We start from the raw sequence: 113,648 nt of genomic DNA, 5'->3' as shown, positions 1-113,648 counted from the left end.
ATCCCGATCATCATTCTCTTCACCGTCGTCATCGGCTCGATCTACGCGGGCTGGGCGACGCCCACGGAATCCGCGGCCATCGGCGTGGTGATCGCGAGCCTCATCGCAATCACGCTGGGCAACGGGCTGGGACTCGCGACTATCGGCGAGGCCCTGCATGGCACGATCCGGATTTCGGCGATGATCATGCTGGTGATCACCGGCGCCTATTTCCTGAACTTCGCGATGACCTCCGCCGGGCTCGGGCGACAACTGACCGACCTGCTGGAAAACACCGGTCTGCCGCCGCTTGGCACGCTGTTGCTCGTGGTTCTGCTCTATCTCGTGCTGGGCTTCTTCATCGAGACGCTTTCGCTGATGGTCGCGACGATCCCGATCATCGTGCCGATCATCGCGGGTCTGGGCTATGACAAGGTCTGGTTCGGCGTGCTGATGATCGTGCTGATCGAGATGGCGCTGATCACGCCGCCGGTCGGTCTCAACCTCTTCGTGGTGCAGAGCACACGCGGCAAGGGCTCGATGAACGAGGTGATCCTCGGCGTCATTCCTTACGTGCTGGTGATGCTCGCGATGATTGCATTGCTGATTGCGGTTCCCGGGCTCGCGCTCTGGCTGCCGTCCATTCTCTGACAGGAGTTCCCATGACCCTTAATTTTCGCGCTGACGGCGCGCCGCTTTCGCTGGACCTCTCGCATCTCATCGTCGCTGGCTGGACCGGGCGCGACGCCGATGCCATCGCCCACCACATCGAGGAACTGGCGGCGCTTGGGGTCCCCGCGCCTTCGGCCACACCGCTTTACTATCGCGTGGCGGCGCAGCTTCTGACGCAAGCCCCGGTGCTTGAGGCGGTGGGGAACGAGACTTCGGGCGAGGTCGAGCCGCTGATCGTCGCTGTCGAGGGCCGCACCTATCTCGGGTTGGCCTCGGACCATACTGACCGCGCGCTTGAAGCGCATTCGGTGGCGCTGTCGAAACAGGTCTGCGCCAAGCCCTGCGCATCTGATCTGTGGTCGTGGGAGAGTGTCTCCGACCACCTCGAAGAGATCGTGCTGCGCAGCTGGATCGAAGAGGGGGGCGAGTGGGTGCCGTATCAGGAAGGCACGCTCGCCGCGATCCGCCCTCTGACCGATCTGATTACCGGTGCCGGTCTTGCCGATCTGGCCAAGGACGGCCCCGTCGCGATGCTCTGCGGCACGTTCGGCGCGAAGGGAGGGGTGCGCCCGGCGGCCCGTTTCCGTATGCAGATGGAAGATCCGCGCAACGGGCGCGCGATCACCCATGAATACGAGACGCGCAATCTGCCGGAGGTCGCATGACATCACCATTTCTCATCAAGGTCGAAACTGCCATCTCCAAGGTCGAGGCTTTGCCAGAGTCGGAGCGACGCGCGATCTTCACCGAGTTCGCCCCGGCGCGCATCCGTGCCGAGGCGGAGGCGCTAGAGGCGCGCCACGAAGCGGGCGAGGAGATGCCGCTTTTTGGCACGCTGGTTTCGGTGAAAGATCTCTATGACGAGGCCGGGCAGGTCACGAGCGCAGGCTCGCGCCTGTTGCAGGACCGCGTGCCGACAGAGGCGGATGCGGTCTCGGTCGCGCGGCTCAAGGCCGCGGGGGCGTTGATGTTCGGGCGGTCTTCGATGTCCGAATTCGCCTATTCCGGGGTGGGCCTCAACCCGCATCACGGCACGCCCTCGGGCGCGCTGGTGCCGGGCGGGATGCCCGGAGGCTCAAGCTCGGGTGCGGCGGTCTGCGTGGGCCTAGGGATCACCGATGCCGCGATCGGCACGGATACCGGCGGCTCGCTGCGCATCCCGGCGGCGGCGAACGGCATCTGGGGCTATAAGCCCAGCCAAGGGCTCATCGACGATACCGGGGTGCATCCGCTCGCCCCGACCTATGACGTGGCGGGGCCGATGGCGCGCGATCTTGGCTTGCTGCGGCAGATGGTGGATGTGATGGCAGGCGCGCCGCTTCCCGCGGCAGAAAACGGCCCGCTGCGCTTCGTTGTGCCCGAAGGCGCCTTCACCAATGGTCTGTCCGACGAGGTCGCGGCGCTGTTCGAGGCAGAGAAAGCCCGGATCGCAGGTCTGGGCCATGAGATCGTGCCGGTCGACATGACGGAAATCGCAAAGGCGGTCGTGCTCAACAAGATTATCGTCGCCGTCGAAGCGCTCGAAATTTACCGCGACGATTTGGAAAAGCTCGAAGTGGTGGGTGATCCGCGCGTGCTGTCGCGCATCCGTTTCGCGCTCACGCTTACACCTGAGGAAATCGAGAAAGCCTATGCCGCGCGCGCTGATATCGTCACGCTTTTCGAACGGCTGATGGAGCCTTTCGATGCGCTGCTCGCGCCCACGCTGATGCGCCTGCCGCCCAGCATTGCCGAGGTCGAAGCCGAATTCGACCGCCTCAATGTCGAGATGCTGCGTAACACCTCGTTGATCAACCTCGTGGATGGCTGCGCGATCGCGATCCCGACGCCAGGCTTGGATCCGGCCTATTCGATGACGATGCTGGCAGCACCGAAAGGGGCGGATGCGCGTGTGCTTGCCTTCGCGGAGAAGGTGGCGGGATGAGTGAGGCGCTCCGCGCGTCGTTTCGCGGACCGGCTGGAGGCTGACCCCCGCCTTCGGGGGTGTATAAATCGATGCGGCGCTGGTCTCTGTGCTGCTGCGCTTCGATCCGCTGGGTGTAGACCGCGAGCAGCTGGGGGCGTTGAAGCGGCTCGCCGATGAGATCGCGCAGGGTCCGCTGGAAATGCCGGACCCCGCCCGGCGTTGGACGTTCCCGGTCGCTTTTGAGGCCGACGGCCGCCCGCAACTAAGAAATGTCGCAAGGGCGACTGGCCAGAGCACCGCACATCGGGGTCAGGTTGCTGCAGAGATGGTAAAAGAGCTGGGAAGTCGCATCGCGCCAACTTGAGACAATTCACCTATGGGCATGTTGTAACCAATGATTTCAAGTGCAGGAAAATGTTTCTGTAGATTCCTGGCAAACATGAGTTGAAGCATTTGGTTTCCTAAATTGCCGCGCGGCATTATTAGGAGTTTGGGCATTACTGTTTTACCTTGTTGATCGCGATTTTATTCTTGCTGGTCCGCCATGAGAAGCATGCGAATAAAGCTCTAATCTTTTCGCGAAGAATTCTCCTCTGTTTCAAAATAAAATACAGTCGACTCCGATTCTGCGCTGAACGGCGCGTCGACATATTCATTTCTTCAATATCGCTTGAGGCGCCCGACGTCGAGATTAACGGTGGCGCGATGGAAAACGCTCTGTTTGTGCCGCTAAACAAGAATCTCAAGAAGTTGTCAAATGGCATGTAGATTGGTTCTTCTCGGGACAAGAATTCGAGTGCGCCGCGGCGCGTCCAGATAATCCCTGTAGCCAGCATGGGAAAACGGTGTGCGCATTTTAGTTTTCGCCCCATGACGTCACAAAAGTCTGTGCTGTATTTGAAATCCGTCGCGCCTATATTAATTGCAAAAATGTCATCTCGAAGGTGGTGCAAAGTAGAGCATACTTCCTCAACTGTACTTACAAAATCGGACGTCGGAACCGCGTCATCTTCGAGAACAACCACGTAGTCGAAAGTGGAAGCGATGAAGTGTTGCAAAGCTTTCTTATGACTAAGGTAGCAGCCAACCTCTCCGGGTTGTATGCTTCTGCCCATCTCTTTCCTACACCGCTCGTCGTCAGTAAACTGATCGATACCAAGGCAGGATCCATCCACTCCAGGTATACGCTCAACTCTGCATGAAAGGGGACTGAAGTGACTTGAAAACTCGGCAAACCGATTTAGGCTTTTGTCGAGATTTATAACGTAAAATGCAATTTTAGGAGACATGAGGTTCCCCTCTGAATATGTCTATATAAGCATCAACCACAGATTCTTTGGAAAAGAACTCGGAAAGCCGGGTTGCGTTTTGCACAAAACTCTCGGCGGCTAGTTTGTTGGTTCGTATGAATTCAATTGCCTCAGCGATCTGAGCATCGTCGTCGATGTCAGTTAATATGCCACCCACCTGATCTCGCATGTACCAACTTGGCCCCTCTGAGCGAGTTGAAATCGTAGGGATACGCATTCCCCAAGCTTCGAGAAGAGCATCGCCTAATGGCTCGTGGCGCGATGGCATCACGAACACGTCGGCTAGTGCTATGTAATTCATCGGCTCGTCGACCCAACCCCCAAAAAAACACGCTGACTGATGCCAAGTTCGGCTGCAATAGCATCAAGTCGCGCCTTTTCTTCTCCGTCTCCCATTAACCAGAGAGTACAGTTTTTCAATCTATCTAGTGCTTTAAGAAGTACGTCGAACCCCTTTCTGGCTGCGAGACGGCCGCTTGCTGCGATTACGAAGTCATTCTTGCTTGTTCTCTTTATGTTTAATTGCGACATGGATGCGGAAGCTTTCCGCGTAAAGTTCGAAACTGTAACCACAGGTTTCGTCCAGCCTAGCTCCATGCATCGGTTCGAAATTCCAGGTAAGTTACCAACCAAAATATCGCATTTCTGGAAATGCTTCAGATTTGCAGGGAAATCCCCCATCCGTGCCAGTTTTTCAGTGTTAGGCCATCTGTGGATGAGCTGCCTCGCACGCGGCATCCACGCCATAACTGCGTTTGGCTTCCATCGTCTGACGAACATCTCAGCCTGTAGATGAGCAAGTAACGTCAACGGTGATAAATTGCTGAAATTGTTTCTAAAAACGGGGTCAAGCGCAGCGACATCGCCATCCCATGAGCGGTTCGGTCGGATGAAGAACTGTTGCTCAACACCGCGTTCGTGTAGGGCTCTCGCAAGGTTCACGAAAAAGCGTTCTGCCCCCCCCTTTTTACCAAAGTGAAAGTGAACAACGCGTAGTGACACTTAGCCGGCTCCCGAAAAGTCGATGATATCTTAAACGCTAGAACTTTTCGCGCAGAGAGTCTACAACGAGTCGGTAAAAGTGGTCTGCTACCGGACGTAAATTCCATATGTTTTATCCGATTGATAATAAACGTTTTAGTCCAGGATGCTGCTCCCGGTGTCGGCTTTAACTGGTACTGTTGTGCCCCCTCCCCACCACCAAATTCGTGCACCGACATAAGCTACGATTTGCGGTCTGCTGATCTGGCAGCAGTGCAAGCTTCTCACGATCGCACGCTCATCCTATTACCGCGAGCCGAAGGGCGAGGCCGAACAGAACCTCGACCTGATGCGGCAGATCTACGAGCAGTTCCTGAAGACCCCGTTCTTCGGTGTCCGCCAGATGACTTGGCACTTGCGCAGTCCGAGGGGCCGTGCCGCTGTGGGGCCGCGTAAGCCAGCAGGATGGACACTTCGTGAACGAGAAGCGGATAAGCGGCTGATGCGCCTTATGGGGCTGATGCCGATTTACCAGAAGCCTAACGCAAGCAGGCCGGCGAAGGGGCGCAAGACCTATCCCTAGCTGCTACGAGGTCTGTGGGTGGATCGCCCGAACCAAGTCTGGTGTGTGAATAGCCCCTCGTTTCTTAGATGCCTTCGGGTTTCAGTTTCCGCCACCGTTCGAAGTCGACGGGCGGCAGCATTCCGTTTCGGGCATGTTTCCTCTTCGGGTTGTAGAGCATCCCGATGTGGTCGAGCACACCCCGCCTGGCTTCTTTGCGTGTCCGGTAGGTTTGTTGCCTGATCCGCTCACGTTTCAGTAGGGTGAAGAAACTCTCAGCGGCCGCGTTGTTATGGCAATTCCCGCGACGACTCATCGAATGCTCGAGATTGTGGGCTCTCAGGAAGGCCCTTTGGCAGGACAAGTGCGATCCATTGTGGTTATTGTCGGAATTCCTCTCCGACATATCCGCCTCGATTTTCAAGTATAGATCGTATCTAAATATAAATAAATCAAATATTTAAGCTGAATTCGATTCCCAAGGGAAGGCTTTCGTGCTACACATAGTGATACACAAAGCTCTTTCCCGGAGATGTGCGATGAATATCACCAAGCGTGGCGAAGTTTGGCATCTGCGTCGGCGGGTTCCCAAGGGGTATGCCTCTGTCGATCCGCGCCGCGAAGTGGTGATCAGCCTTCGGACGGGGTCCGAGACGGTGGCGCGACAGAAGGCCCCGGTGCTCTGGGCCGAGCAGGTCGAGGTCTGGGAGGCGATGCTCGATGGCAATACGGAAGACGCGGAAGCGCGGTTCGCTGCGGCCAAGCGGTTTGCGAAGGCGCGCGGCTACCGGTTTCTCGATGCGCGCAAGGTGGCGCGTCTGCCTGTGCAAGAGCTACTCGCGCGTATCGATCTGGTCGCCAGTGACGAGATGCGCGATCCGCTTGGAGCGGACTCCCTTCTGGGTGGGGCGGAGCTGCCTTTGATCACCGTGTCGCGGGCGCTGGATCTATTCTGGGGGCTCGCACGCGACAAGATCTTGGGCAAAAGTGCGGATCAGGTTCGGCGCTGGCGCTATCCGCATATCAAGGCGGTGCGGAATTTCATCGCGGTTGTCGGTGACAAGCCGCTTGCCGATCTCACGATCGATGATTTCCTCGATTTCCGCGATTGGTGGGTGGAGCGGCTGGAGCGCGAATGGCTCACAACCAATTCCGCGAACAAGGATCTGACGCATCTGAGTGCGGTCTTGAGGCGCGTGAACCGTGACAAGCGGCTCGGACTCGAGCTGCCGCTTGAAGACCTTGGCTTTCGAGAGGGAAAAGCGGCGCGGAGGCCCTCCTTCTCGGACGACTGGACACGGGACCGCTTGCTGGCCCCCGGTGCGCTCGATGGTCTGGAGCCGCAGGCGCGGGCAATCCTGCTGGTGATGGTGAATACCGGGCTCCGTCCGAGCGAGATCGCAGCGCTGCGGCCCGAGGAAATCCGGCTCGATGATCCGATCCCGCATTTGCTGTTGCAGCCGATCGGGCGGGTTCTGAAGACGCAGAATGCGGAGCGCGTGATGCCGCTGCACGGGGTGTCGCTCGAGGCCATGCGCGCGTTCCCGGATGGGTTTTCGCGCTATCGGGAAAGCTCAGCGTCTCTGAGTGCCACGGTGAATACCTATCTGCGGGATGCTGGTCTCCTGGAAAGCGAGAGGCATTCGCTCTACAGCCTGCGGCATGCGCTTGAGGATCGCATGCTCGCTGCTGGAATCGACGAGCGGATCCGGCGCGATGTGATGGGGCATGCTCTGGGGCGCGAGCGCTACGGGGACGGGGGGCGTTTGGCGACGATTGCGGAGCTCCTCGAGCCCATCGCGTTCTGAGCCGAGTGAACGATCAGCTCCGCAGTTTCACCTTGAGCAGATTAGCGGGGTCGATATCGAGCGCCTGCGCGAGGCGCCAGACATTGTCGATGGAGATATTCTGCTCGCTACGCTCCACGGCGCTCAAATAGGTTCTGTTGAGACCAGATTCGAGCGCTAGACGTTCCTGCGACCATCCACGCTCAGCGCGCAGTGATCTTAGGTTGCTCGCGAGCGTGTCGCGCAGAGGGCTTTTCGGCGTTCGTTTCACCCCCTTGCAATCGCGCAATGTTGGTTTTAGCTCTACCGGTTATAAGAGACATTCGTGTGCTCGCTAATACATCTTTGCAAAGGGACCACCTCGATGGACGCAACTGAAATCGACCCCAGTTTTCTGCTCATTTCCGATCGAGAGATGTATATTCATCGTGATCGCAGTCTTGCCGGATCACTCGGTGATGGGTTTGTCTATCGCCGTATCAAGAACATGCTGGCGGACCCCTTGCTACGTCCGCTCCTCGAGCTGTTGGAGAATGGTGCGACGAGCTACGAAGGCGCGCTCAAACTCAAAGGGCGCGGATTCCTCGAGACGCGGTCGATGATCGCGCGGAGAGGCCCATTCAAGGAAGAAGAGTTGCAGTATGTCCTCCTGACGGATGAGGCTTGCAGTTATGCCCATCGCTGGCTCTTCGGAAGAGCGGAGGGGCCTGAGCCGGATCTCGATCCGGCGGAGTCCCTGCTGAAGGCTATTCGGCGCTATCTCGTTGTCGACGCCGGTTCTGGTATCGTGGTGGGGCGAGATGTGCTGGAGGTCGCGATCGATCTCGATGACATGAACGTCTTGGGGCGCCTTGTGCATCTGGACTACGGGCTTCGTCAACTTTCGGATCCTGGTTTCAGTGACCCGGTTTCCGAGGCGGATTGGATGGAAGCTCGCGCGTATTGGTCCGGGGCGGATAGTGACGACCGGGTTGGGGCCGCTATCGTATCCTTCGACTCGTCCGAACTCCCGTAAGTGTTCCCGCGAGGGGGCAGCAGCGCTGCATCCACAGACAGAGTGTCAGTTCTTCTTTCCTTCTGTCGCGTCGCGATAAAAAGATATTCTAACAAAAAAGCCGCGACTATGATGGTCGCGGCTCTTGCTTTTTTTGCTCAAGAATATCGAGGCGTTGGCGCTACCTCGTCCTCGGGAGCGGCGCCACCGTTACCCCTTCGCGCCCTGCCCACGCGCATCGACATCTTCGTAGCGGATGATGTCGACCTATCTCCAAAAGATGCAGGATGCCGCCGGGGGCCAACACTACGCGGGCACGGGCTATTATTTAGCACGGAGGGATGAGACGACCTGTTCCACAGTTTGTAAAACTGAAAATTGACGCTGGAACAAATGGAAGCACCGATCCGGCAACTTCGGGTCTGCATCAATTCTTTTGATCAACGCTAAGCAACGTTGCTCGAGTTCGTCCACGCTGTTGTTCTCGCAGACTTCGCCAACATTTTCGCGTTCGATCAAAGGGGCGAGGTCGTTGCCGGCGTTCACGTTTGCGAGCACCGGCAGACCGTTTTGCATGTAGGTCAGGAACTTTCCCGGGATATTGTGCGATTTGTGGCGGGGGTCGAGCGCGACGATGCCCACGTCGCATTGAGCGTAAAGATCCGGAATTTCGTCAGGGTCGATCTCGTCGCGAAACAAGACGTTGTCGAGACCGCGCGCGCGCGCCATCTCTCTGAGCCGTTTTGCATCTCTACCGCGCCCGACAAACAGGAAACCTATGTCATCGCGAACCTGCATCCGGTCTGCTAGGTCCAGCAGAATGTCCATGCCCTGTGCAATCCCCATGTTGCCTGCGTAGACCATGATTTTTCGCCCGGCGAGCGGTGTCTCCTCAATCCTGATCGGGCATCGGGCGCTGGCTGGCGCGTCGAGCCAGTTCTGCAAAACCTCAAGCGAGCGGCCCTTCCGCGCTTCGCGCCACTGCTCGAAATAGCCTAAGTTACCAGGGGTCTGCACGCCGATAATATCGGCGACATCGTATTGTTGGCGGGCAATCCATTTAAGAAATCGATACACTGGTCCCGGCCGCAATACGCCGAGATCGACGGCCCACTCAGGGAAAATGTCGCGGATGATCAGGTATCCCTTGCAGCCGCTCTGTCGCTTCAGCGCGCGAACTAGGGGACCATGGAAAATCGATGGAGAATACCACACGATCCCATCCCAGCATTGTCCCGCCAACGGGCTTCGACGCAGGTTGCGCCACATCGCGCGGGGCATCAGCCATTCGCCGATGGTCCGGCGAATGTAGCTGATGTCCTTGGTTCGCGGCGATCTCAGGCGCAGGACCTGCGCACCGTCGAAGTTCTCTAGCGTCCATGGTCGGTCGAGATCAGCGTCGGGCAGAAGCACCGTCAACTCATGACCCTGCCGAGCAAATTCGCGTGCTAAGTCGCGCAACTGGACCGCCCCGGAGGTGCGCAGCGGCGGAAACGTATCGGCAATCAAGGCGACTTTCATCGGGTCCCGCTCATGATTTCCGCCACACTACCCGGTTCACGTAATCGGTGTAGCTGTGGATGATGCGCAGAACCTTCTCGCTGACATTGGGCATCGTGTAGTCGGCAACGGTCCGAAGCCCTCGCTCTTCACCCCGCGGCTGACTCGCGAGTATAGCGAGGGATTGGCGGACCCGCTCGACTTCGAGGCCGACCATCATTACGGAGGCCTCCTCCATCCCCTCCGGGCGCTCATGAACCTCGCGCAGGTTAATCGCAGGGAAATTGAGAATCGAGCTTTCCTCCGTGATCGTGCCACTATCAGAGAGAACGGCCTTAGCGTTCATCTGGAGATTGACGTAATCGTGGAATCCTAGTGGTTTGAGCAACTTCACCAGCGGGTGAAACACGACTCCAGCGGCATCCACTCGTTTTTGCGTGCGCGGGTGGGTCGAGACGATTACCGGCTTGGTGTGGTCTTCGGCCACCGAGTTCAGCACATCGACAAGTTTGCCGAAATTGCGTTCGCTCTCGATATTTTCCTCGCGGTGAGCACTGACCACAAAATAACCCTGACGTTCGAGCCCAAGCCTAGTTAGCGCCGTCGATGCCTCGATCTGCGGCAGGTAGTAGTTCAGCACCTCGAACATAGGGCTGCCGGTTTTGATCACTTGGTCCGGCGGCAGCCCTTCGCGCAACAGGTAGTCTCGCGCGATACTACTGTATGTAAGGTTTATATCTGCTGTATGATCGACGATACGGCGGTTGGTTTCTTCCGGCACGCGCATGTCGAAGCACCGATTGCCAGCTTCCATGTGGAAAATAGGGATGTGGCGTCGTTTGGCGGGGATCACCGATAGACAGCTGTTGGTATCGCCAAGAACTAGCAGGGCTTCCGGACGCAAATCGGCGAGCACGTCATCGACGGATGAAATCAGGTTTCCAATCGTATTCGCAGCGCTACGGCTTCCCTCTGCGCTGCCCAGAAAATAGTCGGGCTTGCGCACCCCTAGGTCATCGAAAAAAACTTGGTTCAGCTCGTAGTCGTAGTTCTGCCCAGTGTGGACTAGAACATGGTCGCAGTGCCGGTCCAGCATCGCCAAAACGCGTGATAGCCGGATGATTTCCGGGCGGGTGCCCACGATGGACATGACTTTGAGCTTCTTCATCTTCACACCTCGCTCGCGATGGTGTCGGGATGTTGGCGATCGAACTCTTCGTTAGCCCAGAGCATAACTACCATTTCACCTTCGCCGATATTGGTGATATCGTGAGACCAGCCTGGAATTGTCTCAACTACTTGCGGTTTGTCGTTCGAGGTTCTGATTTCAAGTTTCTCTCCACTCAATATGTGCCTGAATCGAAACAGGGCTTCTCCTTTGATAACTAAGAATTTTTCGGACTTTGTATGATGGTAATGGCCCCCGCGGGTTATTCCGGGTTTTGCCGTAAAATAGCTGAACTGGCCACAATCGGGCGTCTTCAGCATCTCGACAAAAACACCGCGCTCGTCGCCGTGTTGCGGAATGTCATATGCGAAACGGTCCTCAGGAAGGTAGCTAAGGTAGGTCGCATAGAGCGCTCGGACCAGACCATTTCCTACGCGTTCGGTGCGCAGTTTCGCTCGGCTCGTCTCGAATGCTTGAAGCAGTGCGGCGAGCTCGCCCACTGTAGTCACATAAGTGGGGTCGACATCGGCAAAGTAGAAGCCCGGTTCCTGCGATTTGAGTGCCGAAAGGAAGCCATTTAGCACGTCGTCGATGTAGGCCAAACGAAGCGATGCGTCTGGGTCGTCAATTCGGATTGGCAGACCCCGTGGAATATTGTGGCAGAAGGTTGCCACCACCGAGTTATAGTTCGGGCGCCCCCATTTTCCGAAAACACCTGGAAGACGGAATACAATTGCAAGATTGTTGGTTTTCTGTGCGAGGGCGCGCACTGCTTGTTCAGCCGCTAGTTTGCTGCGACCGTAAGGGGTATCGCGCTCGGCCTGGATCGAAGAGGCGAGCAGGAGCGCTACGTGGCGTCCGCGCGCATCGAATTCCCGCTGAATAGCGTCGCACAGTTTCTCCGTTAGACCAGTGTTGACCTCGTCGAACGCCCGTTCGTCCTTGGGTCGGTTTTCACCAGCTAAGTGAATAATTACATCCGTTTCAGCTACTAGATTTTGGAGACGGGCAGGATCGTCGCCGCGATCGAACCGCGCAATGGTTATATCGGAATGTTCACCGAGACGCACCATAAGGTTACGACCGATGAAGCCCTGTGAACCGGTAACCAGAACCCGGGTAAACGGAAACGACATCGAGTTACTCCTCGGCCTCCAAATGTTCGCCCCGAACTGCCGCCTGCATGAAACGGAGTTTCATTAGAAGTTCTTGCATTCCTTTCATGTCGAGGCGCTTTGTGTTGTGCGAGTTATAATCCACCGCTTGCGAGATTCTGACCTCGCCCGTTTCGACAAATTTATCGTAGTTAAGGTCGCGCAAATCGGGCGGCACCCGGTAATAGCCGCCCAGGTCCTGAGCAGCCGCCATCTCTTCGCGGCTCAGCAGCGCCTCAAACAGCTTCTCACCATGCCGCGTGCCGATCGTTTTGATCGGGTGATCGGGAACCCCGAGCAGGTCGGCGAGCGCTTGCGCCAAGGTCTTGATGGTGGCCGCCGGGGCCTTCTGTACGAAGATCTCGCCTGGATTGCCATGTTCAAAAGCGTAGAGCACCAGATCGACGGCATCGTCGAGTGTCATCATGAAGCGGGTCATCGACGGGTCCGTGATGGTGATCGGCTGGCCGGCGCAGATCTGGTTGGTGAACAGCGGGATCACCGAACCGCGCGAGGCCATCACGTTACCGTAACGCGTGGCGCAGATCACCGTGTCGTTGCTTGAGCGCGACTTGGCGACGATCACCTTTTCCATCATCGCCTTGCTGATGCCCATGGCGTTGATCGGGTAGACCGCTTTGTCAGTCGATAGGCAGACCACGCGCTTAACCCCGCAGTTGATCGCGGCTTCCAGCACGTTCTCGGTGCCTACAACGTTGGTTTTGACTGCCTCCATCGGGTGGAACTCGCACGAAGGCACCTGTTTAAGCGCTGCAGCGTGATACACGTAATCTACACCGCGCATGGCATTCAATACCGACTGGTAGTCGCGCACATCGCCGATATAGAACTTGAGCTTCGGATTGGCATACTTCTTGCGCATGTCATCCTGCTTCTTCTCGTCCCGGCTGAAGATGCGGATCTCGCGCAGGTCGGTCTCGAGGAACCGCCGCAGAACCGCATTGCCGAAGGAGCCGGTGCCCCCAGTGATGAGGAGGGTTTTGTTTCTGAACACCTGCAATTGCTCCTTTTCAACTACTTTCCCGTAAGCTCTTGCTGGCACTCAGACAACAGAGCGTGAAACATTTCAAGATTTGCGCGGTGGGAACTATTCCTTGCGGCATAATCTTCCGCAAAGCGTGCCGCAGCCCGGCGTCGTTGGTCCTGGCCATCTGGCCCGAGTTCGGCCGCGGCGCGTATTTCCGCGCGCCAGCCTGCTTCATCTTCGAGCGGCACCACCGTCACCGCCTTCGTCTCATCCGGCGTCCATGATGTCTGATCGCTGATCAGCACCGGCGTGCCCGCGCGCAGCGCCTCGAAGATGGCGTGGCCGAAGTTCTCGCCATGCGTGGGAAAGGCGAACAGATCGTAGCGCGCGAAGGTCGCCGATACCTGATCCGGTGCAATAGGGCCGTGGGCGGTCACCTGAATATTGGCTGGGAGAGACGAAATGATGTCCGCACATGTTTGCCAATAGGGCTTGTCTTCAATCGGCCCAAATATGTCCAGCGAAACCTCCACAGGCACGTCGCGCAGAATGCGGAGCAGGCCGTCGAGGTTTTTCATCGGCGAAATCCGCGAGATGAAGGCCAGACGAAGTTGCCCTTTCCGTTTTTCCTGCGCCTTGGATACTGCTGCGCTAGGGGGCTCGGCCGAAACCGGGTCCGATGCAATCAGTATCCGGCCTTTTGCCTTTGGGAACTGCCGAACAATATCCTGTGCTTCCAGGTCCGTGGAGGCATGCCAATAGATATCTTGGTAAAGACCGAACAGACGTGCTGCCTGAAGGTACAGGCGCTTTTTTGCGCGTTTTACGGCAAGGGCCCCGGGCGAAAACTCGCCACGTGGAGCCAGCAGGATGGGCAGACGCGGTGCCGCGCGTCTCAGCGCGAGATAGGGAAGGATCGCCCCCTTCGCGCTGAAGAAACTATTGAGATAGATCGCATCGAAGGCGTGCCCGGCCATAGCGCGACGCAATCCGCGCGGGCCGAAAGCGTTCGGGCTGGCATAATAGACAGGCCCATGGGTCGTGTCCGTCCATTGCTCGGTCACGACGCCTTCATATCCCGAAGCGGCGCCAAGATCCCGGTCACGGGTAAAGATCGCCAGTGTGACCTTACTTGCCAATTGCAGGCGCATGTTGGCAAGCGTGGTGACCGGCCCCCCACCGCGGTAGCCGGGCAGAAAATAGTCGGTGACGCAGAGAACAATGGGGGGCGGGTTCATGTCATCACCTCCGTGCCCACGCAGAACCGCTCTGCCGGGAGAATGCCCGGGAAACGACCAAATGCCAGAACAGCGGCGCGATCGGAATTTCCGGGCGCAGAAGGAAGGAGTCGAAAACCGATATGACCATGAATGTCACCATAATCGAAAGGGATTTGGTCTGAAGCCCTGATGCGCGATAGGACACCGCCAGCAGGACGAAAAAGCCACCGATGGCACCAACAGCTGACAAAAGCATCAGAAACATGTTGTCGATACCTGTACCGTTCGGTGGTTGAAACGTCGAGATGGCCGTCTCCGGCTCTCAGGATTTCCTTGAGGAACGAAGTCGCAACTTGAACGCTTCCTTCAACGTGGAGGTCTGCAGTGTTTATCAAAGTGCCACGCATCATCGGCACCTCTTGCTATTGATAGCCCGAAGGATGGCCCCGATCGACCAGGACACCACCAAACCCGCAGACAGGTATGCGAACGAGGAAAGAAGATCACCCCGAAACACAAAGAACACGCCGCCGAACAGAAAATAATAGACCGTATTCTGGTAGTTCAATCGGCTGTTTAGGTTTGCCCTAGGACCCAAAGTGCGGTCTGCGCGTCCCATGAGATAGCCGATAACGAGGCCGAAGAGGATCACCCCGACAATTCCGAAGTTCACGTATCCTTCACCGAGAAATGGCATCGATATATTGTTGAAAATATATCCCAGCCGGTCCGCCATCTCAAAACCACTTCCTACTGGCTTGGCCGGCCAAAATGAGCGTGGCACAAAAAAGAGGAGCGCGCCCAAAAGCTGGTAACCATCTGAAATAAAATGCGCCTCAAAAGCACTGGCGAAATTCTCATACGCATCAAAATGCGCTGCAAAAAAGAAGGTTTCGGTTGGTAGCAAGGAAATCTTTTCGGATGCAGAATAATAGCGAAACTGATCGAGAAAGGGAAATACAACCAATAAAGACAAAAGGAGAGTCAGCGCGAAATTCGTCCCTCTGCGCATGGCCGGCAACATAATCATGAGGATCGGAATGTAGGTGTAGGCAACGAAGTAGCGCGCCACCCCGGTGGGAAAGACTGCGAGAAGCACCACGGCAAACAAAAACAACTGCAGAAACCGATGTCGATGTAGTTCGGTGGCGGCGAAATAAAAAGCGAACGGGGGCGCCAGTCTCGTTAGCATTCCGAATACCAAGGCTGATGAACTAGAGGTGAACACGGCCTCCCGTGTTTCGCCGAGAAGGCCTCGAAAGAACAGCAGGCGCGGGTTGAAGTTGTTGATGTACAGGACACCCAAAAAGCCAAGACCGGCGAGAGCGACCAGCAAGAAAGCTGTCAGTTGTGGTCGGGTGATCGAAAAGTGTTTCGCAACACTACGGCTGCGCTTTCGAAACGCGAGATTGTGAGCGACGAACGTGGCGAACCCCGAAAAGAAAATCATGAGGTTGACGTCAACATAGGTTGCCGGGGCGATCGCTGATGAGCGCCAGATCGTCACGCCCTTCGTGTAATGGAGCCACGGAATCAGGCCGAGGAAGGTGAACGCGAAAATCCAATACAGCAGCAGTAGGCTTGCGCGCCGCGTGGCAGAAAGACCCAGGAAGAGCGCCGACTGCGTCGTCGTGAGCAGGAAACTGAAGCCGACCAAATCGAAGGAGAGACCAAAGGTGGCAACAAATCCCAGCAGGATCAGGACCGGCCAGATAAGCTGGAAAAAGATCGACAATGCGAGACCTCAGGTCTGCCTAGCAAGGTTTGAAACCCGGCGAGAGTTCGTTTGAAGTGGTGTCGGAATCCTTTGTGCCTTTGTATATGTCAAGGCTCCTATCCATAGAGATGTCGGAGAGGTATGTTCGTTTCGCAACATTGACGATTGAGCTGTCGTCGCGTGCAATTTTTGCGAGGAAGCTGAAGTGCCTGTATGTGTCGAAGAAAAACTCCGAGCTGGAGCGGTATAGGCAGGGAACGAGCGTGTCTGCCGCATCGTCGTCGTAATAATGCTTGTGCCGGATGAACATTTTTCCGTCGTCGCCGACCTCAAAGTCGCGGAAGTAGCTGTTATCGTAGCCGCAGATGTAGATTTTTTTGTACCCAAGCATTTTCGCCAGCGAAAGTGCGAAAAAGGCGGTCACGCCATAGTAGCCCGCCGGCCTTGTAATGTCCGAGGTGTTCGCGGCATCGATGTTCGATAGACTACAAAATCCCATCCGCAACGGGCTCTTCCCGTCGATGTATTTTGCCGGTGCGAAGTAGGTGATCCCCAATCTCTCGCAGGTTTCGAGATCCCGCGAGTACTGGGTGTCCCCGCCCGCGAAATGAACATTGTCGGCGAACACTGCAAAGCGTGGTGGCGCAGTCTCGGCACTCTTGGAGGCGTAGGAATTGACGGAAATAAGGTCATATTTCCCAGTCTGACAGAGTGCCCGGATTTTGGCCAGATCGATGTCGCGAAGCGAAGGGCCGTTGGCGAAAACGAAGGCGGATTTGCCCCTCTTTCGGATATCTGTGGAGGTCTCGCGAATGAATGCTCGGGTGTGGCGCAGGACGCGGCGGTATTTCGCCCAATAGATCGGCCAAACCACTGCGAGAAACAGCCGGTAGAGGATAATTGCGAACAGTGATCGCGTTTCTTGCAAGAAGGGTTTGCTGTAGAATTTTTTTATTGCGGCGAACATTCAAACCAGATCCTTATGGCGCACAGGCGTGTGCTTGACTACGTCTCGGCTGGCTCGTCTGCCCACTACCTCTTCCAGCATTTTCGGCGGCAGGCCGTAGCCCGGGCGGACGCTGCGCACGGCGTCCGGTTTGATCACCTCGCCCGCCTTTAGGTCCTTCACGAAGTAGAGCGAGCGGCGGAATTGCACGTTACCCGCTTCGCTCGATTTCCGGCCGTAATCAACCTTGCCGAGCGCTGACCAGGCGGTGTGCGCGTCGCGGCAGAGCGCGGCCATGTCGGCGGGTTCCAGGGAGAAGCTATCGTCCGGGCCGCCGCCATTGCGGTCGAACGTGAAGTGCTTCTCGATGATCGAGGCCCCAAGGGCAATGCTGGCGATGGCGGTAGTATTGTCGAGCGTGTGGTCCGACAGCCCGGTGACCAGGCCGAAGCGCGACATCTTGTCGGGAATGGTGCGCAGGTTGTAGTCTTCGGCAGGCGCCGGATAGCCGCTAACGCAATGGAGGATGGCCAGTTCTTTGCAGCCACCTTCGCGCGCGGCTTCGATGGCCTCGGCGATCTCTTCATCATTGGCCATGCCGGTGGAGATGATCATCGGTTTGCCGGTCGCCGCTACGTAGCGGATTAACGGCAGGTCGACTGCTTCGAACGACGCAATCTTGTAGGCTGGTGCGTTCAAGTCTTCGAGTAGATCGACTGCAGTTGTATCGAAAGGGGAGCTGAACATAGTAATGTCTAGCTGGCGCGCATGCTCGAAGAGCGGCTTGTGCCACTCCCACGGCATGTGGGCCTCTTTGTAAAGCTCAAAAAGTGTGCGCCCATCCCAGAGCCCGCCTCTGATGCGGAACTCTTCAGATTGGCTGTCGAGAGTGATGGTGTCAGGCCTGTATGTCTGCAGTTTCACTGCATCAGCGCCCGCTCTTTTCGCCTCTTCGACAATTGTAAGTGCAGTCTCAAGGCGGCCGTTGTGGTTTGCTGAAAGCTCGGCGATCACGTAGGGAGGGTGATCCGCTCCGATTTTCCGTCCTGCAATTTGCATGGCGTTGGTCATTCTTTTGATCCTCGATGTCGAGTAAAAGTGCGAGACAAAAGCGCTTTCTTGGCCTCCGGCCATTCTGACCGAAGCAGTCCAAAATGAATTACCGGATGGTAGGCTCCGTCGGCTCGATGTTGGTCGCGTAGAAGGCCCTCCTGATGAAAGCCCAATCGCTGATGCAGTCGGATCGAGCCTTCATTGAATGTTAATGCTTGGCCGCAGACCTTGTGCAACTGCAGTTCGAAAAAGGCATGGTCTAGTGCTGCGAGCCCCAATGCGTGGCCTTTTCCTTTCGGAGCACCCGGCCGGGCGTAAAAGCCCCAATCGGATACTCCTCCAACTTCAACGCGGTCGAATTGGATGAACCCAAATGGACTGCCGTCGGCTTCAGCGATCAGCAGGCGGCGGCCGGCAGCCGAACTCGCCTTTTCGAACCAAGCGCGATGCTCTTCCGGGCCGATTTCGCGGCTGGTGAACATCACGCTGCGGACAGACGGATGATTGCGCCAAGTCAGAACCAGAGGCAAATCGCGCTTAACCAAGCGCCGGATATGGATACGTTCAGGCATCCATTGGCACCAGCTGTTGAAGGACACGAGTCGCACCTTTTCCATCTGTCACATTCGCTGCAGCCCGACTCATTTCAGCGAGGGCGCTGGTCATGTTCGCGCGATACAATCCGTCTCGCAGGGCTATCCCGACGCTATCTGTTTCATAGCAAGCTAACCCGGCCCCGACCTCATGTAGCATTTCCGCCACCGCCTCTTGGTTCTTCGCGAGAACGAGCGTGACACTAGGGAGACCTAACGCGCATCTCTCCCAAGTGGTCGTGCCGCCCGCCCCGATGGCTAGGTCGCTCTCGGTCATCAGTCGGGCCATGTCACTCACCCCAACTCTAACTTCGCTCGTGTGGCGCATCCGCTCGGCGCGCGAGCGTATTCTGGCGATCCACGGAGCCTGCGGCCCCATAACGACGGTGATACGCACCTCGCTCGGCAAAGCTGAGTTGTCGAGTGCATTTAGCACCCGCTCCGTGGTGTTGTCCTTGTCGATTCCTCCCATGGTAACAAGCACCCGTTGCAATTTTGGCTGCGCCCGGCGTGCGAGGCTTTCGGCGCGCAGTTCAGCGAATTCAGGGCGTAGCAACGCGTAGCGCGGCCCGAGCAGCAAAGTCGTGCTGGGCGGGACCAGACCCGCATAGTCCTTTGGCTGCCGGCCAAGGCTCTGATCCAGAAGTAGGTCGCATTCATGTGGTCGGTCGGCAAGATCGTCGATCACCATCAGGCGGCTAACGGAGGGGCGAAGCGCCTTTTCCCAGCGCGCGTCTAGCGCGTAGTGATCGACCACTAGCCAGTCAATATGTCCGCCGCACGCGAACGCCTCCAGCGCCCTCTGACTAGCCGTAGCATCCGCTTCCCAACTGGTCCCCAGCCAATACGCATGGGGTGGCTCTGTGGCGGCTTGTTCGAATTGATTGGCGGGCCCCACCTCGCTAGCGCGCGGCAGCGTGAATACTTCATAACCCTGTTTAGCGATGAAATCGAGCAAATGGCCGTCATGTTGACGACAGATAAAGACGCAATCCGCACCCTTGTCGCGCAGGGCGGCTGCTAACGTGAGGCAGCGCATGACATGACCAGTCCCGATCTCAATCGCAGCATCGGTGCGGAAGGCGACGCGCAGAGGAGAACTCGGAGATATCACTGAAAGCCTCGCGCTCTGAGCAAAAGCTCTGCACGGTCCCAGTCTTCCAGAGTGTCAATGTCCTGCACTCGGTGTCGGGGCAAAACAACGGGCGCCGCATGTGGCCCAAACAGCGGTTTGCCCGAGAGCCAGGCCTCTGCTCGTCCCCAGTAAAACTGGCCGGCATCGTGCCAAGCTTCTTCTAGATCCTGCGAGCGGGTATTGAACTGACGCGCGTCGAACATTTCTACGCGGTTGTCCAGTCGGACCCGAAGCGCTCGTTGGATCGGTGCTGCGTAGCGCGTCACAGAAAAAGCGAAGTCCGCCCCGCTTTCTTGCAAGATGACGAGGCCGCGTCGTAGATCATCGACTTCAATAAATGGCGCCGTCGCGTAGATGCAACAAACCTCTTCGGCCGGTTCGCCTTGGGTGTTCTGCCAGTCAACGGCGTGAGCGATCACCGGAACGGTTCCAGTGTAGTCGCCAGACAAGTTTGCCGGGCGAAAAAAGGGGACTTCCGCCCCGAGGGCTCGGGCGGTCTCGGCAATTTCTCTATCATCGGTGCTGACGATTATCCGATCGAATAGCCCGCTCGTGCGGGCGGCCCCAATCGACCAAGCGATCATCGGCCGCCCGCCGAACGGCCTTATATTCTTGCGCGGAATCCGTTTGCTTCCGCCACGCGCCGGGATGACCGCTAGTTTCATTGGCTCATTGCCTCATTGAGAGCTTCGACGACAAAGTCTTGCTCTTCGTTGGTCAGCGAGGGGTGCATCGGGATGCTGATCGCTTCGCGATAATATTGTTCCGCTTGCGGAAAATCACCCCATCCAAAGCCCATCTTTCGGTAATAAGGCTGGGTATGAACTGGGATGTAATGCAGATTTGCCATGATGTCCTTCGCTCGAAGCGCCTCGAACACCTTCCGGTGACTGGCCGGTGCGATTTCGTCAAGCTTGAGACGGATGACATAGAGATGATACGCCGAGTAGCTATCAGGGTGCTGCCAAGGCAGAGTCAGCGGCAGATCTGCCAAAAGTAAGTCATAGCGCGCTGCGATCTCGTGACGGCGGGCGACGTATTGCGAAAGACGATCCATCTGGCTAACGCCCAGTGCTGCCTGCAAGTCAGTCAAGCGGTAATTGTAGCCGAGCGTAACTTGCTGATAGTACCACGGACCGTCCATTTCCTGCGTCATCAGTTCAGGATCGCGGGTGATGCCGTGACTGCGATACAATCCCAGCCGAGTGGCCAGCGTATCGTCGTTGGTGACCGCCATGCCACCTTCACCAGTCGTTATGATCTTGACTGGGTGGAAGCTGAATACAGTGATGTCGCTATAGCGGCCATTGCCGATCGGATCGCCTTTGTAGCGACCGCCTATTGCATGCGATGCGTCTTCGATGATCTTGAAGCCGTAGTGCTGCCCAAGGGCGTGGATGGCCTCCATGTCACATGGCTGCCCGGACAGATGGACCGGCACGACAACTTTGGGCAAACGGCCGTCTTTCTCAGCTCGGTGAAGCTTCTCCTCAAGCGACTGCGGGCAAAGGTTGTAAGTCTTTGGGTCGATATCGACGAAATCAACCCGCGCGCCGCAATAGATACCGCAATTGGCAGAGGCAACGAAGGTGTTTGGGGTTGTCCAGAGCCAATCGCCTGGGCCGAGGTCCAAAGCAAGGCAGGCAATGTGGAGAGCAGAAGTTGCGCTGTTGACTGCTATCGCGTGAGTTGCTTGGGTGGCATTTTTAACGGCGTTCTCAAACGCCGGTATACTAGGCCCTTGAGTGAGGTTCACTGATTTCAATACGTGAACAACTGCATCAATATCACTCTGAGTGATGTCTTGTTGTCCATAGCGGATCATGTTTTTCACCATTTCGGAGCCTTATCAACTGGCGTTATGTGAAGTGTTCTCGTCGAGAAAAAGGCCAAGAGTTTCCAGGCAAGGATCAGAGAGAATGATAGGTTTAGCGCGATTGGCACGGCCAATGTGCCGACCTTGTGCCCTATCATCCAAGTGCAAGCGACAAAAATAAATAGCCCAACAATGTGACTTAGAATGATGGGCTTGTCGCGCCTGCGTGCATACAGCGCATAATGTGGAATCATTCCCAGCGCATTGAGCGCTGTGGCAGACAGTATCCAAGGGTATAGGCTAATCTCGGCTTGATAGATTGATTTTCCAATCCAATTTAGGAGATATGGTAAAGCTAGCCAGCTTAAGAAGCCAAATGCGATCACAATGGAAATCGTTTGAAGAAGTGCGTTTCGAAGGAGGTTCCACTCTTTTTCGTAATTACCTTGATGATTGCAGTGTATGAGCGCTGGATATGTAAAAGAGAAAACACCGGCGTCTAAAAACACCATCAATGAACCGGCTACTCCCATAAAGAGAACGTAAGCTGCAACCATTTCCACGCCACCGAGTGTCTCGACCCAATATCTATCAAAAGTCTGTATTCCGCGTAGTGAAAGCGTCGCTGTCAGAAAGGCGAGGCTAACGGTCAAGCCTTTGCGCACCCAAAGCCAATCAACAGAATCTCTCCATCCTCCCATCTCAAGTCTCCAAACTCGCCAACTCCCAAATGCCGCTGCGAGGATGCCGCCCGTTGCCCATAACGCCAGCACATCACCCAATTGCCGGCTTGCGGGCTCACATGTCATCAAGACACTGATCGCTATGGCCCAGCTGCCCTGACGTAGAAATAAGACTAGACTTGCAGAAAGCTGTTCTGAGAGCGCTACGAGAAGCCGCATAATTTCTTGGTTGTAGTGCTCTAGAATAAGAATTGGAAAAAACCACCAGACCAAGGTAATGGGCCAATCCATGCGACTAATGATCGCTAAGGCAATTGGTATGGCCGCTATGTAGAGGCCCCCAGATAACATCACTTGAGCTTTCAGGAATTGGCCCCGCTTTTTCATCGGTGCCCGCAGAACCTCCCTCGTCATGTATGTATAGAAATCCAGCCCGACGAAATATAGGGCATACCCAATCGTTGCGGTGAAGATCCCGTAATAACCGACAATTGCAGGGTCAAGAAACTTGGCGAGTATGAATACGAATAGGAATCGCGTGCCAAGTGTGGTGGTGCGCAAGCCAACATTTACGAAGCGAGTGTATTTACTATTCAAGACTTCTCAATTTCTATTTTTTGAGCAGCTTTAATTCAGCGTGAGTGGCCGGTGGCTGTTACCGCTTTTCACGGCCTCTTGAGGCTTGCTCGTGAATTGTTTAATATTCCGCTCAAGGCTTTCTGCGAATATAATTTATAGATGTGTTATGTGTCGTCAGAAAGGCAAAGGGTTATCGTGGTTTGAGATTGTTATTTTCTGCTTCAGTCTCCTCGCGAAGCGCCTTAATCTCCGCCTTCAACGCCTCAAACTCCGCCATCTTCCGTGCCAAAAACCGCTGCGTAATCGCAGCCTTTTCTGCTACGCCCTTCGGCGTCAGCAGGTAGGCGTAGCGCCTCTTGTCTTCTGCCGCCTTGAAGTTTCCGAGCTTGACGAAGCCTTTTTCCACGAGAGCTTTCAGCACGTAGTTTGCACTTCCGGTGCTAACGCCAACCGCGTCTGCCAATTCACGCTGCGACATTTCGGGGTTTTCTTCGAGAAGGCGCAGGATGCGAAAGCGGATATCTTCCTGGACCTTGCTGCGCTGGCCTGCCATCAGAAGCTCGCATTCCGGCAGGCTACCGCACCAGCGCTGACTCGGGTCAGCCTGAGGGGAGGGGCGTTCTTAATTTGGAGTCGAAAATCCGACATCGTTCAAATTTGAGCGGTAGCAGACTGCTGCAACTCCTAAAAGGGTGTCTATGCAAATTCAGTCATTCGGCAAGGGAAGTCACGGGCGTGTGAAGTCGCGCATGTCGAGCCCGGAGTTTTCTACCTGTGGGAGGCGTGCAAATAAGCAGGAAGACGCGCGGAGCCGGGTGCGCTTTCTGGGCATAACCCGCTGTGAGTCAGCCCTTCTGCCGCTCCACGAATTGACCAAGCTTGGAAAAGTTCTTGCTCACAATCGTCATCACGCCGCCCACTTTGTTGCCGCGGATCGCGCGCCAGTCTTCGCCCATCTTTTCGCGGATCCGGGCGAGATTGCGATTGCTTACACCGCCCAGGCGCATCTTGTAGAGCACCTCGGGGATGTAGACCGAGCGACTGGTTGCTTGCGAGAAATAGCGCAGGATGAAGTCGTAATCGGCTGCGATCCGGAAGCTGGTGTCGAAGCCGCCGAGGCGCACGTAGACCGAGCGCCGGAGGTAGAGGGTGGGGTGGGCCGGCATCCAGCCTCGTCTGAGTTTCGCAGCGCTATAGGGGCCGGTGGCCCAGTGCCGGACGACCTTTGTCGTATCGGCTTGCGAGACATAATCGGGATTAGAGAAGGCCGCCTCAACCTGCGGGTCCTCAAACGCGCCTGCAACGCGGGAAAGGACGTCTTGATGGGCGAGCAAGTCGTCGCTGTGGACGATGTCACCGGACGCTGTCGTGGCGACCCGAGCCAATCTGTTCGACCCGTCTATAGGTGCTCCCGGCGGAGGATGAAGCTGGGCTCTGTCCGTGTCGTGGCGGCGCTATCTTCCGCTCGCCGCATAAGCCCAAATCCCGCCGCTCCTCTTCGGGTCGCGCCAGCCTGTCGTCGCAATTGATCGCTGACACCGCACCCGAGATCACCGCGCCGGGGTCGTCGTGAGCGACTGCGCCAGGCGGCGTCCGAAGAACCCAAGTCTGACCAGCCAGCGACGAAGAAAAAATCGATAGGTTGTCGGTCCACTCTATCGCCGCGTAGTCGACCGAGATGTCATCGGACCTAGGTCTAGACCCGTCCCGGGGTTCGGGTGTCAGCCGCATGAAACTCAGGTCGGACTTCCCGCCATCGACCGCCGCCTAAATCGGCGCGCCACATTCGGACGCGTGTTTCCAGATGGCGTCGACAATGCCCCCGATTGGTAGCTACTGGCGCTCAGCACCGCAGCGGCAAGGATAGCATCGATCTTCTTCCACGAAGCTTCTCCTCGCCAGTGGGCTGTCACACCTGCGGCTGCGGCGCCGCCTTAAAGGCTGCGTCGCCACCTGTTACGGTGGCCGCGCAATCTAGGAGGCTGCTGAAGTGACTCCATCACCCCCTGGGCCAATCGTGAATTCCGTCACATCCTTCACGTCAACCGTGACAAGTTCCGGACGCGCGTATTGCAGCTTAGCCTCGCCATGTTCCTGATTGGATTTATGCAGTTTTTCGAAAGTGTCGTTCATGTCGATTCCTAGAAAATATGGCGCCCAAGTTGGCTTGTCGGTCTGGATGTCCCGTGCCACAAGCTCATCCTCGATAACTCACGGGGGCGTGCGCTGGCAACAAGAAACCCGGCACTATCTGAAACGCTTGGCGCAGAAATGTGCGGGACTTCAAACAGCATGCATCCTGGGCGCCAAGGACGAGATATTTTGACCATGGACCAATTGAAAGACCTCTTGCTCGATCTCCTTTTCGCGCCGGCCGACCGTCCAAGTGCCAAGGATGTGTCGCTAACGGAAGACGAGGCCGAGATCGTTCTGGCCTGGGCGCAGGAGCATCGTGTTGGTCCCTTGCTCATGCACGCGGTTCAGGCCAGAGCCGGTGATGGCCTTTTTCCCGCAACGCTGCGCGAACCTCTTCGCCGCATGCGGACAAATGCCGCGTTTCGCACATTGGCGATGCAAAGCATGATCCTCAACGCGCACCGCATCCTGGACGCCGCGGGCATTCCGCATCTGTTTCTCAAGGGGGCGTATCTTTCGCTCTATTGCTATCCCGAGGCCGGGCTTCGGCCGATGCGTGACTTGGATATTTTGGTGCCCATGGATCGGGCTTTGGAGGCCTACGAGGCAATGATTGGCGCCGGGTTTACGCGCCATCCCGAGTATCCGGGGGTTCCGTCCGCGTTTCTGGAGAAAGGGCAGCACTTCCCTCCGCTGCGCGCCGGGGGTGGGCGTGGAACCATCGAAATGCATTTTCGGTTGGCCGATACGCGGGCGGTATCCGCTGGTCGCCAGGCCAACTTTCAGCAGTTGTTTGACCGCGCGATCACCAGGTCGTTTCAGGGTGAGGCCCTCATTTTTCCGGGGCCGGAAGACTTCCTGCTGCACCTCTGCGTGCATGCAGCCTATCAGCACAATTTCGATAATGGACCGCTTGGGGTGGCGGATATTCAATGGCTGTTGGCGTCTTCTGCGATCGACTGGCCTCTCTTCTGGAAACTGGCCGAAGATGAAGGTGCCGTCGTCGGCGCGGCCTTGTGTTTGAGGCTGGCCGAGACCCTGTGCGGGGATATCGGCGTCGCGTGGACTACTGAAGCGCGCGAAGCGGTCGATGCTTCGCCAGATGTCGTGCGGCATGCCGCGCGCAGCCTTCTGCAAGATTTTCACAGTCGCAGGGACGCCAAGCTGAGAGTTGCCCTAAGTTCCACGACACCTCTTTCAGGTCGATTTCGTGAGCTCCAAGCACGGATTTTTCCGAGCAGGCGACACCTTGCAAGATCGTATCCCTTCGAGTCGGGGGCTCTCATGCTTTGGCTGTGCTATCCCGTGCATTGGAAGCGGCTTTTCAGTCAGCGCCTACCGAGCATGCTGCGAAGCCGGGTGAGCCGGACCGCCAAAAGCGACGTCGAAAGCCTGTGTGCTATCAGCAATTTCCTGTCCGAGCCACGGACGCAACCGGCCGGAGCCACGCTACACACCAAGGCCGGAGGCGACCGATGATCGCGCTTCTCACGCGATGGGGCGACCAATCGGCGTTACGCCAGCTTGCCCCTCGTCTTTCGGCTGCCTTGTCAGAGGGGGGCAAGGCAGGGGAGGCTTCAATTCAGCACAATGCGGTTGTCGCCCATGGGACTGCTTTCGGGGAGCAGAGTCTTGCCCATCTGCCGAGCGGCGATGTCCTGCTCTTTTGCGGCGCGATCGACAATGCGCCCCGGATGCGGGCTGAATTGGGTTGCCCCGCGGCATCGGGTGCTGACCTCTACGCGGCGGCTCGCCTCCGTTGGGGCGAGGATGCCGAGGCCCACGTTGCGGGTGCCTATGCCGCGATCCTGCTTCAGGACGGGGGAAAGCGTATCCGCCTCGTCCGTAGCCCGATCCGGGCGCCCGCCCTCTACTACTGGTCCGACGCGGAAAGCCTGATTGTCGCCTCCACTCCGGGTGCGATTTTTGCGACAGGGTTGGTCGAACGTCGTGTCGATCAACAGAAGCTCGCCGACAGCCTCTATCTTAATTATGCCGAGGAGGAGCGCGGGTGGTTCGAGGGCGTGATCCGCCTTCCAAGAGGCGCGCGGGCCGAGGCGACACCGGAGGGTGTTACGGTTAGCCACTACTACGACATCGGCGATATTCCTCCCGTCCGTTTCAATCACGACCAGGATTATGTCGATGCCGCTGACGCGCTGTTCGCGGAGAGCGTCGAACAGATGCTCGACGGGTTTGACCGCCCGGCCATCAGCCTTTCGGGGGGCTTCGACAGCCAAGCCGTTGCCGCCTACACGATGCGGGCACGTCGAGGCCAAGCCTTGATGTCCTATACCTCCGTGCCTCGCGATGACTGGCAGGAAAGCGATGCTGCGGCCACCTTCGGGGACGAGCGGGCGCATGTCACAGCGTTAGCGGCCATGTATCCGGAACTGTTGCCCCGCTGGATCACCGGCGGCGACCGGGAGCTTTCCTATTGTCAGCGCGAGCTTTTCGAAACGGCATTAGTGGCGCCGCGTAACGGGGCCAACCTTTACTGGATTCACGATATTCGCAAAGCAGCAAAGGCAGACGGGGCTGATGTTCTGCTGACTGGCGCCCTTGGAAACCTGACATTCAGCTATGACGGGACCGGGCTTTTGCCGGACTTGCTGCGGCAGCGACGGATCGGGCGTGCGGGATCCGAGCTTTGGCATGGCGGGTCGCGCCGCAAGCTTGCGCACCGGGTCGTGGCGCAGGCGGTGCTTCCCTTCCTGTCACCAGCGCAGCAAAGAGCCGTGTTGCGCAAGCGCGGTGCCGTGTTCGACGATCCGCTCGACAGCTGGTCCCCTATACACCCTGAATTTGCCGCCGACATGAAGGTCGCAGAACGCAGCATCGGGAGCGGGGTCGATCGCTTTGGATTGGCTATCCGCTCGGTCGAGAGTTTTCGGCGGACTCTCATGGGGAACGCCGCTACGGAAGGCGGGGACATGATGTATGCCATGGACCGGTTGCACGGTCTGCCGTCTCGCGACCCCACCGCCTATCGCCCGCTTCTCGAGTATTGCTTCGGCATCCCTGCCACACAGTATCGCAAAAGGGGCGTCACACGCTGGCTAGCGCGTCGGATGCTGGCGGGGAAGGTGCCCGAAATGATCCTTAAGGAAACCCGCCGAGGACGGCAGGCGGCGGACTGGTTCATTCGTCTCAAGGGTCGCCGGGATGCGATCATCGACGAGCTTGATTGGCTGACCCATGATCCGGATGTATCCGGGCGCCTCGACCTTCAGCGCCTGAGGCGGGCGGTGGAGACCATGCCCGAAAGCCAGGCGGAGCTGACGCCCGCCCATGCCGCGACGCTTTCGTTTGCGCTGTCCCGGGGGTTGACGACGGCGCGGTTCATCCGCTTTTTGGCGGGTCGGAACGACATCTAGGGGAGCGGAAGATTGCCCTCGGCGTCGAGATAGCCGAAGCGCGTCATTACGTCGTGATGCGTGCCGATAATTCGGTCTACATGCGCCGATGTCAGCGTCTCGCGCCAGCTTCCCGCCCGGCCTTCGCGGAAGAAACGCTCTGCTTTGCCCGGGCGCTCTCGAAAGCCGGTTTGCGCCTCTTGCGACGACAGAGCCTCAAACGTGCTGAAGCCGATCGCCCGTGCCAAGCGCGTGGCCTCGACCGAAAGCCCCAGGAAGGTGAGGGCCTGCCCGAATGCTTCGGTCGGTTTTGCAAGCATGTCTTCGTAGCGCAGGATCATAAGGTTCAGATCCGGCGCCCGGGTCCAGCTGTTTACATGGTCCGACCATGTCCCCATGACTTGCAGCAACTGGTCCTTCAGACTTTTGGTGCCGCGGGCGAGCGCATGATTCGGATTGGCCATCAGCGAGATTGCACCATCGATGTCGATGCCATTGTGATTGGCCAGCGACGGGGCCACGTCTAGCGGATTGCGCACCAAGTAGATCGCTCCGAGCGTCGCAAGGTCATCGACCAGGGGGCGGCCATCATCGTCGCAGCTATAGGCATCATGGATCTTGTGATAGCCGACAGCGTCGTCGCGGCTTGCCCAGCGATAGACTTGCGGGCGGAGTGACTGCACTTCCGCTTGGGTCAAATCCGCCGTGTCGAAACCGATGACGTCATCGACCCAGCCACGGCTGCTGGCGATGGCACCGGTATTCAGCTCATTGATGCCGACCGGTGCCTCGCTGTCCGACATGTAGTTGGCGAGCACTGCGCGAAACCATGTGTTGCCGGATTTGGGATATGACGCGAGCCAGTAAATCCCTCCCATCTATGAATTCCCTTTGACATCCGCCAACAAGGCATCGACGAGGCGATCGATCTCGAATCCGTCCGATGGTCGTTCGGCCAGTGCCATCCGGGCTTGATTGGCGAGGGCGCCGCATTGCTCAAGATGGGTCGCCTGCAATGACATGCCCACCATGAACCGGTGTCGGTAGGTGTTTTCTCGAAGCCGCTTGAACTTTTCGATCCCAGTCAACGGGGTCAGGGTAATGTCGCTCCGATGATGAGGTGAGAGCCGGTAGATCCATCGAACAGGCCGTGGATCTTCGCAGAATTCGGTGCGGGTAGGCAGGTTATATTTTTTCAACTCGGGCCGGATACGCTGCAACTCGTCAGTCTGGATGCCTAGTTTGTCAGCCGTGTCTTGCCAGAGCTTGATACGGGGAAAACCCGGCACGGCGCATCCGGCAGGGTCGATCGGGACGACGTCATCAGCGAGAAGCCGATACCCGCGCTGGGCGAAGGCTGCGGCCAGCGTCGATTTGCCAGCACCGGACGGGCCGACACAGACCATGCAGTGGCCGTCGATTTCGATCGCGTTGCCATGCAGGATGAGCATCCCACGCTGAAACAGGAGAGCGCCCAAGCCCGACCCTAAAAGGAAGACCCGGATCGACGCTTCATCGATGCCCGGTGCAGGATCGATCGTGATCTGCCGTTTGTCCGAAACCCGGAAGCGCGCGACCTGCGGCACTTCAAGCCAGAAATCGTCGGTTCCGACCCAGATGAAAGGCGAAATTTGTCGGCCGCCGGGCAGCCCGTCGGCAGGGACCGGCCCGAACTTGATTGCCACGTCCGCGACGCTTTTCTCGGTGGATATGGATTGAAGTTCCGGCAGTTCCAGATCGGAGGCAAAGACCAGTCCGTAGGTAATGTAGTGAAAGGTCATGGGATATTCTGGCCTGAGATGGTCGGATGACCGAGCTAACGGTTTTCGTTTTGGGGGACAAGCACCGGTGTTCTTGCGTCCCGGCGGGGTCTCTTGTAGCGGTGCCTTTTAGCGACGTTGATTTAGAAAGACATCACGATGACCGAACAAGCGTATCGTCAGTCCGAGAAAACTCTGGCGACGCCGATGGACGATGAAACGGTCATGATGGATATCGAAAAGGGGACCTACTTCGGCATTCGTGGTGTCGGGACCTTGATTTGGAAACTATTGGAAAAGCCCCAAACCGTATCCTCTTTGACTGACGCTATCTGTGCCGTCTACGAGGTCGATTCAGAGACTGCACGCGCAGATGTATCCGTCTTCCTTGATAACTTGGCCGAGAACGGCCTCGTCACGCCGGCCTGAGGTCGATGGTCGACCGGGTTGCTCGAAAACTGCGCAGCGTGTGTCGCACGCCCGTCTTCGTGCTCGTCTGGCTCGCGCCGACATGGCTGCTTCTGGGACTGGCGCGCCTGGCTATCCTGCGCCTGTCGCACAAACGGCTCGTATTGGCTTATGGTCATGATTTTGGCGCTGATGCATGGCTTGCCCTTGCGACGCCCCGGCAACTTCATCGTGCATCTCGGATCCGGCAGGTCGTTGCGCTGGCTGTCAAATATTCGCCCTGGGTTGCCAATTGCTTCCCGCAAGCGCTTGTGGCGCGTCTTCTGCTCGGGATCTACGGTATCCCCTACACACTGTTTTTCGGGGTGAGGCGGTCTGCGGATGTCCAAGGCGATATCAACGCGCATGCCTGGGTGATGACGGGGGGCTTGCCCGTGACCGGGGGCGCTAGTTTCGGAGAATTCACCGTGGTGCGCGTGTTTGCCAACCATGCGCCCATGACAGGGCAAGACGCATGATCGCCCCGTGGCGTCAGGCCTTGCGGCGCGTGCCACGTTGGCGCCTGTGGGTGTTTGCCGCGCTCCTGGCCGCAAGCAGCCTCACCGATGGGGTCGGTCTTATCCTCCTGGTGCCTCTGCTTTCCGCCATGAGCGGTGCCGAGTTCCATAATGCGGTGGCCTCGCGGCTTGTCGATGGCATCGCGGCGACAGGGCTGCCGCTTACGCCCGCTGTCGTCCTTGGACTTTTCGTGGGGGCGGTGGCGCTGCGGAGCGCGATCCAATACGGACGTGACCTTCAAGGGCTCCGATTGCAGCACGACGTCGTCGATCGTTTCCGGGGCGACTGCATCCGTCATCTCAACCGTGCGGACTGGCGGTGGCTGACGCGCCAGAAGCACAGCGATTACATGTCGCTGGTCATGACTGACGTGAACCGGATCGGGAACGGGCTGCACTCCGGCATGACGCTGGTCACCAGCCTGTCTGCGGCTGTCGCCTATCTCGTGGCGGCAGCGGTCGTGTCACCGTCCATGGCGGCGCTGACCGCGGTGGCTGGAGGAGTGGGCTTCGCGGCGATGCGGGGAATCCGGGCGCGTGCCCATCAATTGGGGGGGCAGCAGCTCGAGGCAAATCGTGCCATGACTGCGGACGTTCAGCACAGCGTCAGCGGATTGAAGACGCTAAAGGCATTGTCGACGGATGACCGCCACATCGAACGGCTGATTGCCTCAATCTCCCGGGTTCGGGCCGGGCAACTGAAGCTGGGGCGCATCACCAGCCTCACAACTGCCTCGCAGCAGATCATCGGGGCCGTCCTGATCTCGGGCTATGTCCTGATCGGTTGGTCCTATCTGCAGGTTCCGCTGGCGGCACTCGTGGCGCTTACCTTCTTCTTCAGCCGCCTGATGCCACTTTTCGCCTCGGCCCAGCAGATGTTGCACCGCGTTATCAACGCTGAACCGCCGCTGGCAGCGGTGCTGGATTTTCTCGAGCAGAGCGCGGCCCATGCTGAAGCGGCTCCTGCGCAGATGGCGGCGCGCTGGAACGTCGCGCAATCTATCGGCCTACAGGACGTCGGCTTGCGCTATGAAGAGCGCAGCCCTCCCGCGCTGGCGGGGATCGATCTGACGCTGCCGGCAGGCTCGACGACCGCGATCATCGGACCGTCTGGCGCTGGCAAGAGCACCCTCGCCGATGTGCTGATGGGATTGATCGAGCCGGATGCCGGTCATTTGCTGATCGACGGCGTGCGCGTGCGAGGCGAAATGCGGGTCAGGTGGCGCCAATCGGTGGCCTATGTGCCACAGGAGGTGTTCCTCTTTGACGATACGATCCGCGCCAATCTGTTGTGGGGCAACCCGGCGGCGACGACAGAGGCGCTGTTGGAGGCATTGGACAAGGCAGCGGCTGGTTTCGTGCGGAACTTGCCGAACGGGCTGGACACTGTCGTGGGGGCAAATGGCATGCGCCTGTCGGGAGGGGAGCGCCAGCGCCTGACGATCGCTCGGGCGCTTCTGGCCCGGCCCAGCCTTCTGATCATGGACGAGGCCACCAGCGCGCTCGATCCGGCGAATGAACTCGCGATCCGCGACGCTCTGCGGCGGCTGCATGGCGATCTGATCATCGTGCTCATCGGACATCGTCTGGCCACGCTCGAGCATGCCGATCAGGTCATCGAGCTGAATGCCGGTCGCATCGCGCGTATGGGCAGTTGGTCTGAGCTGCGCGGCGCCGAATTGACGTCCTGAATATTGCTGTCACGGCGGCCCAGCGCGACGGAAAATATCCCGAGCCCCGCCTGCAATTCAACCGTTCAAGAAAGCTAGCTATAGTCTGTCATGTAGCTAGCTTTTCCCGAAGAAACCCCGGCGCTGCTTCCCGAACGCGTCGCGGCGGAGATCTAGGCCAAGTCACTTAGGCTTCGGCGCACCAATTCTCACTTGATCTCGGCGCCCGCAGCTCCTGCTGGATCGATTTGGCCGGCGGCGTTGAAGAACAGCTCGATCAGCTCGTTCCTTTCGTCCTTCAGGGCGAACACGACCTCGTCCACCGTCGATCGGATGTCCCGGATCCGCAGCCGCCGCACGGTATCGGTTCGATAAGTGCCGAAGCGCCACATGAAGCCGACACCGATGCCCAGGGCCACCGCCTCATAGACGGCGTCGCGGGTGTCTGCGATCAGCTGCGGCTCGGGGGACAGGCCGGCGGCGCGGAAGGCGCGATCGACGACTTTTTGCGTCGAGGATCCCTGCGAGCGGAAGATCAGCGGCAGCCGCGCCAGGCCTTCGAGGCTGACCTCGTCGCGCAATCCCGTCGGGCTGTCCGCGGCGACGATGCCGACCACCTCCTGCGAGAGCACGCGCGCGGTGCGGAACCGGCGATCGTTCGGCAGATCGGGCAACACCGCGACATCCACCTCGCGCCGCAGCAAGGCTGCGAGGATGTCCTGATGCGAGCCGCTTTCCACCGAGACCGTCAAAGAAGGGTGCTGGCGCAGAAGCTGGTGGACGATCGCGATGCCCGGCATGGAATTGCCCAGCCCGACCCGCAGCCGGCGCCTGCCAGTCGGGCCTCGGCGTTCGAGGATGCGCAGCGCGTCATGCTCGGCCTCGCGCATCCGGGCGCCGATGTCGCAAAGCTGCTCGCATAGGGGCGTCGCGCAGAGGGTTCCGTTGAGCTTGTCGAACAGTCGCACGCCGAAGGCGGTCTCGAGGTCGCGAATCTGCTGCGCGACTGCGGAATGCGACACGCCCAGCCGGCGCGCGGCAGCCGAAAAAGACCCCTCCTCGGCGACCGCAGTCACCGAGCGCAGGCGGGAAAGCGACAGGGCGCTCGCCATGGATCCAACCGAAGCTTTCATCATCCGACGGCTTAGCTTGCAGATGTAACATCCACGTCACAGAAGCTCGTCAAACCGTGAGCAGTCCGGGGCGACGCCCCATCACCGCATGACCAGACGCGCATCGCGCGAACGGGGCCGAGGCCCCGAACGGAGAGGATTTGCCCATGACCCAGCCTGTCGGATTGTCCGAGTTCCTGTCAGGGCCGCTCCCCGAACGTGCTGCGATCCTGGCCGATCTCGATGGCTGTCTGATTGCTGGAGACCGCGTGCTGCCTGGCGTGCCCGAGCTGATCGCGCGCTGCGGCGAGCGGCTTTGGGTCGTCTCGAACAATTCCACCGACACGGCGGAGCACCTGTCGGCCCGGCTCGGCCTGATGGGGCTCGCGGTGGCCGCCGAACGCATGGTGCTGGCGGGAGAGGAAACGCTCCGCAATCTGCAGCGCTGTCGCCCCGGTGCCCGTGTCGCGCTCTTCGCCGCGCCGCCGCTTGTGGCACTGGCGCGCCAGCTGGGGCTGGTGCCCGACCGCGCGCAGCCCGAGCTTGTGCTGCTGGCGCGCGACACCGGCTTCAGCTTCGCCGACTTGACCCAGCTGACCGCGATGGCCGCGCGAGGCCTACCCGTGCTGCTGAGCAATCCCGACACGTTCCACCCCGGCCCGGATGGCACGCCTCAGCCTGAGACCGGTGCCCTTTGGGCCGCGGCGCGCGCCGCTGTGCCCGCCGCCACCGCATCGAGCCTCGCCAAGCCCGCACCCGATCTGGTCCATGTGGCGCTGTCGCGCGCCGGCGTCGCACCGGGTGCTGCGGTCTTTCTCGGCGACACGCCTGAAACAGACGGCCGCGCGGCGGCGGCCGCAGGGGTCGAGTTCGTCCTGCTCGCCCGGCCGGGCGGCGTGACCCTCGCCCAGGAGATCGTGACATGCTGAGCTACACCCTGCGCACCCTCGTCCGGATGGCGCTGACCTTCTTCGTGATCGTCACGCTGGTGTTCTTCGCCACGCGCCTGTCGGGAAACGCGATTGATTTCCTCGCGGGCGAGGGCATGACCCAGGAAGACCGTGAGATCCTGATCAGCTATTACGAGCTCGACCGGTCGCTCTGGGACCAATACTTCGCCTTCCTGCGCGCCTTCCTCGACGGGAATTTCGGCCTCTCCTTCATCGAGCGCCGACCCGTGATCGAGATCGTGGCGGAGCGCTTGTGGCCTTCGGCGCAGCTCCTCCTCTCGGCGGTCGGCCTCACCCTCGTCGTGTCGCTCCCGCTGGGCATGATCGCCGCGATCTGGCGCAAGCACTGGCTGGGCAGCGCGGCGATGGTCGTGGCCTTCCTCGGCTACGCGGTGCCGAACTTCATCCTCGCCGTCGTGATGGTCTTGGTCTTTGCCTACTGGCTGAACTGGCTGCCGGTGGTGGGCAACGGAACGCCTTTGCATTTCATCATGCCGACGCTGGCGATGTCGGGAGTATTGATCGCGGCGCTCACGCGCTTCACTCGCAATGCCATGCTCGACGTGCTTGGGCAGGACTTCATGCGCACCGCCCGCGCCAAGGGCCTTCCCGAGCGCGCGGTGATCCTGCGCCACGGGTTGCGCAACGCCTCGATCACGCTGCTGTCGGTGATCGGTCTTCAGATCGCGGGACTCGCTGCCTCCGGCTCGGTGGTGGTGGAATCGATCTTCGCTTGGCCCGGCATCGGCGACCTGCTCGTCTCCTCGGCGATACGGCGCGACTACCCGGTGCTCCAGTTCGGGGTCATCACCGTTGCCATCGCCGTCATCCTCATCAACGCCGCCATCGACCTTGCCTACGCATGGGCCGATCCGCGCCTGCGCCATCAACTGAAAGGGTGATCCGATGACCATGGCCCTCAATCTGCCCGCGCCTTCGGCCCTGCGCCGCCTCTGGACCGGCACGAACACGATCCAGAAGATCGCTTTCGCAGTCGGGCTGGCCCTCTTGCTCATGGCCATTCTCGGCCCGCTGATCGCGCCGCATGATCCCAATGCGCAGAGCCTGCTCTCGCGGCTGCGTCCGCCGATCGGCTTCGAGCGCGCGAAGACCGCCTATCCGCTGGGCACGGACGAGCTGGGCCGCGATGTCTTGTCGCGCAGCCTGCACGGATTGCGCCTGACCCTGATGCTGGCATTCCTCGGAGCGCTGTTGGGCCTTCTCGTGGGCGGGCTGCTCGGGCTGCTGGCAGGCGTGGTCGGCGGACGCACCGATGCCGCGATCATGTCGGCGGTCGATACCCAGATCGCGGTGCCCTTCACGCTGATTGCGCTGTTCACGCTGGCGATCTTCGGCAGTTCGCTTCAGGTGATGGTCATCGTCCTCGGCCTCGCCGGCTGGGAGCAATATGCCCGGATCGTGCGCGGCGACGTGCGGCGCCTGATGCATCTGCCCTTCATCGAGGCCGCCCGCGCCGCCGGCGCCAGTCCGCGGCGCATCGCCTTCACCCACCTGCTGCCCAATATCGTCTCGCCGCTGGTGGTCCAGTTCACGCTGTCGCTGTCGAATATCGTGCTGCTGGAAAGCACGCTGTCCTTCCTCGGCCTCGGCGTGCAGCCCCCCACCGCGACGCTTGGCTCGATGGTCGGGATCGGTCGCGACTACATGCCGACCGCCCCCTGGATCGTCATCGTCCCCGCCGCGCTGATCGTGTTGCTGACCTTCGCCGTCCAGGTGGTCGGTGACTGGTTACGCGACAGCGTCGACGTGCGCCTGCGCGCACGCTGACACCCCGCAACAAGAACAGAAGGCCGCAAGCGCCCGTCGTCAAACACTGCAATGGAGAGACCCATGCTCAGACTGCTCGTTTCCACCGCTCTTGCCGCCGGCATCGCCGCCGCTGGCGTCACGGGGGCTCAGGCCCGCGAACTGAAGGTCGGCGCTGCCAACGTCGCCAAATATCTCGACCCCGGCCGCGACCACTCGAATGTCGGCTCGCAGTTCTACTACAACACCTTCGACACGCTGATCGACAAGGATCACGAGAAGATCGGCGGCGAATGGCGCCCCGGTCTCGCGACCGAATGGAACCTCGTTTCGCCCAAGGTCATGGAGTTCAAGCTCCGTCAGGGCGTGACCTTCCAGAACGGCGAAGCGATGACCGCCGATGACGTGGTCTTTTCGCTCAACCGCATGTATCAGGCCACCTTCCCGCCCTATATGGTGCGCTCGAAGGACCGTCTGAACAACTTCGAGAAAGCCGAGAAGGTCGACGATTATACCGTCCGCATCACGGTGAAGCGCGAAGAGCCGCTTTGGGAAACGCTCGTGAACCTGCAGCAGGTTATGATCATCCCCGAAGACTACACCAAGGGCCTGACCGGCGATCCGAACGTGGCCGAGGACAGCGATTACGAAGCCTTCTCGATGGCTCCGGTCGGCACCGGCCCCTATGCGATCAGCGAGTTCAGCCCCGGCGAGCGCGTGGTCTATACCCGCTTCGACAATTTCTGGGGCGACAAGGCGCCGCTGGAAAAAGTCTCCGTGATCCATATCCCGGAAACCGCCTCGCGCATTACCGCGCTGAAGACCGGCGAAGTCGACATGATCACCAATGTCGCGCCCGACCAGCTGTCGCTGATCGAAGCCGACCCGAGCATCAAGGCCGCGGGCAGCGTCACGCCGCTGTTCCACGTCATGATCATGAACACCAACCATCCCAAGCTGCGTGACCCGCGCATCCGTCAGGCGCTCAGCCTCGCGATCGACCGCGACGCGCTGAACGAGGCGCTCTGGCTGGGCAAGGCCGTCGTTCCCTCGACCCACACGATGAAGGAATACGGCGACCTCTACATGCCGGAGCTGAAGACCTTCGAATACAACCCCGAGAAGGCCCGCGAACTGCTGAAGGAAGCTGGCTATGACGGGTTCGAGATCACCTATGACACCGACCCGGTCTATTACACCAACGGCCTTCTGGCCGCGCAGGCCATCGTCGAGATGTGGGCGCAGGTCGGCATCAAGGCCAAGGTGAATGTCGCGGAGAAATGGACCGGCAACAGCAAGGACATGATGACCCGCAACTGGTCGAACCCGATGTATTTCGCGGACCCCTTCGGCTCGTTCGGCGTCATGTGGGCCCCGGATGCCGCCTCGGAATCGGAAGGCCGTTTCACCACCGACGAAGCCTATCGCAAGACCTGGGACAAGTTCCGCTTCTCCAAGGATGTCGCGGATCGTCGCGCCGCCTATGCCGAGCTGATGGATCGCATCAAGCAGGACCCGCCGGTGCTGCCGCTCTATCGCCCCTATGAGAGCTGGGCGATGCGCAAGGATATCGCCTGGGCGCCGAAACCTGGCCACATCCCCTATGTGCTCGATTTCCGCGCCGGGGCGATCTCCTTCGCCTCCAACTAACGCTCCCCGCCCGTCGCCGCTTGTGCGTGGCGGCGGGCACCTTCCCGCAACTCTTTGGAAAGTTTCAGCATGTCCACCCGTATCGCCATCGTCACTGATATCCACCATGGCAAACCCTCGACCGCGAAGCGCGGCGACATGGCGCTGCCCCTGATGGAAGACTTCGCCCGTTACGTTCGCGACGGCGGGGCCGATCTGGTGCTCGATCTCGGGGATCGGATCTCGGATGAGAACCGCGACACCGACCTACGCCTGGAAGCCGAAGTGGCCGAGGCGTTCCGTGCCGTCGAGGCCCCGATCCTGCATCTCAACGGCAACCATGATCGCGATCACCTGGAGGTCTCGGATAACGAAGGGATCCTCGGCCAGACGCTCGATCACGGGGTGGTCGATATCGGCGGCTGGCGCATCGTCCTGTGGCGCGCCGATACGCGTATCCGCCGGATGCCCGACTATTCCGGCTTCGTGCTGACCGAGCCCGACTTGATCTGGCTCTCGCGCACTATGCAGGCGAGCGATCGCCCGACGCTCGTGGTCAGCCATGTGCCGATTTCGGGCCATTCGCAGCTGGGCAACTACTATTTCGAGAACAACCCCGCCAGCTCGACCTATCCGATGGCCGAGCGCGCCCGTGCCGCGCTCTCGCGTGCGAAGGTGCCGGTGGTCTGTCTCGCAGGCCACGTGCATTGGAACACCGTCACAACGGTTGACGGCATCACCCATCTGACCCAGCAATCGCTGACCGAGAGCTTCACCACCGAGGGCGAACCTGCCGGCGCGATGGGGATGATCGAACTGGGCGACAGCTTCCGCTGGGAGGTTGTGGGCGACGATCCGTTCTCCTTCGAGACCACCCCCCGCCATCGCCGTTGGACGCCCCCGCTGCCGTCCTTCGCCGACCACCCCGAGGCACGCGTCCGCCGCGCTGCCGCAGCCGCGAGTTGATCCATGAGCCGCGCACCGCTTCTGTCAGTCCAGAACCTGAGCCTCGCTTTCGGCTCCCACATCGCGCTGTCGGGGCTCAGCTTCGACATCGCACGCGGCGAGACCGTCGCGTTGGTGGGGGAGTCCGGCTCGGGCAAATCCGCCACCGCGCTGGCGCTGATGCGCCTGATCGAACGCGAGGGCGGGCGCCTGACCGGCGGACGCATCGATCTCGACGGTGACACGCCGGTCGAGATCACGGCGCTCGAGGAACGCGAGATGCAGCAGGTGCGCGGCAACCGGATCTCTATGATCTTTCAGGAGCCGATGACCGCGCTCAACCCGGTGATGCCGCTTGGCGAGCAGGTGGCAGAAGTCTTGCGCCTGCATCAGGGGCTGGACCGCAAGGCGGCGCTGGCGGCGGCCCGCGCCGCGTTCGCGCGGGTCAAGATCCCCGAACCCGAACGGCGGCTGGTGCAATATCCGCACGAGCTGTCGGGCGGGTTGCGGCAGCGCGTCATGATCGCGATGGCGCTGGCCTGCCAGCCCGATCTGCTGATCGCCGATGAGCCGACGACCGCGCTCGATGTGACGACGCAAGCGGAGATCCTGTCGCTGATCAAAGAGCTGCAGGAAGAAAGCGGAATGGCCGTGCTGTTCATCACCCACGACATGGGGGTGGTGGCCGAGATCGCCGACCGCGTCGTCGTGCTGTGTCGCGGCGAACAGGTCGAAACCGGTCCGGTCGGGCAGATCTTCGCCGCACCGCAGGCCGAATATACCCGCAACCTGATGGCGGCGACGCCGATGCTGGGCGCGGGGGCGCCGAAACGGCCGCTCAATGCAGATGCGCCGCTCCTCGAAGTCGACCGGCTGTCGGTTCGTTTCCCGGTGCGCCGCGCCGCTCCGGGACGGCCTGCGCTCGATTATCACGCGGTCAACGAGGTCTCGCTGACCCTCGGGCGCGGTGAAACGCTCGGGCTGGTGGGGGAATCCGGCTGCGGCAAATCCACCTTGGCGCGGACCTTGCTCGGTCTCGAGGCAGCCTCCGGCGGGCGGGTCCGGCTGAGCGGGCAGACCCTGACCGGCCTGACGGCGCAGGAACTGCGCCCGCTGCGCGGAAAGATGCAAATGGTCTTTCAGGACCCCTATGCCAGCCTCAACCCACGGCTCCCGGTCTATGATCTGATCACCGAGCCCGCCCATATCCGCAGCCCGATGACGCGCGCCGAGCGGCGGGCGATGGCGGGCGAGCTTCTGGAGCGGGTCGGGCTGGAAGCCGCCGCCATGGATCGCTACCCGCACCAGTTCTCCGGCGGGCAGCGCCAACGGCTCTGCATCTGCCGTGCGCTCTCGGTCAAACCGGCGATCATCGTTGCGGATGAGGCGGTCTCGGCCCTCGACGTATCGGTCGCGCGCCAGATCACCGATCTGATCGCCAAGCTGCAGAAGGAAGAAGGTGTCTCTTTTCTCTTCATCTCACACGATATCGCGGTCGTCGAACGCGTCAGTCACCGCATCGCTGTGATGTGGGCGGGGCAGGTCGTGGAAACCGGGCCGACCGACACCGTTCTGAAGAACCCGCTACATCCCTATACCCGACGGCTTCTGTCCGCGGTGCCGCATCCGGACCCGCAACGCAGACCGCTTCCGCGCGAGCGCGCAGCCGATCTTCGACCGCCGAAGCTTTTGCTTCCGCGTGATATCGATCCCGAGCGTATCGCGCTCCGCGAAGTGAGCGAGGGACATTTCGTCGCCATCCGCGATACGGTCGAGCTGATGGCCTACCAGTCGATGACGCGCGCTGCGTCAGAGGCCCCGCGTGAAGCGAAGCGCGAAGGCGTCGGGAGTATGGTGATCTAGCAGCGGCGCCACTCTGCGTCGGCGTTGGGCGCTGGGCTAACGCCCGCTGCAAGGAGTTCGAGTGATCGACAAGCTCGAAGCCTCGCGCGCGCGAAAAAATGGACGCGGCGCAAGCACGCGAGGTTGAGAGAGCGCAGGGCGACTTTTTGTTGCCTTCGGCGAACGGATCAGGGGACATCTGGAAAACGATCAGCCGCACGGTCTTCGTGGCTACGCTGTGCCTCTCTTCAAGCGGGCCAGCGCGCCGTTCTTGCGCCTCGGCATTCTCCAACCCCTGAGCGCGCTATTGCATCGTTCCGTAATCCAGCCGTTCGAGAAAGCTACCTACAGTCTGTCATATAGCTAAATTTCCCGGCGCTGTTTTTCGCACCGGTCTCCTGCGCGTTTTTTTCAGGCCCCCCCTTGCCGCTCGGCGTGTCCCGAATGCCGCGGATCATGCCTGCGTTATGGCTAGCGGCGCGGGCGCTCGAGACCGCTTCACCGGCGCGCTCGCCGTCTCCCTTCTCCGTCTGGCGGCTGGCACGCCGATTTCGCTGGGTTACGCGATGGAGAACCCGCATTGCTTCGGTGCCGAAGTCGGGCAGAGGCTCGCGGCCGTTTGAGATACCAATTGTCGTGTGGGCCGATCGTCGCGATCAGGTGGTAACGCGCCGAACTGCCTCATTCTGATCCGTTGAGGGCGGCCCGTGACAGGTCACCAGTTAGGCAGATCGGCGCGATCGTGATATACTTCTAAAGGTAAGCTTTTCGGCGGAGAAATGCATGGCCATCGATTTCTGGTTCGCGATTGGCAGCACCTACACCTATTTCCCGGTTATGCGCCTCGACGCTGTCGAAGCTCAAACCGGTATCCGCTTCAACTGGCGTCCATTCAACTTGCGACGGGTGCTGGTCTCGATGAACAGCGTCCCCTATGCTGACAAGCCCGCGAAACTTGCCTACATGTGGCGCGACATCGAGCGCCGTGCCAAGGGCTTCGGGCTCACAGTCTCCATGCCTCCTCCTTACATGATTGACGACCTCGTGCGCGCTAACCGCATCGCGCTCCTTGGCCTGAAGGAGGGCTGGGGCAAGGCTTATATTCGTGCCAGCTATCGGCGCTGGTTTGCCGAGGGACAGGATGCCGGCGCTGAACCCAACTTCTCCGAGAGCCTGCGGGAGGCGGGTCAGAACCCCAAAGAGGCGCTCACCCGCGCCGATGCCCCAGAGATAGCTGAAGCTTTGGAACGCGACACCGACGAGGCGTTCTCGCTTGGTCTCTTCGGCGCCCCCAACTTCGTCGTGGGAAAAGAGATCTTCTGGGGACACGATCGGCTCGATGATGCCATCGCCTGGCATCGGCAGGCCAGCTGAAACGGCCTGCAGTCTGCGTTCAGTTCAGGCACCGAAAATGCGCAGTGTAATCGGGCCGCCTGCTGTTTGGATATCGTGTGGAGAGGCAAAACAGCTTCGCGCGCAGGATGGCGCAATGTCCACCGTGGTTGCGATCCTCGTAAACGCTGTCCTTCAAATAGGGGGTGCTCGTTTTGCTGTATTTGTTCAACCCCGCTTTCGAAAGATTTCAGTGGCTTACGAGGGGGTAGGGGTGCTCGTTCAACGACATGGCATGTCGTGAAACGAGCACCCCTATGCTGTTGAACGAGCACCTGCGGGCCCGGTGCTTAAAGTGCTCGATTATATGCAGTTCGGGTGTGGAATGTCGTTGAACGAGCACCAGGGAGGGCGAGTTGCCCGCGTGCTCTCTCGCGGGTTTCTTCAATCACCGTTCTTGTCAGTTCCGGCAACCTTCTCGAAGCAAAAATCCGATCGAACGGCGGATGAAACTGTCCAGCGGCCCCGCGAGCCGTCGCACTGATGGCTCAAGGACAGCCGTGCGCTGATAATCAAACTGGAAAACCCAGGAGGGTTTGACCAAACGGGCGCTCGCTACCTTCCGCGATCGATTGATCTTTTCGGCTATGCCGTCATTGCAGGTTCAATTGTGTGATCATCCGTTCCAGCCGTTCCATCGCGCGCACGCCGTCCTCGATATCGGGCACATTGCGGCTCTCGCCCTGCAGCACTGCCGCCGCATCGGAGAGGAGCGCCGCGTAGCCTTTGTGATCCTCATTCGCGGCCGCCGTGAAGTTCGGTCGCCAGCTCAAGGTATCGCAGGTTGGATCGAGCATTGCCCTTGGATCGTCGGCCTTGAAGGGCGGATCGCGATAGAGCGCCACGTCGATGATGTTGTCGACATGCAGGCGCGCGTGATCGCCCATGATGCGGATCTCTTCCATCGGGGTCCCGCGCGATTGCACGGTGCCCATGACGATATTGCCGATCACGCCGGCCTGCGTCGTGAAATTGAGGTGTAGCAAAAGTTTGCCTGGTGCGGGAGAGACGTGGCGCACCTGCATGTCGCCGAAATCGTCCCCCGCGAACCATGGGATCAGGTCCATGTAATGCACGCAGTGATGCAGGAAGAAGCCGGTGTAGTCGGGCTCGCCCTGAAAATAGGTCGGGGCGGTCATGTAGGCTCCGGTGATCCCGAGAACGGGGCCGAACTCCCCATGGTCGAGGACGTTCTTTGCGATCTTGTTACCGGTCGAGTAGCGCTTCATGAAGCCGACGATGACCGGTTTTTTCGCGGCCTGCGCGGCACGTGCGATCTCCCGGGCGCCTTCGGCGGTGGCGGCGGGAGGTTTCTCCATGAAAACCGGCAACCCGCGTTTGAGCGCGGCCAGCGTCGCCATCCGGTGAAGCTCCGGCCCCACGGCCATGCCAATCGCGTCAAGTCCAGGCGTGGAGATCATTTCCTCGAAGTCGGAGAACAGTGCGGTGACACCGTATTCCTCGCCGGTGCGGGTCAACGCCGCTGCATCGCGATCACAGAGCGCCGCGATGCGGATGTCGTTGCGCCCGAGTTGAGGTAGCAGCATTTGGCGCGCATGGCGCCCACAGCCGATCCAGCCGATCTTCATCATTGGTCTACCTCCGCGAGCGTCAGCGAATTGCGGATCACGCCCAGACCGGCGCGCAACTTGTCGGACTCATCTTCGCGCGGCGCGCGCCATTGCGCGATGGGGAGAGCGATCCGGTCATCGGCCCGCCGGAATGGCTCGAGAGATATCGGCCCGTCGTAGCTCACTTGGTGCAGGGCACGCATGATCGCGGTCCAGTCGAGATGCCCGGTGCCGGGATGCCCACGGTGGTTCTCATTGGCTTGGAAATGCGCGATGCGGGGCCCCGCCAGTCGGATCGCATCGGCGATCGAGCGGTCTTCCATGTTCATATGGAAAGTGTCGAGCATCAGCTGGCAACCCGGATCATTGACCGCGTCGACCAGCTCGACCGCCTGACGGGTGGTGTTGAGGATATCCGTTTCGAACCGGTTCAGGGCCTCGACTGCAAGAACCACACCCGCCGAACGTGCCAACGGCGCCACCTGCGAAAAACCCTCGATAGTGCGATCGGCGCGGGCCGCGATTTGGTCATCGCTGCGCGGGCAGGGTGGACGCCCCGCGAAGACCATCGGTTCCCCGTAGAGCGGGCCGCCGACGATGCCGACGCCCAATTCGGCCGCGACCTCCACGCAGAACTTCAGATAATCGAGGCCACCTTTCACATTCTCAGGGTCATCGGATGCGATGGAGCGTTGCGGATTGACCCGCGCCGCCAGCACCAGCGAGATACCTGCATCGGAAGCTGCGGCTTTGACATCGGCCAGCGGCAGATCGTCCTCTGGTTCGGGCACCAGTAGCTCGACGAAGTCGAAGCCAAGCTCCGCAGCATGGGCGAAATAGTGCAGGTCCTTGCCGGTGAATGGCCGGGTGAACTGCATTGAGATGATACCAATCGGGTTTTTCAAGATATGTCCTTTCTAGCCTTTCACGGCGCCTTGCGTGAGGCCGGAGATCAGGCGTTTCTGAACGATGAGGAAGAGCACGGTCGCGGGCAACGCGCCGACGATCCCACCCGCCGTCAGCAAGCCCCATTGCACCTCGTATTCGCCGATGAGTGTCTGCACGGCGACGGTGATCGTGCGCACGTCGCGTCCACCGAGGGTGAGGGCGTAGAGATACTCGTTCCAGGCGGTGATGAAGATGTAGATACCGGTGGCGATAATGCCGGGCAGGCACAGAGGTAGCACGACGCGGCGCAGCGCTTGCAGGCGGGTGCAGCCATCGGTCATTGCCGCCTCGTCGAGCGAGCGTGGGATACCGTTCATGTAGCTGACCATCATCCAGATCGAGAAGGGGATCGCGACGGTCGAATTGGCGATGATCAGCGCGAGGTGGGTGTCGAGCAGGTGCAGCCGGCGCATGAAGACGAAGAGTGGCAGAATCAGCAGCACCAGCGGGAACATGTTGATGAGCAGGAATTGCAGCATCAGGATCCGCTTGCCCCGGAAGTTGAAGCGCGAGAAGGCGTAGGCCGCCGTGATCGAGAGCGAGAGGCCCACGACGACGGTGCCCGCCGCCACGATGAAGCTGTCGAGAAGGTTCTTGCCGAAGCCCACCGTCTCGAAGAGGCGCGTGTAATTCTCGATCGTCGCGTTCCAGATCGAAGGGCCTTGCGTGAACAGTGTCGATTGCGGGCTGAGCGAAGTGATCAGCATCCACAGGTAGGGGCCGAGCGTGAAGGTGAGAACCGCCAGCATCGGCAGTTCGACGACCAGAAAGCGCTTGAGGCGGGAGCGTTTGCGCAGGCTCATGAGGACACCGCCTTTCCGGTCCGGCGCAGATAGAAGACCACGACGACCATCAGCATGGCTGTGAACAGGACCGCGACCGCCGAGCCGTAGCCGAAATCGAGGTTCGTGCGGGCCTTGATGAACGCGTAGAGCGGGAGCGTGTAGGTCGAGTAGCCGGGGCCGCCGCCGGTCATCACGAAGATCACGTCGAAGCTGTTGGCCACCCAGATCAGCCTGAGCAGGACCGCGGTCGCCATCACTCCAGAAATGCCGGGCAGGGTTATGTGCCAGAATTGGCGCCAGGTCGAAGCGCCGTCGATCGATGCCGCCTCGTAATAGCTGCGCGGGATCGATTGCAGCCCGGCGAGGATCATCACCGCGAAGAAAGGAAAGCCTTGCCATGTCAGCGTGACAATGATCGCGCCGAGGGCGGTCTTCGGGTCGGCAAGCCACGGGATCGCCTTCTGGATAAGACCGACCCGCAGCAGGAACTCGTTGGCGATGCCGTAATTGCTGTCGTAGATCCAGACCCACATTAGGGCGATCACGACAGAGGGCAGCGCCCAAGGGATGATCACCAATGCGCGGGCCAACGGGCGCCACGGAAACTCCTGGTTCAGAAGGAGGGCTGTGATCAGTCCCAACAGCAATTGCGCGGGGATCGTCGCTGCCATCCAGATCGCGGTGTGGCGCAGCGATATCCAGAAAACCTCATCGTTCAGCGCGGCCTTGAAATTCTTGAGCCCGACGAAGTCGAAGGCATTCGGTCGGAACAGCACGTAATCGTGCAGGCTCATCCATGCGGTTTGCAGCATCGGCAGGAAGACGATGGCCAAGGTTACCAGCACGGCTGGCGACAGCATCGCGTAGGGCAGCACGCGACGGCCCAGCCCACGCCGCGGCGGGGAGGTGGAAAGCTCTGGTCTTGTCATGTTCGAAGCCAATCAGGGCAGGTTTGGAAAAGGGCGCGCACGAAGGATGCGCGCGCGCCCCGGCTGCATCGGCGGGATCAGTCGCCGTTGTAGAGTTTGGCGATTTCTTCGTTCATCTGCTTGGGCGTGATCTCCCCGGTCAGAACCCTTTGCATCGCGGTGGGCCAGACGGTGTTCACGAAGTCCGAGGTTTGAGAAACGTTCGGATAGAGATGCGCGAAGGGTAGCGAGTCCACCGTGGCCTGAACGAAGCGTTTGGGCTGGAGCGTCCAGCTGTCCGCATCCGATTTCACGACTGGCAGCTGGCCGGTCGCCTCGTTGAACTTGGCGTTGTTTCCGGGGCTCGAGAGGAACGAGATCCACTTCCAGGCTGCCTCCTTGTCCTCTGCGCCTGAGAAGATTGCGGTGCTCTCGTCACCGAATGCCGTCCAGCGTCCACCGCCACATTCGGGCACCGGCACTGCCGAGACTTTGTCGCCCAGAGCCTCGACCATGCCATTGGCCGAGCCGATATGGTGGATCGTCATCGCGGTCTTGCCCGCCTTGAACGCACCGATGATCTCCGAGAAGCCGTCATTGGGAGCCGACGGCGGGAAGACGTGATCCTTGCGGAACAGGTCCTGCACGAACTGCGTGCCCGCGATGCCTGCATCCGAGGTCAGACCTTTGGTCAGGCTCACGCCCTCACGGCCGAGGGTGAAGCTCGCCCATTGGTCCTGGCCACCCTTGGCGCCGCGAAAGCCGAAGCCATAGACGTCGGGTGTTCCGTCGCCGTTGGTGTCGCGAGTGAGCTTCTTGGCGTCTTCCTCGAACTCCGCGCAGGTTTGCGGAGGGGTCAGGCCCAGCTCCTTGAACATGTCGGTGCGGTAGTAGAGGTAGAGGATCACGTATTGGATCGGCAGGTAATAATGCTCACCATCTGCCGCTTGCGTAAGTTTGAAGAGGTTCTCGTCGATCTGCGACTTGCCGGCCCACTTCGAGAGCTGATCGTCGATCGGTTCTAGCGCGCCCATCTCGATCAGGCGCGGTTGGGCAAACATCTTGACCATCGCCGCGTCGGGTGCATTGCCCCCGATAATTGCGGTGTAAAGCTGGTCGTAATAGCTGTTCCACGGCACGTTTTGAGCATCAATCTTGATGCCGGGGTTTTCCTTTTCGAATTTCGCGACCAAGCCGCTCATAGGGTTGTCGGCATTGTCGAAGTGATACCAGAAATGCACTGTGCTGTCGGCATGCGCGATCCCGGCCGCCATGGCCAGAATCGAGGCAAGTCCGAAGGTTTTGATCCGTTTCATCTTTCTCCTCCCTTGGGTTGACCGTTCTCCTCAGACGGTCTGTTGAAATACCTCGCCCACACGAGCGAAGGCCGCGCGGGCCTCGGGCAGGATGCTGCCCATCTGCATGAAGCCGTGAACGACGCCTTCGATGCGGTCATAAGGATCGTTGCGCCCCAACCCGTGAAGGCGCGCCGCGAGCTGGTCGCTGTCCGAGCATAACGGGTCGATCTCGGCGGCGTTCAGGTAGAGCGGTGGCAGGGCACGCAGAGCTGCATCATCCGCAGCCAACGGTGAGACCGTCGCCTCTGCGCGGTCTCCGGCGGGGCAATACCAATCCCAATAGCGTTGCATCTTGTCGCGTGTCAGGCCCGGCCCCGCGGCATAGGTGCGGTAGGAATCTGTCTTGAAATCCGCGCCGTAGACGCCGTAGAAAAGAAGTCCCATTTGCGGAAGATCGGTCTCAGCCGAGATCCTGCGCAGTATCAGCGCCAGCGCGAGGTTCGCACCGGCGCTGTCTCCCGCAATACTCCAATGCCGGGTCCTGTCTCGCACCTCCCAAGCCGCCTCGACGTCATCGAGCCCGGCCGGAAAGGGATTTTCCGGTGCCAGACGATAATCGAAAGTCAGCACCGGGCAGCCACAGGCAAGCGCGAGCCGGCGCGCTGCGCCTTCGTGGGTTAGCGCAGAACAAAACGCCCAGCCGCCCCCATGCACATGCAAGATCGCGTGGCGTCCGTCGTCGTTCGGCGGCGTCACCAGCCGCGCGGGCAGGTCACCTATCAGCACCGTGCGCGTCTCCATCGGAGGCAGGTCGGCGTTCCAGCGGGCGTTGGTCATTTCGGCGAGCGCGCGCCCGAGACGCGGCGCCATCAGAGTGGGATCGCCCAGACCGGCATCCTCTTGTGCGAGGCGTTCAAGCACCGGTTCCATCGAGGCGCTGAGGCGTGTCATGACTGCTCTCCGGCATCGCTCGCGCGCAGATCGGGGCCGAAATCCACAATCGTGGTGATGTGGTGATCAAGCAGCTGCCGCAGATGTTCTACGTCGCCTTGGGCAAGAGCTGCGATGATCGGAACATGCCGTTCGGCAGTTTCTTCCAGCGCACGATTGGGTTGCGAATTCAGAATCTTGTAGCGGTGGTTGTGGATCAGGCACCGGCTGAGGATGGGGGTGACGAGCGGCAGATCGGCCGCGGCAAAGAGCCGTGCGTGAAATCCGCGGTCATGGGTCGAAAGCCGGTATTCATCGCCGTCGCGCGCGGCGTTGCGCATCGCGTCCAGCCTTGCGCGCAACTCGCCAAGCAAGGCGGCGTCGGTGCGAGCCATCACCCGGTCGAGATGGCTGCATTCTATTCCGCGGCGGATCTCCAGAAGGGCGCGCGCGTCATCAGCAGCACAGGGGGCCACATGCGTCCCCCGGTTGGGCAGCCGGTTGACCAGCCCTTCTTCGTTCAGCCGCATCAACGCTTCGCGAATCGTGCCTTGGCTGCAGCCGAACCGTTGCGCGAGATCTAGTTCCGTCAACGCGCTTGAGGGCAGCAAGGTGCCCAATACGATTTCCTGCTGCAGAGCCTCGAAGACCTGGTGGCTGCGGCGGCCCGAGGGGCGGACTGTGCCGCCGGTCGATGTGAACGTATCAAAACTTTCCGCGGCCATTCGTCTTTCCCAATTTCGTGGCTTGCCTCGAATTATCAATATCGATAACATGACGATTATCGATAATGCAAGCGCATTTCGAACGGGAGGAGACAACGCGCCATGGCAGAGATTTCGTTACGCAAGATCGTCAAGGATTACGGGGCCGTGCGGGCCATGCACGGTGTGGATCTGGACGTCGCCGACGGAGAGTTCGTCGCATTTGTCGGCCCTTCGGGCTGCGGCAAGTCCACCTTGCTGAGAATGATCGCGGGGCTCGAAGAAATCTCCGATGGCGAGTTGTCGATCGGCGGTCGCGTGGTCAATGAGCTCGAGCCGCGTGATCGCGATGTGGCGATGGTGTTTCAGGATTACGCGCTCTATCCGCATATGACGATCCGCGCCAATATCGGTTTCGGCCTCAAGATGCGTGGTTTCAAGGCGGCTGAAATCAACGAGCGGGTCGAGCGCGCGGCGGGCATCTTGCAAATTGCCGATTTCCTCGATCGCAAACCCGGTCAACTTTCCGGTGGCCAGAGGCAGCGCGTCGCGATGGGTCGCGCCATCGTTCGCGAGCCCTCGGTCTTTCTGTTCGACGAGCCTTTGTCGAACCTCGATGCCAAGCTGCGGGTCGAGATGCGCACCCAGATCAAGCGACTCCACGCGATGCTGCGCACGACGATGATCTACGTTACCCATGATCAGACCGAGGCGATGACGCTTGCAGATCGCGTCGTGGTGCTGCGGGGAGGTCATATCGTGCAGCAGGGTGCTCCGATGGAGCTATATTCCAACCCTGAGACACGCTTCGTGGGAGAGTTCATCGGCTCGCCGCAAATGAACATCATGTCCGGAATCCTGGACCGGTCCGGAGATGTTCCGCAGCTGTGTCTGGGCGATCAGGCGATGCCGCTGGGCGTGGTCGCGGCAGCAGATGGGGCGCGCATCGATGTGGGCGTTCGCCCTGAGCATCTGACCCTGGCCGGGCAGGGGGCTGAGATGATCCGGGCTGTGCCCGAAGTGTTCGAGCCGCTCGGATCGGACCTGATGGCGATCTGCAGCTTCAGCGAACATGAACTTACAGCGCGCCTTGATCCTAATCTCCGCCTGACAGCGGGCACGCCGATCCCTCTGAGCTACGCGATGGAGAATTTGCATTACTTCGATGCTGAAACCGGGAAGAGGCTGGCGACTGTTTGAAGCTCCGATTTTCGTGTTGGTTGATTGCCGTGATCGGTTGGTAGCGCCTTGAGCTTTGCGGAATTGCCTTGCTCTGATCCATCGCGAAGAGATAGGAGCGGCCCCATAGATGGTATTGACAGATTGCTCTCCCGCTGTGCTGGGCTTCAGGTAAGATGACAGCAAGCGCGCTTAATCACCGCTCTGGAGCAAGGGGCGCCCAAGCTTAAGCTTCTTCGAGATTGCGGCACCAGCCAATAGCTGCCTCTATCTTCAATTCGATGGACGACCTAAGGCGGAAGTTCACGGATGCTATAATATCCCGACTTCAGCTCTGCCGAGGCGCGACCTCGAAAAGCTCTGTGTGATCATCCTGAATGCGGTCGATCTGATCGAGGATCCGCGACAGGTGATCGCGCATCGCCTGTGTCGCGCGGTCAAGGTCGCGGCTTTCGAGCGCGCTCAGAATCTTCACGTGATCGTCGAACGCATCGCGCGAGGCGAAGGACAGCGACAGCATCCGCACGCGATCCATGTGCCCCTTGTTCTCGGCGATCAATTCCCATGTGAAGCCGAGCCCGGCACGGGTGCAGATCTCGCGATGGAATTGATCGTCCAGCTCGTGGAATTTGGTCTTCTCACCCTTCTCCATCGCGGCACGCTGTTGCTCGATCAGATCGCGCAATGCCGCGAGATCCTCATCGGTCAATGCGGCGACCGCGACGCGCACGGTTTCGACCTCGAGCGCGTTGCGAATGAAACGCGCCTGCAGCACCGCGTCGCGTGAAATCAGCGAGACCGTCGTCGCACGCTGGGGACGAATCACGAGAAAGCCGAGTTTCGACAAACGGTAGAAAGCATCGCGCACCGGCTGGCGCGAAACGCCCATCTGCTTGGCGACCTCCACTTCCGAAAGCTTCGTCCCCGGCGGTAGGGACAACCCCAGAACCTGCTGACGCAAATGTTCGAAAACGACATCGGAGACAGACATGCGTGCGTTCTGATCAAGCTGGGTCAAAGGCAGGGGCGCGGGCATCGGAACTCCTCGTTGACGATCCGGGTATTCTAGCATATTAGTTTATTAGTTCGGTGTTAGTCCACCTAAGAAAATAGCCACAGGGGGAGCGATAGACCATGGCGCTGTTGAATAAAGATCGCCTGCTGCCAGCGGATCCGGGGGCTCGTGCCCTCGCACGCGATCTCTATGACACGGTCAGGGATGCTCCGATTATCTCGCCCCATGGCCATACCGACCCGCGCTGGTATGCGCAGAACGAGGCCTTTCCCGACCCTGCCCAGCTTTTCGTGACGCCCGATCACTATGTGTTCCGGATGCTGCACAGTCAGGGCGTGCCGCTGGAGGCGCTTGGTGTGCCGCGTGTGGATGGCGGGGAGACGGAAACCGATGGTCGCAAGATCTGGCGGCTGTTCGCGGAGTATTACCATCTGTTCCGCGCCACGCCGTCACGGATCTGGCTGGACCATGCGTTCGAGACGATCTTCGGGTTCACCGAGCGGCTCAGCGCCGACACCGCAGACATGTATTACGATCGCATCTCAGAGGCGCTTCAGCGACCGGAGATGCGCCCGCGCGCCTTGTTCGAGCAGTTCAATATCGAGGTGATCGCGACGACGGAAAGCCCGCTCGACGATCTGAAATGGCACCGGATGATCCGCGAAAGCGGGTGGGGCGGGCGTGTGATCACCGCCTATCGCCCCGATCCGGTGGTCGATCCCGATTTTGAAGGCTTCGCGCAGAACGTCGAGACGTTCTGCCAGCTTGGCGGGCAGTCGGGCACCTCTTTCTCGGCCTATCTGGACGCCCATCGCGACCGGCGCGCCTATTTCGCCTCTTTCGGGGCGACCTCGACCGACCACGGTCATCCGAGTGCCGCGACGCTCAATCTGGATCGCGCCGCGGCGGAGGCGCTCTATGACAAGGTGCTCGCGGGGAAAGCGGACGCGGCGGAACGCGAGGCGTTTCGCGCCCAGATGCTGACCGAGATGGCGAAGCTGTCCTGCGAGGACGGTCTGGTGATGCAGATCCATCCCGGTTCATCGCGCAATCATTCGGGCCCGATCCAGTCCCGCTTCGGTCGTGACAAGGGTTACGACATTCCGACGCGCACCGATTATGTCGCAGCCCTCAAGCCGCTTCTCGATGCGGTGGGGCAGGACCCCGAGCTGCGCGTCATTCTGTTCACGCTGGACGAGAGCACCTATGCGCGCGAGCTGTCGCCGCTTGCGGGGGTCTATCCCTGTCTGCGCCTCGGCCCGGCATGGTGGTTCCACGACAGTTTCGAGGGCATGTGGCGCTACCGCGAGATGACCACCGAAACCGCGGGCTTCTACAACACGGTCGGCTTCAACGACGACACCCGTGCCTATTTGTCGATCCCCGCGCGCCATGACGTCGCGCGCCGGGTCGATGCCGGATTCCTTGCCAACTTGGTCGCCACCGGGCGGCTGACGGAGGAGGAAGCTTCTGAGGTCATTCATGACCTCACACACAGGCTTGCGCGCCAAGCCTACAAGCTCTGATTGAGCACTTTCTGGGAGGAGAGAAGTAATGAAGAAGACACTGACACCTATCGCTGCGCTGCTGATTTCGGCCGCCTGCGTCACGACCGCGTCGGCCTGCGACATGACCCTGCGCTCGTCGGACACCCACCCCGACGGCTACCCGACCGTCGAGGCGGTGAAATCGATGGCCAAGGAGGTCGAGGCGAAGACCGATGGCCGGATCTGCATCGAGGTCTACCCGTCCGCGCAGCTGGGCGAGGAGAAGGATACGATCGAGCAGACCCAGCTGGGCGTGATCGACATGGTGCGCGCTTCGTTCGGCACGTTCAACGACATCGTTCCGGAAACGCAGCTGTTCTCGCTGCCTTACCTCTTCCGCTCGGTCGAGCATCAGCACCATGTTCTCGACGGCCCGATCGGCGCCGAAGTCGGTAAGGCGTTCGAAGCGCATGATCTGGTCCAGCTGGCCAATTACGACGCGGGCTCGCGCAGCTTCTACAATTCCGAGCATCCGATCAAATCGATCGACGACCTTCAGGGCATGAAGTTCCGTGTCATGCAGAACGACGTCTTCGTCGACATGATGCAGGCGATCGGCGCGAATGCTACGCCGATGCCCTATGGCGAGGTTTACTCCTCGATCCAGACCGGCGTCATCGACGGCGCGGAGAACAACTGGCCCTCCTATGACAGCTCGGGCCATTACGAGGTCGCGCCCTATTACACCCAGGACCAGCACCTCATGGTCCCGGAACTGGTGGCGATGTCGCTCACGACCTGGAACAAGCTGAGCCCCGAAGACCAGAAGGTCATCAAGGCAGCTGCGAAGAACTCGGAAACGCTCGAGCGTAAGCTCTGGGCCGAGCAGGAAAAGAAATCCGAGGACAAGGTCGAAGCGGCCGGCGTCAAGGTCGTGAAGGACATCGACAAGCAGCCCTTCATCGACGCGATGAAGCCGGTCTACGACAAATACGTGACCACGCCCGAAGCCAAGGATCTGGTGGCGCGCATTCAAGCGACGAAGTGATCTGATCCATCGCCCCCCGCCGATTGCGGCGGGGGCACACTCTTTTCGTGGAGATCCCACAGATGCGCAACGTTGTGGAAAAACTGGCCGTCTGGACGGGCTGGTTGGGCCGCGCTGCCCTATGGTTATCAGGGATAGGACTGGTCCTGATGACGGCTTTCGTCTTCGCCCAGGTCTTCTATCGCTACGTCCTCGGCTCAAGCCTTTTCTGGGCCGAGCCTGCGAGCGTGATCCTTATGGGCTGGTTCATCTTCCTCGGCGCGGCTGTCGGCATCCGGGAGGGCTACCACCTCAGCTTCGACGTATTGCTCTTCGTGCTGCCCGAAAAGGTGCGACTGACCTTCTTCTCGATTTCGGACCTCGTTGTCGCGGCCTTCGGCTTCGGGATGCTCAAATATGGCTGGCAACTGGCCGACAAGATGTCCGCCACGACGATCTCGGGGCTCGGCGTTTCCGGGGCCTTCCGCTTCGTGCCGGTCGCGGCGGGCGGAGCGCTGCTGATGATCTTCTGCGCCGAGCGCATCCTGCGCCGGCTCGCGGGTCTGTCTACGTCGCGGTTCGGCGACGATCACGATGCGGCAGAGCTTGAAGGCAATGCTGTAACTGGCGAAGGGAACTGAGCTGATGGAACTCTGGATCTTGTTCGGAACGTTCACCGTCCTGCTGCTGATCGGCACGCCGGTGGCCTTCTGCCTTGGCGTGGCCTCCTTTGCGACCGTGACCTATCTAGGGCTTCCCCCGGTGGTGGTGTTCCAGCGTCTGAATTCCGGCGTCTCGGTCTTTGCGCTGATGGCGATCCCGTTCTTCATCTATGCCGGGGACCTGATGGTGCGCGGCGATATCGCGCGGCGACTGGTCGCGTTGGCGGGCGCCTTGGTGGGACACATGCGCGGCGGGCTGGGGCAGGTGAACATCCTTGCCTCGGTGATGTTCGGCGGTGTCTCCGGCTCTGCGGCGGCGGATGCCTCGGCCGTGGGTGGCCTGATGGTGCCGCAGATGCGCGAACGCGGCTACGGCGCGGATTACGGCGTGAACATCACCGTCACGGCGGCGATCATCGCTCTGATGCTGCCGCCCAGCCATAACATGATCATCTATTCGATCTCGGCAGGCGGGAAGATCTCGATTGCCGATCTGTTCACCGCCGGGATCATTCCGGGTCTGGTGCTTGCGCTGTCGCTGATGACCGCCGCCTATTTCGTCGCCAAACGCCGCGGCTACCCGACCGAACCGTTTCCCGGTCGCAGGGCCCTCGGGCGGTTGTTCTGGAATGCGATGCCCGGCCTGATAATGATCCTGATCATCTTCGGCGGCGTGCGCTCGGGCATTTTCACCGCGTCTGAAAGCTCCAATATCGCGGTGGTCTACGCGCTGCTGGTGACCGTCTTCCTGTATCGCACGATGAAGCTGTCGGATTTCATCGAGGCGACCAAGGGCGCGGTGCGCACGACGGCGATGGTGCTGATGGTCATCGGCTGCGCGGCCTCCTTCGGCTGGTTGCTGGCCTATCTGCAAGTGCCCGCCAAGCTGATCCATCTGCTCGAGAACTTCTCGCATAATCCGATCGTCATCCTGCTGCTGATCAACCTGTTGCTGCTGGTTCTGGGCACATTCATGGACATGTCGCCGCTGATCGTGATCACCACGCCGATCTTCCTACCCGTGGCTCAGGCCTTCGGTGTCGATCCGGTGCAGTTCGGGGTGATCCTCGTGCTCAACCTCGGGATCGGTCTCTGCACGCCGCCGGTCGGTGCGGTGCTGTTCGTCGGCTGCGCAGTGGGCCGGGTGCCGATCACGACGGTGATGAAATCCATCTGGCCGTTCTATTTCGCCACCTTCGCCACGCTGATGCTGGTGACCTATATCCCCGCGCTTTCGCTCTGGCTGCCGTCAGTCTTCCACTGAGAGGAATTTCCCCATGAGCTATCCGATCGCCTATCCCGATGAGGGCATCGCCCGTCAGGTGCTGGCCGAAAACGAGCAGATGATGCTGGTCTCGGTTCGCTTCGAGACCGGGGCAGAGGGTGCGCTCCACTCTCATCCCCATGCGCAGATCACCTACTGCACCTCCGGGGAATTTCGATTTGTCCTGGACGGCGCGGAGCACGTGCTGCGCGCCGGGGACAGCCTGATGATACGGTCCGGCGCCGAACACGGCTGTGTCTGCGTCGAAGCGGGGGAGCTGCTCGACTGCTTCACCCCGCGCCGTGACGACTTTTTGTGAAAGGACATTCAATGCTCAGCGTAGAAACCCGCCACGCCATCCATCCTGATCACGCCCGCACCATGGGCACGCAAGAGTTGCGTGAGCACTTCCTGGGCACGGGGCTGTTCGCGCCCGGCGAGATCCGCTTGATCTACACGCATTACGACCGGTTCACCCTCGGAGGCGCGGTGCCGAATGGCGCGCCGCTTACGCTCGATGTGGTGGAGGAGACGCGGACCGCCACTTTCCTCGAGCGGCGCGAACTGGGCGTCGTCAATATCGGCGGCACGGGACGCGTATCGGCGGCTGGCGAGACGTGGGAAATGGGGCGCGGTGATGTCCTGTATCTCGGCATGGGCGCAGGCCCGGTGACCTTCGAGGGCGACGGCCGGTTCTATCTGGTTTCCGCCCCCGCGCATCGCACCTATCCGCATCACCTGATCAAGCTTGCCGAGGCGAACCGCGTCGAGCTGGGGGAGGCGGCGACCTCCAACAAGCGCGTCATCAACCAGTTCATCCATCCCACCGTGATGGAAAGCTGCCAACTGGTGCTGGGCTACACGCAACTGGTCGAAGGGTCGGTCTGGAACACGATGCCGGCGCATGTGCATGACCGCCGGATGGAAGCCTACCTCTACTGGGGCATGACGCCCGAGGCGCGCGTGCTGCACCTGATGGGCGAGCCGACCGAGACCCGCCACATGATGATCGCCAACGAAGAGGCCGTGATCTCGCCGCCTTGGTCGATCCACTCCGGGGCCGGGATCGGGGAATATACCTTCATCTGGGCGATGGCGGGCGACAATGTCGATTACACCGACATGGACTTCGTGCAGCCGGCGGACCTGAAATGAGCCCGTTTTCGCTAAAGAACCGCCGCGCCCTCGTCACCGGCGCGAATACCGGCATCGGTCAGGCGATCGCCGTGTCGCTGGCCGCGCAAGGCGCGCATGTGACCTGCGCGGGGCGGCGCGAATGCACCGAGACGCTGGAGATGATCGCGGATGCGGGCGGGCAGGGCGAGGCGCTGCTCCTCGACTTCGCGGACCCGATGGCCGCGCAGGATATTTTCACGGATGCGGGCTATTCGATCCTCGTGAATAATGCAGGCATCATCCGGCGCGAAGACAGTCTGGACTTCACCGAAGCCGATTGGGACGCGGTGATGGACGTGAACCTCAAGGCGTTGTTCTTCACCACGCAAGCCTTTGCCCGCGCCGCGCTGGAGAAGGGGAATACCCCGGCGGCAGTGGTCAATATCGCGTCGCTGCTATCCTTTCAGGGCGGCATCCGCGTGCCCTCCTACACCGCGTCCAAGCATGGCGTGGCGGGACTGACCAAGATCCTCGCCAATGAATGGGCGGCCAAAGGGATCAACGTGAACGCCATCGCACCCGGCTATATCGCGACCAACAACACCGAGGCCCTGCGTGCCGATCCGGAGCGCAGTGAGGCGATCCTTGCGCGCATCCCGGCGGGGCGCTGGGGCGATCCTTCCGATATCGGCGGCACGGCCGCTTTCCTGTGTTCCCCCGCCGCGCGCTACATCCACGGCGCGGTGCTGAATGTCGATGGAGGCTGGCTTGCCCGCTGAACGTCTCACCCGCGAGAGCGCGAAGCTCAAAACCGGTATCGTCCATCTCGGCCTTGGCGCGTTCTTCCGCGCCCATGGGGCGATCTATACCGCAGAAGCCGCAGCAAAGAGCGGCGGCGATTGGGGGATCACCGGCGTGTCGCTGCAATCCTCGCGGATGCGCGACGCGCTGGCGCCGCAGGATTTCGCCTATAGCGGGCTGGAGTTCGGCCCCGAGGGCGAAACGCCCGAGCGCATCGAGATCGTGAGCAACATTCTGGTGGCGCGCGAAGACCCGCAGGCGGTGCTCGACGTGATGGCCGATCCGGACGTGCGCATCGTGTCGCTCACGATCACCGAAAAGGGCTATTGCCATTCGCCCGCGACCGGCGCGCTCGACCCCGATCATCCCGATATCGTCCATGACATGGCCAACGACCTGCCCGTCTCTGCGCCTGGCTATCTGGTGCGCGCGCTGCAACTGCGCCGCACGCGCGGATTGCGTCCCTTCACCGCGATGAGTTGTGACAACCTGCCCGAAAACGGCCGGCTGCTGCGCGGCGTGGTGCTGGATCTTGCGCGTCGGATCGACCCGCAGCTGGCAGACTGGATCGCGGATGAGGGACGGTTCCCCTCGACCATGGTGGACCGCATCGTCCCCGCCACCAAGCCCGAGGACATCGTGCGGCTCGAAGAGCTCGCAGGCTGGCACGACGCGTTGCCGGTGATGCACGAGCCGTTTCGCCAATGGGTCATCGAGGATGACTTCGTCGATGGCGAACGTCCCGACTGGGGCGCAGTCGGAGTCGAGATGGTCCGCGATGTGACGCCGTTCGAGCATATGAAACTGCGGATGCTCAATGGCACGCACAGCTCACTGGCCTATCTCGGCTATCTGGCGGGGCATGAGACGATTTCCGACACGATGGACGACGAGGTGATGGCCGGGTTCGTGCGCCATCTGTGGCGCTCCGAAATCATTCCTTCGCTGACCCCGCCGCCCGGCGTGTCGCTTGAGGACTATGCCGACGCGCTCGCAGCGCGCTACGCCAATCCCGCGATCCGTCACCGGACATGGCAGATCGCGATGGATGGCAGCCAGAAACTGCCGCAGCGCATTCTGGCCACCGTCGCCGATACGTTGAAGGCCGGGCGGAGCTGCCCGGGCCTGATGCTCGCGATCGCGGCCTGGATGCGCTACGTCGGCGGCGTCGACGAGAGCGGGCAGCCGATCGAGGTGAAAGACCCGCTGGCCGCTGAGTTACGTGCGCTCTCCGACAGTGCCGCGGATGCCGAGGGCAAGGTTGCGGCGCTTCTGTCGTTGCGTTCTGTGTTTCCGCCCGAGCTCGCACAATCCCTGCAGGACCCGGTCACGGAGGCCTATCGCGCGCTCGTCGAAAAAGGCGCGCGCGCCGCGGTGCAGGAGGTTCTCCAATGATCGAGAGCTGGCGTTGGTATGGCCCCGAGCTGGACACGATTTCCCTGCCGCAGATCGCGCAGACGGGCGCATCCGGCATCGTTACCGCCTTGCACGAGATCGCCTATGGCGAGGTCTGGTCGCGCGAGGCTATCGCCGAGCGGCGCGCCCGGATCGAGGCGGCGGGGCTGCATTGGCACGTGGTCGAAAGCCTGCCGATCCATGAGCGGATCAAGCGCGGCGAAGGCGATCTGAGCGCTCTTTTCGCCAATTACCGCCAATCGATGGCCAATCTCGCCGCCGAGGGCATCACCACGATCTGCTACAATTTCATGCCGGTGCTGGATTGGACACGCACCGATCTGACCGCACCGCTTGAGACTGGCGGCAGCTGCCTGCGCTTCGAGGCATATCGCATGGCGGCGTTCGAAATTCACATGCTAGGGCGCGAGGAAGCTGAAGCCGATTATTCTCCGGAAGTGCGCGCTCGCGCCAAGACCTGGTTCGACGGCTCGACGCAGGACCAGCGTGACGCGCTGTTGCACGCGATCATGTCGGGGCTGCCGGGTGCCTATGACCGCTACGACATCGCCGGTCTGCGGACCCAGCTTGCGCTCTATGACGGCCTCGATCGCGACGAGATTCGGCGCAATTTCAAACGCTTCCTTGACGAGGTGATCCCCACGGCGGAGGAACTGGGGCTGCGGTTTTGCATGCATCCCGACGATCCGCCACGCGACATTCTGGGGCTGCCCCGCGTCGTCTCCAACGCCGAGGATATCGACTGGATCCTGCAGGCGCATGACAGCCCCGCGAACGGGCTGACGCTCTGCACTGGATCGCTCGGAGCGAACCCGGCCAACGATCTGCCCGCGATCGCCGAGCGCTTCGCGTCGCGTATCCATTTCGCGCATCTGCGCAACGTGCGCAAAGACCCCGATGGCAGTTTCGAGGAGGCCGCGCATCTGGGTGGAGATACCGATATGGTCGCGGTGGCCACCGCGCTCCTGACCGAGGAAACACGCCGGGCCTCCGAGGGGCGCGCGGACGCACAGATTCCGTTCCGGCCCGATCACGGTCATGTCCTGCTCGATGACGCCACGCGCGGTTCTTTCCCCGGCTACCCGCTGATCGGGCGGATGCGCGGGCTGGCCGAGATGCGCGGCGTGATCGCCGGATTGAGGGGGCGCCGCGATGGCTGAAGCGATTACACTGCATCCACGCGATACCGTAGCCGTTCTGGCCGCGCGCGCCGACGCGGGCAGCACCCCGCTTGGCATCGGTGAGCCGCTCGCACATCCGGTTTCCGCGGGACATAAGCTCGCGCGCGTAGCGATGGCCGAAGGCGATCCGGTGATCAAGTTCGGCCAGATCATCGGCCGGGCCAGCGCCCCGATCGCGGTGGGCGAACATGTTCACAGCCATAATGTCAGCTATTCGGACCATGACGAGACCCACCAGATCGGCGCCGATCTCGCCCGCGCCGAGGCCGCGATCCCAAAGGTCGCGCCGCGCAGTTTCATGGGCTACGCGCGGGACGATGGTCGGGTTGGCACGCGTAACTACATCGCACTCTGCGCCACGGTGAACTGCTCGGCCACGGTGATCAAATGCGCAGCCGCCGAGATCACGGCTGAGGGCGCGCTCGATCCTTATGACAACATCGATGGCGTCGTCGCCTTCGCCCATGGCACCGGCTGTGGCATGGCGGCGAGCGGGCGCGGGGCGGACAGCCTCGAGCGTGTCCTCTGGGGCCATGCGACCCACCCGAATGTCGGTGCGGCGATCTTCGTAGGTCTCGGCTGCGAGGTGATGCAGATCGCGCGCATGGAGGCGCATTTCGGGTCGACTGGGACCGAACGGTTCCACGCGCTGACCATTCAGGAGACCGGCGGCACCCGCGCCACGATCGAGGCGATCAAGGCGAAGCTGCGCGAGATTCTGCCGGAGGTGAACAAGACCAGCCGCCGCGCCTGCCCGGTCTCCGCGCTGCGCATCGGGCTGCAGTGTGGCGGCTCGGACGGGTTTTCCGCGATCACTGCGAATCCGGCGCTGGGCGTGGCCTCGGACCTGATCGTGGGGCAGGGCGGTGGCGTGATCCTCTCCGAGACCCCCGAGATCCATGGCGCCGAGGATCTCCTACTGCGCCGAACGACGTCCGAGGTTGCGGAGCAGCTCCTTGGCTGTCTCGACTGGTGGGAAGGCTATGCGGCACAGGGCGGCGGGTCGATGGACAACAACCCGAGCCCCGGCAACAAGCAGGGCGGGATCACCACGATCCTTGAGAAATCCCTCGGCGCGGTCGCGAAGGCCGGGGCGACGCCGCTGCGGGCCTTCTATGACTATGCCGAACAGGTCCGCACGCCGGGGCTGAGCTTCATGGACAGTCCCGGTTACGACCCGGTCTCGGCCACGGGCCAGATCGCGGCGGGCGCGCAGATCGTGGTATTCACGACCGGGCGCGGCTCAGCCTTCGGCTCGAAACCGGCACCGACGATCAAGCTCGCGACGTCTGACCGGCTGATGGAGGCGATGCCCGACGATATGGATATCGGCTGCGGCGACATCCTGAGCCAAGGCGTGTCGATTGCTGACAAGGGCGCGGAAGTCTTCGAGGCGATCCTGCGGGTCGCGTCGGGAGAGAAGACCAAATCGGAAGACCTCGGGCTGGGCGATAACGAATTCCAGCCGTGGCAAATCGGAGCGGTGATGTGACGAAGAAACCCGTGATCGCCTGCGTCGGGGAGGCGATGGTCGAGCTGTCTTTCGACCGTCCGGAACAGCAGCTCGGCTTTGCCGGCGATACGCTCAACACGGCGGTCTATCTCGCGCGCGCAAGCGGTAGCTCGGCGCAGGTCGAATTCGTCACCGTGCTGGGGAGCGATGCTGTCTCCGATCGCATGAGCGCCTTCATCGCCGCCCAAGGTGTGGGCTGCGCGCGCATCCGCCGCCACCCCGAGCGCCTGCCCGGAATCTACGCGATTGCGCTCGACGCAAAGGGAGAGCGCAGCTTTTCCTATTGGCGCGACCAATCCGCGGCGCGCTGCCTGTTCGAGGACGGGTTCGCGCAGCTTGAAGGCGTCGATCTGATCTATCTCAGCGCGATCACGCTGGCGATCCTGCCCCATCCTGTGCGCCTGTCGCTCTTGGCGCATCTGGAGGCACATCCCGCCCGGGTGGCCTTCGATTCCAACTACCGCCCGCGGCTGTGGGAAAATGCCGAGACCGCCCGCGCCGTGACCGAGGCGGCGTGGCGCATCGCCGATATTGCGCTGCCCTCGCTGGATGACGAGATGGCGCTGTTTGGAGACCCCGACGCGCAAGCGGTGCGCGCGCGGCTCAACGGCTGGGGCGCGCGCAAAGGCGCGTTGAAGATGGGCGCGGGAGGGGCGATGTCGCTCGATCCCACCGCCAAGCCGCTCGACCTGCCTGCCGCGCAAAAGGTGGTCGATACCACCGCGGCCGGCGACAGTTTCAACGGTGCATGGCTCGCCGCGCATTTTCGGGGCGCTTCAGACGAGGACTGCCTTGTTCAGGCTCATGCCTGCGCGCTCGAGGTGATCGCGCAGCCGGGGGCGATCATAGCTGCGTAGCTACCAAAGAGGGGGCTCGCCTTGCAGCATGAAACAATATCTCGATTCTATATATTCAATGCTTTGCGGGTGGTGCGGGGTGCTCGATGTCGTTAGTCGAGCAGGGTAGCTCCCGTCTTTTGCATGTTCGATAATATTCAGTCAGGCGACGGGATATCCTTGCTCGAGCACCCATAGGCGGTGACGATTGCCCGCTTGCATGAAGGGGGCGGGCATAGAGCTCAAGCGGCGAGATCGTGATGGAGGATATGCGCCTCTGTCTCGCTAAGCTTGGTGAGAGCGACGAAGACCGGATGATCCGTGGTGTGATGGATCTTCTGGTGCAAGCCGTGGAGACCGGCGTTGGTGCGCAGCAGCCGGTGCGCGATGAGGAGTTTGACGGCCCGGGAACGTGGTGATCCTGGCTGCTTTCCGCAAGATACCCTCGGCCCACCAAGGGGGCCCCCCTACAACCCGCATCGCTTATCTCGGGAGAAGCTCTCAAATAGATGCTTTGGGACGTTGGCGCGGTGCTCTATGCTCGTCCTCCTAGTGACCAAGCGAGCCCAAAATGCAGATGAACGGCAAACCCCAAGATCCAGCCCAGATCGCCGCCGTCGCGCTCAAAGCCTTTGCACGCATCGTCAAAATTTGGGGTCTCAGCGAGAAAGAGGCCGCCGGCCTCGCGGATATGGCCGAAAGTGATTGGACGCGTGCGAAGGCGCGTGATTTCGCGGGCGAGCTTACGCGGGACCAACTCCTGCGCCTGAGCGCGGTGGTGGGCATCTATGAGGCGCTCGAGCTCTATTTTTCAGAGCCGCTCGCGAGAAGCTGGTTCACGCAGCCGAATACGGGTCACTTGTTTGGTGGGCGCCGTCCGGTCGTGACAGCCATTGAGGGTGGGTTGCCGCAGATCCTCGCGATCCGGACCTACCTCGACGGCCTGTTGGAAGGCGCATGAGAACCCACAATTCTGGGCCATCGTCACGGCCTCGATCCAGGCCTGCCATGACTGGAGCAGGTTAATCCGTTCGCGCAGGGTTCGTGGGTCTAAGTTATTGAAGGCAAACGTTTTGTTGTCTCTGCGGTCGCAGGTTTTGCTCTGGGCGCAACAAATGCATTAAGTTCAAATACTTATAGCAATAAGGCGCATGAGGTCCTGAAGAGGGCATTTCCATCATCTCTGGAGGCGCTCGGGCCTGTTCCGCCGTTTTCGACGCCCTGTGGGTTGGTCTGTAACCGCTATGTTGGTCGATCTCAGGTGCGTAGCGGTTTCGTCGAAGAGTTCTGCCATCGATTTGGCAAAGCTGTGCTCATCCAGACGTTTACTGAGCAAGCGCCAGCGGAAACGGGCAGGAACTCTGCAAGTGCGTGGCAACCTGGTAAACCTTCTGAGGAGAGATACCCATCTCGCTCACGAAGGAGTTCTGAAGATCCGGCGGGACTTCGGAAAAGAACGAGAAGACGGGACCGATGGCGCGTTTTGCGGCATCGACATCCGAGATGCTCTGGGCGAGTTGATGAGCGGACAGGTTCGCACTGAATAGCCCCGTGTATCGTGGACGCTTTCTTTGCTAATTTTGAGGCAAGGAGGTCATGCCTCCACGCCCCCCAAATCGTCCGCCATCCGAGCCCCGTTCACGACAGGTTTGACCTCTCCGGATTTGGCGCGCTTGACGCATTCCCCTATCCCGGACTACCGTCTCACCATGAACACGCAAACCACAACGTTGGAGATTACCTGCTCGATATCGTGAGCGGCGCCCGAATTCGGGCAGCGATCGGTGTCGAGATTTCAGTCAGGTCATTCTCAAACGGTGGTGATAGCCATGGCGCAAAAGCGCGTTCCTGTTCTTTTTCAAAAACCCGTCTCAGCAAACGTTATTCGGTCCACTGTCACGAGTAAAATCAATGCCGCCTTCGTAAATCGGCGTGGTCGGTTGTTCCCGGAGGACAAGACTTACGATGAGTCCACGGATCTTTTCGACGATCTGTCTCGGGACGGGCGTGAGCGTATCAAGGCGGAAAATCAGCGGATCGGTCGCGCTGTCGAGCGTCTCGTCGATCAGAAGATGGCGTCAGGATTCCAGGTCGACAAAGGCACGAGCGAAGAGACGATCAGGAAGCTTAGATCCTTGCACGCGCGCGGGGCGCGACTTGCGGGGCCAGATACGCCGGACTTCGTTTATGAACTCGCGGCTGCCTTGCATGAGGAGGCGCCATGGCTTGCCCAGGTGTCGACTTCGATCATGAACCAGGGACTTGCGCATATTGCTGCTGGCGGCGTCCGGTTGCGTTTCGATCCGATGATCCTTGTCGGCCCGCCGGGGTGCGGGAAGACGCATTTCGCGCGGCTGGTTGCTGAATTTGCACGCGCGCCGCGAGAGATCATCGATGTGGGCGCGGGCGGGGCCGGGTTCCGGGTCAGCGGAATGGAGCAAGGATGGTCCACTGCCCGATCAGGCGTGCCGGTTGAACTGAGTCACGGAAACCGCGGTCGCGAACCCGGTGATCATTGTGGACGAGATCTGCAAAGTCGGTGGCACGATCAGCTCGGCATCTGTTGCTGCGACATCGTTGACGACGTCGCTTCTGCAGGTGCTCGAGCGGTCGAGCGCAGGGCACTTCGTTTGTCCGTTTTTGCGAACGCGTTTCGACCTGAGCCATTTGAACTGGATCCTGACCGCCAATTACGAGCACCAGATCCCCGAACCGCTTCTAGACCGGTGTCAGGTGTTTCGTGTCGATGCGAGCCGGCCGGAACACCTGGTGGCGTTCTTCAAGCGCGCGGCCGGAGGCGATGCCGAGCCGGAAGAGCTTGAACGCGTGGGCGCCTTCATCGAGGAGATGTGCGATGCCGGGCGACCGCCAAGCCTGCGGCAGATCGGGCGTCTTGCTAAAACGCTGCGCGCGACCGGGCGCGACTCGTTGATGTGATCGCTGCCATTTTCAGCGGCAAGCGGGGAGCAGAAAGAATGACTAAAGCTCTAATCGTGGCGGATCTTCACTTGGACATGTGGGCCGAAGCGGGTCGAGATGCCCTTGAGCGTCTCGATTTTAGCGACGTTGGGCTGATGATCATTGCCGGTGATCTTACGAACAAGCCGAAGGTGAGATGGAAGCAGGCGCTCGAAGTCATTGAGCGGCGCATCGATCTTGAGCGCGTGTATGTCGTGCCTGGAAACCACGACTACTACAATCACACGCTCGACGGTGATGATCGCCTCGAGCAGATCGCGTGCGACGCTGGGGCAAACTTCGCTCAAAGGCGAGAGATCATTCTCGGGAACAGGCGATACCTTTGCTGCACGCTCTGGACGGACTTCCAAGAGGGACAAGGAACTCTCGAGAGTCGTGATCTGGATGCCCGGGCGAAGATGAACGATTACCGCTACATCCGCGTGGCGTCAGCTGGATACCGCAAGGCTCGGCCGGCTGATACGATCGCGAAACACCGCGAGCATCTCTCATGGCTGCGTTCAAAGCTGGCGGAGCGTTTTGAGGGGGAAACCGCGGTGGTTACCCATCACGCGCCGATCGTCGATGTGCTCCCGGCTGGCCAGAAGCTCAGCTGGTGCTATGCGAGCGACCTGAAGGATCTCATCTTAGAATATCAGCCGGACGTATGGTTCTTCGGGCATACGCATCATAAAATGGAATTCATGGTCGGGAATACGCGGGTAGCGAACGTATCGGTTGGGTATCCATAAAAAGACCTGAATGACACAGAGAGAGGGGCAAAGCCGCGGATTCGAGCGTATCCCACTGCACGCAGGCGGTGAGTTCGGATTCGGGGTAGTGTGGAGTTCCTGGCAGCGGCCGTTTTCAATCTCGGCTTCGATCGCTTTCGATGCTCACGTTCACGTCGTAGACGGCCCTCGGTTCAGGAAAGTTGTAAGAATTGAACAGATCGATGTCTTCTTGTGTCACACCGGAAGGAGGCGTCAGGGTCACGCGCAAAATGAATGCCGCCAACGCGCTCGTAAGGCTCAGTGCGCTCAATGTGATGACGATGATGAGGTCCGTCGTCTCCATCCTGCTCTCCTCTGTCACTATCATGAAAACAGAGAGCTCCGTCCCAGTCAAATCACCAGCCCGGCCTTCGGCCTCCTTCCGTCCCTAGGCTCACGACCCATTGATCGGCTTGCGATGCCACTGGCGGCGTGATTCACGCTCTCCAATTATAGGAGGGTGCGGTGAGCAATCTTTTCTGGCTGAGCGACGAGCAGATGGCACGGGTCGAGCCGTTCTTTCTGAAGAGCCGTGGCCGCCCAAAGCGCGGGATCGATCATGACGAACAGGAAGCCCGTCACCCAGAAGGCCGGAATATTCTCCAGATCGTTTTGATCCATGCGCCGAGACCAATCAACATAATCGTTGATCTCAACTTGAGCTCGGGTGAGGGCGACGCCGTTGCCGGGAACAACTATTTTGGAGGCGCATGCTATCGACGTCTATGCTCGATGTCCGCGGCGACTGTCGTATGCCGGCGCGGATCGAAATTTTCGGGGTCGGATATTTGAGCCGTGTGGGTGTCGTGGGCATGCTCGCCGGTATCGCGGCGTGTTCTCGCGATATTTGTTTCGGATTTTTGAGCTATTTGTTGTTTCTTGAGCGACTTGGTTCTTTGTTTTTTAATGAGACAGGGATGAACGAGATTTTGGGGTGAGTTTGTTTTTGTTAATTTTTTTTGATTTTTTCCTCTCGTTTTTCGCATGATGGCTGAGCTGCCCGATGCATTCGGGATTCTTGCCCTTCGACGGGGGCGCCGGTCAGACTTACCAAGGCTCCGGGGTTTCGTCTTCTGACGGGGAAGTCGCGTCACTTGGCAGTCCACGCAGGATCGCCCTCGCGCGGGCCAGTGGATCCTCGATCCGGCGCGCCTCGATGGCCGCGATTTCGCGCTCCAGTCTCTCGAAAATCGGAGCATAAATTAGTCTTTCCAGCATCAGTTCGGCGACGTGCTGTCGGGCTTTCACGAGCCGCGCGAGAAGCTCTTCATCGGCCTTGGTGAACCCAGTTGCGCGATGAGATGTTCGCATATTTGGCGCAAAAGGACGGTGGGCCATGGCATGCATCTCCTGAGACCGCACAAGCAAGACTCGGCGGGGACGGGTGGGGCGATCCGGGGCGGATCTGGCGATGCATTCAGTTTAGGTGGCGGGGATGAAAAAACGGGTTTTCGATTATTTGGAGGCAGAGAAAATTTCGCCGGCGCGAGTTTCACTGTAGCCACGCATACGAACCTGACGACGAAGGCGCGGTTACGGGATCTCGAAGAAGCTGGCTTCGGAATTGCGGAATTGCTCTTCGTCGACACACCGAAGAGCTGGCCACAGAGCGGCTTTCAGATCGTCGCGGCCCATTTGAAGAAAGGCTATAGAGGGCATTGGAGGGTCGCCCAACTCGGCACCGAGGCCCAAAGCGCTTAGCGTCGCCTGCGATGTGTTTCGTGCCGGTCTTGCTTCAAGCGCTTTCAGATCTCGTCCAGCTCGTCCAGAGATCCCATATCTTGAGTTGTGCCCCCACGGGCCTCGCGCCATGGACGAATGTCATAGACGTCGCGTCCCTCCTGAAGCTCGATCGATATGCCGCGCTCCAAAAGCCAAGCTGTCGCATATTTCAACAGCCGGGATCTACGTTCGCGGTCGCCCTCGACGCCATGGAGATGGAGTTGGGCCAATCCAGGCTCGCCATAATGGGCGAGGGCCGAGACGAAGAGATCGAGGTCCGGATTGCGCGCTCGGAGCAATCTCTCCAACTCGCCGAGGAGTCTTGGGCGTTGAGTTCTCGCTCGAGCCAGTTCCTGATCGATAGGCATAACAGCCTCAAAGGCTCAGGAATTTGACGGATTTCGGCTCGCGGTTCTTTACGAAGCCGATCTTGTCGGCTCGGACTTTCTTGAACACGAAATTCTGACGCTGCAACTCGACAGGATCGACCTCGCCCTTAGCCAGACGTTCTTCATCCTTCGCGCGGCTCCGCGCCTTTTCTTCTTGCCGTTTCCTGTAAAGATCTTCCATCGGCGGTCCTCCGTAGAAATCAATTATAGCCTGAAAGCGTAGGCTTTGTCTCGTTTGATCAGGGAAGCTGACTGCGCTCGTTTGAGCTGCGCGACGGCGCGCTCCTTGTAAGCAGCTATAGCAGTTCTCGCGGACGTGCCGATACGGCAGGTGACCTGCCCTCGGTGCTGCGGCGGAATTTGGCAAGGATCGGCCGTCCTGCGCTGCCTCCTGAAGGTGCTTCTGGTAAAGCGATAACCGTGGTCCCGTTTGACTTTGATTACCCTCCTCGGTCTAATTCAAGGTTAGGGAGCACGATATGGACTGGAATGTGACAGCCGGAATGATCCTGATGGGCGTGTTCGCTGCGGCGGCCTTCTGGATTATGATGCGTGAGCGCCGGTATATCAAAGATGTGGCGAGCCTGAGCGCGGAAGACATCCGTTGGTTCAATTCGCAGCCTCTGTCCGGCGATGCCTATTTCGGCGAAAAGGCGGACGAAGCCGACGACGCGGGGGATGATCCTTCGAATGGCTCGACCTGAAAGCGAGCGCAGTTTGGCGTATGCGAAACAGTCCGCCGCTTCGAATGCGCCGCTGCGCTGATCAGTAGTCCCGACACTCGACCACTTTCTTATCCTGCGCAGATGTCGCGGTAGTCGTCCGGCTCTCGGTGAAGCGCGAAGTTGAAGACGTTCTCGCGCAGCTCGCGGCAGCGGTCGAGGTCGATTTCCGCCATCGCCAGCTCATCGCCGAACCCTTGGGTCTTGGCGATGATCTCGCCGGTGGGCGCGATGATGCATGTGCCGCCGATCAGGTCGCAGCCCTCTTCGCGCCCCGCTTTCGCCGTGCCGATTACCCAGCACCCGTTCGCATAAGCGCCTGCCTGCATAGACAGGTGGTTGTGGAAGTCCTGCAGGTGGTCATGCTCGGGCGCGAGCGGATAATGCACCGGCGTATTGTAGCCCAGCATCACCAGTTCCGCCCCGCGCAAGCCCAGCACACGGAAAGTCTCGGGCCAGCGGCGGTCGTTGCACAGGCACATGCCCAGCTTGCCGCCGAAGCCGTCGAACACCCCGAAGCCGAGATTGCCATGTTCGAAATAGCGTTTCTCCAGATGCTGGAAGGGGCGCCAGTCTTCGTATTCCGGATGGCCGGGCAGGTGGATCTTGCGGTATTTGCCAATGATCTGGCCGCTCTTGTCGACCATGATCGAGGTGTTGAAGCGGCGCTTCTGGCCGTTCTCGTAGGCGATCTCCGCATAGCCGAGATAGAAGCCGACGCCGAGTTCGCGGGCGGTGTCGAACAGTGGTTGAACCTCGGCGTTCGGCATCTCGGTTTCATAGAAGCTGTCGAGCTCGGCCTCGTCTTCGATCAGCCAGCGCGGGAAGAAGGTGGTCAGCGCCAGTTCGGGGAAGACGACCAGTTCCGCGCCGCGCCGATGGGCTTCGATCAAAAGCTTCTGCATTCGCGCCACGGCAGAGGCACGCGGCTCGTCACGCGCAATCGGTCCAAGCTGTGCGGCGGCGGCAATGAATTTGCGGGTCATGGCAATTGTCCTGTCTCGATCGTTTGAAATTCGGGCGCGTCCTGAAGCTCCGCCTGCTGGCAGACGACATCCATCAGCACCTGTGCCCCGCCCGCGATGTCCGAGGGGGCGGTATATTCGTGAATGTTGTGGCTGATCCCGTCCTTTGAGGGCACGAAGATCATGGCCGAGGGGCAATTGGGCGCGAACATCTGCGCATCATGGCCTGCGCCTGAAGGCATACGGCGATGGCGCAGCCCGCGTGCTTCGGCGGCAGCTGCGACACGGTCGACCAGCGCCGGGTCGAACTCCACCGGCTCGAAGCGGGCCAGCGTTCGGCGGGTGATCGCGCATCCCCCGGCGCGTGCGAACTCCTGCGCTGCGCGCCAAAGCCGGGTCTCGGCCTTTTGCAGCGTAGCCTCGTCGGTATGGCGCAGATCGACGGTCATCACAGCCTCTTGCGGCACCACGTTGACCAGATCGGGCGAGACGCGCATACGACCCACGGTCGCGACCTGTGGCGGCCCGTGATCTGCAGCGATCTGCTGAGCCTCGACTGCGATCCTTGCCATCACGGCGCCCGCATCGTGGCGCAGCGCCATCGGCGTCGTGCCCGCATGGGCCGAGGCGCCTGTCACGGTGATCTCGGTCCAGGAAATGCCCTGCACGCCGGTGACGACGCCGATCTCCAGCTCCTCGGTTTCCAGCACCGGGCCCTGTTCGATATGCAGTTCCAGATAGCTGTGCGGTTTCAGCGCGCCGACCGGGGCGGGGCCTGCGGCATCAATGGCGGCGAGCGCATCGCGCAGGCGCACCCCGTCGATGCCTTCCACCTCCAGCATCTCGTCCAGCAGCAGCGCGCCTTGCGCCACCCCCGAGCCCATCATGTCCGGGGCGAAGCGCGCGCCTTCCTCATTGGTGAAAAACGCGACCGCAACGGGGCGGCGGGTGCGCGCGCCAGCGACATTGAGCGCCTCGATCACCTCCAGCCCGGCCAACACGCCAAGGCTGCCGTCATAGAGACCGCCCGTCGCGACCGTGTCGATATGCGAGCCCATCACGACTGGCGGGCCGTCTTCCTCGCCCGCGCGGATGCCCCAGCAATTGCCGATGACGTCCGTGGTGATCTCGAGACCCAACTCGCGCATCCAGCGCATTACGAGGGCGCGGCCTTCGGCGTCTTCAGGGCTGAGCGCGAGGCGCTTCACGCCGCCTCCGGACAGGGCGCCGATCTGCCCCAGCCGGTCCAGTCGCGCCATCAGGCGCTCAATGTCGATGGTGATACTCATGCCGCGCCTCGCACTTCAGCGGCGCTGCGACCGACGAGGGTCTTGAACAGCGCGGCGTCGGTGTCGCCTTCCGTGCCGAAGCACAGGATGCGCGAATGCGCGTCGATCCCGAGGGCCTTGCGCGCGTCGTCATTCGCGGCAGCTGCGAGGAAGGCGGCGAGCCCCGCCACAGCGGATTCTCCGGCGGCCACCGGCGGATCGTCCCCCTCGGGGTTGGCCAGCGCGCGCATCACCGCAACGGCATCCGGGTCGGCCACGGACATCACCGCGAAAGCCAGCGGCTCCAGCACGTCCCAGGCCAGCAGCGAGACCTCGCCACAGGCCAGACCCGCCATCAGCGTATCCAGATCTCCCTCGACGGCAGTGGGTTTGCTTTCGCGGATCGTCTCGAGCCAGCAGGCCGATTGGTCGGGATCGGCGAGAATTACCCGCGGGGCTCCCGGGCCATAGCGGCGCGCGAACTGCGCCGCGACCGCCGCCGCCAGCCCGCCGACGCCGGTCTGGATGAAGATATGGGTGGGCGGGAGGCCAAGCGTATCAGCCGCTTCCGCCGCCATGAGCTCGTAGCCCTGCATCACGTCTTTCGGGATTTCGGTATAGCCCGGATAGGAGGTGTCGGAGACCACGAACCAACCTTCGCGCGTTGCGGTGTCCTGCGCCTCGCGGACGCTGTCGTCGTAATTGCCGGCGCAACGGCGGACCTCGGCGCCGTAGGCTTCGATCGCCTCCTTGCGGCCCTCGGAGACGGTGGCGTGAATGAAGATCACACAGCGGCAGCCGAAGCGTTGCGCGCCCCATGCGACCGAGCGGCCGTGATTGCCGTCGGTCGCGCAGCAGACGGTCAGTTGCGAGACGATGTCCGCATATTTGCCCGCGACGATGTCTTCGGCGCTGGGCTCGGGTATGTCCTTCGCCTTTGCGATCTCCCGGGCCAGAAGCCGCAGCACGGCGTAGGCGCCGCCAAGCGCCTTGAAGCTGCCCAGACCAAAGCGCCCGCCCTCATCCTTGAACTGGATCTCGGCCACGCCCGCCTTGGCTGCCATTGCGGGCAGCGAGACGAGGGGCGTCGGCGCGTAGCCATCCCACGAAGAAATCGTGCGCTTGGCCAGATCGAAGGCCGCATCGCTCAAAACGGCCTCCTGCTTGGGCCCATAGCCTTTCGCGGTGTCGTAATGCGGGTTCAGAATGAGCTCGTTGGACTGCCCCTCTCCGAGGGCATTTTCGAAAATCATGATGGGGTCCTTGTGGTTGGTCATCGCGCTCAGGCCCCCGTCTTGGAGGCGCGGCGGCGGATCAGTTCGGCCAGCGCCACGAGGGCGATGTTGCCGAAGACGATCATCACGGCGAGCGCGTTGAGTGAGGGAGACAGCGCGAAGCGGAAGTCGGAGGCGACGAGCACCGAAAGCGGTTGCGCGCGGCCCGAAACGAAAGCGGTCAGGACGTATTCGGCCGAGGAGAGCACGAAGGCTACGACCCACGACGCCATCAGCCCGTTCGCCATGAGCGGCAGCACCACGCGGCGGAAGGCCGAGAGGCCGGAGGCGCCCAGATCGGCTGCGGCTTCCAGCAACCCGCGATCGATGCGGATCAACACCGAGGCGATCACCAGCGTCGAGAAGGGCAGCACGATCACCGTCTGCGCGGCGATTACCGTCAGCAGGCTGCGCGCCACCCCGGTCTCGTTGAACATGATCAGCTGCGCCACGGCGAGGATCAGTTTCGGGATCAGGAAGGGCGCGAGCAACAGCACCGCGAAGATGCCGCGCCCACGCATCGGGTAGAAGCTGATCGCCAAAGCGGCGAGCCCGCCCAGAAGCGTCGCGCAGATCGCGACGGGGAAAGCGACGCTCAGCGTGGTCAGGAAGCCTCCACCCAGGCGTCCGTCGCCCATCACCTCGGCATACCATTTCAGGGTGAAGCCCGAGAAGGGCAGGGACATGATTTTGGAGTCGTTGACCGAAAACAGCGCGATCATCGCGATCGGCAGATACATAAAGGCGAAGACCGACCAGACCCAAAGCGTGGAGAGGCGCGACATGTCAGGACCCTCCCACAAGGCTGGAGCGGCGGATCAGCATCGCGCCCACGGCAAAGAAAGCCATCAGGATCGCGAGCATCGTCCAGGCGATGGCCGAGCCCAGCGGCCAGTCGAAGGCAGTGCCGAAGAGGTCGTTGATCGCGGAGATCACGGTGATGCCCGAGGCCCCGCCCAGAAGTTGCGGCGTGAGGTAATCGCCGACCACCATCACGAAGACCATCAGCCCGCCGGCTACCAGGCCGGGGAAGGTCAGCGGCAGGGTCACGCGGGCGAAGCGGCTGGGGCTGCGCGCGCCGAGATCGGCGGCGGCTTCCAGCCACGCGTCATCGAGACTCTCGAAGGCGAGCCACAGCCCGATCACCATGAAGGGCAGGTAGTTGTAGGTCAGCGCGATATGGGTCGCGAGCGGTGAAAACAGCAGCCCCTGAATGGGCGCGTCGGAGACACCCGCCCAGATCAGCGAGCGGTTAATGACCCCTTCGGCGCCCAGCAACACGCGCCACGCAAACACTCGCACCAGATCGCCGGAATAAAGCGGCACCAGCAGCAGTGTCAGCAGCGCGGATTTCATAGCGCCCGCGCGTTTGGCAAGGAACCACGCGACCGGGTAGCCGATCACGGCGGTGATCGCGACCACGAGCGCGCCCGAACCAAAGGCTTTCAGGATCAGCCCGCGATAGGTCGCAGAGCCCGCGATCTTTACGTAATTCGCGAAGGACGGGTCGTAAGAGATCGCGACGAAATCGACGCGGAAGAAGCTGTAGGCAAAGAGGATCAGCAGCGGCGCAACGCAAAGCGCCAGCAGGAAGGCCGTCACCGGGGCGGCGAGCAGCGTGCCGACGCGCAGGCTCATGGCTTGGCCTCCGTAGTCTGCCCTGCCTTCTGTTCCGCCTCGGCTTTCGCGATCCAGACCTGCGCGGGATCGAAGCCGATGCGGATCTCCGCGCCGATCTCGGGCACGTCGTCATGGCCGACCGTCAGCGCCAGTGTGGTGCCCGCGGCCTCGGCTTCGACCAGCCACTCCGCGCCGCGATAAACGGCATGTGTCACGCGCGCGGAAATCCGGCCCTGCGGGTCGAGGAACAGTTGCTCGGGGCGCAGGCAGAGCACGGCGGGGGAGCCGGCTTGCAGACCGCGCACGCCGGGTGTCGCGAACTGGCCCAAGGAGGTTTCGATCTCATAGGCCCCAATGGCGGTGTCGGTGATCTCGCCCGGCACGCAGGCCGCGCCCCCGATGAAATCGGCCACATACGCGGTCTCGGGACGGCGATAAATCGTATCCGGCGCGCCTTGTTGTTCGATGATCCCGTCACGCATCACGATGATCCAATCCGAGAGCGCGAAGGCTTCTTCCTGATCGTGGGTGACATGGAGAAACGTTATTTTCAGTCGCCGCTGCAGGTCTTTCAGCTCGATCTGCATGTCCTTGCGCATCCGCCGGTCGAGGGCGGAGAGCGGCTCGTCCAGCAGGAGAAGGCGCGGCTCGTTGGCGATCGCGCGGGCCAGCGCCACGCGCTGTTGCTGCCCGCCCGAGAGCTGGCGCGGACGGCGGTCGGCCATCGCGGTCATTTGCACGGTTTCCAGCGCCGCGCGGGCCTTCTCGCGCTCTTCCCTGCGGCTCAGACCCTTGTAGCGCAGCCCAAAGCCCACGTTTTCGAGCACGCTCAGATGCGGGAAGAGGGCGTAGCTCTGGAAGACGGTGTTGATCGGGCGGGCGCTTGGGGACACGTCGTTGATCTTCTTTCCGTCAAGCTCGAGCATCCCCTCGCTCACCTCCTCGAACCCGCCGATCATGCGCAGGATCGAGGTCTTGCCGCAGCCCGAAGGCCCCAGCAGCGTGACATAGGAATTCTCGTCGAGCCGGAAATTCACACCGCGCACGGCCTGCACGGTGCCATATGTTTTGCGAAGGGCGCGCGCGCGGAGCAGGGGCATTGTCTGCCCCTGCCCACCCGTCGGCCCGGAACCTGCCTCGGTCATTCTTAGCTGGCCTTCACTTCGTTCCAGAGTGCGACCCAGTCGTTGTAGCGCGGCGGATTTTGCTTCCAGACGAAGTTGTCCATCACCGACAGATCCTTGATGAAGATCTTTTCCTGCTGGGCTTCGTCGATCTGGTCGCGCGCGGCGGAGGTCGATTGCGCATAGGGACCCCCATAGGCGAGTTTCTTGCCGTAGGTCGGGCCGAGCAGGTAGTTCACCAGTTCAAACACCGCATCACGGCGCGCGCCCTCGACGCCTTTCGGAACGGCGATCGTATCGCACCAGCCGATGACGCCTTGCTTGGGCTTGGCCATCCCCATTTCGAGACCCTTTTCCTTCAGGTCGTAATAGGGCGGCACCCAGGAGAAGGCGCAGACCACTTCGCCGGTCGCGAAGAGATTGGTCAGGTCGCCGATTGAGTTCCAGTAGGTGCGCAGCTTGCTCTTCTGGATCATCAGCACCTTCTTCACTTCGGCGAGCTGCTTGTCGTCCATCGTGAACATCTCGTCGCGCGGGATGCCCAGATACATCGCGGCGATCATGATCCCTTCAAGCGCGTAATCGCGCATCGCGAGCTTGCCGTTGTATTTGTCGCCTTCGAAGAAGACGGACCAATCGGGCTCTCCATCCATCAGGTCGGCGCGATAGACGATCGGGTTGATGCCCCAATAGAAGGGGATGCCGTAGGTCTGGCCGTCCGTCTTGCCCAGATTGGTCTTCTTGAACGTGTCGTAGAGGAGCTTCGCGTTCGGCACCTTGTCGAAGTCGATCGGCTGCAGAAGATCAGAGGCGGTGTAGTAGGACACCTTGTCGAGGCCGGGCGTGATCAGATCGACCGAGGAGGCCCCGCCCGCGCGCAGTTTCGCGAATTGCTCGTCATCGGTGCCGATGAAGGTTTTGGTCAGGTCGACGTCATGGCTGTCGAGGAAGGGCGCGAGATAGTCGTCCTTAGCGAGGTTCTCCCAGGTCATCCACAGAAGATCGGTCGCGGCCAGCGCTCGTCCCGCCGGGCCGAACGCCCCGAGAGCGGTGCCCGCAAGCGCAGATTTCAGGAATAGTCGGCGATCCATGGCATATCCTTTCGCTGCATGAGATGGCGAGGTCACCTTCGCAGGAAAGAATTATTTCACAAAACTCTAAAAATGAAAATACGCTTTCATTCGGGCCATGCGCAGTTTTTAGGCGCTATTTGTCCTGTTTTGCAGCCTTGGTGAGCGCCTCAAGGCTCTCCGGGGGCGGTCCGAGGTCGTCGAAACGCGCATGAAGGTCCTCGATCCGAGCGAGTCGTTTCCGGGCTTCGGGGCCAAGCGAGTCCACCAGACTCGAGCAGAGGAAGTTGATCAGGCTCATCGCGACGACCGTGCTGTCGAAGATGCCCTGACCGCGATTGTGACAGCGTAGAGTGATCGTCGCGTGGCGTGCGGTCTGTGCCACGGTAGGGTCGCCGATCAGGATTGTCGGAATGCCCGCCTCGCGCGCGACAGTCATCACTTCGCCGAGTGCGCGCGGCCTGCGCCGCAGCCCGATCGCAAGCAGCACATCGCCGGGCGCGAACCCCGCGACATCCTCGGCGAGCGACGCGCCCTCATAGGGCAGAAGTTGCACGTCCGATTTCAGATTGAGCAGCAGGGCGCGGGCGTAGATCGCAAGCGCCCGCGAATTGCGATAGCCCAGAACCCAGATCCGGCGCGCCGAGGCGAGGTGCTCAACCGCGTCGCGCACCGCCTCCTCCGACAGGATCTCGGTGCTGCGGGTCAGGTTCTGCATGTCCTGTGCAAAGTGATCGGCGAGCTGTCCCGGCGCGGTGCCGTCGCTCAACTCGCTCAGCGGCGAGCCCCAGCTACCATTGCGCCGCGAATGCAGCCGCGCCTCGTTGTAATTGCGATAACCCAGCCGCTTGAAAAAGCGCGCCGCCGTGGCCGAGGAGATCCCCGCGCTTTCGGCGAGTTCCGCCGCCGTGTAGCTCGACAGGGTCGATTGCGCTTCGAGCACGACCTCGGCAAGGCGTTTCTCGCTGGGGGTCAGCTCGGGAAAGATCGCCATGATCCGCATGTCGATCGGGTCATCTCCCGACCCGGGTTGCGCCTCGGGGGACATCTCTTGCGTCACATCGGCCTCGTCTCTGCTCGAGCCCAAGTCTTGTTGCAAGCGGACGCGGTTTTCAAGCGATGCCTGTGCGCGGCGGGTTCGACGTCCTCATCTCAACTGGACGTGACGCCCGCCGAAAGTCTCGGAATTTCCGTCGTCCCTTTGTCACAAGCTCTCAGCCATCCGGTTTTCCAAGCGCCGGACTTCCTCCAGCAACTGACGACAGAATTCTGTTGTCAGCAGCGAGACCGGGCGGTGCGCTGGCGTGAGTATCGAGATGCCACTTGCAATGCGGGGGCGAAACCTTCGGAAGACAACTTTGGGGCCCGTAGGGGGCGCATGCAGGTAGCTATCTGCGGTGATCATGTCGCAGATCATGTAGCAAAGCCCGGATGCGACAAGCGTTAGGCCTGGAAGGAAGGTCTGGAGTTCGAAGCGTCTCTTCAACGCGCAATTCTGCGAGGCAAAGGCGGCACTGGTCTGAACAAAGCTCGGATGTTCATCGAATAGGGTGGCCATGGGTAAGCCATGCAGATCTTTTGGCGTGATTTCGTCCGCTTCTGCAAGTGGGTCGTTCTCCGGGACTGCGCAGAGGTGCTCCAGTTCGAAGTCTTCTTGCCTGATGGAATTTCGCGGTTCCGGTGTTTCGGCGAAGCCCACATCGAACTGTTGCGAGGCGACGAGATCTTCGATCACTGCTGACGAGCGCATCATTACCGTCGCCTCGACATCGGGTTTTCCCCGCAAGAACTCACCGAGAATGCGCGGCACGAATATCCCGGACGCCGCCGGATGGCTGGCGATCTTGAGACGCCCGTGGTTGTGAGCTGAAAGGCTCCGCAGGTTCGCACGTGTGCGGTCGATCCGCAGAAGTATGGCTTCGGCTTCTTCGGCGAAGAACAAGGCTTCGGGGGTCGGTAGAAAGCGTCCCGGGCCGCGGTCGAAAAGTGAGAACCCCAATTCGTCTTCAAGTCCCGCAATCATGGAGCTGACCGCGGGTTGCGTTCGTCCGAGATTGCGCGCGGCTTCGGAAATCGAACCCGACCGCATCACTTCTCGAAAGGTCTGTAGTTGCCGGACGGTGAGGTTCATTCCTGCCCCATAAGGTGACTTTATGAAATCAGCGATTTTTTCAATTTGCATCTATAGGAGGGTTTCCGTCAATTAGCTCGCAACAGAGAAGCCGAAAGGCTCCAGGGAGGCTTAATGGAAAAAATCGCGAAATATGTCCTGACTGCGCTGATATGTTCTGTCGCCTTGGGGCAATTCGTGCAGGTGATCACGCGCTATATCTTGCAGGTGCCAGTCATGGGCCTCGACGAGACGATGCTCTACCCCACGATTTGGCTCTACATTCTGGGCGCCGTAAACGCTTCGCGCGAAAACACCCATATTCGCGCCAATGTGCTTGAGATCTTCCTCAAAACGCCGCGCCAGCATGCTGTTCTCGCCGTGATCGGAGAGATCGCGAGTCTCGTCGTAGGGCTATGGCTGTTGATCTGGGCTTGGGATTTCACGGCCTATTCCTGGCGCGTCTGGCGCACGAGCCCAACGCTCTACATCCCGACCTTCTATGCGGATGTGGCGCTGGTGCTCGGGCTGGCTCTGATGATGGTTTTCACCGCTTTGCACCTGATCACACATATCCGGGATATCCGGAATGGGGAGTTCCACCATGGTTGAAGTCGCACTCCTCGCCGTCGCCGCGCTCGTGATCCTTCTGACACTTGGCGTTCCTCTGCCCTACTGCTTCGGCGGTGCCTTGATGGTGATGTATTTCGTCGGCGACGTGATCATGAAGGGCAATGTGCTCTGGGGCATGCAACAATTGAGCAACCCGGTTCTGTTGGCGATCCCGCTGTTCGTTCTTGCCGGAACGATCATGTCCGAGAGTGGAATTGCCGCTTCGCTCCTGCGCTTCGTCAATGCCTTCATCGGTCATGTAAGGGGCGGCTTGGGTGTCGTGGCTGCCGTTTCCTGCGCGGTGATCGGCGCGATCTCTGGGTCGGGGTTGACGGGTATCGCTGCGATCGGTCCCCTCTTGATCCCAGAGATGGAGAAGCGTGGCTATCCGCGTGAATATGCCACCGCCTTGATCGCGAATTCTTCGATCCTCGGGCTGCTCATTCCGCCCTCCGTGACCATGATCGTCTATGGCTGGGTCACGGACACGTCCATCTTGGCCTGCTTCCTCTCGACGCTTTTGCCGGGGTTGTTCATCATGTTCAACTTCTCGGTCGTGAACATCTTCATGTCGCGGAAATTTCCTCTCATCCTCGATGACAAGCCGAGCTTCTCCGAGCTCTCCGGAGAGGTCGCGCGGCGCGGTATTCACGCCTTTCCGGCGCTCCTGATGCCGGTAATCATCCTCGGAGGAATCTATGGCGGCGTAATGACCCCGACCGAGGCTGCGGCCGTTTCCGTAATCTATGCGATCCCCGTAGGTTTCCTCATCTACAAGGGTCTGCGCTGGTCGAATTTCCTCGAGGCCGGGAAGGAAGCAGCCACGGCCGTCGGCGCAATCATGATGATGATCCTCTTCTCGATGATCCTCAGTCAGATGTTCGTGCTGGAGAGTGTGCCGCAGCAATTGGTGCAAGCGATCTTCGAGATCACCCAAGACAAGACAATCCTCCTGATCCTCATCAATATCTTGCTGTTTTTCGTTGGGATGGTCGTCAATGACGTCACGGCGATCATCTTGATCGCGCCGCTTCTGCTTCCGCTCATGCAAGCGATTGGCGTCAGCCCGGTGCAATTCGCCGCAATCATGGGGGTCAACACCGCGATGGGCGGGGTCACACCGCCCTATGCCTCGATCCTCTATCTCGGTGCGCGCATTGGCAAGGTGAAGGTCACCAAGGTTATTCCGCCGGCGATGATCCTGATCGTCACGGGCTATGTGCCGGTGGTGTTCCTCACCTCTTTCTGGCCAGGGCTTTCGACCTGGCTGCCGAGTGTCTTCGGCTACTGAACCAACCAATCACAACAGGGAGACTAACGATGAAACATTATTTTCTAAGCGCCGCCACTGCCGCCCTCGTGGCCGTTGCGGGACCCGCTATGGCGAAGGAGCTCAAGCTGAGTGACGTGCGCCCGGCTGACGCCACGATCAACAAAGAGCTTGCCGCCTTTGCGGATGATGTGAAAACGGGCACCAACGGCGACGTAACCATCAAGCTCTTCCCGTCTTCCGAACTAGGCAACTACACCACTGTGCAGCAGCGGGTCTCGGTCGGCGCAGTCGATATGGCTGTTCAACCTGCCGCGACCGATGCCGATCGGCGGATGCAGATCAGTTCGTTCCCCTATTTGGCCCAAAACTGGGCGCAGGCCAAAGCGATTTACGGGCCCGGTGGGATCATTCGCGACACCATGGCGGAGCTTTACCAGAAGCAAGACATCACAATGCTCGCGGCTTACCCGGTCTATTTCGGTGGGATCGCACTCAACCGTGAGGCGGTGTCGCCTGGCCAACCGGACGTCAAGAAGGGCATCAAGGTTCGCGTTCCCGGCATCAAGAGTTTTCAGCTTCTTGGTGAAGCCCTTGGCTACATCCCTGCGCCGATCCCGTTCTCGGACGCTTTCACTGCCGTTCAGACCGGGGTCGTTGACGGCGTGATCGGTTCGGGGGCCGAGGGCTACTACGCATCGTTTCGGGACGTGACGCAGACTTACATCCCGGCCAATACCCATTTCGAGGTCTGGTATATGATTATTTCGAACGAGACGCTGAACGCGCTTTCGCCCGAGGATCAGTCAGCTCTCAAGGATGCAGCGAAGCAATTCGAAGCGACCCGCTGGGGCGTGGCTCAAGAGGATCAGGGCAAAAACGAACAGAAGCTCGCGGATGCGGGTGCCTCGATCGTCAAACTCTCCGATGACCAGCTCGCCGCGATGGCCAAGAAGGTGCGGGCCGAGGTCTGGCCGGTGATCCTGAACGATATCGGTAAGGATTGGGGCAATGGGATCCTGAAACAGGCCGAGACCGCACAAGGCACCAACTGATGACGGCGCGAGCCGGCGCGCGGAGGCGCCGGCTCGCGAAATACTGAAACCGTTCCGAAAAGAGCAAGACGATGGATGCGGATTACGCAATCATAGGCGGCGGCGTCGTCGGCCTGTCGGTGGCTTATGGCCTGACGCGACGCGGTCTGAAGGTCATTGTCATAGACGGTGAAGACGACGCTTACAGGGCGAGCCGAGGGAATTTCGGACTTGTTTGGGTCCAGTCCAAAGGTATCGGCGCGCCGCACTACGCCCGTTGGTCGCAGCGGTCCGCTGCCGCATGGGGCGATTTCGCCAAGGAGCTTGCGGCGGAGACCGGTCACGATCTCAGCTTGCGGCAAGACGGTGGCTATGACTTCCATCTGAGCGAAGAGAGCCTGGCCGCAAAGGTCGCGCAATATGAGGCGCTCAAGGCCGAGCTCGGTGGCGACTATCCATTCGAAGTCCTCGGCCACAATGCACTCAAGCGCGAAGAACCTGCGATCGGCCCGAAAGTAGCCGGCGCAATCCTTCACCATCAAGACGGTCATGTGAACCCGCTGCTGCTGTTGCGCGGTCTCGCAGATGCCGTGCGAAGGGCTGGTGCGACGGTCATCATCGGGGACCGAGTTTCACGGGTCGAAGAAGGATTTCGGCTCACGCTCGCTTCGGGTCGTCGCGTTGATGCCGGCAAGGTTGTCCTGAGCGCCGGTTTGGGGGCGCAAACGCTTGGACCCGCTTTGGGTTTTCGCGCTCCGATCCGGCCGCAACGCGGACAGGTTCTGATCACTGAGAAGCTTCCGAAACTGATGAACAGACCCTCGGGTATCATCCGACAAGTGAACGAGGGCGGCATTCAGATCGGAGATAGCAAGGAAGAAGTGGGCTTCGATGATCATGTGACCGTCGAGACGATGTCGACAATCGCGCAGCGGGCGGTGACCGTCATGCCCGCGCTTTCCCGAGCGCAGCTCGTGCGCAGTTGGGGGGCGCTGCGTGTGATGACCCCCGATGGGCTTCCGATCTATCAGAAATCCGAAACGATGCCCGGAGCAGCGATGATCACATGCCATTCCGGCATCACACTCGCAGCAGCACATGCGCGCTTCCTGCCTGCTTGGCTCGAAGAGGATGCGGATGCCCCAGACTTGGAGAAGTTCAGTGAAAAACGCTTCGCTGTTTGAGCCGATTACCGAAGGCAACTGCCCGCGGGTCCGGGTGACCTTCGATGGGCAGGATTACGACCTGCCAGAGGGCGTGTCGCTTGCGGCTGGGCTGCTTTCCGTGGGTCGTCTCAGTCTCCGAAATACCCCGGTCTCCGGGGCCGCACGCGGCCCGTTCTGCATGATGGGCGCCTGTTTCGATTGTCTCGTCGAAATCGATGGCGTGATCCGTCAGGCGTGCATGATCGAGGTGTGCGATGGGCTCGTTGCCAGCCCTGCCGGGCGGAAGGAGGACGATTGATGGAGACATACGATCTAGCCGTTATCGGCGCTGGGCCAGCCGGGCTCGCTGCCGCAGCAGAGGCAAGTGCCGCAGGGTTGAGTGTCGTGCTTCTCGACGAACAGCCGCGGCCCGGCGGCCAGATTTATAGAGAGGTCGATCGTGCCGCATCCGTGCGCGGAGCAATCCTAGGCAAGGACTACACGCACGGACTCAGCCTGACAGGTGCCACGCAAGCCGAAAACGTCACGTATATGTCCCGCACGACGGTTTGGGACATGACCCCAGAGGGCGTGCTGAGCTTTACCCGCAACGGGGCGGCAGGCTCTCTACGCTTCGAGCGGTTGCTGATCGCCACCGGCGCCCTTGAGCGTCCGATGCCCGTGCCTGGCTGGACTTTGCCCGGCGTAATGGCTGCGGGCGCGGCTCAGATCCTGCTCAAGCAGTCCGGCCTCGTTTCACGTCGTGCTGTGCTCGCGGGATCGGGCCCGCTACTCTACCTAGTGGCTGCGCAGATGGTGCGCGCTGGATCTCCGCCGCTGGCTCTCCTTGAAACGCAGGGACAGCCGTATTCTGCACTTCGATATGCGCCGCGCGCACTCATGGGCTGGCGTGTCCTCGGCAAGGGAATGAGGCTTTTGGCAGAGTTGCGCCGCGCCGGCGTTCCCCGCTACCGCGGCGTGCGCGCCATCTCGATCGAAGGCGAAGGGCAGGTGAATAAGGTTCGGTTCGAGGAAAAAGGACGAACACGAGAGATTTCCTGCGATACAGTCTTCCTGCATCATGGCGTCGTTCCAAACGTCCAGGCGAGCCGGGCTTTGCGGCTCGATCATGACTGGTGCGAGGCGCAGGCTTGTTTCCAACCGCGCCTCGACGACTGGGGGCGCTCGAGCGCGCGAAACATTTTCATTGCCGGCGACGGGGCGGGGATCGGGGGCGCGATTGCCGCTGAACACGCGGGCAGGCTCACGGCGCTCGAAATTGCACGAGATCTTGGCGCGATCGAAGTCGTCGATCGGGATCGGCGCGCGGCGCCGATCCGTAGGGCACTCTTGGCAGAGCGCGCGGTGCGCCCTTTCCTCGATGCTGCTTTTCCACCCTATTCCGAAGCGATTGCGGACGACACCATCATATGTCGCTGCGAAGAAGTCACAGCTGGTGCCATACGTCGAGCAGCCTCGCTCGGATGCGCCGGCCCCAACCAGTCCAAAGCTTTCAATCGAGCGGGTATGGGCCCGTGCCAAGGGCGTTATTGCGGTCTCACCGTGAGCAAGCTTCTCGCAGAGGTGAATGGCGCTTCTGTGGAAGCGACCGGGTATTATCGACTGCGACCGCCTATCAAGCCAGTGACCCTCGGAGAAATCGCGCAGATGACACACCCCAATGAACCGGAGAAAACAGGATGATTGACCGCATTGAGACGGGGGCGCGCATGAGCAAAATCGTGCGCCACAATGGCGTTGCTTATTTGTGCGGGCAGGTGGGTGCCGGCGCCGACGTGGCAGAACAAACCCGAGATTGTCTTTCCAGAGTTGACGCCCTTCTTGCTCGCGCGGGCTCGTCGCGCGATCAGATGCTACAGGTTATCATCTGGCTGGCCGACATGGCCGATTTCGATGCGATGAATGCAGTTTGGGACGAATGGGTGCCGGAGGGGGCGGCCCCCGCACGCGCGTGCGGTGAAGCCAAGCTGGCACGCGCGGAGCTGAAAGTGGAAATCATCGTCACGGCGGCATGCGCCGAATGAACAAGTTGGGTTTGGTTTGACGTCCCGCCCGCCTAGGCGGGTATAGGCTCAGGGCCATGAGAGCCTCCAGCACTCAGGCAATTATCTGACTTCAGGCGTCTGGCCAAATCGGGGTGCTCGTTTCGCGACATCCAGACGCCCTTCGCTTCCCTATTTCTCAATGCTTTGCAGACGGCATGGGGTGCTCGAGCAACAACATGCAGCGTCGCGTTCCGAGAACCCCTGAAGCCACCCCCATGTCGTTGGTCGAGCACCTACAGACCGGGAAGTGTGCCTGCTCGCACGAAAGGGGTGCGGCTTATTGTGTGCGTGCCGTGGTTCGAGGCCGGTGGATGTAACCCAGTCAAGATTTAGGCGGGCGCATTGCCGTGTTTAGATCTGAAGCGCTCATGGAACCGCGCAGGCTACCCTCGGCATAGGGGCGGACCATTTCGATCAAGGGCATTTGGGCGCGCATCCGCACACTCAGGAGCGCGGTGCCGCTGATCTTGCGTTGCACGAACAGGGTTTGCGCGGGCGGCAGATGCCAGTTCGCCCGATCCGCCATGATTGGGGCCGCGCGTTCGCGCAACGCCTCGACGAAACTGCGGTCGGAGAAGTCGAAGAGCGCGCCCTCGGGCCGGCTTCGCGCGACATGCGCGAGCAAAATTTCGATCATCTCGTCGAAGGTGCCACCGTGCCGGGTCAGCTGTGCCTCAGACACGAAGCCAATCTCCAGAAGGGCCATGCGCAGCTTTGCCGGATCTTCGTCGAGCCCCGCGCGCAGCAAGCGCCGGTAGGAGGCTGTCGTCTCGGGCGGAATCGACCGGGCTGCGCCGAAATCCAGCAGCACGATCCGGCCTTGCTCTTTCTGCCAGCGGAAATTGCCGAAATTCGGATCGGTTTGCATGTAGCCGAATTCGAACAGCTCACGCAGGACCAATGCGAGGAGCGCCGAGGTCACCTCGTCGCGCGTGGCCTGATCGGCCTCGGCCAGGGTTTCGATCGGGGCGCCCGCGACGAAATCCATTGGCAGGATCGTCGGGCGGAGTAGCTCTTCGATCGGTTCGGGAATCACGAAGCGTGGGTCTTCCTCCATCAGGGCGCGATAGCGGCGCATCTGTTCCGCCTCGCGGAGGTAATCGGCCTCCTCATGAAGCTGCCGCTTGGCCTCGGCCAGAAGCGGCCGGATATCGAGCCCGGCCGGCAGGAGTCCCGAATAGCGCAGGAGCGCCGCGACATTGTCGATATCGGCGTCGATGCTCGTCGCGACGCCGGGATATTGCACCTTCACCGCCAGCTCGCGCCCCGAATGGAGCACTGCCCGATGCACCTGGCCTATCGAGGCCGCCGCAATCGGGCGCGTCTCGAAACGTGCGAATTTTTTGCGCCAGTCCGGTCCCCATTGTGCCGCCAGAACCCGGTCCAGCTGTTTGGGCGGCATCACATTCGCCGCCTCGCGCAGCCGCGCAAGGATTTCGGTCAACTCGGGCGGTAGAACATCGCCTGCATCGAGTGAAATCATCTGCCCGAGTTTCATCGCGGCTCCGCGCAGCCGCGCCAGTTGATCGGTGACGCGGCGCGCGTTTGCGGGTGTCAGGATAAGGTCGGAAAGCTGCGGGCGCTCGCCCTTGGCCAGTTTGCGCGCCCCTTCGCCCAACGCTCCCGCCGCGATCCCGCCCGCCATCTGACCGAAGGCGGCGAACCGCGTGAGGCGCGTCTTGGGAACTCGGCGCGAACGATCTGTCATCGGGCGCGCACCGGATCAGGCGCGGACGAACCAGGTGGGAAAGTCGGGGTGGGGCGCAGGCGCATCGCGCGGAGTCTCCTGAGATCGGGTTAGTCTTTGTCTATACGCGCGCGCTCAGAAACGGGCTCTCTCGCGGGGCGGATCCGCCTCGCGCAGATCGCCGATCCGCTGTTCGATCGCCTCGAGCCGTAGCAACACCTCGTCGCGATAGGCATCGGTGCGCGTAGTCTCCTCTTCGGAATGGGCATCCTGCATCGAGTTCACGATCAGGCCCACCAGAAGGTTCACCACTGCGAAGGTCGTGACCATTATGAAGGGCACGAAGAATGCCCAAGCCAGAGGGTGAGTTTCCATCACCGGGCGCACAATGCCCATCGACCAGCTCTCGAGCGTCATGATCTGGAACAGCGAATAGGCCGATTGTCCGAGCGAGCCGAACCAGTCCGGAAAGCTCGTGCCGAAGAGTTTCGTCGCCATGACGCTCGCGATGTAGAAGATGATGCCCATCAGCAGGAATACGCTGCCCATGCCCGGCAGCGCATTGATCAGCCCCTCGACCACCCTGCGCAGGCGCGGCGCGACCGAGATGATGCGCAGCAGACGCAACACGCGCAGCGCCCGCAGCACGCTGAAGACCTGTGCGCCGGGCAGAAGCGACACGCCGACGATGGTGAAGTCAAAGAGGTTCCAGCCAGAGCGGAAGAAGCCCAGCCGCTGCACGAACAGTTTCAGCCCGATCTCGATCACGAAGACCGACAGACATAGCATATCGAGCAGCCGGATCAGATCGCCAGCGAGGGCCATCGCGTGTTCTGAAGTCTCCAGTCCAAGAAGCAACGCGTTGAACAGGATCACGCCGGTGATCGCGTTTCTAAAAGTCGATGTGTCGAGCATCATCGCGATCCGGTCGCGCAAAGTCATGCAGTCCCCCCGTCTTATTGGCCGGTGGGATATGGTCCCTGGGCAGGGCTCGCGCAACCTTACCCTTCAGCAATGAGTGCCTTGGAGAAAACGTTGCGCGCCGTGCCGCGACCTACCTCGGCGAATGTGACCTGACCAAGCCGATGGTGCGAATGACCTGGCCGCGCTGGAGTGGACGAGGCCAAGTCGTCATGAGGTTCGCCGACGTCGGACCCACAGTCTAGGGAGGCAAGCTGCGCCCCTGCGCTTGCGTTCCAGCACGTGTTGCGCCGAGAACTCCTGCGAGATTGGCAAGGCGCTGGCCCGGCGGCGGGTGACTTGCGTCAACACGTTCCCCGGCCTAGGCGGTGTAGCGCGGAAAGAGTGCAACTGGCGCAACGTTGGTTCAAGCAGATCATCCGTGGGATATCCGACCGAAACCTCTTAACAGCATTACTTCATGAGAGGTCTGCATGAGCCGACCGGAGAACTGTATCCAGAGGTAGGTATCCAGCCAAATCGGGGGTCGTTTCGCGACATCCAGACACATCTGGATTCTATATTCGTCAATTCCTTGCAGACGGTGTTGGGTGCGCTGAAACCCCAACGCGCATCAGCATTCCGCAAATGGGGGGATTTGAAAACTCAAGCGCAGGCAGAGGAGCCTCGTTCCCTCAAATCTCTACGCCGGCACACAGCGCAGTATTGCGGATATGCTCTCGCATCGCATCCGCGGCATCGCTCGCATTCTGCCGCGTGAGGGCTTCCAGGATCGCCCTGTGCTCTTTGATCGACGCGTTCATGCGGCCGACTTCGGTATTCGGGATTGGCACGCGCTGAGTCTCGGTCAGAAGGTCGCGCACGGATTGGTGCAGGCGGCGCAGCATGGCGTTGGGGCAGGTTTGCGCGATGATGTTGTGGAAGGTGAGATCGGCTTCGACATGGGTCACGAGATCTTCCTTGCGCCATGCCTGCTCGAATTCCTCCGTCGCACGCCGCAGTTCGTCGGCAATCTCGGGCGTAACGTGGGGGGCGGCGAGGCGACAGAGTTCGGCTTCGATCAGAAGGCGGGACTGGAAGACGTCGAGGATGGAATACTGCTCCTCGAAACGCCACTGATCCATCGCGGCGGGCTTGCCTGTCTGAGCGCCGGTCACGAAAGTGCCGCGAGCGGGGTAGGTGCGCACAAGACCGATCGTTTCCAGCGTCAGCAGGGCTTCGCGAAGGGATGCGCGCGACACGCCCAACTGTTCTGACAGCACGCGCTGCGAGGGCAAGCGCTCGTCTTTTTTCAGCGCTCCGGTGCGGATCATTTCTTGCAGCTGGCGCGCGACCGTCTGGGTGACGGGGCTTTTGTCGTTCGTGAAATCCATGCGACGCCTCTTAAGCTGGCAGTTATTAAATCTATAGCCCCCCGCGCCCGCCAACATCAAAGAAGTTCCTTGTCAGATCGGGGAAAGCATGTTTCAAAAGGTCAGACCGGTCTGACCGGTCATGCCAGTTAAGCAAAATAAAACGACGATCAACAGGGAAAACGAACATGTCTGGAAAATTTGGAAAGATCGCCGCGATGGCCTTCGTTGCAGTGACTGCCCTCGGGACGAGCGCCTGGGCGGAGACGCTCACCGTCGGCGCCAATATCGGGAACGTGCCGTGGGAGTTTCAGGACGAGACGGGCAAGAACGTGGGGTTCGAGGTCGATCTGGTCGATGCGGTTGCCGCGAAACTCGGGCGCGACGTCGAGATCGTGAACATCCCCTTCAACGGTCTCTTCTCGGCGGTGCAGTCGGGCCGGATCGATGCGGCGATCTCGTCGATCACCATCACCGACGAGCGTCTGAAATCCGTCTCCTTCGCGCAGCCCTATTACGATAGCGACCAGTCGCTGACCGCGCTCGCGAGCGGGCCGCAATCGCTCGACGAGATGAAGGGCAAGATCGTTGGTGTCGACACTGGCTCTACCGGCGACATGTGGGCGACCGAGCATAACGCAGAATACGGTTTCTCTGAGATCAAGCGCTATGAGGGGCTGGCACCCGCGATGCTCGACCTCACGGCGGGGCGGATCGACGGCTATATCTCCGATATTCCGGCGCTTCTCTACTACGTGAAGGACAAGCCGCAGCTGAAGGTCGTCCAGCGGATCGCGACGGGCGAGAAATACTCGATGATGTTCGCCAAGGACGCGCCGCTGGCCAGCGAAGTGAACGACATCATCACCGAGCTCAAGAAGGATGGCACGATCGCCAAGCTGCATGAGAAGTGGTTCGGCGTCGCCCCTGAGGCGGACACCTCCACCGTCACGGTCATGGACATGCCCTCGCTGAAGTAACGACCTCGGGCGCGTCTCCGTTCAGCGGGGACGCGCCGCTGACCGAAAGAGTCTCATGACGTTTTTTGACACATTCCTGAACTTCGAGGTCTTGCAGCGAAGCGTGCCTATGCTTCTGAGCGGCCTCTGGCTGACGCTTCAACTGGGCGTGGCGAGCATCGTGGCGGGTCTGGTCCTCGGCCTGATCCTCTCCATGCTTCGGCTCTATGGCGTGGCGCCGGTGCGTCTGCTGACGAAGATCTATATCGACGTGTTCCGCTCGATCCCCCTTCTGGTGCTGCTGATCGTTGTCTATTACGCGTTGCCCTTCCTCGGCGTGCGCCTGTCGTCCTTTGCTTCGGCGATGACTGCGCTGACGCTTGTCTCCGGCGCCTATACGGCGGAGATTTTTCGTGCCGGTATCGAGGCGATCCCGAACGGCCAGTTCGAGGCCTCCGAGGCGCTGGGGCTGAGCCACTGCCAGACGATGGTCGACGTGATCTTGCCGCAGGCGATCCGGATCGTGATACCGCCGCTGACCAACAATTCGATCAACGTGATGAAGGACACCGCGCTCGCCTCCGTGGTCGCGATGCCGGACCTTCTGAAACAGGCGACACAGGCGCAGGCGCTCGCGGCGAACCCCTCGCCGCTGATCGGCGCCGCGCTGATCTACATCGTTTTTCTCTGGCCGGCGGTGCTGCTGGTGTCGCGTCTGGAGAACCGTTTCAATTCCGGGAGGCGCGTATGACGGGCTATGTGAGCATCCGAGATCTGCGCAAATATTACGGCAGCTACGAAGCGCTGCGCGGGATCAATCTGGAGATCGAAAAAGGCGAAGTAGTTTGCGTGATCGGTCCCTCGGGGTCGGGCAAGTCAACGCTGATCCGCTGCATCAACCGCCTGGAGGATTTCGACCGCGCGAGCGAAATCCGCGTCGACGGCATCCCGGTCCTTCCGGGGCGGGCCTTGGCGAAGGTGCGCGCCGAAGTCGGCATGGTGTTCCAGAGCTTCAATCTCTTCACGCATCTCACCGTCCGCGAGAACGTCATGCTGGCCCCACGCCGCGTGCGTCGCACCTCCCGGGCCGATGCCGCGACGCAGGCCGAGACACTTCTGCGCCGGGTCGGCATCGTAGAGCAGGCCGACAAGTATCCGGGCCAGCTTTCGGGCGGGCAGCAACAGCGGGTGGCGATTGCCCGGGCGCTCGCGATGGAGCCGCAGGTGCTGCTGTTCGACGAGCCGACCTCCGCGCTCGATCCCGAGATGGTGGGCGAGGTGCTCGACGTGATGAAGTCGCTCGCCGGCACCGGTGTCACGATGATCGTCGTCACCCACGAGATGGGCTTTGCCCGTCAGGTCGCAGACCGGGTGATCTTCATGGATGGGGGCGAGGTCATCGAGACCGGCACGCCCGAGCAGGTGCTTGGCGCGCCGCGTGAAGCCCGGACGCAGAATTTTCTCAGCGCTGTGCTGAGCCATTGATCAAAGAGTAGGATATCAAGATGAACACAGCGCAGGACGCGATCGATCTCGACTTCGTTCGGGGACATTTTCCGGGGCTCGCCGCCGATTGGGTGTTTTTCGACAACGCGGGCGGCAGCCAAATCGTTCAGGGCGCGGTCGACAAGATCAGCGAGTTCCTGATCCATCGCAACGTGCAGACCGGTGGTAGCTACGCCGTGTCGAAAGCGGCTGCCGAAGGGCTGATGACGGGGCGCGAAGCCGCGAAGACCCTCGTCAATGCCGCGCGCCCCGAAGAGATTGTTTTTGGCCCCTCGACCACGCAACTCGTGCGCACGCTCGCCTCGGCCATGCGCGGCCAGTTGCAGCCCGGCGACGAGATTATCGTCAGCCACGCGGATCACGAGTCCAATATCGGGCCGTGGGATGCGCTGCGCGAATTCGGCATCGTCATCAAGAACTGGCCGCTAGATCAGGCCTCGATGTCGATGCGTCTCGAGGATCTCGAGCCGTTGATGACCCCGCGCACGAAGCTGGTCTGCATCCATCATGTCTCGAACATCCTCGGCTCGATCAACCCGGTGAAGGAGTTTGCGAATTTCGTGCATGAGCGCGGCGCACGCATCTGCGTCGACGGGGTCGCTTATGCGCCGCATCGCGCGATCGACGTGCAGGACTGGGATGTCGATTACTACATCTTCAGCATCTACAAGTGCTACGGGCCGCATATGGCGATCATGTATGGCAAATATGATCTGCTGGGCGAGCTCGATGGCCAGTATCACTATTTCTACGGCAAAGACAAAATCCCGGGAAAGCTTGAGCCCGGCAATCCGAATTACGAGCTGGCGTTTAGCACTGTGGGCGTCGTCGATTACCTGATCGCGCTTGGCACGCATCTGGGCGGCGAGGGAAGCGATCGCGCACGCCTCGAGGCAGCCTATGCAGGCATAGCCCGGCAGGAGGATGTCTTGGCCGGTCGCCTGATTTCCTGGCTTGAGGCGCGAAACGATTGCCGCATCATCGGGCGCGGAATGGAAGAGGGGCGGGTTCCCACGATCGCCTTCAAGTTCGACGATCTGAACTCGGAGATGGTGGCCCGCGAGATGGACAAGTTCGGCATCGCGATCCGCTTTGGCGATTTCCATTCGCGCCGTCTGGTCGAGGATCTGAAGGAAACCGGGCAGAGCGGCTGCCTTCGCGTCTCGATGGTTCATTACAATTCGGTGGCGCAGGTCGACGCGCTGACCGAGGCGCTTGCGAGTATCACCTCCCAGATGCGGATGGCGTCGTGAGGGCGGGGTGCGATCTCGCGATCCGGGGCGGCACGCTGGTGACCGCCTCGGATCAGTTCCGCGCCGATCTGGGCATTCGCGACGGCAAGATCGTTGAAATCGCATCGGAAATCACGGATGCGCGCGAAGAGATCGACGCCGCTGGTCTGATGGTGCTGCCGGGCGGGATCGACGCCCATGTCCATCTCGCGCAGCCCACCTCGGACGGCACGGTGATGGCCGATGACTTCCTGACCGGCACCCGGTCGGCGGCGGCAGGCGGCAATACCACGGTTTTGCCTTTCGCGCTGCAGGTCAAAGGCAGCTCTCTGCGGGAATGTCTGATGGCCTATCACGAGAAGGCCGAAGGCGCGTGCTATACGGACGTCTCCTTCCATCTGATCGTATCCGACCCGACGCCGCAGGTTCTGGGGCAGGAACTCCCGGCGCTCGTGCGCGATGGTTACACCTCGTTCAAGGTCTTCATGACCTATGACGATCTGGTGCTGAACGATGCAGAGCTTCTCGATGTCTTCGACGTTGCCCGTCGCGAGCGCGCACTCGTTATGGTCCATGCCGAAGGCCACGACGCGATCAAGCACATGACCCGCAGGCTCGAGGAAGAGGGCAAGACCGCGCCCTATTACCATGCCGTGGCGCACCACCAGATTGCCGAGCGAGAGGCGACCCATCGCGCGATCAGCCACGCGCAGTTGACCGACGTGCCGGTGATGATCGTGCATGTCTCGGGGCGCGACCCGATGGAGCAGATCCAATGGGCGAAGAAGCGTGGCATGAAGGTCTTCGCCGAAACCTGCCCGCAATACATCGTCCTGACACGAGACGATCTCAAAGGGCTGAACATGGATTTCGAGGGCGCGAAATATGTCTGCTCGCCGCCGCCACGGGACACAGACAGCCAAGACGCGATCTGGGAGGGGCTGCGCGACGGCACCTTCGACATCTTTTCGTCTGATCACTGCCCGTTCTATTTCGAAGGCGTCAACGAAACCGGCAAGGATAATCCCCGCGCACGCACCTCGTTCAAATGGGTGCCGAACGGCATCCCCGGCGTGGAGACGCGGCTGCCCATCCTGTTCTCGGAAGGAGTGCGCAAGGGTCGGATCAGTATCGAGCGTTTTGTGGCGCTCACCTCGACCAACCCTGCCAAGCTCTACGGCCTCTACCCGCAAAAAGGTGCGCTGGTGATCGGCGCAGATGCGGATATCACGCTCTGGGATCCGCAACGCAAGGCGGTGATCCGCCAAGCGAGCCTGAACCACGGCGCCGATTACACGCCCTATGAGGGCATGGAGATCGAGGGTTGGCCCGTCCGCACGATCCTTCGCGGCCAGACAATCGCCGCCGACGGAGAGGTTCTAGAGCAGGGCCGGGCCGGGCGGTATCTGTCGCGGGCGACCAGTTCGGTCTGGTAGGTGGTTGTCTGGCCAAATCAGGGCGCGCGTTTCGCAGCATCCAGACATTCCTCGATTCCGGAATTTTCAATGCTTTGCTGGCGGCATGGGGTGCTCGACCGACAACATGCAATGTCGCGATCCGAGAACCCTGAAGGCACGCCCATGTCGTTGGTCGAGCAACCAGGGGTGGTCAGGATCGCCTGAGCGTGACCGGGCCGGGCCGAACCTCTACGAAATGAGCGCGAAGAATTATCTGCAGGCGGCGCTTTATCCCGGCAGGCACAAGCGGATAAGAAGCGCGAGGATCAGCGCCGGTGGCATGACCTTGAGCCCGACGCCCAAAAACTGGGCTGCGGAGACGTGAAGCCCGGACCGGCGCAGGGTCGCGAGCCATAGGAGTGTTGCAAGCGACCCGGTCACCGAAAGGTTCGGTCCGAGATCCACACCAATCATCAGGCAGTCGCGCATGAGATCTCCGAGCTCTCCTGCTGCCGCAGCCGCAGCGGCAGCCAGCCCGACAGGCAAGTTGTTGGCGAGGTTGCTCGCGATGCCGACTGCGGTCCCGCTCAGCCCCGCGGTTGCCCGCGGCGAGGTTGCTGACATCTGCCCGAGCCATTGGCCCAGGGTCGACAGGGCCCCAGCGCGGTCCAGCATGGCGACCAGCACGAAAAGCCCGGCGACGAGTGGCAGCACGCCCCAAGTCAGGTGCCGCAACAGGGGCAAAGGAGACCGCCGGGTGCCCAGCGCGACCGCCAGCGCCACGGCGACCCCGGCGCTGAGTGTCGCAAGACCAAGGCCGCCGCCCAAGGATGAGACCGTGACCAGTGCCACCGCCGAAAGGCTCAGCCCTGTCGCCGCGATCCAGCCGCCCCGCGAAAGCGTAGGCACCTCGGGCGTGGTAGGCTCTGTGTCCAGATCATGGCGCATCGCCCAGCGAAGGCAGAGATAGCTGACCACGATCGTGGCAAGAGCGGGGAGGGCGAGCCGCGCGAGCCAATCGCCAAGTGGCGGCATCACGCCATGGTAGATTACGAGATTTGCCGGGTTCGAGATCGGCAGGACGAAACTCGCCGCATTTGCCACGATGGCGCAGGTGAAGAGATAGGGCAGGGGCGGAACGCGCGCATGGCGTGTCACCGCGAGAACGGCAGGCGTCAGCACGACGACCGTGGTGTCATTCGACAGGAAAACCGTCACGCCCGCGCCGACCAGGTAGAGGATGAAAAACAGGCGCCGCGCGGACCCAGCGGCTGCCTGCACCGCGCGGGCGGCAAGATTGTCGAAAAGGCCCTCACGACCGGCGACTTCGGCGAGAAGCATCATGCCGAGCAGGAAGAAATAGACCTCTCGGCCTTCGCCGATGGCATGCAAGGCATCGGAGAGTGGCAGTGCCCCCAGAAGAACGACCGCTGCGGCGCCGCTCAGGGCAAAGATCCAGTCAGCCCAGCCAAAGGGGCGCAGGATCACGCCCGCCGTCGCGAGAGCCGCGATACAAAGACCGATAAACTCGACCATCACCAACGTGTCCGACGCATCAAGCCGTTCCCATTCGCTCCTAGCCCAATGCCATGGCCGATCTGGCGATAGCTGTCGATGGCTCCGCATAAAGATGACGCAAAGATGTCTCAATGGCCAAATTTCGCCTTAAAGTTGTCTTAAATGTTGAACTCGAAGCACGTGGATGCTTCCGAAAATTTCTGAAGATTTTTTGGATTTGATATGGCTCGGAAATTTGGCAGAGGTGCAACTGCGAAAGCGCAATCTCCAAGCGCATTCGTCCGGGATCAAATGGATCGCGTTTCGACCGGCGATCAGTTGCATTTCGCCACCCCCCTCCTTCTTCCGAAGCGCTGCATTATTTACTGTGGCGCAGGAGGTCTGATCGGCGCTGAGCTCTCTGAACTTTGTGAGCGTGAGGACGCAAGATTACTCGTGTGGCCGGAAGGGGTGTTGCCCGAAATTTGGCTGGCGCTTCATACCGACGAGATCGACGTCCTGATGGTCGACGGCGATCATCTGGGAGACATCGAAGACACGATTGATTTTTGCATGCGCGTAAGGCGCGCTTGCCCCTCGCTCCCCTTGATATTGGTCTCCAGCGAAATGCGCGCGGACGACCTTACCTGCGAACGTATGCAAGCCTGCGATGTGACCCTCAAAGTTCCTGTTTCGCAAGTTCGCTTGGAAGGCGCGATTCAAGCGGCTCGTCAGAACAACGCGTGTTTTCTGTCACGCCGGCATTGGGAGAACTCGTAGCAATTCCGCTGAAGAGGTTTCTCGGAGGCGAAAAGACGGAGCTTTTCAGGTGGGCGCTGCCCGCGCAGCCTGCCTGTTTCGGCCGCCCGAAGCTGAATGGCAGAGAGGCCCTGCGCGAACGCGTTACCTTTCAACGGCTCCGACGCAAGTTTGGAGGACGTCATCGCGGTGGCCGATATGCCTTCCCCTCTTTAAACGCTCGGTGAGACTGCGGCGGAAACGGTGAACACGGCTGTTCTCGATCTTGTCCCGCAAGCCGGGGAGGTGGGGGCGACCCGAGGCCGCGGTCGGCAGGAGGATCAATTCCTCTGACCCGATGGGCGCAGCTACGCCAGCCAAGTCGGTCGATGGATGCTCACGACGCGATGCCCGGGCTCTCGCGCATTAGCGTATTTTGATCAATCATGAACTCGCTTGCGATCCTGAAGGCTGCCGCTCCGAGGGCTCGAGAGACGTCTCCAAATTGTCCCTCCAAAATTTCCGGGCGTAGCACGCCTTGCAAATCCTGCCGTCCAAGTTCTTCGCACAGCTGGGCGACGATGCGCGACCGAACGCACCTTGGGAATGCTCCGTCGATCACGACGGCCTCAAAGTCAATGACTGCGAGGCTCGAAACGATTGCCTGGGCCAGGCTACGCGCAACGCGTGAAATCCATTCCGACAGAAGAGGTTCCAAGGCTTCCCAGTCGGAGTTTTCATCCTGCACGATCTTGCGTTTTGCGTCGTCGAGTTGTCGTTCGAGGACGATCAGGGACGCATGATCGACAAGCCGTTGGCCGCCAGGTTCATCGGTAATTCTGAGTGGACCGAAGCCGCCTGAATTCCCGCGGCTTCCTGTGAATACTCCACCGTTCAGGACGACACCGCCACCGATGAAGGTCCCGACGAATAAGTATATGAAATCTTCCAGCGTGTTGTGGGCTCCGAAGACCAATTCGGCGCGGCAGGCTGCTGTCCCGTCATTTTCTACTGAGATCGGCCCAGAGAAGACCTGCGTCAACTCGGCGCCGATGTCGACGTAGCGCCATTCGTCCATGACATCGCTGGGCACTCCCAGTTCCTTTGTCCAGTGCCACAACTCCCAAGGCATCGCGACGCCGAGACCCGAGATGTCGTCCTTGTATATCTTTGCCGATCGCAAGAGGGGGCGCATCGCGGATTTGACGAAGTCGATCGTGCTTTCAGGCGTCGGGTAATCATGCCGCCCTTGACGTCGTGCCACGACGTTTCCGCTGAAATCAATGACCACCATGCCAAAGCTTCGGCGTCCAATCTTCAGTCCGAGATAGTGACGCGCCGCAGGATTTATCCGCATCGGGATCGATGGCTGGCCCACGCGCCCCCGGATGGGGTCACACCGGAGAAGCAAGTTGTCGGTCTCAAGCGCCTTGAAGATCATCGACGCGGCATTGGGTGAGAGCCCTGTCGCGCGTGTCGCCTCAGCCTTTGTCAGAGTTCCATACCGACGGACGAGATGCAGCACCAGCCTCTCATTGAAGCTGCCAACCGTGATCTGGTTCGACCCTTTGATTGGGGTTGATCTGAGGTGTTCGTCCTTGTTGCCGCGATGCATCTTTTGCCTCTTCACTATGCTCAAGAACACCGCCGTTGACCCTCAAGGTGTGCGCTCCTGGAGCTTGGGCCGAATCGGTTTTCTCACCCCCAAATTTCACACGATAACTACTGTCGCCTCAAGTTTTCCGGATTTTACCAACAGGTCAATCGCTAAATCCTTCCATGTCTTTGTTCTTATGAGTGGCGCATCGGGCGCCTTGATGTATTTGACTGCAAATAATTGGTTTTACATAAAAAAGTGTTTTTCCTAAGAGGCATCTAGCAGTATGAATGGTGCTGTTTTTTGCCCGGCATCATTCAGCGCGTTTTGCAAATAATAATTCATCCAAAAGTAATGATTGACAGGTCTGGCGATGGGGCCGAAGCTTTTGGGGAGCGTGGAGGAGCGGAAAATGCGTAAATGGGGGGGGGCAGGGCGGACAGCCGTTTGGGGGTCAACGTCATGCTGGAGATGAGAGAGCAGCAGATCGAACAACAAGACGCGGCGCACCAGGAAGGACATGTCCTTCTCCGCCTTTCTGGTGCGACCAAGCGGTTTGGCGGCACGACTGCGATCAGCGATGTTTCGTTCGAGATCAGGGCTGGTGAGGTGTTGGCGCTGCTGGGGGAGAACGGTGCCGGCAAGAGCACCTGCGTGAAGGTCCTCGCCGGTGTCTACGCCCCTGACGAAGGGGTAATCGAAATCGAAGGCTCGGAGCGGGTTTGGACGAGCCCGCTCGATGCGAAGCGGGCGGGCATCGCAGTCATGCACCAGCATCCGGGACTGTTCCCCGACCTGTCAGTTGCTGAGAATATCTTCTTCGGGCATTTCGTGGAGACGAAACGCGGCACACTCGATATGTCCAGGATGGTCTCAAAAGCGGAAGGCCTTCTGAAGACGATCGGTCTGGAAGTCAGCCCGAACCAGCCGCTCAGGACTCTGAGCGTCTCGGAGCAGCAACTGGTCGAGGTCGCGCGGGCGCTTTCGACCAATGCGGATATCCTGATCATGGACGAGCCTACCGCCGCGCTCTCCCATCGTGAAGTCGTCAAGCTCTTCGCCGTTGTCGAGCAGTTGAAGGCGCGGGGCGTGGGTATCGTCTTCGTCGGTCACCGGATGGACGAGATTTTCGAGATTGCGGATCGCGTGGCAGTGCTGCGCGATGGCGAGTTGGTCGGGTTGGAACCCGCCGATATTCTGACGCGGCAGGAAGCGATCAACCTGATGGCTGGTCGCGAGCTGACCGCAGAATACCCGACCCGGAGTTCCACCCATGGAGCAGTCGTGCTGGGCGTCCGCGATCTCTCCCGCGACGGAGAATATGACGGCATCTCCTTTGAGGTGCGCGCTGGCGAGATTCTCGGGATCGGTGGACTCGTGGGGAGCGGACGCACCGAGGTGGCCCGCACGCTCTTCGGGATCACCCAGCCGTCCTCGGGAGTGATAACGCTCGACGGTGAAACGACGAGCATCAGGTCCGCGGGAGACGCGATGCGAAAGGGCATCACTTATGTTTCCGAGGATCGACTGTCGCAAAGCCTGATCATGGACTTTCCGATCCGGGTAAATGCCTCACTGACTGTTCTGGAGCAATGCACGTCCCGAGGGCTCCTGAAGGCGGAAAAGGAAATTGATGCCGTCAAGGATCACTTGGAGCGATTGAAACTGCGCTATGCGAGTTTTGACCAGGAAATTTCGGGTCTGTCCGGCGGCAATCAGCAGAAGGTCGTTCTCGCAAAATGGTTGGCACGCAAGCCGCGCATCCTGATCCTCGATGAGCCGACCCAGGGCATTGATGTGCAGAGCAAGGCAGAAGTCCACGAGATGATCGCGGATCTTGCGGCACAAGGCATGGCGATCATACTGATCTCCTCGGAAATGCCGGAACTTCTTGGAATGTGCGACCGGATCGTCGTTCTCAACGAGGGACATCAGAGCGCCGAATTCGATGGCAGGGACGCAACCGCGGCGAGCGTCCTCGAAGCCGCAACCGCCGATCTGCGCGATCGCGGTGAAGCGGCGACCGATATGTCGGAGCCAGAAAAGGGAGGCCCTGCAAGCGGGTTGGCCGGCACGCTATCGCGTATACTGCTGCGCAGAGAGCTTGGACTTCTCGTCGCGATCTTCGCGGTGATGATCCCCGTGACGGCTCTCAACCCGCGAATGATCAGCGCTTCCAATCTCTATTCGATCGGAATGGATGCGGCGCTTCTCGGCCTAGTAGCGCTGGGGCAGATGCTGGTGATCCTTACTCGGAACATCGATCTCTCTGTCGCTTCAGTAATCGGCCTGACCGCCTATGCGTCGGCCGCGCTGATGTCTGCTCATCCCGCACTACCGGCATTTGTTGCGGTCGTGATGGCTATCGTGATCGGAGCCGGGCTGGGTGTTTTCAACGGGGTCGTGATCGCCTATGGGCGCGTGCCCTCCATTGTCGCCACCTTGGGCACGATGTCGATTTTCCGCGGTCTCGACAGTATATTTGTCGGCGGAAATCAGATCAGTGCGGACGAGGTTCCTGAACACTGGCTTAACCTGGCGGGCACACGGGTGGCCGGGATTCCGATGATCGTTCTGATATCAGTGGCCGTGCTGGCGCTGGCCGCGTTTCTTCTGGCCAGAACGCGCTATGGCCGTGAACTCTACGCCGTTGGTTCGAACCCTGCCGGGGCCGACCTGATCGGCATTCCGTCGACCCGACGGATTTTCGCGGCCTTCGTCATCTCGGGCGCGCTCGCGGGCCTTATGGGCGCGCTTTGGGCGTCACGCTATGCGACCGTGGATGCCCGTGTCGCGTTCGGTTTCGAATTGACTGTCGTGGCTGCAGTCGTGGTCGGCGGCGTCGCGATCCGCGGTGGGTCGGGAACGGTTCTCGGGATCGTGCTCGGAGCGCTGGCGCTCTTGATCATTCGCAACGGGTTGGTGCTGGTCCGTGTCGATCCGCTCTGGCTCCAGGGCATCTATGGCCTGGTCATCCTCGTGGCGATCACGATCGACGCCAAGATTGCGGCGCGCCATGAACGCAACCTCGCGAGGAGGGTCTCGCCATGAAGAAACCCGAATGGCTATCCGGCTGGGATGCCTTCATTTGCGCGGTTGCCTTGCTGATTTTGCTTCTGGGGCTGACGCTGTTCGACAATTTCGGTAGTAGCTTCAACATTTCGCAGATGATCGCGGGAGTTTCGGAGAAGGCATTGATCGTGCTGCCGATGATGCTCCTGCTGATCACGCGCGATATCGACCTCTCGGTGGCGAGCACGCTTGCGCTATCAAGCGTCGTGCTGGGTCTGCTGGTTCAGGCTGGAATGCCGCTCTGGCCCGCGATCGCCCTGACGCTCGTCGCCGGTGTCTTGCTGGGGGCGTTCAACGGGGTGATGGTCACCGTGTTCGGCCTTCCCTCACTCGTGGTGACGCTCGGGACCATGGCGATGTTCCGGGGCATTGGCTACATGCTGCTTGGCACGAATTCAGTCAATGTCCTGCCCGACAGTCTACTGAATTTCGGATTCACCAATGTGCCTGGCGTTCCGATCCCTTGGACGATCGTGCCCTTCCTCGTGATCTTGCCGGTTTTCACCGTGATCGTGCATCGGACGATACTCGGGCGGCGCATCTTCGCGATCGGCGGGAACCCGATGACGGCGCTGTATTCCGGGATCGCGGTAAACCGAATCCGTTTCGGCCTGTTCGTGTTTTCCGGGCTCATCTGCTCCATCGCGGGGGTCGTCTACACGGCCCGGCTTGCGAACGCTCGGGCCAACAACGCCTTCGGGATGGAGCTGGAGATCATCACCATCGCGATGCTCGGCGGCGTGAGTGTTTTCGGTGGCAAGGGTGGAGTTGTCGGTGTCGTGGGCGCGCTTAGCCTGGTTGCCCTGATCCGCAACCTGATGGGCATCAACGGTGTCGGCGGCGATGCGCAGAGCACGATCGTGGGCGCCCTGCTGATCCTGGCGCTTCTTGCGGGCCGGTTCGTCCCAGCTCTGAGCGAACGCTTCCAGAGGTTCAAGGCGTCTCGCACTGCGCTCGGGCAAGATGCCACCTGATCCAAGAAGCAACGACCCAGTTCAACAAGGAGGAGAGAGAAATGTTGAAGAGAGACCTACTGATTTCGGCCTGTTGCGCCTTCGCGCTCGCCGCAGGCGGCGCGTCGGCGCAGGACTGCCTCAAGTCGCCGGGAACAATCGGCTTCGTGCCCAAGCTGGACACCGATCCCTATTTCAAAGTCGCGAACGAGGGTGCGGAGAAAGCAGCTTCGGAAATTGGCGGTAAGGTCATCATGGCCGCGCCGAGCACAGCGACGGCCGAAGCGCAGATCGAGTTCATCAATAACCTCGTGGCTCAGCAGGTTGATGTGATCGCGATCTCCGGCAACGACGCGAACGCTGTCGCACCGGCGCTGAAGCGCGCCGCGGCGAATGGTGTCAAAGTGATTTCCTACGATTCCGATGTGTCAGCCTCGGCGCGTTCGTTGTTCATCAATCAGGCCAAGGGGTCGAGCCTCGCCGAGATGATGCTGCAATCGATGCACAAGCTGATCGGAGAAGGGGAATTCGCGATCCTGTCCTCGACCCCTACTGCCACCAACCAGAATGCCTGGATCGCCCAGATGAAGGATGAACTTAAGTCGAACCCCGACTATGCCGGGATGAAGCTGGTCACCGTCGTCTATGGTCAGGAAAGTGAGCAGGTCAATCAGCAGCAGACCCTTGCACTGGCGCAGACCTATCCAGATCTGAAGGGGATCATCGTTCCCGCCGGGATCGGCCTTCCTGCGGCCGCTCGGGCACTTGAAGAGGCGGGGCTGACCGGAAAGATCAAACTCACCGGCCTTGCGCCGGCTTCCTTGATCCGGAAATACATCGAGAACGGATCAGCGCAGGATATCTGGTGGAACGTGTCCGACCTCGGATATCTCGCCTATTACGCTGCTCAGGCGCTAGCTGAATGCAAGATCACTGGCAAACAGGGTGACACTTTCGATGCCGGCAAGCTTGGGAGCTACACGGTCGGAGAAGACGGCGAGGTTGTTCTCGGGCCTGCGAAGATCGTAACGCCGAAGAATCTTGACGAGTTCAAATTCTGAGACCTTCAGAGCCAATTGGTTTTGGATCCGCGCAAAAGAAGCTGGCCCGGTTGTCGGGCCAGCTTCTTTGACTTTTGGCGTGGCCCACGATCCCCAACTTTTTCTCGATGACGCGCTCCTATTCGGAATCCAATCCAAACCTCCTGCGCCGGCTCGCATAGGTTGAGACAAATCAATGACGCTGCCGCCATCTCGGCCGAGTGTAAAAGCATGTTCTGAAGAAACCGCTTTGAGAAGCCTCGCTGGGGAGTGCCGGATTAATGCCGACCAAGAAAAAAGACGTCGAGGACGATACGCCCCTGACGACTGGCATGCTTGCGAAGTCTCGCGAAACGCTCCGCGCAGCCTGCGAGCGGCTCAACATCCATCCCGACGTCTACGAAGAGCTGAAATGGCCCCGCGAGACTTTGGCCGCAACGCTTCTGATCCGGATGGATGACGGGAGCCGCAGGGCGTTCCAGTCATGGCGGTGTCGCTATAACGATCGACGGGGGCCGACCAAGGGTGGCGTTCGTTTCCATCCAAACGTCTCGCTCGACGAAATCGAGACCCTTTCCTTCTGGATGACGTTCAAATGCGCGGTGGCAAACCTGCCGTTCGGCGGCGGGAAGGGAGGGGTCTGCGTGGACACGAAGACGCTCTCGGCCAACGAGTTGGAGCATTTGAGCCGCGCCTATGTCGAAGCCTTCGCTCCGTTCATCGGCCCCGATCGCGATATTCTGGCGCCGGATATGTATACGAACGGGATCGTCATCGCGTGGATGGCTGACGAATACAGTTGGATTTCGGGTCAAGCCTCCCCTAGCGCGATTACCGGCAAACCTCTCGCTTTCGGGGGCACGAACGGGCGCGTCGATGCGACGGCACGCGGCGGATATTATGCCCTGCGCTATCTGGAATCCGCACTCGCTCTCGACCCGAATACGGCCACGGTGGCGATCCAGGGGTTTGGAAATGTCGGTTTTCACTGCGCGAAGCTGCTGCACGCAGATGGGTATAAAATCGTCGCCATTTCGGATTCCGGCGGCGGCGTATACGACCCGGGCGGTTTGGACCCGCTGGCCGTCATGCAGCACAAGCATCAGACAGGGGGCGTGAAAGGCGCAAAGGGTCAAGGCAAGACCAAAGAGATTTCAAACGCCGAACTCCTGGAGCTTGATTGCGAGGTGCTGGTGCCTGCCGCATTGGAACGGCAGATTACGCTTGAGAATTGCGACAGGATCAAAGCCCGCATCATTTTGGAAATGGCGAACGGACCGGTGTCTCCCGAGGCCGACAAGAAGCTGACGGAAGCGGGACATATCGTCGTGCCCGATATCCTCGCGAATTCCGGCGGCGTTACGGTTTCGCATTTGGAATGGGTTCAGAACAGATCGGGTTTTTATTGGGACAGCTCGCGTGTCCGGGATCACCTTAAAACGACGATGGAAACCGAGACGCAATCGATCTGGACGTTGCACAACGAGATGGAACTCTCGATGCGCGATGCCGCCTACATCCATGGCCTGCGTCGGATCGCGGAATCCGTGGAAGCCCGGGGCACTCCCGCTTATTTCGAGGGATCTTAGCAGGCGCTGTCGACCGGCTGGGTTGGGGGTTAACCACGAGGCCGCGTTGGCGCGCAACGAAGCCCAGCTTTTGCGCTGGGCTCGGCGCTCGGGTTCTGCCAGGCCCGACCCTGACCGCTAGTCCGCACAGAGCGGTTTAGCCGCAGCCCCCGTCGCTGTGATGGCCGCGTCCACGTCGATCACCACCATCATCCCCCGCTTGCCGCCGTTGATGATCACCTCGCCAAGCCCCGCGGTGTCTGCCTCGAAGACCACAGGCACGCGCTTTTTCTGGCCAAAGGGGCTGATCCCTCCCGTATGAAACCCGGTCAACCGCTCGGCCCTGTCGGGCGGCATCATCGCCGCCGACTTGCCGCCAAAGGCCGCCGCTATCCGCTTCATCGACAAGGTCCGGTTCGACGGCACCACGCAGGCCGCTGGCTTGCCATCCACCTCGACCATCAGCGTTTTCAGCACCAGCCCCGGCGCGACCCCGAGCGCCTCGGCCGCCGCGATGCCAATGCGGTCGGCCGAAGGGTCGTAATGATATTCGCGCACCTTGTAGGGCGTTTTGGCCTTGTCGAGCGCGCGGGTGGCGGGTGTAGCGGTGGACATCGTCTGGCCTCGTCTTGGGACGTGCCAGAAAGGCACGTCCCATCGGGAGGTTCAAGCGCCCGCAAAAGCGCCGGAAGGGCCATTTTCGCCGTTAACCGCAGACCGCCTGTGATGCGGTGCCAGGGATAGGCGTCTTTCGGACGGTCCGAGGCCGGATCGTCTTTCTTCCCGGGCTTTGCCGTCGCGGTGGAATGGCGGGTGAGGAAGGGATGTCAGCGTCGAGTGGTGGAGCAGGAGCCTCGGGAAAAGCACTGAAGTTGCAGATTACGCCTCCAGTGTCCAAGGAGTGTGTCCTCATCGATCCCCTGAGACTTCGTTTGACATCGATGTCATTTCTCGCTATGACATCGATGTCTTTTGGGGCTCGCGGCGCTGATTTCTGCGGGGGAGGAGGCCGCCTTGTCGACGATTTATGATGTAGCAAAGCTGGCCGGCGTTTCGCCGAAGACGGTCTCACGCGTCGTGAACGGGGATGCCCCGGTCGGGAGGAAGACCCGTGACAAGGTGGAAGCCGCCATTCGCGAGCTGAAATATGTCCCTTCGAGTGCAGCGCGCATGATGCGCTCGAACAGGTCAGGTCTGATCGGCGTCGTGACGGGAGCGATTTCGCGCACCGCGGAGCTGGTCGATCCGAAGGGGTTGCCCGACCTCTTCATCCTGCAGGGCATCCAACAGATCGTGGCCGAGCGCGACCTGACGCTGATGATCGCCGATACGGCGGGGCAGGTCGAGAAGGTGCCCTCCCTGCTGCGGACCTTTCAGCAGCACCGGGTCGAAGGGCTGATCTATGTCGCGGACTACCACAAGAAAGTGGCTTTCGAGCCGACGCCGCCCAACTGCCCGCTCGTTCTCGCCAATTGTTATGACGCCGAAGCGACGCCCGCGATCCTGCCTGATGATGAGGCCTGCCAGCGCAGCCTGGTCGAACGACTGATCGCACATGGCCACAGGCGGATCGGTTTCCTGACGCTGGATCCGGCGATGGATGCGGTGCCCCTGCGCGTTGCGGGTTACCGTGCCGCGCTCGAGGCTGCGGGCATCGGCTATCAGCCGGAGCTGGTCGAAATCGGCTATCACAACGGCGACGCCTTCGCGCACCAGCGTTTGAGCGAAGCACTCGATCGGTTTCTCGCGCTCCCTCGGCGCCCGACCGTCATCTGCTGCGGCAATGACGAGATGGCGATGCGGCTCTACGGTCTGCTGCGCACGCGCGGCATCCTTGTCCCCTAGGAAATCTCGGTCGCCGGCTTCGATAATTACCGCGCGATCGCCGAAACGCTCTATCCGCCGCTGAGCACTGTCGAGCTGCCCTATGCAGAGATGGGGCGGCGCGCGGCGAAGCTCCTGCTTTCCATGATCTCGGAGAAGGTCTCCCCCCCGCACGAGCCCGTGCGCGTGGAGGGAGGCGTTTTCTGGCGCTCCTCCGTGATCGACCTCGAACCAGATCGCCAGACATCCAAGGGAGGATGACATGAAACTATTGAACGTGACGGCCGGGGCGGTCATTGCCGCCACCGGGTTCTGCAGTGCTGCCTTCGCGACCACCGATCTGACGATGTGGTATCACGGCGCGGGCAATAAGGTGGAAGGCAAAATCGTCAACCAGATCATCGACGACTTCAACAGCAGCCAGTCCGACTACAAGGTGAACCTGCAGAGCTTCCCGCAAAACAGCTACAATGACTCGGTGACGGCTGCCGCGCTGGCGGGCAATCTGCCCGACATTCTCGACATGGACGGACCGATCATGCCGAACTGGGCGTGGTCAGGCTATCTCCAGCCGCTGCCGATCCCGGAGGATCATTTCAAGGACTTCCTGCCCGGCACAAAGGGCGTCTTTGACGGCAAGCTCTACTCGATCGGGCTGTGGGACGCGGCGGTCGCGCTCTATGCACGCAAATCCACGATGAAAGAGCTGGGCCTGCGCACCCCCACGCTCGACAAGCCCTGGACCAAGGACGAGTTCATGAACGCGCTCGAGGCCGCGAAGAAGAGCGGCAAGTTCGACTACGCGATCGACCTCGGTATGTCGGACAAGAGCGAATGGTATCCCTATGCCTTCCTTCCCTTCCTGCAGAGCTTCGGCGGCGGTCTCGTGAACCGTGAAAACTACGACACTGCCGAGGGCGTGCTCAACGGCGACGCCGCGATCGCTTGGGGCAACTGGTGGCAATCGCTGTTCACCGACAAGCTGGCGCCGGGCACCAGCCAGGATCCGGCCGCTCATGAGACCGGCTTCGTCGACGGCAAATACGCCTTCTCCTGGAATGGCAACTGGAACGCGGTCAAGACGATGGACAAGGTCGACGATGTGGAGTTTCTGCCCGCGCCGGACTTCGGCCACGGCCCCAAGATCGGCGCTGCATCCTGGCAGTTTGGCATCTCGGCCACCTCCAAGCACCCGGAGGGTGCGGCGGAGTTCATCAAATTCGCGACGCAGGACAAGTATCTGGCGGAATTCTCGGATGCCATTGGCCTGATCCCGGCAACCAAGTCGGCGGCGGAAATGACGAAGAATTACAAGTCCGGTGGCCCGCTCGCCGTGTTCTACGGCTTGTCCGAGGCGCAAGCCGAGAAGCGCCCGGTCACGCCCGGCTATGTCGTCGAGTCAAAGGTCTTCCAGAAGGCTGCAGCAGATATCGCAGACGGGGCTGACGTGATCGATACGCTCGATTCCGCCACCGACCAGATCAACGCCGATATCAAGCGTAACGACGGCTACAAGAAGAACTGAGCCGCTGTGTCGCGGGGGCGCGCGATTGCCGCGCCCCCACCTCCACCTTCAGACCGGGAGACCGCGCCATGCGCTCGTCACTGACTTCCGCCAATCGGGCGGGATGGGCCTTTGCCCTGCCGGGCATCGTGCTGATCGTTGCCTTCATCATCACGCCGTTCTTCCTGGGCGTCGGCTTTTCGCTGACCAACCAGCGGCTGATCTCGCCCAATGCGACACGCTTCGTCGGTCTCGAGAACTACCGACAGATGCTCGATATCGCGGTGGTCGATCTGCAGGCCAAGACCGATGCCGCCGGAAAGACTGTTACGGATGCCGAGGGTCAGGCCGAATTCCCTCGCTTGCGCTCGATCACGCGCAATCCGGACACGCCGCAATATCACGGCATGCAGGAATGGTTCCGCTGGGTCTCGGGCAATACGGCGCATGTGGTGATCGCGAGCGACGTCGTCTTCTGGAAGGCGCTGCTCAATACCTGCATCTTCGTGCTGGTAGTCGCACCGGTCCAGGCCGCCATCGCACTCGGTCTCGCGCTCCTTATCAACCAGAAACTGCGCGGGATCACGATCTTCCGCACGATCTATTTCATGCCCGTGGTGGTCTCCATCGTCGTCGTCTCACTGCTCTGGCGCTTCATCTATTCGGGGCAGAACGGGCTTTTGAACAACATGCTTTCCCTCCTGAGCTTCGGGCATTTCCAACCCGTCGACTGGTTGGGCAATCCACATACCGCGCTTGGCGCGATCATCACCATGTCGATCTGGCAGGCGGTGGGCTTTCACATGGTGATCTGGCTCTCCGGACTGCAGACGATCCCGCCCACGCTTTACGAGGCCGCCGCGATCGAAGGGGCTTCGAAATGGCAGACCTTCCGTTATGTCACCTGGCCGGGTCTGCGCCACACCGCTGTGCTGGTGCTGATCGTCATCACCATGCAGGCCTTCGCGATCTTCGCGCAGATAGACGTCATGACGAAGGGCGGGCCGCTCGACTCCACCCAGACGCTCGTCTTCCAGGCCGTGCAACGCGGCTACGGCATGCAGAACATCGCAGGCGGTTCGGCGATCTCGGTGATCCTGTTCCTGATCGTCCTGATGATCTCGATGATCCAACGCTGGCTTACGAGGGAGCGCTGAAATGAGCATTATTGGTTCCGACAACCGCAATCTGCGGCTGGGCGTGCGCTATCTCGTGCTGATCCTGATCGCGCTGATCTTCGTTCTGCCGCTGCTGTTCATGGTGATGTCCAGCTTCAAGCCCAGCGACGAGCTGCTGCGCGACACGTCGAGCCTGCGGGCTTTCCTGCCGGTGGGCCAACTCAGCCTCGACAATTATTCCGGCGCCTTTGAGCGCGCCCCGGTGGGGCTCTTCGTCTTCAACTCGATCTTCGTGACCGGGACGACCGTGCTGCTGTCGCTGGTGATCTGTTCGCTCGCAGGGTTCTCCTTCGTCTTCCTGCAATGGCGTGGGCGCGACCTAATGCTCTCGATCATTCTCGCCACCTTCATCGTGCCTTTCGAGACCATCGCGATCCCGCTTCTGCTGGAAGTGTCGAAACTGCCTTGGCTGGGGCTGGACGGGCTCAGCTGGGGCTGGCTCGACAGCTACAGGGTGCAGATCATCCCGTGGATCGCGGACGGGCTGACGATCTTTCTCTTCGTGCAGTATTTCAAAGGTCTGCCCGGCGAGTTGATCGAAGCGGCCCGCGTCGAGGGCGCGAGCTGGTTCCAGATCTATCGCCGCGTGGTGATTCCGCTCTCGGGGCCTGTCATCGCGACCGCCGCGATCCTGAAATTCCTGATCATGTATAACCAGTATCTCTGGCCGCTGATCGTGGTGCAGCAGGAGCAGTATCGCCCGGTGATGGTCGGCCTGCAGTATTTCTTCCAACTCAACCCCGCCTGGGGGGAGATCATGGCTTACCTGACGCTGATCACGGTGCCAGTTCTCGCCTTCTATCTCGTGCTTCAAAAGGCGTTCATCGCCTCCATCGCCTCCACTGGCGTGAAAGGATAATCCGACATGGTTCTCGCACTCGACAAGCAATGGGTCTGGGACAGCTGGTATGCCCATGACGGCGAACGCTGGCATGCCTGGTTTCTCAAGGCCGACAAGTCGCTCGGCGATCCGGAACTGCGCCATTTCAATGTCAGCCAGGGCCACGCGATTTCCGAAGACCTGATAAGCTGGCAGCATCTGGGAACGTCGCTCGCGCCCGCACCGGCCCCGGCCTGGGACGATCTGGTCACTTGGACCGGGTCGGTGGTTCGCGACAGTGACGGGCTGTGGCACCTGTTCTACACGGGCGGTCGGCAGTCCGAAAAAGGGCTCTATCAGCGCATCGGTCATGCGACCTCGCACGATATGCACAACTGGGACCGCGTGGGTGACGGGCTCTGCCTCGACCTGACCGGCCCCAACGCCGCGCGTTACGAGGCCGAACACATGGTCGGTCACTGGCACGACCGGGCGATGCGCGATCCTTGGGTAATGCGCGATCCCACAGGCGACGGCTGGCTGATGTATTTCACCGCCCGCGCCCCCGGGATCGAAGAGGCGAATGCGGCGGGGGCCATCGGTTTTGCGACCTCGCCCGACCTGGTCCACTGGGACCTGCAGCCGCCGGTCTTCGTGGGTGGATTCGGCCAGCTGGAAGTGCCGCAGGTCTTCGAGGTGAACGGGCGCTGGTATTGCCTGTTCTGCACGGCTGCGCAGCATTGGAGTCGGGCACGCATCGCTGATACGGGTATGACCCCGGTGACCGGCAACCACTACCTGATCGCAGACGACCCGCGCGGGCCGTGGCGGATCGCGCCGGGCTTTCTCGATGGCGCGAACCCGTGCCGGCGCTATGCCGCACGCATCCTCAAGACCGCTGAGGGTCTGGTGATCATGGGGTTCGACGACAATGGCCGCGACCATTTCGTCGGCCAGATCCGGGATCCGGAACCCGTTCTCGTGGACGCGGAGGGTTATCTGCACATCGATGCGGATGCCGAGCAGGGAGGGAAGTGACATGGCAGACATCAAGCTGCGCGGTCTGCGCAAGAGCTATGGCGCCCATGAGGTCATCCGCGGCGTCGATATCGACATCGCCGATGGCGAGTTCTGCGTCTTCGTCGGGCCCTCGGGCTGCGGGAAATCCACGCTGCTGCGGATGATTGCAGGGCTCGAGGACATCTCGGGCGGCACGCTGGAGATCGGCGGCAAGCGCGTCAACGATGTGCAGCCCCGCGAACGTGGCGTCGCGATGGTGTTCCAGAGCTACGCGATCTTCCCGCATATGAGCGTGCGCGACAACATGGCCTTCGGCCTCACCATCTCGGGCGCGTCGAAAGCCGAGAAAGCGGAGAAAGTGCAGCGCGCCGCGGAAATCCTGCAGATGGAGCACCTGCTCGATCGGCGCCCCAGCCAGCTCTCGGGTGGCCAGCGCCAGCGCGTCGCGATCGGGCGCGCGATCACTCGCAACCCCTCGGTCTTCCTCTTCGACGAACCGCTCTCGAACCTCGACGCGGCGCTCCGGATGGACATGCGCATGGAGATCGGCAAGCTGCACAAGCAACTCGGCGCGACGATGATCTACGTCACCCACGATCAGGTCGAGGCGATGACGCTGGCAGACAAGATCGTGGTGCTGCGCGACGGGCTGGTGATGCAGGCGGGCTCGCCGATGGAACTCTATCACAACCCGGCCAACCGCTTCGTCGCAGGTTTCCTCGGTGCGCCGTCGATGAATTTCCTCGAGGTCGAAATCGTGGAGGCCGACAGCGAAAACGCCAAGGTCGCGCGGCACTCCATGGACCCGATCGTCGTGCCCGTCCGCGGCCGCACCTTCGCCCCCGGCGACACGGCCCTGCTGGGCCTGCGCCCGCAATACGTCACCGCCTGCGCCCCTGATCAGGGCATCCTGCACGGTCAGGTTTCTCTGGTCGAACGGCTGGGAAGTGAAACGGTCGTCGATTTGTCGATGCAGGACGGCAAGAGCCTGATCGCCGCCTTCAGCGAGGACAAGCAATTCGAACGGGGCGAGCGGATCGATCTGGCTTTCGACCCCGCCCAGACGCATCTGTTCCACCCTGACGAATAAAGGGCGTAGTAGTGTGCGGGTCTCGACCGATATGACCGTTTCGGTGCATGCGGCATCGATAAGAGCGCACGCCTTAGCGCGATCAACGGGACTCGGTCGCGGAGTGGCTATGTTTGCGACGGTCAAGCTTTCCAACTCGGGCTACGGCTTGATCTCCGGTTCGACGAGCCGGGCAAGGTTCTCCAGTGACTGTTGCCAGCCGAGGTAGCAAGCCTCGACCGGGATGGCGCCTGGCACCCCGGCCCATATTTCCCATTGGGTGACCGAACATCCGCGCGAAGATCGGCGTCACAGTGAGGATGCCGATGATTTCGAAACACACGGCTCGGCGAATGCGATCTGTGGTGCAGCGCAGGGGAAGGCTGCAGCCCCTCCCGCGGCTTTGTCTTCTATCTTCACGCGATCCGTTCGCGTCCTTGCGGCGGAAAGATCGTATCGTATCCCCAAGTGAAGACGAAGGCGTAGAGGAGATAGAAGCCTGCAAAAGACGCTTCCATCATGAGAATGGTCAGCAGGGAGGTCTCGAGCCACCATGCGAATATCGGAAGAAGCAGCGCGAGCAGCGTCGCCTCGAAAAGCACCGCGTGAACGATCCGGAGCGGTATCGTCTTGCGGACATCGCCGCGACGCCAGAGCAGGATGTGATCGAAAGCCAGGTTGAAAAGGTAGTTCCAGGCGGTGGCCGCGGTCGCCCCTAGAACGACCAGCACGCCCATATCTCCCATGGGGTGATCGAAGACCCAGGCGAAGAGCGGCGTCACGATGAGGATGCCGATGATTTCGAAACTCACGGCCTGGCGGATACGGTCTGGGATGCTGCGCATGAAAAGTCTTCGTTAGGTCAGGCGATCCAGCGGGCAGACCGTGTGCTCGGGCAGGGGGCGGGTTTCCCTATGGTGGGTCCCGCGTGCTGGCTTTTCAAGCCGGACCCGACGCTGGTCGCGCCGGCCCGCAATTCAGCCTTTCAAGAAAGCCAGCAATGGTCTGTCTTATAGCTAGCTTTTCGCCTCAGAATTTGGCGTCAGTTCTCGCAGATGCGTTCCTGCTCGTTTTCTGGTCTGCCGAGCATCCTCTCAAATACCAGCTTTCAAATAGGGAGTGCTCAATAAACGATATGCCACATCGCGAACCGCGAACTTCTAGACTGTTTATCGAGCACTTGCGGTCCAGATGCTTTACGTGCTCGACCATATACCTTCCTAGCGTCATGTAGCGTTAATCGAGCGCCAGGGGGCCCCCTGCGGCTCCCACAGCGTGCCGGATCTTTTGAGGCTTTGCGCTAGGGATGCGGGAGATGGTCAATGGTCTAAAGGTGGCTAATATCCCAGGCACACGGGGCCGCTTCGAATGCTTCAGGCCGCAGCCGCCTAGCTCGATTGAAGACCCGAAACTGCGCTCTGTCCCAAAACCGCCGGCCCGTAACGGATGGTTTCTGCATTTTAATCATGGACAACGTCGTGTTCCGGCGTGTTTGCGCTCATGAGTTTCGAAGTTTTGGCGTGGTTTTTCCGAGCCCGGTCGCTCTCCGGAACGGCCATTACCCCGTCGTGTTGTCTCCCTGCCGGCTGATGGTCGGCTCGTAAATCGGAAGGAGACTACTATGACCTATAGCCTCAAATCGATCGCCCTCCTCGGCCTTCTCGCCTCTGCGGCTCCCGTTGCG

General features: G+C 60.7%; 109 protein-coding genes and 3 pseudogenes (1 of these 112 running past the window's edge). 59 read left to right on the top strand and 53 right to left on the bottom strand.

Annotation, left to right across the window (positions count from 1 at the left end; genetic code table 11):
* The 3 genes in view from B6V73_RS16655 to B6V73_RS16645 are tightly spaced (at most 11 nt apart) and all read left to right on the top strand, a layout consistent with a single transcriptional unit that may run on beyond the window.
* Positions 1-630, top strand: partial view of a TRAP transporter large permease gene (locus B6V73_RS16655; protein ID WP_075777415.1) — the end only. Its footprint begins 654 nt before the window's first position; only the last 630 of its 1,284 coding nucleotides appear in the window; its start codon lies beyond the left edge, outside the window; its stop codon occupies positions 628-630.
* Between the two features lie 11 nt (positions 631-641).
* Positions 642-1,316 carry a DUF2848 domain-containing protein gene (locus B6V73_RS16650; protein ID WP_088725834.1) on the top strand — a complete coding sequence of 225 codons (675 nt, stop codon included), beginning with the start codon at positions 642-644 and terminating at the stop codon, positions 1,314-1,316.
* Positions 1,313-2,575: an amidase family protein gene (locus tag B6V73_RS16645; protein WP_088725833.1), complete on the top strand. Its 1,263-nt coding sequence runs from the start codon at positions 1,313-1,315 to the stop codon at positions 2,573-2,575. Before B6V73_RS16650 ends, B6V73_RS16645 begins: the two co-directional genes overlap by 4 nt.
* A gap of 479 nt (positions 2,576-3,054) precedes the next feature.
* Here the strand turns inward: B6V73_RS16645 and B6V73_RS16635 are convergent, their stop codons facing one another.
* From B6V73_RS16635 to B6V73_RS16615, 3 genes and pseudogenes are all read right to left on the bottom strand, one after another.
* Complete coding sequence (locus B6V73_RS16635) at positions 3,055-3,846, bottom strand: glycosyltransferase family 25 protein (protein ID WP_088725831.1); 792 nt, start codon at positions 3,844-3,846, stop codon at positions 3,055-3,057.
* Positions 3,836-4,398, bottom strand: a pseudogene (locus tag B6V73_RS21170) (glycosyltransferase). The gene B6V73_RS16635 and the pseudogene B6V73_RS21170 overlap by 11 nt, the downstream one beginning before the upstream one ends.
* Before the next feature lie 1,097 nt (positions 4,399-5,495).
* Positions 5,496-5,759, bottom strand: a pseudogene (locus B6V73_RS16615) (IS3 family transposase); the annotation flags it as partial.
* Between the two features lie 190 nt (positions 5,760-5,949).
* On the opposite strand from B6V73_RS16615, the gene B6V73_RS16610 reads away from it, so the two are divergent.
* Entirely contained in the window at positions 5,950-7,218 is a 1,269-nt protein-coding gene (locus B6V73_RS16610) for a DUF6538 domain-containing protein (RefSeq protein WP_088725827.1), read from the top strand.
* A gap of 13 nt (positions 7,219-7,231) precedes the next feature.
* On the opposite strand, the gene B6V73_RS16605 is transcribed toward B6V73_RS16610, so the two are convergent.
* Positions 7,232-7,468, bottom strand: coding sequence for a helix-turn-helix transcriptional regulator (locus tag B6V73_RS16605; protein ID WP_075777684.1), 237 nt, complete (start codon positions 7,466-7,468; stop codon positions 7,232-7,234).
* A 93-nt stretch (positions 7,469-7,561) separates the two neighbouring features.
* Here B6V73_RS16605 and B6V73_RS16600 point away from each other — a divergent pair, with 93 nt between their 5' ends.
* Positions 7,562-8,212 carry a hypothetical protein gene (locus B6V73_RS16600; RefSeq protein WP_088725826.1) on the top strand — a complete coding sequence of 217 codons (651 nt, stop codon included), beginning with the start codon at positions 7,562-7,564 and terminating at the stop codon, positions 8,210-8,212.
* 303 nt (positions 8,213-8,515) lie between these two features.
* On the opposite strand, the gene B6V73_RS16595 is transcribed toward B6V73_RS16600, so the two are convergent.
* The 17 genes from B6V73_RS16595 to B6V73_RS20540 form a co-directional block, all read right to left on the bottom strand.
* Complete coding sequence (locus tag B6V73_RS16595) at positions 8,516-9,712, bottom strand: glycosyltransferase family 4 protein (RefSeq protein WP_088725825.1); 1,197 nt, start codon at positions 9,710-9,712, stop codon at positions 8,516-8,518.
* A 10-nt stretch (positions 9,713-9,722) separates the two neighbouring features.
* Positions 9,723-10,859, bottom strand: a complete 1,137-nt coding sequence (wecB, locus tag B6V73_RS16590; protein ID WP_088725824.1) for a UDP-N-acetylglucosamine 2-epimerase (non-hydrolyzing) — start codon at positions 10,857-10,859, stop codon at positions 9,723-9,725.
* Between the two features lie 2 nt (positions 10,860-10,861).
* A complete protein-coding gene (locus B6V73_RS16585; RefSeq protein WP_088725823.1) occupies positions 10,862-11,995 on the bottom strand; it encodes an NAD-dependent epimerase/dehydratase family protein in 1,134 nt (377 codons plus the stop codon).
* Positions 11,996-11,999: 4 nt separating this feature from the next.
* On the bottom strand, positions 12,000-13,028 hold the full coding sequence (locus B6V73_RS16580) for a polysaccharide biosynthesis protein (protein ID WP_088725870.1): 1,029 nt from the start codon (positions 13,026-13,028) through the stop codon (positions 12,000-12,002).
* A gap of 20 nt (positions 13,029-13,048) precedes the next feature.
* Positions 13,049-14,239: a glycosyltransferase gene (locus tag B6V73_RS16575; RefSeq protein ID WP_088725822.1), complete on the bottom strand. Its 1,191-nt coding sequence runs from the start codon at positions 14,237-14,239 to the stop codon at positions 13,049-13,051.
* A 4-nt stretch (positions 14,240-14,243) separates the two neighbouring features.
* A complete protein-coding gene (locus tag B6V73_RS16570; RefSeq protein WP_088725821.1) occupies positions 14,244-14,486 on the bottom strand; it encodes a hypothetical protein in 243 nt (80 codons plus the stop codon).
* Positions 14,487-14,627: 141 nt separating this feature from the next.
* Positions 14,628-15,956 carry an O-antigen polysaccharide polymerase Wzy gene (wzy, locus tag B6V73_RS16565; protein ID WP_088725820.1) on the bottom strand — a complete coding sequence of 443 codons (1,329 nt, stop codon included), beginning with the start codon at positions 15,954-15,956 and terminating at the stop codon, positions 14,628-14,630.
* A gap of 19 nt (positions 15,957-15,975) precedes the next feature.
* Entirely contained in the window at positions 15,976-16,905 is a 930-nt protein-coding gene (locus B6V73_RS16560; RefSeq protein WP_088725819.1) for a hypothetical protein, read from the bottom strand.
* A complete protein-coding gene (gene pseI / locus B6V73_RS16555) occupies positions 16,906-17,955 on the bottom strand; it encodes a pseudaminic acid synthase (RefSeq protein ID WP_088725818.1) in 1,050 nt (349 codons plus the stop codon). It lies immediately after the preceding gene.
* Positions 17,952-18,509: a UDP-4-amino-4,6-dideoxy-N-acetyl-beta-L-altrosamine N-acetyltransferase gene (pseH, locus tag B6V73_RS16550; protein ID WP_088725817.1), complete on the bottom strand. Its 558-nt coding sequence runs from the start codon at positions 18,507-18,509 to the stop codon at positions 17,952-17,954. The genes pseI and pseH overlap by 4 nt, the downstream gene beginning before the upstream one ends.
* Entirely contained in the window at positions 18,502-19,644 is a 1,143-nt protein-coding gene (gene pseG / locus B6V73_RS16545; RefSeq protein ID WP_206185597.1) for a UDP-2,4-diacetamido-2,4,6-trideoxy-beta-L-altropyranose hydrolase, read from the bottom strand. Before pseG ends, pseH begins: the two co-directional genes overlap by 8 nt.
* The gene (gene pseF, locus B6V73_RS16540; protein WP_088725816.1) at positions 19,641-20,330 is read right to left on the bottom strand and encodes a pseudaminic acid cytidylyltransferase; all 690 of its coding nucleotides are present in this window, start codon (positions 20,328-20,330) and stop codon (positions 19,641-19,643) included. The genes pseG and pseF overlap by 4 nt, the downstream gene beginning before the upstream one ends.
* Positions 20,327-21,490, bottom strand: coding sequence for a UDP-4-amino-4,6-dideoxy-N-acetyl-beta-L-altrosamine transaminase (pseC, locus tag B6V73_RS16535; protein ID WP_088725868.1), 1,164 nt, complete (start codon positions 21,488-21,490; stop codon positions 20,327-20,329). The genes pseF and pseC overlap by 4 nt, the downstream gene beginning before the upstream one ends.
* Positions 21,491-21,495: 5 nt before the next feature.
* Positions 21,496-22,761 (bottom strand): hypothetical protein, encoded by a 1,266-nt coding sequence (locus B6V73_RS16530; protein ID WP_088725815.1) that lies wholly within the window; start codon positions 22,759-22,761, stop codon positions 21,496-21,498.
* Between the two features lie 172 nt (positions 22,762-22,933).
* Positions 22,934-23,296 (bottom strand): MarR family EPS-associated transcriptional regulator, encoded by a 363-nt coding sequence (locus B6V73_RS16525; RefSeq protein ID WP_088725814.1) that lies wholly within the window; start codon positions 23,294-23,296, stop codon positions 22,934-22,936.
* A 292-nt stretch (positions 23,297-23,588) separates the two neighbouring features.
* Positions 23,589-23,909, bottom strand: coding sequence for a hypothetical protein (locus tag B6V73_RS20975; RefSeq protein WP_206185596.1), 321 nt, complete (start codon positions 23,907-23,909; stop codon positions 23,589-23,591).
* A gap of 808 nt (positions 23,910-24,717) precedes the next feature.
* Complete coding sequence (locus B6V73_RS20540) at positions 24,718-24,936, bottom strand: hypothetical protein (protein ID WP_143597924.1); 219 nt, start codon at positions 24,934-24,936, stop codon at positions 24,718-24,720.
* A gap of 135 nt (positions 24,937-25,071) precedes the next feature.
* On the opposite strand from B6V73_RS20540, the gene B6V73_RS16515 reads away from it, so the two are divergent.
* Together B6V73_RS16515 and B6V73_RS16510 are read left to right on the top strand one after the other, a co-directional pair.
* Positions 25,072-26,358, top strand: a complete 1,287-nt coding sequence (locus tag B6V73_RS16515; RefSeq protein ID WP_168174919.1) for a nucleotidyltransferase family protein — start codon at positions 25,072-25,074, stop codon at positions 26,356-26,358.
* The gene (locus B6V73_RS16510; RefSeq protein ID WP_088725811.1) at positions 26,355-28,256 is read left to right on the top strand and encodes an asparagine synthase-related protein; all 1,902 of its coding nucleotides are present in this window, start codon (positions 26,355-26,357) and stop codon (positions 28,254-28,256) included. Before B6V73_RS16515 ends, B6V73_RS16510 begins: the two co-directional genes overlap by 4 nt.
* Here B6V73_RS16510 and B6V73_RS16505 read toward each other — a convergent pair.
* Together B6V73_RS16505 and B6V73_RS16500 are read right to left on the bottom strand one after the other, a co-directional pair.
* The gene (locus B6V73_RS16505; RefSeq protein ID WP_088725810.1) at positions 28,253-29,113 is read right to left on the bottom strand and encodes a sulfotransferase domain-containing protein; all 861 of its coding nucleotides are present in this window, start codon (positions 29,111-29,113) and stop codon (positions 28,253-28,255) included. The two genes, B6V73_RS16510 and B6V73_RS16505, sit on opposite strands and share 4 nt — an antisense overlap.
* Complete coding sequence (locus B6V73_RS16500) at positions 29,114-30,016, bottom strand: hypothetical protein (protein WP_088725809.1); 903 nt, start codon at positions 30,014-30,016, stop codon at positions 29,114-29,116.
* Positions 30,017-30,154: 138 nt separating this feature from the next.
* Between B6V73_RS16500 and B6V73_RS16495 the strand changes: the two genes are divergently transcribed.
* The 3 genes from B6V73_RS16495 to B6V73_RS16485 are packed head-to-tail and all read left to right on the top strand — an operon-like array spanning position 30,155 to position 32,651.
* Complete coding sequence (locus B6V73_RS16495; protein WP_088722155.1) at positions 30,155-30,424, top strand: PqqD family peptide modification chaperone; 270 nt, start codon at positions 30,155-30,157, stop codon at positions 30,422-30,424.
* A 5-nt stretch (positions 30,425-30,429) separates the two neighbouring features.
* A complete protein-coding gene (locus B6V73_RS16490; RefSeq protein WP_088725808.1) occupies positions 30,430-30,921 on the top strand; it encodes a lasso peptide biosynthesis B2 protein in 492 nt (163 codons plus the stop codon).
* Positions 30,918-32,651 (top strand): ABC transporter ATP-binding protein, encoded by a 1,734-nt coding sequence (locus B6V73_RS16485; protein ID WP_088725807.1) that lies wholly within the window; start codon positions 30,918-30,920, stop codon positions 32,649-32,651. Before B6V73_RS16490 ends, B6V73_RS16485 begins: the two co-directional genes overlap by 4 nt.
* A 188-nt stretch (positions 32,652-32,839) precedes the next feature.
* Here the strand turns inward: B6V73_RS16485 and B6V73_RS16480 are convergent, their stop codons facing one another.
* Complete coding sequence (locus B6V73_RS16480) at positions 32,840-33,742, bottom strand: LysR family transcriptional regulator (protein WP_088725806.1); 903 nt, start codon at positions 33,740-33,742, stop codon at positions 32,840-32,842.
* Positions 33,743-33,909: 167 nt separating this feature from the next.
* Between B6V73_RS16480 and B6V73_RS16475 the strand changes: the two genes are divergently transcribed.
* The 8 genes from B6V73_RS16475 (at position 33,910) to B6V73_RS16445 (ending at position 42,249) form a co-directional block, all read left to right on the top strand.
* Complete coding sequence (locus B6V73_RS16475) at positions 33,910-34,671, top strand: HAD family hydrolase (protein ID WP_088725805.1); 762 nt, start codon at positions 33,910-33,912, stop codon at positions 34,669-34,671.
* Positions 34,665-35,594, top strand: a complete 930-nt coding sequence (locus B6V73_RS16470; protein ID WP_088725804.1) for an ABC transporter permease — start codon at positions 34,665-34,667, stop codon at positions 35,592-35,594. Before B6V73_RS16475 ends, B6V73_RS16470 begins: the two co-directional genes overlap by 7 nt.
* A 4-nt stretch (positions 35,595-35,598) precedes the next feature.
* On the top strand, positions 35,599-36,480 hold the full coding sequence (locus B6V73_RS16465; RefSeq protein ID WP_240504164.1) for an ABC transporter permease: 882 nt from the start codon (positions 35,599-35,601) through the stop codon (positions 36,478-36,480).
* Positions 36,481-36,543: 63 nt separating this feature from the next.
* Entirely contained in the window at positions 36,544-38,109 is a 1,566-nt protein-coding gene (locus tag B6V73_RS16460; protein ID WP_088725803.1) for an ABC transporter substrate-binding protein, read from the top strand.
* Positions 38,110-38,178: 69 nt separating this feature from the next.
* Positions 38,179-39,054: a metallophosphoesterase gene (locus tag B6V73_RS16455; protein ID WP_088725802.1), complete on the top strand. Its 876-nt coding sequence runs from the start codon at positions 38,179-38,181 to the stop codon at positions 39,052-39,054.
* 3 nt (positions 39,055-39,057) lie between these two features.
* The gene (locus B6V73_RS16450; protein WP_088725801.1) at positions 39,058-40,896 is read left to right on the top strand and encodes an ABC transporter ATP-binding protein; all 1,839 of its coding nucleotides are present in this window, start codon (positions 39,058-39,060) and stop codon (positions 40,894-40,896) included.
* 446 nt (positions 40,897-41,342) lie between these two features.
* Positions 41,343-41,498, top strand: coding sequence for a hypothetical protein (locus tag B6V73_RS20850; protein ID WP_168174918.1), 156 nt, complete (start codon positions 41,343-41,345; stop codon positions 41,496-41,498).
* Between the two features lie 160 nt (positions 41,499-41,658).
* Complete coding sequence (locus B6V73_RS16445; RefSeq protein WP_088725800.1) at positions 41,659-42,249, top strand: 2-hydroxychromene-2-carboxylate isomerase; 591 nt, start codon at positions 41,659-41,661, stop codon at positions 42,247-42,249.
* Positions 42,250-42,860: 611 nt separating this feature from the next.
* Here B6V73_RS16445 and B6V73_RS16440 read toward each other — a convergent pair.
* The 7 genes from B6V73_RS16440 to B6V73_RS16410 form a co-directional block, all read right to left on the bottom strand.
* Positions 42,861-43,859 carry a Gfo/Idh/MocA family oxidoreductase gene (locus tag B6V73_RS16440; RefSeq protein WP_088725799.1) on the bottom strand — a complete coding sequence of 333 codons (999 nt, stop codon included), beginning with the start codon at positions 43,857-43,859 and terminating at the stop codon, positions 42,861-42,863.
* Positions 43,856-44,743: a sugar phosphate isomerase/epimerase family protein gene (locus B6V73_RS16435; RefSeq protein ID WP_088725798.1), complete on the bottom strand. Its 888-nt coding sequence runs from the start codon at positions 44,741-44,743 to the stop codon at positions 43,856-43,858. The genes B6V73_RS16440 and B6V73_RS16435 overlap by 4 nt, the downstream gene beginning before the upstream one ends.
* Before the next feature lie 12 nt (positions 44,744-44,755).
* Positions 44,756-45,589 carry a carbohydrate ABC transporter permease gene (locus B6V73_RS16430; protein WP_088725797.1) on the bottom strand — a complete coding sequence of 278 codons (834 nt, stop codon included), beginning with the start codon at positions 45,587-45,589 and terminating at the stop codon, positions 44,756-44,758.
* Complete coding sequence (locus B6V73_RS16425; RefSeq protein WP_088725796.1) at positions 45,586-46,500, bottom strand: sugar ABC transporter permease; 915 nt, start codon at positions 46,498-46,500, stop codon at positions 45,586-45,588. Before B6V73_RS16425 ends, B6V73_RS16430 begins: the two co-directional genes overlap by 4 nt.
* Positions 46,501-46,577: 77 nt before the next feature.
* Positions 46,578-47,795, bottom strand: a complete 1,218-nt coding sequence (locus B6V73_RS16420; protein ID WP_088725795.1) for a sugar ABC transporter substrate-binding protein — start codon at positions 47,793-47,795, stop codon at positions 46,578-46,580.
* A 30-nt stretch (positions 47,796-47,825) separates the two neighbouring features.
* Positions 47,826-48,728, bottom strand: coding sequence for an alpha/beta hydrolase (locus tag B6V73_RS16415; protein WP_088725794.1), 903 nt, complete (start codon positions 48,726-48,728; stop codon positions 47,826-47,828).
* Entirely contained in the window at positions 48,725-49,432 is a 708-nt protein-coding gene (locus B6V73_RS16410; RefSeq protein WP_088725793.1) for a GntR family transcriptional regulator, read from the bottom strand. The genes B6V73_RS16415 and B6V73_RS16410 overlap by 4 nt, the downstream gene beginning before the upstream one ends.
* 102 nt (positions 49,433-49,534) lie before the next feature.
* On the opposite strand from B6V73_RS16410, the gene ugpC (B6V73_RS16405) reads away from it, so the two are divergent.
* Positions 49,535-50,611 (top strand): sn-glycerol-3-phosphate ABC transporter ATP-binding protein UgpC, encoded by a 1,077-nt coding sequence (gene ugpC, locus B6V73_RS16405; protein ID WP_088725792.1) that lies wholly within the window; start codon positions 49,535-49,537, stop codon positions 50,609-50,611.
* 307 nt (positions 50,612-50,918) lie between these two features.
* Here ugpC (B6V73_RS16405) and B6V73_RS16400 read toward each other — a convergent pair whose 3' ends face one another.
* Positions 50,919-51,581 (bottom strand): GntR family transcriptional regulator, encoded by a 663-nt coding sequence (locus B6V73_RS16400; protein WP_240504163.1) that lies wholly within the window; start codon positions 51,579-51,581, stop codon positions 50,919-50,921.
* Positions 51,582-51,724: 143 nt separating this feature from the next.
* Between B6V73_RS16400 and uxaC the strand changes: the two genes are divergently transcribed.
* The 15 genes from uxaC (at position 51,725) to B6V73_RS16330 (ending at position 66,618) form a co-directional block, all read left to right on the top strand.
* Positions 51,725-53,131 carry a glucuronate isomerase gene (gene uxaC, locus B6V73_RS16395; protein WP_088725790.1) on the top strand — a complete coding sequence of 469 codons (1,407 nt, stop codon included), beginning with the start codon at positions 51,725-51,727 and terminating at the stop codon, positions 53,129-53,131.
* Between the two features lie 28 nt (positions 53,132-53,159).
* A complete protein-coding gene (locus tag B6V73_RS16390) occupies positions 53,160-54,140 on the top strand; it encodes a TRAP transporter substrate-binding protein (RefSeq protein WP_088722143.1) in 981 nt (326 codons plus the stop codon).
* 149 nt (positions 54,141-54,289) lie between these two features.
* Positions 54,290-54,760, top strand: a complete 471-nt coding sequence (locus tag B6V73_RS16385; protein WP_240504162.1) for a TRAP transporter small permease — start codon at positions 54,290-54,292, stop codon at positions 54,758-54,760.
* 4 nt (positions 54,761-54,764) lie between these two features.
* Positions 54,765-56,045 (top strand): TRAP transporter large permease, encoded by a 1,281-nt coding sequence (locus B6V73_RS16380; protein WP_088725788.1) that lies wholly within the window; start codon positions 54,765-54,767, stop codon positions 56,043-56,045.
* A 13-nt stretch (positions 56,046-56,058) separates the two neighbouring features.
* Positions 56,059-56,364: a cupin domain-containing protein gene (locus B6V73_RS16375; RefSeq protein ID WP_088725787.1), complete on the top strand. Its 306-nt coding sequence runs from the start codon at positions 56,059-56,061 to the stop codon at positions 56,362-56,364.
* Between the two features lie 11 nt (positions 56,365-56,375).
* Positions 56,376-57,200 (top strand): 5-dehydro-4-deoxy-D-glucuronate isomerase, encoded by an 825-nt coding sequence (gene kduI / locus B6V73_RS16370; protein ID WP_088725786.1) that lies wholly within the window; start codon positions 56,376-56,378, stop codon positions 57,198-57,200.
* Positions 57,197-57,940 carry a 2-dehydro-3-deoxy-D-gluconate 5-dehydrogenase KduD gene (kduD, locus tag B6V73_RS16365; protein WP_088725785.1) on the top strand — a complete coding sequence of 248 codons (744 nt, stop codon included), beginning with the start codon at positions 57,197-57,199 and terminating at the stop codon, positions 57,938-57,940. The genes kduI and kduD overlap by 4 nt, the downstream gene beginning before the upstream one ends.
* Positions 57,918-59,357, top strand: coding sequence for a mannitol dehydrogenase family protein (locus B6V73_RS16360; protein WP_088725866.1), 1,440 nt, complete (start codon positions 57,918-57,920; stop codon positions 59,355-59,357). The genes kduD and B6V73_RS16360 overlap by 23 nt, the downstream gene beginning before the upstream one ends.
* Complete coding sequence (gene uxuA, locus B6V73_RS16355; protein ID WP_088725784.1) at positions 59,354-60,538, top strand: mannonate dehydratase; 1,185 nt, start codon at positions 59,354-59,356, stop codon at positions 60,536-60,538. Before B6V73_RS16360 ends, uxuA begins: the two co-directional genes overlap by 4 nt.
* A complete protein-coding gene (locus tag B6V73_RS16350) occupies positions 60,531-62,051 on the top strand; it encodes an altronate dehydratase family protein (protein WP_088725783.1) in 1,521 nt (506 codons plus the stop codon). The genes uxuA and B6V73_RS16350 overlap by 8 nt, the downstream gene beginning before the upstream one ends.
* Entirely contained in the window at positions 62,048-62,929 is an 882-nt protein-coding gene (locus B6V73_RS16345; protein ID WP_240504161.1) for a sugar kinase, read from the top strand. Before B6V73_RS16350 ends, B6V73_RS16345 begins: the two co-directional genes overlap by 4 nt.
* 239 nt (positions 62,930-63,168) lie before the next feature.
* Complete coding sequence (locus B6V73_RS20845; RefSeq protein WP_168174917.1) at positions 63,169-63,327, top strand: hypothetical protein; 159 nt, start codon at positions 63,169-63,171, stop codon at positions 63,325-63,327.
* Between the two features lie 152 nt (positions 63,328-63,479).
* Positions 63,480-63,869 (top strand): antitoxin Xre-like helix-turn-helix domain-containing protein, encoded by a 390-nt coding sequence (locus tag B6V73_RS16340; RefSeq protein WP_088725782.1) that lies wholly within the window; start codon positions 63,480-63,482, stop codon positions 63,867-63,869.
* A 1,547-nt stretch (positions 63,870-65,416) separates the two neighbouring features.
* The gene (locus B6V73_RS21165) at positions 65,417-65,845 is read left to right on the top strand and encodes a hypothetical protein (protein ID WP_088725781.1); all 429 of its coding nucleotides are present in this window, start codon (positions 65,417-65,419) and stop codon (positions 65,843-65,845) included.
* A gap of 38 nt (positions 65,846-65,883) precedes the next feature.
* Positions 65,884-66,618, top strand: coding sequence for a metallophosphoesterase (locus tag B6V73_RS16330; RefSeq protein WP_088725780.1), 735 nt, complete (start codon positions 65,884-65,886; stop codon positions 66,616-66,618).
* A gap of 115 nt (positions 66,619-66,733) precedes the next feature.
* Here B6V73_RS16330 and B6V73_RS16325 read toward each other — a convergent pair whose 3' ends face one another.
* Positions 66,734-66,943, bottom strand: coding sequence for a hypothetical protein (locus tag B6V73_RS16325; protein ID WP_143597922.1), 210 nt, complete (start codon positions 66,941-66,943; stop codon positions 66,734-66,736).
* A gap of 161 nt (positions 66,944-67,104) precedes the next feature.
* Here B6V73_RS16325 and B6V73_RS20530 point away from each other — a divergent pair, with 161 nt between their 5' ends.
* Positions 67,105-67,431, top strand: a complete 327-nt coding sequence (locus B6V73_RS20530; RefSeq protein WP_143597921.1) for a hypothetical protein — start codon at positions 67,105-67,107, stop codon at positions 67,429-67,431.
* 255 nt (positions 67,432-67,686) lie between these two features.
* Here B6V73_RS20530 and B6V73_RS16315 read toward each other — a convergent pair whose 3' ends face one another.
* The 3 genes from B6V73_RS16315 to B6V73_RS16305 form a co-directional block, all read right to left on the bottom strand.
* Positions 67,687-67,977, bottom strand: a complete 291-nt coding sequence (locus B6V73_RS16315) for a hypothetical protein (RefSeq protein ID WP_088725777.1) — start codon at positions 67,975-67,977, stop codon at positions 67,687-67,689.
* Between the two features lie 407 nt (positions 67,978-68,384).
* The gene (locus B6V73_RS20525) at positions 68,385-68,729 is read right to left on the bottom strand and encodes a hypothetical protein (protein ID WP_143597920.1); all 345 of its coding nucleotides are present in this window, start codon (positions 68,727-68,729) and stop codon (positions 68,385-68,387) included.
* A gap of 7 nt (positions 68,730-68,736) precedes the next feature.
* Positions 68,737-68,931, bottom strand: coding sequence for a hypothetical protein (locus B6V73_RS16305; protein WP_088722125.1), 195 nt, complete (start codon positions 68,929-68,931; stop codon positions 68,737-68,739).
* 298 nt (positions 68,932-69,229) lie between these two features.
* Here B6V73_RS16305 and B6V73_RS16300 point away from each other — a divergent pair, with 298 nt between their 5' ends.
* Complete coding sequence (locus tag B6V73_RS16300) at positions 69,230-69,454, top strand: hypothetical protein (RefSeq protein WP_088719294.1); 225 nt, start codon at positions 69,230-69,232, stop codon at positions 69,452-69,454.
* 89 nt (positions 69,455-69,543) lie between these two features.
* On the opposite strand, the gene B6V73_RS16295 is transcribed toward B6V73_RS16300, so the two are convergent.
* The 9 genes from B6V73_RS16295 to B6V73_RS16255 form a co-directional block, all read right to left on the bottom strand.
* Positions 69,544-70,458, bottom strand: coding sequence for an N-carbamoyl-D-amino-acid hydrolase (locus B6V73_RS16295; RefSeq protein ID WP_075777094.1), 915 nt, complete (start codon positions 70,456-70,458; stop codon positions 69,544-69,546).
* Positions 70,455-71,726, bottom strand: a complete 1,272-nt coding sequence (locus B6V73_RS16290) for a Zn-dependent hydrolase (RefSeq protein ID WP_088725775.1) — start codon at positions 71,724-71,726, stop codon at positions 70,455-70,457. The genes B6V73_RS16295 and B6V73_RS16290 overlap by 4 nt, the downstream gene beginning before the upstream one ends.
* The gene (locus B6V73_RS16285; protein ID WP_088725864.1) at positions 71,723-72,958 is read right to left on the bottom strand and encodes a diaminopropionate ammonia-lyase; all 1,236 of its coding nucleotides are present in this window, start codon (positions 72,956-72,958) and stop codon (positions 71,723-71,725) included. Before B6V73_RS16285 ends, B6V73_RS16290 begins: the two co-directional genes overlap by 4 nt.
* Before the next feature lie 29 nt (positions 72,959-72,987).
* Positions 72,988-73,764: an ABC transporter permease gene (locus B6V73_RS16280; protein WP_088725774.1), complete on the bottom strand. Its 777-nt coding sequence runs from the start codon at positions 73,762-73,764 to the stop codon at positions 72,988-72,990.
* A 1-nt stretch (position 73,765) separates the two neighbouring features.
* Positions 73,766-74,617: an ABC transporter permease gene (locus tag B6V73_RS16275; RefSeq protein ID WP_088725773.1), complete on the bottom strand. Its 852-nt coding sequence runs from the start codon at positions 74,615-74,617 to the stop codon at positions 73,766-73,768.
* Positions 74,614-75,699 carry an ABC transporter ATP-binding protein gene (locus B6V73_RS16270; RefSeq protein WP_088725863.1) on the bottom strand — a complete coding sequence of 362 codons (1,086 nt, stop codon included), beginning with the start codon at positions 75,697-75,699 and terminating at the stop codon, positions 74,614-74,616. The genes B6V73_RS16275 and B6V73_RS16270 overlap by 4 nt, the downstream gene beginning before the upstream one ends.
* A gap of 47 nt (positions 75,700-75,746) precedes the next feature.
* Complete coding sequence (locus B6V73_RS16265) at positions 75,747-76,814, bottom strand: extracellular solute-binding protein (RefSeq protein ID WP_088725772.1); 1,068 nt, start codon at positions 76,812-76,814, stop codon at positions 75,747-75,749.
* A 115-nt stretch (positions 76,815-76,929) separates the two neighbouring features.
* The gene (locus tag B6V73_RS16260) at positions 76,930-77,853 is read right to left on the bottom strand and encodes a MurR/RpiR family transcriptional regulator (RefSeq protein ID WP_088725771.1); all 924 of its coding nucleotides are present in this window, start codon (positions 77,851-77,853) and stop codon (positions 76,930-76,932) included.
* Positions 77,854-77,997: 144 nt separating this feature from the next.
* On the bottom strand, positions 77,998-78,924 hold the full coding sequence (locus B6V73_RS16255; protein ID WP_088725862.1) for a LysR substrate-binding domain-containing protein: 927 nt from the start codon (positions 78,922-78,924) through the stop codon (positions 77,998-78,000).
* 114 nt (positions 78,925-79,038) lie between these two features.
* On the opposite strand from B6V73_RS16255, the gene B6V73_RS16250 reads away from it, so the two are divergent.
* The 7 genes from B6V73_RS16250 to B6V73_RS16220 all read left to right on the top strand — a co-directional run bounded on the left by B6V73_RS16250 (position 79,039) and on the right by B6V73_RS16220 (position 85,009).
* The gene (locus B6V73_RS16250; protein WP_075777101.1) at positions 79,039-79,515 is read left to right on the top strand and encodes a TRAP transporter small permease subunit; all 477 of its coding nucleotides are present in this window, start codon (positions 79,039-79,041) and stop codon (positions 79,513-79,515) included.
* Positions 79,508-80,806, top strand: a complete 1,299-nt coding sequence (locus B6V73_RS16245) for a TRAP transporter large permease (RefSeq protein WP_075777102.1) — start codon at positions 79,508-79,510, stop codon at positions 80,804-80,806. Before B6V73_RS16250 ends, B6V73_RS16245 begins: the two co-directional genes overlap by 8 nt.
* A gap of 29 nt (positions 80,807-80,835) precedes the next feature.
* Positions 80,836-81,840: a TRAP transporter substrate-binding protein DctP gene (gene dctP / locus B6V73_RS16240; RefSeq protein ID WP_088725770.1), complete on the top strand. Its 1,005-nt coding sequence runs from the start codon at positions 80,836-80,838 to the stop codon at positions 81,838-81,840.
* A 71-nt stretch (positions 81,841-81,911) separates the two neighbouring features.
* The gene (locus B6V73_RS16235) at positions 81,912-83,003 is read left to right on the top strand and encodes an FAD-dependent oxidoreductase (protein WP_088722118.1); all 1,092 of its coding nucleotides are present in this window, start codon (positions 81,912-81,914) and stop codon (positions 83,001-83,003) included.
* Positions 82,981-83,283, top strand: coding sequence for a (2Fe-2S)-binding protein (locus B6V73_RS16230; RefSeq protein ID WP_075777105.1), 303 nt, complete (start codon positions 82,981-82,983; stop codon positions 83,281-83,283). The genes B6V73_RS16235 and B6V73_RS16230 overlap by 23 nt, the downstream gene beginning before the upstream one ends.
* Positions 83,283-84,668, top strand: a complete 1,386-nt coding sequence (locus B6V73_RS16225) for an NAD(P)/FAD-dependent oxidoreductase (protein WP_075777106.1) — start codon at positions 83,283-83,285, stop codon at positions 84,666-84,668. Before B6V73_RS16230 ends, B6V73_RS16225 begins: the two co-directional genes overlap by 1 nt.
* Positions 84,665-85,009, top strand: coding sequence for a RidA family protein (locus B6V73_RS16220; protein ID WP_088722115.1), 345 nt, complete (start codon positions 84,665-84,667; stop codon positions 85,007-85,009). The genes B6V73_RS16225 and B6V73_RS16220 overlap by 4 nt, the downstream gene beginning before the upstream one ends.
* A 343-nt stretch (positions 85,010-85,352) precedes the next feature.
* On the opposite strand, the gene B6V73_RS16215 is transcribed toward B6V73_RS16220, so the two are convergent.
* From B6V73_RS16215 to B6V73_RS16205, 3 genes are all read right to left on the bottom strand, one after another.
* Entirely contained in the window at positions 85,353-86,738 is a 1,386-nt protein-coding gene (locus B6V73_RS16215) for an AarF/ABC1/UbiB kinase family protein (protein WP_088725769.1), read from the bottom strand.
* Between the two features lie 114 nt (positions 86,739-86,852).
* Complete coding sequence (locus tag B6V73_RS16210; RefSeq protein ID WP_206185595.1) at positions 86,853-87,659, bottom strand: ion transporter; 807 nt, start codon at positions 87,657-87,659, stop codon at positions 86,853-86,855.
* A 653-nt stretch (positions 87,660-88,312) separates the two neighbouring features.
* Positions 88,313-89,011, bottom strand: a complete 699-nt coding sequence (locus tag B6V73_RS16205; protein WP_088722113.1) for a FadR/GntR family transcriptional regulator — start codon at positions 89,009-89,011, stop codon at positions 88,313-88,315.
* Between the two features lie 167 nt (positions 89,012-89,178).
* Between B6V73_RS16205 and B6V73_RS16200 the strand changes: the two genes are divergently transcribed.
* From B6V73_RS16200 to hydA, 5 genes are read left to right on the top strand one after another with little or no spacing between them, the layout of a single operon-like run.
* Positions 89,179-89,970: an ABC transporter substrate-binding protein gene (locus tag B6V73_RS16200; protein ID WP_075777110.1), complete on the top strand. Its 792-nt coding sequence runs from the start codon at positions 89,179-89,181 to the stop codon at positions 89,968-89,970.
* 55 nt (positions 89,971-90,025) lie between these two features.
* Complete coding sequence (locus tag B6V73_RS16195) at positions 90,026-90,700, top strand: amino acid ABC transporter permease (RefSeq protein ID WP_088725768.1); 675 nt, start codon at positions 90,026-90,028, stop codon at positions 90,698-90,700.
* On the top strand, positions 90,697-91,434 hold the full coding sequence (locus B6V73_RS16190; protein WP_088725767.1) for an amino acid ABC transporter ATP-binding protein: 738 nt from the start codon (positions 90,697-90,699) through the stop codon (positions 91,432-91,434). The genes B6V73_RS16195 and B6V73_RS16190 overlap by 4 nt, the downstream gene beginning before the upstream one ends.
* Before the next feature lie 20 nt (positions 91,435-91,454).
* Complete coding sequence (locus tag B6V73_RS16185) at positions 91,455-92,708, top strand: aminotransferase class V-fold PLP-dependent enzyme (RefSeq protein ID WP_088725766.1); 1,254 nt, start codon at positions 91,455-91,457, stop codon at positions 92,706-92,708.
* Entirely contained in the window at positions 92,705-94,123 is a 1,419-nt protein-coding gene (gene hydA, locus B6V73_RS16180) for a dihydropyrimidinase (RefSeq protein WP_088725765.1), read from the top strand. The genes B6V73_RS16185 and hydA overlap by 4 nt, the downstream gene beginning before the upstream one ends.
* A 249-nt stretch (positions 94,124-94,372) precedes the next feature.
* On the opposite strand, the gene B6V73_RS16175 is transcribed toward hydA, so the two are convergent.
* Positions 94,373-95,620 (bottom strand): SLC13 family permease, encoded by a 1,248-nt coding sequence (locus B6V73_RS16175; RefSeq protein WP_088725764.1) that lies wholly within the window; start codon positions 95,618-95,620, stop codon positions 94,373-94,375.
* Positions 95,621-95,893: 273 nt separating this feature from the next.
* On the opposite strand from B6V73_RS16175, the gene B6V73_RS16170 reads away from it, so the two are divergent.
* Entirely contained in the window at positions 95,894-96,361 is a 468-nt protein-coding gene (locus B6V73_RS16170) for a hypothetical protein (RefSeq protein WP_088725763.1), read from the top strand.
* Between the two features lie 355 nt (positions 96,362-96,716).
* Here B6V73_RS16170 and B6V73_RS16165 read toward each other — a convergent pair whose 3' ends face one another.
* Positions 96,717-97,934 carry an ROK family protein gene (locus B6V73_RS16165; RefSeq protein WP_143597919.1) on the bottom strand — a complete coding sequence of 406 codons (1,218 nt, stop codon included), beginning with the start codon at positions 97,932-97,934 and terminating at the stop codon, positions 96,717-96,719.
* A 444-nt stretch (positions 97,935-98,378) separates the two neighbouring features.
* On the opposite strand from B6V73_RS16165, the gene B6V73_RS16160 reads away from it, so the two are divergent.
* The 4 genes from B6V73_RS16160 (at position 98,379) to B6V73_RS16145 (ending at position 104,570) form a co-directional block, all read left to right on the top strand.
* Entirely contained in the window at positions 98,379-100,967 is a 2,589-nt protein-coding gene (locus B6V73_RS16160; RefSeq protein WP_206185594.1) for an ATP-binding cassette domain-containing protein, read from the top strand.
* Entirely contained in the window at positions 100,964-101,962 is a 999-nt protein-coding gene (locus tag B6V73_RS16155; protein ID WP_088725761.1) for an ABC transporter permease, read from the top strand. Before B6V73_RS16160 ends, B6V73_RS16155 begins: the two co-directional genes overlap by 4 nt.
* Positions 101,963-102,003: 41 nt before the next feature.
* On the top strand, positions 102,004-103,002 hold the full coding sequence (locus B6V73_RS16150) for a rhamnose ABC transporter substrate-binding protein (protein WP_088725760.1): 999 nt from the start codon (positions 102,004-102,006) through the stop codon (positions 103,000-103,002).
* A 260-nt stretch (positions 103,003-103,262) separates the two neighbouring features.
* The gene (locus tag B6V73_RS16145) at positions 103,263-104,570 is read left to right on the top strand and encodes a Glu/Leu/Phe/Val dehydrogenase (RefSeq protein ID WP_206185593.1); all 1,308 of its coding nucleotides are present in this window, start codon (positions 103,263-103,265) and stop codon (positions 104,568-104,570) included.
* A gap of 117 nt (positions 104,571-104,687) precedes the next feature.
* Here B6V73_RS16145 and B6V73_RS16140 read toward each other — a convergent pair whose 3' ends face one another.
* Positions 104,688-105,164 (bottom strand): aminoacyl-tRNA deacylase, encoded by a 477-nt coding sequence (locus tag B6V73_RS16140; protein ID WP_088725759.1) that lies wholly within the window; start codon positions 105,162-105,164, stop codon positions 104,688-104,690.
* 357 nt (positions 105,165-105,521) lie between these two features.
* Here B6V73_RS16140 and B6V73_RS16135 point away from each other — a divergent pair.
* From B6V73_RS16135 to ugpC (B6V73_RS16110), 6 genes and pseudogenes are all read left to right on the top strand, one after another.
* A pseudogene (locus B6V73_RS16135) lies at positions 105,522-106,634 on the top strand (LacI family DNA-binding transcriptional regulator).
* 1 nt (position 106,635) lies between these two features.
* Positions 106,636-107,898 (top strand): sugar ABC transporter substrate-binding protein, encoded by a 1,263-nt coding sequence (locus B6V73_RS16130; protein WP_088725758.1) that lies wholly within the window; start codon positions 106,636-106,638, stop codon positions 107,896-107,898.
* A 68-nt stretch (positions 107,899-107,966) separates the two neighbouring features.
* Positions 107,967-109,034: a sugar ABC transporter permease gene (locus B6V73_RS16125; protein ID WP_088725757.1), complete on the top strand. Its 1,068-nt coding sequence runs from the start codon at positions 107,967-107,969 to the stop codon at positions 109,032-109,034.
* Position 109,035: 1 nt separating this feature from the next.
* Positions 109,036-109,914 (top strand): carbohydrate ABC transporter permease, encoded by an 879-nt coding sequence (locus B6V73_RS16120; RefSeq protein ID WP_088725756.1) that lies wholly within the window; start codon positions 109,036-109,038, stop codon positions 109,912-109,914.
* Between the two features lie 6 nt (positions 109,915-109,920).
* Positions 109,921-110,913, top strand: a complete 993-nt coding sequence (locus B6V73_RS16115; protein WP_088725755.1) for a levansucrase — start codon at positions 109,921-109,923, stop codon at positions 110,911-110,913.
* Position 110,914: 1 nt separating this feature from the next.
* Positions 110,915-111,985, top strand: coding sequence for a sn-glycerol-3-phosphate ABC transporter ATP-binding protein UgpC (gene ugpC / locus B6V73_RS16110; protein WP_088725754.1), 1,071 nt, complete (start codon positions 110,915-110,917; stop codon positions 111,983-111,985).
* An 82-nt stretch (positions 111,986-112,067) separates the two neighbouring features.
* Here ugpC (B6V73_RS16110) and B6V73_RS21380 read toward each other — a convergent pair whose 3' ends face one another.
* Together B6V73_RS21380 and B6V73_RS16100 are read right to left on the bottom strand one after the other, a co-directional pair.
* Positions 112,068-112,307, bottom strand: coding sequence for a hypothetical protein (locus B6V73_RS21380; protein WP_240504160.1), 240 nt, complete (start codon positions 112,305-112,307; stop codon positions 112,068-112,070).
* A 73-nt stretch (positions 112,308-112,380) separates the two neighbouring features.
* The gene (locus B6V73_RS16100; RefSeq protein ID WP_088725753.1) at positions 112,381-112,809 is read right to left on the bottom strand and encodes a PACE efflux transporter; all 429 of its coding nucleotides are present in this window, start codon (positions 112,807-112,809) and stop codon (positions 112,381-112,383) included.
* Between the last annotated feature and the right edge of the window lie 839 nt (positions 112,810-113,648).

Source organism: Thioclava sp. JM3 (assembly GCF_002213185.1).
GTDB classification, from domain to species: domain Bacteria; phylum Pseudomonadota; class Alphaproteobacteria; order Rhodobacterales; family Rhodobacteraceae; genus Thioclava; species Thioclava nitratireducens.
Note: the sequence above shows the minus strand (reverse complement) of the source record. Positions and strands in the feature narration are given on the sequence as shown.

Coding starts and splice junctions, on each gene's coding strand:
- B6V73_RS16650 (WP_088725834.1), top strand. CDS start 642: ATGACCCTTAATTTTCGCGCTGACGGCGCGCCGCTTTCGCTGGACCTC.
- B6V73_RS16645 (WP_088725833.1), top strand. CDS start 1,313: ATGACATCACCATTTCTCATCAAGGTCGAAACTGCCATCTCCAAGGTC.
- B6V73_RS16635 (WP_088725831.1), bottom strand. CDS start 3,846: ATGTCTCCTAAAATTGCATTTTACGTTATAAATCTCGACAAAAGCCTA.
- B6V73_RS16610 (WP_088725827.1), top strand. CDS start 5,950: ATGAATATCACCAAGCGTGGCGAAGTTTGGCATCTGCGTCGGCGGGTT.
- B6V73_RS16600 (WP_088725826.1), top strand. CDS start 7,562: ATGGACGCAACTGAAATCGACCCCAGTTTTCTGCTCATTTCCGATCGA.
- B6V73_RS16595 (WP_088725825.1), bottom strand. CDS start 9,712: ATGAAAGTCGCCTTGATTGCCGATACGTTTCCGCCGCTGCGCACCTCC.
- wecB (WP_088725824.1), bottom strand. CDS start 10,859: ATGAAGAAGCTCAAAGTCATGTCCATCGTGGGCACCCGCCCGGAAATC.
- B6V73_RS16585 (WP_088725823.1), bottom strand. CDS start 11,995: ATGTCGTTTCCGTTTACCCGGGTTCTGGTTACCGGTTCACAGGGCTTC.
- B6V73_RS16575 (WP_088725822.1), bottom strand. CDS start 14,239: ATGAACCCGCCCCCCATTGTTCTCTGCGTCACCGACTATTTTCTGCCC.
- B6V73_RS16570 (WP_088725821.1), bottom strand. CDS start 14,486: ATGTTTCTGATGCTTTTGTCAGCTGTTGGTGCCATCGGTGGCTTTTTC.
- B6V73_RS16560 (WP_088725819.1), bottom strand. CDS start 16,905: ATGTTCGCCGCAATAAAAAAATTCTACAGCAAACCCTTCTTGCAAGAA.
- pseI (WP_088725818.1), bottom strand. CDS start 17,955: ATGACCAACGCCATGCAAATTGCAGGACGGAAAATCGGAGCGGATCAC.
- pseH (WP_088725817.1), bottom strand. CDS start 18,509: ATGCCTGAACGTATCCATATCCGGCGCTTGGTTAAGCGCGATTTGCCT.
- pseF (WP_088725816.1), bottom strand. CDS start 20,330: ATGAAACTAGCGGTCATCCCGGCGCGTGGCGGAAGCAAACGGATTCCG.
- pseC (WP_088725868.1), bottom strand. CDS start 21,490: ATGATCCGCTATGGACAACAAGACATCACTCAGAGTGATATTGATGCA.
- B6V73_RS16525 (WP_088725814.1), bottom strand. CDS start 23,296: ATGGCAGGCCAGCGCAGCAAGGTCCAGGAAGATATCCGCTTTCGCATC.
- B6V73_RS20975 (WP_206185596.1), bottom strand. CDS start 23,909: ATGCCGGCCCACCCCACCCTCTACCTCCGGCGCTCGGTCTACGTGCGC.
- B6V73_RS16515 (WP_168174919.1), top strand. CDS start 25,072: ATGGACCAATTGAAAGACCTCTTGCTCGATCTCCTTTTCGCGCCGGCC.
- B6V73_RS16510 (WP_088725811.1), top strand. CDS start 26,355: ATGATCGCGCTTCTCACGCGATGGGGCGACCAATCGGCGTTACGCCAG.
- B6V73_RS16505 (WP_088725810.1), bottom strand. CDS start 29,113: ATGGGAGGGATTTACTGGCTCGCGTCATATCCCAAATCCGGCAACACA.
- B6V73_RS16500 (WP_088725809.1), bottom strand. CDS start 30,016: ATGACCTTTCACTACATTACCTACGGACTGGTCTTTGCCTCCGATCTG.
- B6V73_RS16495 (WP_088722155.1), top strand. CDS start 30,155: ATGACCGAACAAGCGTATCGTCAGTCCGAGAAAACTCTGGCGACGCCG.
- B6V73_RS16490 (WP_088725808.1), top strand. CDS start 30,430: ATGGTCGACCGGGTTGCTCGAAAACTGCGCAGCGTGTGTCGCACGCCC.
- B6V73_RS16485 (WP_088725807.1), top strand. CDS start 30,918: ATGATCGCCCCGTGGCGTCAGGCCTTGCGGCGCGTGCCACGTTGGCGC.
- B6V73_RS16480 (WP_088725806.1), bottom strand. CDS start 33,742: ATGGCGAGCGCCCTGTCGCTTTCCCGCCTGCGCTCGGTGACTGCGGTC.
- B6V73_RS16475 (WP_088725805.1), top strand. CDS start 33,910: ATGACCCAGCCTGTCGGATTGTCCGAGTTCCTGTCAGGGCCGCTCCCC.
- B6V73_RS16470 (WP_088725804.1), top strand. CDS start 34,665: ATGCTGAGCTACACCCTGCGCACCCTCGTCCGGATGGCGCTGACCTTC.
- B6V73_RS16465 (WP_240504164.1), top strand. CDS start 35,599: ATGACCATGGCCCTCAATCTGCCCGCGCCTTCGGCCCTGCGCCGCCTC.
- B6V73_RS16460 (WP_088725803.1), top strand. CDS start 36,544: ATGCTCAGACTGCTCGTTTCCACCGCTCTTGCCGCCGGCATCGCCGCC.
- B6V73_RS16455 (WP_088725802.1), top strand. CDS start 38,179: ATGTCCACCCGTATCGCCATCGTCACTGATATCCACCATGGCAAACCC.
- B6V73_RS16450 (WP_088725801.1), top strand. CDS start 39,058: ATGAGCCGCGCACCGCTTCTGTCAGTCCAGAACCTGAGCCTCGCTTTC.
- B6V73_RS20850 (WP_168174918.1), top strand. CDS start 41,343: ATGGCTAGCGGCGCGGGCGCTCGAGACCGCTTCACCGGCGCGCTCGCC.
- B6V73_RS16445 (WP_088725800.1), top strand. CDS start 41,659: ATGGCCATCGATTTCTGGTTCGCGATTGGCAGCACCTACACCTATTTC.
- B6V73_RS16440 (WP_088725799.1), bottom strand. CDS start 43,859: ATGATGAAGATCGGCTGGATCGGCTGTGGGCGCCATGCGCGCCAAATG.
- B6V73_RS16430 (WP_088725797.1), bottom strand. CDS start 45,589: ATGAGCCTGCGCAAACGCTCCCGCCTCAAGCGCTTTCTGGTCGTCGAA.
- B6V73_RS16425 (WP_088725796.1), bottom strand. CDS start 46,500: ATGACAAGACCAGAGCTTTCCACCTCCCCGCCGCGGCGTGGGCTGGGC.
- B6V73_RS16420 (WP_088725795.1), bottom strand. CDS start 47,795: ATGAAACGGATCAAAACCTTCGGACTTGCCTCGATTCTGGCCATGGCG.
- B6V73_RS16415 (WP_088725794.1), bottom strand. CDS start 48,728: ATGACACGCCTCAGCGCCTCGATGGAACCGGTGCTTGAACGCCTCGCA.
- B6V73_RS16410 (WP_088725793.1), bottom strand. CDS start 49,432: ATGGCCGCGGAAAGTTTTGATACGTTCACATCGACCGGCGGCACAGTC.
- ugpC (WP_088725792.1), top strand. CDS start 49,535: ATGGCAGAGATTTCGTTACGCAAGATCGTCAAGGATTACGGGGCCGTG.
- B6V73_RS16400 (WP_240504163.1), bottom strand. CDS start 51,581: ATGTCTGTCTCCGATGTCGTTTTCGAACATTTGCGTCAGCAGGTTCTG.
- uxaC (WP_088725790.1), top strand. CDS start 51,725: ATGGCGCTGTTGAATAAAGATCGCCTGCTGCCAGCGGATCCGGGGGCT.
- B6V73_RS16390 (WP_088722143.1), top strand. CDS start 53,160: ATGAAGAAGACACTGACACCTATCGCTGCGCTGCTGATTTCGGCCGCC.
- B6V73_RS16385 (WP_240504162.1), top strand. CDS start 54,290: ATGACGGCTTTCGTCTTCGCCCAGGTCTTCTATCGCTACGTCCTCGGC.
- B6V73_RS16380 (WP_088725788.1), top strand. CDS start 54,765: ATGGAACTCTGGATCTTGTTCGGAACGTTCACCGTCCTGCTGCTGATC.
- B6V73_RS16375 (WP_088725787.1), top strand. CDS start 56,059: ATGAGCTATCCGATCGCCTATCCCGATGAGGGCATCGCCCGTCAGGTG.
- kduI (WP_088725786.1), top strand. CDS start 56,376: ATGCTCAGCGTAGAAACCCGCCACGCCATCCATCCTGATCACGCCCGC.
- kduD (WP_088725785.1), top strand. CDS start 57,197: ATGAGCCCGTTTTCGCTAAAGAACCGCCGCGCCCTCGTCACCGGCGCG.
- B6V73_RS16360 (WP_088725866.1), top strand. CDS start 57,918: ATGGAGGCTGGCTTGCCCGCTGAACGTCTCACCCGCGAGAGCGCGAAG.
- uxuA (WP_088725784.1), top strand. CDS start 59,354: ATGATCGAGAGCTGGCGTTGGTATGGCCCCGAGCTGGACACGATTTCC.
- B6V73_RS16350 (WP_088725783.1), top strand. CDS start 60,531: ATGGCTGAAGCGATTACACTGCATCCACGCGATACCGTAGCCGTTCTG.
- B6V73_RS20845 (WP_168174917.1), top strand. CDS start 63,169: ATGGAGGATATGCGCCTCTGTCTCGCTAAGCTTGGTGAGAGCGACGAA.
- B6V73_RS16340 (WP_088725782.1), top strand. CDS start 63,480: ATGCAGATGAACGGCAAACCCCAAGATCCAGCCCAGATCGCCGCCGTC.
- B6V73_RS16330 (WP_088725780.1), top strand. CDS start 65,884: ATGACTAAAGCTCTAATCGTGGCGGATCTTCACTTGGACATGTGGGCC.
- B6V73_RS16325 (WP_143597922.1), bottom strand. CDS start 66,943: ATGGAGACGACGGACCTCATCATCGTCATCACATTGAGCGCACTGAGC.
- B6V73_RS16315 (WP_088725777.1), bottom strand. CDS start 67,977: ATGGCCCACCGTCCTTTTGCGCCAAATATGCGAACATCTCATCGCGCA.
- B6V73_RS20525 (WP_143597920.1), bottom strand. CDS start 68,729: ATGCCTATCGATCAGGAACTGGCTCGAGCGAGAACTCAACGCCCAAGA.
- B6V73_RS16305 (WP_088722125.1), bottom strand. CDS start 68,931: ATGGAAGATCTTTACAGGAAACGGCAAGAAGAAAAGGCGCGGAGCCGC.
- B6V73_RS16300 (WP_088719294.1), top strand. CDS start 69,230: ATGGACTGGAATGTGACAGCCGGAATGATCCTGATGGGCGTGTTCGCT.
- B6V73_RS16295 (WP_075777094.1), bottom strand. CDS start 70,458: ATGACCCGCAAATTCATTGCCGCCGCCGCACAGCTTGGACCGATTGCG.
- B6V73_RS16290 (WP_088725775.1), bottom strand. CDS start 71,726: ATGAGTATCACCATCGACATTGAGCGCCTGATGGCGCGACTGGACCGG.
- B6V73_RS16285 (WP_088725864.1), bottom strand. CDS start 72,958: ATGATTTTCGAAAATGCCCTCGGAGAGGGGCAGTCCAACGAGCTCATT.
- B6V73_RS16280 (WP_088725774.1), bottom strand. CDS start 73,764: ATGTCGCGCCTCTCCACGCTTTGGGTCTGGTCGGTCTTCGCCTTTATG.
- B6V73_RS16275 (WP_088725773.1), bottom strand. CDS start 74,617: ATGAGCCTGCGCGTCGGCACGCTGCTCGCCGCCCCGGTGACGGCCTTC.
- B6V73_RS16270 (WP_088725863.1), bottom strand. CDS start 75,699: ATGCCCCTGCTCCGCGCGCGCGCCCTTCGCAAAACATATGGCACCGTG.
- B6V73_RS16265 (WP_088725772.1), bottom strand. CDS start 76,814: ATGGATCGCCGACTATTCCTGAAATCTGCGCTTGCGGGCACCGCTCTC.
- B6V73_RS16255 (WP_088725862.1), bottom strand. CDS start 78,924: ATGAACCTCACCGTCCGGCAACTACAGACCTTTCGAGAAGTGATGCGG.
- B6V73_RS16250 (WP_075777101.1), top strand. CDS start 79,039: ATGGAAAAAATCGCGAAATATGTCCTGACTGCGCTGATATGTTCTGTC.
- B6V73_RS16245 (WP_075777102.1), top strand. CDS start 79,508: ATGGTTGAAGTCGCACTCCTCGCCGTCGCCGCGCTCGTGATCCTTCTG.
- dctP (WP_088725770.1), top strand. CDS start 80,836: ATGAAACATTATTTTCTAAGCGCCGCCACTGCCGCCCTCGTGGCCGTT.
- B6V73_RS16235 (WP_088722118.1), top strand. CDS start 81,912: ATGGATGCGGATTACGCAATCATAGGCGGCGGCGTCGTCGGCCTGTCG.
- B6V73_RS16225 (WP_075777106.1), top strand. CDS start 83,283: ATGGAGACATACGATCTAGCCGTTATCGGCGCTGGGCCAGCCGGGCTC.
- B6V73_RS16220 (WP_088722115.1), top strand. CDS start 84,665: ATGATTGACCGCATTGAGACGGGGGCGCGCATGAGCAAAATCGTGCGC.
- B6V73_RS16215 (WP_088725769.1), bottom strand. CDS start 86,738: ATGACAGATCGTTCGCGCCGAGTTCCCAAGACGCGCCTCACGCGGTTC.
- B6V73_RS16210 (WP_206185595.1), bottom strand. CDS start 87,659: ATGACTTTGCGCGACCGGATCGCGATGATGCTCGACACATCGACTTTT.
- B6V73_RS16205 (WP_088722113.1), bottom strand. CDS start 89,011: ATGGATTTCACGAACGACAAAAGCCCCGTCACCCAGACGGTCGCGCGC.
- B6V73_RS16200 (WP_075777110.1), top strand. CDS start 89,179: ATGTCTGGAAAATTTGGAAAGATCGCCGCGATGGCCTTCGTTGCAGTG.
- B6V73_RS16195 (WP_088725768.1), top strand. CDS start 90,026: ATGACGTTTTTTGACACATTCCTGAACTTCGAGGTCTTGCAGCGAAGC.
- B6V73_RS16190 (WP_088725767.1), top strand. CDS start 90,697: ATGACGGGCTATGTGAGCATCCGAGATCTGCGCAAATATTACGGCAGC.
- B6V73_RS16185 (WP_088725766.1), top strand. CDS start 91,455: ATGAACACAGCGCAGGACGCGATCGATCTCGACTTCGTTCGGGGACAT.
- B6V73_RS16175 (WP_088725764.1), bottom strand. CDS start 95,620: ATGGTCGAGTTTATCGGTCTTTGTATCGCGGCTCTCGCGACGGCGGGC.
- B6V73_RS16170 (WP_088725763.1), top strand. CDS start 95,894: ATGGATCGCGTTTCGACCGGCGATCAGTTGCATTTCGCCACCCCCCTC.
- B6V73_RS16165 (WP_143597919.1), bottom strand. CDS start 97,934: ATGCATCGCGGCAACAAGGACGAACACCTCAGATCAACCCCAATCAAA.
- B6V73_RS16160 (WP_206185594.1), top strand. CDS start 98,379: ATGCTGGAGATGAGAGAGCAGCAGATCGAACAACAAGACGCGGCGCAC.
- B6V73_RS16155 (WP_088725761.1), top strand. CDS start 100,964: ATGAAGAAACCCGAATGGCTATCCGGCTGGGATGCCTTCATTTGCGCG.
- B6V73_RS16150 (WP_088725760.1), top strand. CDS start 102,004: ATGTTGAAGAGAGACCTACTGATTTCGGCCTGTTGCGCCTTCGCGCTC.
- B6V73_RS16145 (WP_206185593.1), top strand. CDS start 103,263: ATGCCGACCAAGAAAAAAGACGTCGAGGACGATACGCCCCTGACGACT.
- B6V73_RS16140 (WP_088725759.1), bottom strand. CDS start 105,164: ATGTCCACCGCTACACCCGCCACCCGCGCGCTCGACAAGGCCAAAACG.
- B6V73_RS16130 (WP_088725758.1), top strand. CDS start 106,636: ATGAAACTATTGAACGTGACGGCCGGGGCGGTCATTGCCGCCACCGGG.
- B6V73_RS16125 (WP_088725757.1), top strand. CDS start 107,967: ATGCGCTCGTCACTGACTTCCGCCAATCGGGCGGGATGGGCCTTTGCC.
- B6V73_RS16120 (WP_088725756.1), top strand. CDS start 109,036: ATGAGCATTATTGGTTCCGACAACCGCAATCTGCGGCTGGGCGTGCGC.
- B6V73_RS16115 (WP_088725755.1), top strand. CDS start 109,921: ATGGTTCTCGCACTCGACAAGCAATGGGTCTGGGACAGCTGGTATGCC.
- ugpC (WP_088725754.1), top strand. CDS start 110,915: ATGGCAGACATCAAGCTGCGCGGTCTGCGCAAGAGCTATGGCGCCCAT.
- B6V73_RS16100 (WP_088725753.1), bottom strand. CDS start 112,809: ATGCGCAGCATCCCAGACCGTATCCGCCAGGCCGTGAGTTTCGAAATC.